This window comes from Rhizobacter sp. P5_A1 (genome assembly GCF_056400745.1).
In genome coordinates, this window is sequence record NZ_JBFUKR010000006.1 from 1 (window position 1) to 111,240 (window position 111,240).

A 111,240-nucleotide genomic window follows, 5' to 3' on the forward strand; every position below is an offset into this window, starting at 1 on the left:
GCAGTCGACGTGGGCGTAGTGCCGGTTCTTGGTCTCGTATTCGACGTGGGCGGTGTTGATGGTGATGCCGCGCGCCTTCTCTTCGGGGGCCGCGTCAATTTGATCGTAGGCCTTGGCCTCGCCCCCGAACAGCTTGCTCAGCACGGTCGTGATCGCCGCGGTCAGCGTCGTCTTGCCGTGGTCCACGTGTCCGATCGTCCCGACGTTCACGTGGGGCTTGGTACGCTCGAATTTGCCTTTTGCCATTTCCAGCTCTCCTGTGGGGGAATGGTGCCCATGGCGCGGATCGAACGCGCGACCTCTCCCTTACCAAGGGAGTGCTCTACCACTGAGCCACATGGGCACTGATCTCATCAAAATCAGTACAGGTTTGGCAACCGCCGGCAGCCAAACCTGTGCTGACATCGCATCTTCAAAACACACGACTGGAGCGGGAGACGGGAATCGAACCCGCGTCATCAGCTTGGAAGGCTGGGGTTCTACCATTGAACTACTCCCGCCCGGGAGACACCGGCTGCCGGTTCAAACGCCCTCAAAAGCCCCGCAGCCCATTTCGAAAATCCGTGAAAATCCGCTCTTGTCCTGGTGGAGGGGGCTGGATTCGAACCAGCGTACTCGTAAGAGGGCAGATTTACAGTCTGCTGCCATTAACCACTCGGCCACCCCTCCAAGACGAACCGCGGAGTATAGCAGGGAAACGCAGGGTCTCTTCTTGGCCGAGCTCAGCGCAAGCCCTTGTCGAAGGCGGCGCTGAAGCCGAGCGCGGGCACACCCGGCAGGCCGCTGCAGATCGGCGAGGCTCCCGCGGCGGGCCCCGCACAAGGCGTGTCACGATCGAGCGCCCAGAAGTGAAGGCCGGCCAAGCCTCGCTCTCGCGCATAGCGAGCGATCACCTCCGCGTCCGCTTGGTGGAAGTCATTCGCGGCCACATCGTTGACGCCGATCATCGCCGTCAGCTCGATCTGCCGGAACGGCACGCCGTGCAGCGCGTGCAGGTTCTCGGCCGCCTGGATCGCCGAGCGCCCCATGTCGCACACCCCGTTGCCGACGACGCAGTTGGCCGCCGATGGCGGCCCGTAGTCCATCGCCATCAGGTTGACCGTGAACTCGGTCAAGCCATGGCGCCGGATCGCCTCCAGCACGCTGCGCCCCTGCCCGTTCAGGCCGTTGCGCGAGCCATCGCTGGCCGCCACGGTGGGCAGCGTGAAGCTGAAGCGCAGATTCGGGTGCTTGCGTTGCGCCACGAGCACCCGGCGCACGAGTGCGTCGACGATCTCCGGCGTCTGCTTCGCCTCGATGTCGAGATCGATGCCGACCAGCCTGGGGGACGCATAGCGCGCGATGAACGCCTCCATGCCCCCATCGCTGCCGCAGCTGAAAACGCCCCCTTCGCCGCCGGTCGAGACGATGTAGTCGACGCCGGCGCGGTTGAAGGCCGCGACGTTCGCGTCGGCAACCTGCTGCGCATCGAGCCCGCCCAGTGTCTCGGCGCCGCACTCGCCGACCGCAAAGGCCCAGCTCAGCGTGCTGCCGCGCGTCAGCAGCTCGAGCACCGGAATGGCCCTGCCGCCGACGGCAGTCGCGATCACCGGGTTGCCGCGATCGATCGCGAGTGTCAGGTCCTTGTACGGCCCGTGAACGAACGCCGGCGGCCCCGGGGGCGGCACGGCACAGGCTGCAAGCGCGAACAGCGGCAGCCCCGCGATGAGTCGTCGGAGTGTCGACATGGGTCGTGATTGTCGGTCGGGGCTCCGCGCGCGAAGCCCCGGCGCGCGCGACGTTCAGAACTTGACGCGTGCGTTCAGGTAGTACTGCCGGCCACTCTGGTAGATCGAGCGCGGCTGGTCTTCGTTCAGCGCGTAGTACTTCAGTTTCGCGTTGTTCAGGTTGTGCGCATCGAACGTGACGCTGAAGTTGTCGTTGACCTTGTAGCCCAGCGACGCCGCCACGTTGTCGACTGCGGCCTGGTAGAACGCAGTGCTGCGGTCAAGGCCGCTGTAGAAGGCCGAACGGTAGTTGTACGACAGGCGGGCATTGAACTTGTCGTTCTCGAAGTACGCGCTCAGGTTGTAGGTGTTCTTCGAGGCGCCGACGAGCGGCGCACCGTTCGACTCCTTCGCGTCGGCGTACGTGTAGTTCGCCGCGACACCGAAGTTGCCGAAGATCGGTTGCTCATAGGCCAGCTCCAGGCCCTTGACCTTGCCCTTGGTGTTCACCGGCACCGTCAGCAGGTAGTCGGCGATGAAGCCCTGCGGGAACTGGCTGCTGAAGGTCATGTACTGCTTCGTGACCTGGCCGTAGCCGACATAGCTCGACAGGTCCATGTAGAAGGCGCTCGCCGACAGCAGCGACTTCGGCGCGAAGTACCACTCGATCGTCGCGTCGACGTTGGTCGAACGGATCGGCTTCAGGTCGGGGTTGCCGCCCGAGCCCGAGCCCAGAGCGCCTTGCGCTGCCGGCGGGCTCAGCGACACCGCACCAGCCAGTGCCGAGTAGTCCGGCCGCGTCATCGTCTTCGAGATGGCAAAGCGGGCCAGCAGGTCCTTGGCCAGATCGACGGTCAGGTTGGCGCTGGGCAGCACGTCGGTATAGCTGTGGCTCACGGTCACAGGCAGGAACGGCCCGAACGCCGATGCGGTGATCGCACCCGGCGTCGTCGGATCGGTCGCCATGTTGCTGGTGACGATCTCCTTGGTCTTGACCAGGCGCACGCCGACGTTGCCGCGCCAGCCCTGGCCTTCGAGGTTGCCTTGCACGTAGAACGCACTGTTGCGCTCCTTCAGTGCGAACTCGGAATTCCAGTCCTCGCGCGAGCCGTCGGTCGCACGGTTCGTCAGCGCGTTGTAGGCGGCGAGCTGGGCCGGCGAGTAGTACCAGATGTCGCGCGGAAACGAGCCGCCGAGGCCGCCGGCGAAGTTGCCGGGGTAGTTCGCACTGCCGACCGGGAAGTTCGCCGGGTCGGCCGGCGACTTCGTGCCCACCGGGCACCAGTACTGCTGCGACCAGTCGAACGCCACCGTGTTGCCGTTCGCGTCCTTGCAGCCGGGCGACTGGCCGATCACGCCGCCCGAGCTGCGCTTGTGGTCGTTGAAGCGCACGCCGAACTTCAGGCTCTGCAGCACGCCGGCATCGACGTTGTATTCGCCGTCGAGCTGGCCCCAGTTTTCCTTGTCCTTCACCTTCACGTTCTGGTCGCCGAATATCCAGCCCAGACCGACGCCGGCCGGGCTGCTGCTGTTGTTGGTCGGACCGAGGTTCCAGTTCGCCGCGCTGTTGATGCCGTTCAAGCCCCAGCCGCCGCCGGTGCCGACGCCGGTGTTCCATTCGGCCACGTCCTGGGTCGGCGTCTTGCCGGTGCCGGTCGAGGTGCCGATCTTGCTGGTCAGCGTGAGGCGGTCGTTGGCGCGCCACTTGGCGTCGAAGTTCAGGAAGTTGGCATCGGCGCTCGCGTCGGGCCGCGAGATCTGGTCGTAGACGCCGTACTGCGTTCCTGCCACCGGCGAGAAGTTGGCCTGCACCAGCGTGTTGTTGCGCACGACGTAGCCGGCGTCGGGCGACTGGCCCGCACCCTGGTTGATGAAGTGGGTGTTCCACAGCAGGTAGTTGCGGTTGTAGTTCGCCGCCTTCATCTGCGAGACGAAGCCCGAGAGATCGAGCGTCAGGTCGTCGGTCGGCTTGATCTGGATGTCGAGCAAGCCGCCGGTGCGTTCGCGCTTCTGCTCGAACAGCGCGGAGCCGATCATCGTCGGGTACCAGACGCCGGCCAGGTCGGGGTGCGCGGTGGCCACCGCACTGCCGGCCTTGATCTGCTCGTAGCCCAGCAGCTCCTGTCCGTCGCGCCGCAGATGGCGCGTCTCGGAGAAGGCCTGCAGCAGCACGCCGACCGTCTTCGCCTCGTTCTTCCAGTTGATCAGCGCGCTGGCCTGCGGGTCGGTCTTGTTCGGCTGGCTTGCGTAGACCGCGCCCAGCGAGGCCTCGAAGGTCAGCGCCTTCTTGAAGTCCAGCGGCTTGCGGGTCAGGATGTCGACCGAGCCGACGACGCCGCCTTCCACGTCGCTGGCCTGCGAGCTCTTGTGGACAACCACCGAGCCGACCAGTTCCGACGGCAGCAACGTGTAGCTGACGCTGCGGCCCACGGTGCCGGTCTGGTTCAGGATGAACCAATCGCCGGAGGCCACGTTGTGACCATTGATCAAGGTCTGCGTGAGGCTCGGGCTCGTCCCGCGCATGCTGACGCGGTCGTTCTCGTCGAAGCCGCCCTCGTTGGCGCCGGCCGAGCTGATCGTCACGCCGGGCACCCGCTGCAGCGAATCGGCGACGTTCTTGTCGGGCATCTTGCCGATGTCTTCGGCGGTGATCACGTCGACCCGCGAATCGGCGAGGCGTTTCTGGTTCAGCGATTGCTCGATCGAGGCACGAATGCCGGTCACCGTCACCGCATTCAGCTGCGCGGCCTCGGCCGCGCGCTGGGCCGCCGGTGTCGCCGGGGCGGCCGAAGCCGCTGCGGCCGGCGGTACCGGCGCCTGCTGCGCGTGAACAGGCGCGAACGCGCCGGCCCCGGCAAGGGCGAGCGCGACCGCGGATGCGATGGGGGTCCGTTTGACGTTCATGTAAGCCTCTGTGGGTTGGGGCGGGAGCGCGCCCGTGGGAGAAGAAAGACCAGTGAAAGACCGGGGAACCGCTGGTTGCGTACCAATACACTACCACTAGAGGCCACTATGCTACCAATGTCATGAAATTGCAATAACGTTTTTGCCCCAGGGCAAAGAATGTGCTGGGGTACAGTAAAGAATGAGAGTCGAACCCGCGCACGGGGCTGGTGCAGCCCGCACCACTCGTTATCAATTGGTATGGTTCGGGGCATGACCGAACCTTCCACATTCGTCAGGCCGCTGGATCCGAACGACACCTTGCCGCTCTACCAGCAACTGCAGCGCCGGGTGCGCGAGGCCATCGAGACCCACGAGCTCGGCGCCGAAGACGCCTTGCCCTCCGAGCGCCAGCTGGCCGAAGACTTCGCGGTCTCGCGCATCACGGTGCGGCGCGCGATCGAGGGGCTGGTCCAGGAAGGCTGGCTCGTCAGCCGCCAGGGCTCAGGCAACTTCGTCTGCAGCCGCGTCGAGAAGAACTTCGCGAAGCTGACCTCGTTCTCCGAAGACATGCGCGCCCGCGGCAGTCGGCCGCACAGCGTCTGGCTGAATCGCGCGGTCGGCAGCGTGACGCCCGAGGAGGCGCTGAAGCTCGCGCTGAGCCCGGGCACGGAGGTCTACCGCTTCCACCGCCTGCGCTTCGCCGACGACGCGCCGATGGCGATCGAGTACGCCACGATCGTCGCCTGGTGCCTGCCTTCGCTCGACGCGGTCGATGCCTCCCTCTATGGTGCGCTGAGCGAGCACGGCTACCGGCCGGTGCGCGCGTTGCAGCGGCTGCGCGCGTTGTTGCTCGACGACGAACAGGCGCGTTTGCTGCAGGCGCAACCGGGCGATGCGGGGCTGTCGGTCGAGCGCCTCGGCTATCTGCGCGACGGGCGGCCGATCGAGTTGTCGCAATCAATCTATCGCGGCGACACCTACGATGTGGTGGCCGAGCTGAGCGAAGCGCCCTGATCCCGTCAGATGCTGATGCGGATGCCGCGGCGCTCCAGGGCCCGTGCCGCAGCCCAGAACAGCGCGACGAAGCCCAGCGCCCAGGCGAGTGACGGCACGGACGGCCCGGCCCATGGCCTCATCCAGCCGAAGGCCGCCGCGTACAGCGGCCCGGTCCAGTGCAGACCGTCGAGCACGCAGACCGCGAGCCACGCGGCGGCATAGGCGGCAACCGCGTTGATTCCCAGGCTGCGGCCGAGCGCCGGCCAGTCGCGGCGATCGATGAGCTCGTGCGCGAGGGCCAGCACCAACATCGCAGCACCGCCGGTGCACAGCACGTACGACGAAGTCCAGAGCTGCTTGTTGAGCGGGAATATGCTCGCCCACGCGGCGCCGAGGCCCAGCGCGACGAGGCCGACGAGCGCGAGGCGAGCGATCGACCCGCTGCGCAACCATGATCCGGCGCGCAGCCCGAGGATCGTCGTCGCGATCGCCGGCAGCGTGCTGAGCAAGCCCTCGGGGTCGTTGCCGAGACCTGTCGCGGCATCGAATTCGTAGGCGAAGCGGCCGAGCAGTGCCGCGTCGATGCGGCTCGCGAGGTTGCCTTCCTTCGTCAGCGGCCCGCCCCAGCTCAGCAAGGCCCAGTAGCCGAACAGGATCGCGACACACGCAAGCCATTGCACGCGCGCCCGCGTGTGGACCGCCAGCAGCCCGACCACCGCGAAGCACACGCCGATGCGCTGCAACACGCCCAGAGGACGGAACGTGCGCGCGTCCATCAGCAACCAGGCCACCGCGTGCAGCGCGAGGCCGAGCAGCACGATGCGCAACCCACGCCAGATCACGCCTCGCGCCAGCCCCTGCGTGAATCCGGCCTCGACGCGCGGCTCCAGCGCCAGCGCGAGCGACACGCCCACAACAAACAGGAAGAACGGAAAGATCAGATCCGCCGGCGTCAGGCCATGCCAGGCCGCGTGCTCGAGCGGGGCGAACACATGGCCCCAATCGCCGGGGTCGTTGACGAGCAGCATCGCGGCCACCGCGAGGCCGCGCAGTGCGTCGACCGATGCGAGGCGCGCGCGATCACGCATCGCGCTGACCGGCCATCAGAAGTCGCACGGGCTGGGCAGCGGCGGATTCGCCGGCGGCACGCTGTCGGTCCGCGCGGTGCCGGCGTGCCGGAACGTCGCGACGCGCGACTGCACCTCGGCCGGCGACAGCACCTGATTGCGCGCGTGGAAGACCCAGTCCACGTCCTGCTCGTAGACGCGGACCGCCGTCGTCGCGGGCAACAAGCCGCCCGGCGAGAACCACAGGTTGAAGTTGATCGCCATCGGCACGACCGGATGATTGCGCCCACCGTGCTCGGCGCGCAGCGCGCCATCGATGAACCACCGCGTCTTGCCGTCGGCGACCTGCATCAGCAGCACGTGCCAGCCGTTCATCGAGCGGAACTCTTCGTGCGGCTGGTTGAACGCGAGCCAGGGCTCGACGCGCACCGTCTGCCAGCTCACGCCGTACAGGCGCGTGCGCGCGTCGCCCCAGCCGCCGTTCGGCAGGTACTCCCAGTCGAGCTCGCTGTACTCGGGGTCGAAGTCGAACTTCAGCGGCGCCACGGCGTAGAAGGTCTGCACGACCACGTCGCCGTCCGGGCCTTGCAGCGGCGCATCGCTGAAGCGCACGCGCGCGGCATACGTGCCGTCGAGGTACTTGCGCGCATGGCACAGCTGCGCGTGCCGCGTGCCCTGCGGCGTGCCGTCGGTGCGCGCGCTCAGGCGCAGCAGCCGGTTGCCCGGCGCCGCCGGGTCGTCGACCAGCGCGAGCGATGCGGCGCTCCACGACGCGCCCTCGATGCCGGGATGGCCGCGCTGCTCGCGCACGACCCAGCCGGCGCGCGCGAGCGCGGCGAGATCGGGCTCGCTGAAGTCATCGAAGAAGACGCCGGCATCGGGCGTCGCCGAAGGCGGCACGGCCGACGCGCAGCCCGCCAGCACGACGCACGCGAGCCCGCCGGTCGACAGCCGCATCGCCCTAGGCTTCGACGGGCTGTTGCGCCGGCGCGGGGCGCGCCGCGCCGTCCAGCTTCATGAAGCGCGACAGCAGCAGCACCGGCACGGCCGAGACCAGCACCCACAGGAAGAAGGTCTGGTAGCCCAGCGCGGTCTGGATGTCACCGCTGATCATCTTGAAGAACACGAAGCCGAGCTGCATCACGCCGGTGCCGAGCGCGTAGTGCGCGGTCTGGTACCTGCCGACCGCGACGACCTGCATGATGAACAGGATCACGCCGACGAACCCGAAGCCGTAGCCGAACATCTCGAGCCCGAGCGCCGTGGCGATCACCGCGAGTTTCGTCGGCAGCGCGGTGCTCAGAAAGTAGAACGCGAGGTTCGGCAGGTTCACCGCCAGGATCAGGAAGAACATCGCGCGCTTCAGCCCCAGCCACGCGGTGAAGTAGCCGCCGCAGACGCTGCCGACGAGGAACGCGACGGTGCCCGCCGTGCCGTAGACCCAACCCACCTCGTCGGTCGTCAGCCCCAGCCCGCCGAGCGCGCGCGCCTCGCGCAGGAACAGCGGGCCGATGGTCTGGATCTGCCCTTCGCCGGCGCGGAACAGGATGATGAAGAGGATCGCGAACCAGATGCCGGGCTTGCGGAAGAAGTCGGTGAGCACGTCCCACAGCGTCGGCCACACGCCGCGCGCAGAAGCCTCGCCGCGCGGCGCGTTGCGCGACACGGGCAAGGCCCACAGGTGGTACAGCGCCAGGCCCGCCATCATCGCGCCGGCCAGGCCGAAGATGAGGGCCCACGCGTGCGACGCGTCCATGCGCTTCTCGAGGTGGCCGGCGAGGATCACCAACCCGCCGAGCGAGATGAACTTCGCCGCGTTGAAGAACGCGCCCTGCCAGCCGGCGTAGGCCGCCTGCTGCTTCGCCGTGAGGCTCGCGATGTACAGGCCGTCGGCCGCGATGTCGTGCGTGGCGGCCGCGACCGCGGCGAGTGCGAGCAGCGCGATGCTCGTCGCGAACCACGCCGGCAACTGCAGCGACAGCGCGACCAGCCCGAGCGCCGCGGCGCCGGTGACCTGGAACAGCACGACCATCGCCTTCTTGCTCGGTGCCGCCTCGAGCAGCGGGCTCCACAGCGGCTTGAAGACCCATGCGAGGCCGATCAGTCCGGTCCAGCGCGCGATCTGGTCGTTCGGCACGCCCATGCTCTTGTACATCAGCCCCGCGATCAGTGCGACCGCGTAGAACGGCAGGCCTTCGGCGAAGTACAACGTCGGCACCCAGAACATCGGAGAGCGCCGCGCGGTCGGGTCGGTGGACATGGGCAACGCCTTGGTTGGATGAAAGTTCAGTGCGCGTCCGTGAGCCGGACCGGCGCCCGGCCGGTCAAGGTGCCGCGGCCTTCGAGCCAGGCCTGCAGCGCATCGAGCGCGCCGTCGGCGTAGCCCCAGGTCACGACCGTGGGCGCGGCCACGTCGAGAGCCTGGAACGGATTCCACAACACCAGGTGCAGATCGGGCCGCCAGCTTTCGCTGCGCGCGCCGTAGCGATCGCGGTGGTTCGACGCGAGCACGGTGAGCCGATCGTCCTGCGGCAACGCCGCCCAGTCGATCCGGTCGAGACGATCGAACGAGATCAGCTCGACATCGGCGAAGCGCTGGAACAGCCGCTCGACCTGCTCGCCCGACGGCCCGGCTTCGGAGACACCGTCGCAGGGCACGTTGCGCTGCGTCAGCACGCGCAGCGGCTGATCGAGGCGCGGTGCGCGCGGCGCATCCAGCGCGGTCAGGCCCTGCGCCCACGCGCGGCGCATCAGGGCGTCGTCGGTCGCGCGCTGCGCGGCGGGATAGTCCGGCCACCGCACCGGATAGCGCCCGGCCAGCGCGTCGAGCCGCGCGCGCGCCTTAAGCAGCGCGGCGTCGGGCAGCGCACCACTCGCACGCGCGGCCGTGATCGCGTGAATCGCCGCGGCCTGTTCCGCCTGCGTGCCCAGGGCCATCACCATGTCGGCGCCGGCCTGCAGCGCCAGCACCGCGGCGCGGTCGTGGCCGTAGCGTTCATGGATCGCCTTCATCACCAGCGAGTCGGTGATCACGACGCCGTCGTAGCCCCACGCACCGCGCAGCAACTCGCCGAGCAGCTTGCGCGACAGCGTGGCCGGGTGCTCGGCATCGAGCTGCGGATAGACGATGTGCGCGGTCATCATCGCCGGCGCTTCGTGCCGCAGTGCCGCGAACGGCAGCAGCTCCAGCGCCTGCAGCTCGGCCAGCGATTTGTCGACCACCGGCAGCGCGAGGTGCGAATCGACATGCGTGTCGCCGTGCCCGGGGAAATGCTTGACGCAGCAGGCCACGCCGGCGCGCAGCGCGCCGCGCATCCACGCGCCGGCGAGCCGCGCGACCTCGAGCGGGTCTTCCGAGAAGCTGCGCTCGGCGATGACCGGGTTCGCCGGGTTGTTGTTGACGTCGAGCACCGGCGCGAAGTCCCAGTTGAAACCCAGGCTGCGCACGCCGCGGCCGACCGCCTCGCCGACCGCCTCGGCCAGCGCTTCGTCACCACAGGCGCCGAGCGCCATCGCGGCGGGCGGCTGCGGCAGGAAGGTCGCGCGCACGACCGAGCCGCCTTCCTGATCGAGCCCGATCAGCGCGTGTTCGCCCATGGCTTCGCGCAGGTCGCGCGTCAGTTGCCTGACCTGCGCCTCGCTGCCGAGGTTGGCGCGGAACAGGCACACCGCGCGGATGCGGTGCGTGCGCAGAAAGCGCGCCTGCTCGGCATCGAGCACCGTGCCCGCGATGTTGACCATCACGAGCTGCCCGGAGTGAAACGCGTCGAGGCTCATGGTCAGTGCGTCCGTGTGACCTTGGCGAGATGCCGCGGCCGGTCCGGATCGAAGCCGCGGGCCCGTGCCAGCGCCTCGACCATCGGGTAGAAGCTCTGTACCGCCGAGATCGGATCGAGCTCGATCGATGCGGTCTCGATGATCGGCAGCTCGGCGCCCGGTGTGCCGGCAGGCGCCGCGAGCAGCACGCGCGCACCGCGCTGGCGCATCTCGTCGGCGAGCGCGAGCAGCCCGGCCTGCGCCGGCCCGCGCGGCGCGAACACCAGCAGCGGATAGCCCTCGCCGATCAGCGCCATCGGCCCGTGCTTGACCTCGGCGCCCGAGAACGCCTCGGCCTGGATCGCGCAGGTCTCCTTGAATTTCAGCGCCGCCTCCTGAGCGATCGCCAGGCCGGTGCCGCGGCCGATCACGAACAGGCGATCGGCATCCGCCAATGCCTCGACCGCAGCCCCCCAGTCGGCATGCGCGGCGCGTGCCAGCACGCCCGGCAGACCCGACAGCGCGGCCTGCAGCACGAGGTCGTCCTGCCAGGCCGCGACGAGCCGCGCGCCGGCGACCAGCTGCGCGATGAAACTCTTGGTCGCGGCCACGCTCGCCTCGACGCCGGCATGCAGCGGGAACACCCACTGCGAGGCCTGCGCGAGCGGCGATTCGGCATCGTTGACGAAGGCCACGGTGCAGGCACCGCCGGCCTTGAAGAAGCGCGTCGGCGCGACCAGGTCCGGGCTCTGGCCCGATTGCGAGAACGCCAGCGAGACCAAGCCGTCGCAGACGATCTGCGACTGGTACAGCGTGATCAGCGACATCGGCAGCGAGGTCACGAGCCGGCCCATGCGCGCCATGATCAGGTAGGCCATGAAGTGCGCGGCGTGGTCGGAGCTGCCGCGCGCCACCGTCAGCAGCGCGTTCGGATGGGTCGCGCGCAGCAGCGCACCGAAGTCGCTGTACGCCGGGTCGTCGTGACCCAGCTGCCGCGCCACGGCCGCGGGCGCCTCGCGGGCCTCGTCAAGCATGCGCGTGTTCAATCGACACTCCTTCCACGATCACGTCCTTCAGTTTCAGGTCGCGGTCGAGCACGACCGCATCGGCCCAATGACCCGCCTGCAGGCGGCCGCGGTCGGGCACGCCGAGGTGGTCGGCCGCATGCGTGGAGACGCGCCGGGACGCATCGGCCAGGTCGAGCCCGAGCTCGTCGACGAGGTTGCGCAGCGCCTGGTCCATCGTCAGGGTCGACCCGGCGAGCGTGCCGTCGGGCAGGCGCACGCCGCCCAGGCACTTGGTGACCTTGTGGCGGCCGAGCTTGTAGTCGCCGTCGGGCATGCCGGCGGCGGCGGTCGAATCGGTCACGCAGTACAGGCAGGGGATGGCGCGCAGCGCGACGCGGATCGCGCCCGCATGCGCATGCAGCAGGTCCGGGATGATCTCGGAGTAGGTCGCGTGCGCGAGTGCTGCGCCGACCATGCCCGGCTCGCGGTGGTGCATGCCGCTCATCGCATTGAACAGGTGCGTGAAGCCGCCTGCGCCGCGCTGCAGCGCGCGCACGCCGTCTTCGTAACTGCCCAGCGTGTGGCCGATCTGCACGCGGTAACCGGCGGCGCAGAGCGCCTCGATCGCGTCCATGTTGCCGGCGGTCTCGGGCGCGAGCGTGATCAGGCGGATCGGCGCGAGCGCATTCAGACGCGCGATCTCGTCCATCTGCACCGGGCGCGCGAAGTTGGGCTGGGCGCCGAGCTTGCCGGGATTGATGTACGGGCCCTCGAGGTGCACGCCGAGCACGCGTGCGCTGCGCGGGGCGCGCGCCGCGATCGCCGGACCGAGCGCGCCGAACGCGAGCGTCAGGTCGGGCAGCGGCGCCGTCATCGTCGTCGCGAGCATCGCGGTGGTGCCGTGACCGGCATGCAGCTCGGCGACGCGCGCGGCAGCATCGCCGCCTTCCATGATGTCGTGGCCGCCGCCGCCGTGCACGTGCAGGTCGACGAAGCCGGGCAGCACCAGCGGCGCGGCGGTGTCGCGCGCCGCAGCCAGATCCACCGGCGTGCCCTCGATGCGCACGATGCGGCCATCGGCAGCCCATTCGATGCGGCCGTCGACGAAGCCTTGCGGCGTCAGGATGCGACCGGAAAGTGTCTTGAACTCGCTCATGCGTCGCGCCTCATCTCCGCCACGAAGTCGTAATAGTCGCTGCGGCAGTACGAATGCGTCAGCTCCACCGCCTGGCCCGATTCGAGGTAGCCGATGCGGGTGATGAACAGTACCGCCTGGCCGACCGGCACGCCGAGTTGCTCGGCCAGCCGCGGCTGCGCATTCAGCGCGCGGATGTGCTGCAGTGCGCGCACCGGCGCCTGGCCGAGGCCGGTCAGGTGCTCGTACAGCGACCCCTCGACCGCCTCGGGCCGCGGCAGCGCGTTCTCGGGCAGCACGCTGACCTCATAGGCCATCACCACGTCGTCGGCCAGCCGCAGCCGCTCCAGCCGCGCGACGCGCGCGCCGGGCGACAGGCCCAGGCTGAGCTGCTCGTCGGCCACGGCCGCGGTCACGCTGCGCTTGAGCCAGCGCGACGACGGCGTGTAGCCGCGCTGGTGCAGTTCCTCGGAGAAGCTCGTCAGTCGCGACAGCGGCTGCTCGATCCGCGGCGCGATGTAGTTGCCCGAGCCGCGGCGGCGCACGATCAGCCCCTGCTCCTCGAGCTGGTCGATCGCCTTGCGCGCGGTCACGCGCGAGACGTCGACCGCCTCGGAGAGCACGCGCTCCGACGGCAAGGCCTCGTCGGCCTGGAAGCGGCCTTCGCGGATCGCCTGGCCGAGCTTGCGGGCGAGCTGCAGGTACAGCGGCGAGCTGTCGCGCGCGTCGGGCTTGAGGTCGAGCACGGCCTTCTTCTTCATGTCGGCGCCGTCTTGGGCGGGGTCGTCAGGGCCTGGCGGATCAGGGTCAGCGCGCCCGCGTCGGGGCCGTCGGCCGGGTCGACGCAGCGCGCCCGCAGCGCGGCCGACAGGCGCGGCGCCAGGCGGCGCGCGACGCTGCCCGACACGGCCAGCGGCAGCTCGCCGCGCGGATCGAGCGCATCGGCCATCTGTTCGAGCGCGTCGACCGCGCGGCCGAGCAGCTGCGCCGCGTCCGGGTCGTCGGCCTCGGCATCGAACACCATCGGCGCGAGCTGCGCATACGCGAACTGACCCGCCTGTGCACACCACGCGAGCAAGCTCTCGCGGTCGGCACCGCAGACGCCCCAGACGCGGCGCGCGAGCGGGCCGGCCGGGCGGCGACCGTCCATCGCCGCCTGCGCGAGGCGCACCGCGCGCAGACCGAGCCACGCGCCGCTGCCTTCATCGCCGACCGGGAAGCCCCAGCCGCCGACACTGCCGCGCGAGCCATCGGCCCGCAGCACTTCGCCGACGCTGCCGGTGCCCGCCGCGACGATCACGCCGGGCCGCCCGCGATGCGCCCCCAGCAGCATCGCGAAGGCATCGGTGTCGACCGCGAGCTGCCCGAAGCCGATGTTCGCGGCGACGAAGGCCTCGCGCCAGGGCGCGTGCGTCGCGCCCGCCAGGCCGGCGCCGAGCGCGCACGCGGACCAGTCGGCGGGTTGGCGCATTCCGGCCGACTCGAACGCCCGGGCGACCGCCAGTTGGACTTCGTGCCACGCCGAAGCCGCACCGCGCGCGAGGCCCGAAGGCCCCGCCACACCGTGGCCGAGCACCGCGCCATCGCGACTCGCGAGCAAGGCCCGCGTTGCGGTGCCGCCGCCATCGACCCCCACCAGAAACTCGATCATGACCCGCCCTTTTGGCGCCTCGACTGCCAAGCGGGCAAGCGCCCGCCGATAGAACCAGTTTAGTACCAGTAATACCAATCTGTCAATTGGCCGCCGATGAAAACCGGAGCGTCTCCGAATACCAGTTGAGTACCAAAACCAGGACTCTTCTCGGGGTCGGCCAGGCCGCTCACCAGCGGATCGACGCGCAGCCGGGCCGATGCTTCGCGAGGAACGCGTTGGCCTGGCTGAAGTGCTTGCAGCCGACGAACGGCACCGGCGGCCGATTGGCCGAGAGCGGCGACGGGTGATTGCCGACCAGCAACTTGTGCCTGCCTTTCCCGGCGTGCTCGATCAGCGCCGCCTTGCGCTGCGCCGAGGCGCCCCAGAGCATGAAGACCGCCGGGTCGGACTGCGCGGCGACGCGAACAAGCAGCGCGTCGGTCAGCGCCTCCCAGCCTCGATTCGCGTGGCTCTGCGCGGCGCCGTCTTCGACGGTCAGCACCGCGTTCAGCAGCAGCACGCCCTGCTCGGCCCATCGGCTCAGGTCGTCGTGGCAGATCGACGCTGCGCCGGTGTCGATCGCGACCTCCTTCAGGATGTTGCGCAGGCTCGGCGGCTTCTTGTGCCCCGGCGCGACCGAGAACGCGAGGCCTTGCGCCTGTCCGGCGCCGTGGTACGGGTCCTGGCCGAGGATCGCGACGCGCACCGTGTCGGGCGGGTTGAACTCGAGCGCACGAAATACGTGGCGCGGATAGACGGCCGCGCCGTCACGCACGCGCTGGTCGACGAAGGCCGCGAGCGCCCGGCCGGTGTCGCTGCGGATGAACGGGTCGGTAACCGGGCGCCAGGCCGACGGGACGCGCTCGAACACCTGCGCGAGCGGTTCGCACAGCCTGTTGTCAGACGCATCGGCCGCCTCGCCCGCCGCGCCGCTGTCGAACAACCCGACCTGCATCGGGCTCAGCCGAACAGCTCGGCCAGCGCCTTGCCCGGGTCGGGCGCGCGCATGAAGGCCTCGCCGACCAGGAACGCATGCACGTTCGCATCGCGCATGCGCTGCACGTCGGCGCGCACGAGGATGCCGCTTTCGGTGACCGGCAGGCGCTCGGCGGGCACTTGACCGAGCAGATCGAGCGTCGTCTGCAGCGTGACCTCGAACGTGCGCAGGTTGCGGTTGTTGATGCCGATCAGCCTTGTTTCCAGGCGCAGCGCGCGCTCGAGCTCGGCGCCGTCGTGCACCTCGACCAGCACCGCCATTCCCAGCGCCTGCGCCTGCGCCTCGAGGTCGATCATCTGCGCGTCGTCGAGGCAGGCGGCGATCAGCAGGATGCAGTCGGCGCCCATCTCGCGCGCCTCGAAGACCTGGTAGGCATCGACCATGAAATCCTTGCGCAGCACCGGCAGGCCGCAGGCGGCGCGCGCCTCGCGCAGGAACGCGGCGCTGCCCTGGAAGAAGTTGACATCGGTCAGCACGCTCAGCGTCGCTGCGCCGTGTTCTTCGTAGCTCTCGGCGATCGCGGCCGGCACGAACTTCTCGCGCAGCACGCCCTTGCTCGGGCTGGCCTTCTTGACCTCGGCGATCACGCCGGCCCGGCCCGCCGCGATCTTCGCGCGCAGCGCGCCGACGAAGTCGCGCTGGCCGCCGAGCGACTCGGCGTCGCGCCGCAGCGAAGCCAGGTCGCGTTGGCGCCGCGCCAGCGAGATCTCGTCGCGCTTGACCGCGATGATCTTGTTCAGGATGTCGCTCACAGGACCCCTTCGTCCGATGAATACATCGGCCGGCCCCCCGAGGGGAGCAGCCTTGCTTGGGGCGGCCCGGCGCGGCGGCTCATGGTGCGAGCGCCTTTGCCCGTGCGATGAACTGCTCGAGCTTCGCCTGCGCCCGGCCCGAGGCGAGCGCCTCGCGTGCGAGCGCGACGCCATCGACCATCGTCGCCGCGACGTTCGCCGCGTACAGCGCGACCCCCGCGTTCAGCAGCACGATGTCGCGCGGCGCGCCCGGCTCGTTCGCCAGCACGCTGCGCAGCAGCGCCATCGACTGCTCCGGGGTGGCGACCTTCAACGCCCGGTTGCTCGCCATCGTCAGGCCGAAGTCCTCGGGATGGATCTCGTACTCGCGGATCTCGCCGTCGCGGTACTCGCCGACCATCGTCGCGGCGCCGAGCGAGACCTCGTCCATGCCGTCACGGCCGTAGACGACCACCGCGTGCTCGGCGCCGAGCCGCTGCAGCGCGCGCACCTGGATGCCGACGAGGTCGGGGTGGAACACGCCCATCAGGATGTTCGGCGCATCGGCCGGGTTCGTCAGCGGCCCGAGGATGTTGAAGATCGTGCGCACGCCGAGCTCCTTGCGCACCGGCGCGACGTTCTTCATCGCCGGATGGTGGTTCGGCGCAAACATGAAGCCGATGCCGGTCTCCGCGATGCACTGCGCGATCGCAGGCGGCGCCAGGTTCAGCGGCATCCCCATCGCCTCGAGCACGTCGGCGCTGCCAGACTTGCTGCTGACGCTGCGGTTGCCATGCTTGCTGACGCGCGCCCCGGCGGCGGCCGCGACGAACATGCTGCAGGTCGAGATGTTGAAGGTGTGCGAGCCATCGCCGCCGGTGCCGACGATGTCGACCAGGTGCGTGCGGTCGGCGACCTCGACCTTGGTCGAGAACTCGCGCATCACCTGCGCGGCGGCGGTGATCTCGCCGATCGTCTCCTTCTTGACGCGCAGCCCGATCAGCAGCGCGGCCATCATCACCGGCGACATCTCGCCGCTCATGATGCGCCGCACCAGCGCGAGCATTTCGTCGTGGAAGATCTCGCGGTGGTCGATCGTGCGGGTCAGCGCGTCGAGATTCGTGATGGTCATGGTCGTGCCCCTTCAGGTGGACAGGTGTTCGCGCACCGCGGCGATCGCGCGGTCGATGCCGGCGACGTCGACATCGAGGTGCGTCACGAAGCGCAGCCGGTACAGGCCGGTGGCCAGGATGCCGCGCGACTTCAGGTGCTCGATCAGCCCGGCAGCGCGCGGGCCCTGCAGGTCGGCGAACACGATGTTGGTCTGCGGCGGCTCGACCGTCAGCCCGGGCAGCCCGGCGACGCCCTCGGCCAGGCGCCGCGCGAGCGCGTGATCGTCGGCCAGGCGCTCGACATGGTGCTCCAGCGCATGCAGCGCCGCCGCCGCGAGCAGGCCCGACTGGCGCATGCCGCCGCCGAGCATCTTGCGCCAGCGGTGCGCGCCGCGGATGAACGCCTTCGGGCCGACCAGCGCCGAGCCGACCGGCGCGCCCAGGCCCTTCGAGAAGCAGACCGAGACGCTGTCGAAGTGCTGCGCGATCGCGCGCGCGTTGGCCTTCGGATCACCGTCGAGCGCGACGGCGGCATTGAACAGCCGCGCGCCGTCGAGATGCGTCGCCAGGCCGCGGCGGCGCGCGAGCGCGGTGGCGTCCGCGAGGTAGGCCATCGGCAGCACCTTGCCGCCGAGCGTGTTCTCCAGGGTCAGCAGACGGCTGCGCGCGAAGTGCGAATCGTCGGGCTTGATCGCGGCCTCGATGTCGGCGAGCGCGAGCGTTCCGTCGGCCTGGTGCTCGAGCGGCTGCGGCTGCACGCTGCCGAGCACGGCGGCGCCGCCGCCTTCCCAGCGGTAGGTGTGCGCCATCTGGCCGACGATGTACTCGTCGCCGCGGCCGCAGTGGCTCATGATCGCGACCAGGTTGCTCTGCGTGCCGGTCGGGACGAACAGCGCCGCCTCCTTGCCGAGCAGTTCGGCGATGCGCTGCTGCAGCGCGTTGACGCTCGGGTCGTCGCCGAACACGTCGTCGCCGAGCGGAGCGGCGAGCATCGCGGCGCGCATCGCCGGGGTCGGTTGGGTGACGGTGTCCGAGCGCAGATCGACGACGGGGTTCATGCGGCCAACTCCAGGAAGTTCTTCAGCATCGCATGCCCATGCTCGGTCAGGATCGACTCGGGGTGGAACTGCACGCCTTCGAGCGGCGTCTTCGTGCCGGCGAGTTCGCGATGGCGCACGCCCATGATCTCGTCGTCCTGCGAGGTCGAGGTCACGTCGAGCACGGCCGGCAGCGTCGCGCGCTCGATCACCAGCGAGTGGTAGCGGATCACCGTGAAGGACTTCGGCAGCGCGGTGTAGACGCCGCGCTCGTCGGTCGTGATCACGTCGGTCTTGCCGTGCATCTGCGCCTTCGCGCGGATCACCTTGCCGCCGAGCGCGGCGCCGATCGCCTGGTGCCCCAGGCACACGCCGAGGATCGGCATCTTGCCGGTGAAGGCCTCGATCGCCGCGACGCACACGCCCGCCTCGGCCGGCGAGCACGGCCCGGGCGACAGCACCAGCTTGTCGGGGTTCAGCGCGCCGATGCCGGCGACGTCGATTTCGTCGTTGCGCAGCACGCGCACGTCCTCGCCGAGCTCGGCGAAGTACTGCACCAGGTTGAACGTGAAAGAGTCGTAGTTGTCGATCATCAGCAGCATGGTCGGCTCCTTGCGCGTCAGGCCGGTTCGCGCCGCTGGGGCTCGGACCGGTGCAGGTGGACCGTGAAGATGTCGCGCGGCGGCGCGACCGACGCACCGACCATGATGCGCCCGACGGCGCCGCGGTGGTAGCTGCCGTGGGTGATCACGTGCGCCAGCATTTCCTCGCGCGACATGCGACCGCGCGCGCCGTCGGTGAACGCGAATGCGATGACCTCGCTCAACTGCGCCGAGGACAGCGTGCCGACATGCTCGACATACCAGCGATCGGAGTCGATCACCGCGTCGCGCAGCGCCTCGAGCGTCGGCGTCTCGGCCGTGTTCGTGGCCGCATGGCCATGCGCGCGCCCGCACAGGTGCGCAGCGAAGATCCGGTCGACGACGAAGATGTGGTTCAGCAGCCGGATCGCCGCATGCCGCTCGGCCGGGTGCGCGACCGCGTCGATCTTGCCGAGCTCGGCAAAGAGCTCCTCGTTGGCCCAGGCCTTGTGCCGGAAGAGGGATTGAAGCAGTGCCGCGCTCATGTCAGAACCCCTCCTCGACCAGCTCGGCCGCGCGGATCAGTGCGCGGGCCTTCGCCTCGGTCTCCTGCCACTCGAGCTCGGGCACCGAATCGGCGACGATGCCGGCCGCGGCCTGCACGTAGAGCACCTGGTCCTTCACGATGCCGGTGCGGATCGCGATGGCGACATCCATGTCGCCGGCGAAGCTGAGGTAGCCGCAGGCGCCGCCGTAGATGCCGCGCTTGACCGGCTCGAGCTCGTCGATGATCTCCATCGCGCGGATCTTCGGCGCGCCGGTCAGTGTGCCGGCCGGGAAGGTCGCGCGCAGCACGTCCAGGTTCGTCATGCCGTCCTTCAGCAAGCCTTCGACGTTGCTGACGATGTGCATCACGTGCGAGTAGCGTTCGACCGTGAACGCCTCGGTGACCTTGACGCTGCCGGTCTTCGCGATGCGGCCGATGTCGTTGCGCGCGAGGTCGATCAGCATCACGTGCTCGGCGCGCTCCTTCGGGTCGTTGCCGAGCTCGGCCTCGAGCGCCTTGTCGAGTTCCGGTGTCGCACCGCGCGGGCGCGTGCCGGCGAGCGGCCGGATCGTCACCTTGTGGCCGTCGGCGGCGTGCTCGTGCCGCACCAGGATCTCGGGCGACGCGCCGACGATCTGGAACTCGCCCATGTCGTAGAAGTACATGTACGGCGAGGGGTTCAGCGAGCGCAGCGCGCGGTACAGGCTCAGCGGCGACTCGGTGTAGCGCTTGCGCAGGCGCTGGCCGACCTGCACCTGCATCATGTCGCCGGCCGCGATGTACTCCTTCGCGCGCAGCACCGCGGCGATGTAGTCCGCCTTGCCGAACTCGCGCTCGACACCGTGCGAGGCCCCGCGCCGGACCGCCGGCGCGGTGACGCTGTACTTGAGCTTGTCGCCGAGCTCGGCCAGGCGCCGCTTCGCCTTGTGGAAGGCCTCGGGCTGGCCCGGATCGGCGTAGACGATCAGGTAGAGCCGCCCCGACAGGTTGTCGATCACCGCCAGCTCCTCGCATTGCAGCAGCAGGATGTCGGGCGTGTCGAGGCCGCCGGGCTTGTGCATCTTCGCGAGCTTCGGCTCGATGAAGCGCACCGCGTCGTAGCCGAAGTAGCCGGCCAGCCCGCCGCAGAAGCGCGGCATGCCGGGGCGCAGCGCGACCTTGAAGCGCTGCTGGTAGGCGGCGATGAAGTCGAGCGGGTTGCCCTCAAACGTCTCGACGACCGCGCCGTCGGTCACGACCTCGGTGCGAAAGCCGGTCGCGCGCAACAGCGTGCGCGCCGGCAGCCCGATGAACGAGTAGCGCCCGAAGCGCTCGCCGCCCACCACCGATTCGAGCAGGAAGCTGAGCTTGCCGCCACCATTCGCATACGCGAGCTTCAGGTACAGCGACAGCGGGGTTTCGAGGTCCGCGAAGGCTTCGGCGATCAACGGGATGCGGTTGTAGCCCTGGCCCGCGAGGCTCTTGAATTCGAGTTCGGTGATCATGTTCAACGGCCCTCCACAGGCCGACGGGTGCCGGTGGCGACCCGCGCTGGATTTCGTCGGAGAGAGTCGGGGCCGCGAGGCCGCCGATCGCGCCGGCCATCGCGCCGTTCAGGCGCGCCGCCGACCGCAGCAAGGACAGGCGCTTACGCGCGAGCGGATGGGCTCCGCCAGGGCCAGGCTCCCCGGTCGTGCGACCCTGTCAGGCACGTCGTCGTGCGGTTGCGCGGAATGAACATGCGCAAAAGTGTAGCAGGGCCGATGCCCGGGCCGCGCCACACGAAGAATGCCGACCAATGCCCATCGCCGCGTGACTTTCGCCCGCCAGGTGCGGCGCGGGCCCACTTACCATCCGTCACCCCGTGATTTGGCGACCTTCTCGATGCGCAGACTCCTTGCCGTGACCGCTGCCGCGGCCTCTCTGACCTGGCCGCTGGCCAGCGTCGCCCAGACGACCGACGTCGCCGGCGTCAAGTTCGCGAACACCGTGCAGGTCGGCAGCAGCAGGCTGCAGATCAACGGCGCCGGCGTGCGCTACAAGGTCGTGTTCAAGGTCTATGCGGCGGCGCTGTACCTCGGCGAGAAGGCCGCCACGCCCGAGGCGGTGCTCGCCACGGCCGGCCCGCGCCGGCTGCAGATCGTGATGCTGCGCGACATCGACGCGAACGAGCTCGGCAAGCTGTTCACGAAGGGCATGGAGCAGAACGCGCCACGCGAGGAATTCTCGAAGTCGATCGCCGGCATCCTGCGCATGAGCGACATCTTCTCGAGCCGCAAGAAGCTGCTGGCCGGCGAGTCGTTCGCGGTCGAGTGGTTGCCGGGCACCGGCACCGTGATCACGGTCAACGGCAAGCCCGAAGGCGCGCCGATCAAGGAGCCCGAGTTCTATTCGGCGCTGATGAAGATCTGGCTCGGCAAGGCGCCGGCCGATCCGCAGCTGAAAGACGCGCTGCTCGGCAAGGCTCAACCCCTGCCGGGCGCCAGCACCTACAACTGATCGAGGCGCTCGATCACGCGATCGGCGCCGGCCGCGGCGACCGGTTCGCCGTGGTTGTAGCCGTAGCTCACCAGCACGACCGGGCAGCCGGCGGCGCGCGCCGCGCGCGCATCGTTGCTCGAATCGCCGACCATCAGCGTGCCCGCCGGCGGCGTGCCGAGCGCCTCGCAGGTCTTGACGAGCGGCAGCGGATCGGGCTTGCGGCGCTCGAACGCGTCGCCGCCGAAGACCGGGCCGAAGAATCGGTCCAGGCCCTTCTTGCGCAGCAGCGCGAGCGCGAACGCGGTCGGCTTGTTCGTCAGGCAGGCGAGGCGCCAGCCGCGCGAGCTGAGCCGCGTCAGCCCCTCGACGACACCCGGGTAGACCGCCGCGTGGTCGCCGTTGATCGCGAGGTAGTGCTGCTGGTACAGCGCCCACGCCTGCGCATACAGATCGGCGCTCGCACCGACCTGCCTCAGCGTGCTGCGGATCAGGTGCTCCGAGCCCTTGCCGATCGTGTGCGCGACGAACTCGCGGCCGACGCCGGGCAGTGCGAGTTCGCGCAGCACGATGTTCAGCACGACGTCGAAGTCGCCGAGCGTGTCGACCAGCGTGCCGTCGAGGTCGACGATCGCGGCCTGCAATCCGGAATGGTTCGACCTAATAGAGTTCACAACTGCGAAATAGAGTTCAAAAAGGAAGCGCGCCCTACCGCATTCTCTCAACAATAGAGTTTCAAACCACCGACGTGCCAAGCCTTGATCGCCGTCACGGCACCAAACGGTCAGAAGCATCGCGCGATATCGCGAACCCTCACATCGAAGTCGCGTCGGTCATCGCGGTGAACCCTGCTCGCTCGGGCACCCGGGCAGCGTCCGAGTCGGAGAGTCGGCAGGACGCCTCGGGTACGGTCTGAGCATCGTCAGAGTTGCGCGCCGCCGTCGTCACAGTTGGTCCGCAACTTGACGACGTAGCGGCTATGGTCAAGGCAATGTCGGTGATGGAGCACACCTCCTCGGGCTCGGCTCCGTAGGGCGCGGGCCGACGCAAGTCAGCCTCCGATCACCTGGGTGGGTCTGCCAGAGGGGTCAACGGCGTCTGGACGACATCACCGTCCCGCGAGAAGCGGACAGCAATGAGCCGTAGGAACGTGCGATGGTCTTGAGCAGCGACTTGCCTGCGAACGGACCCGCCATCTTCTCGGTCCACCAAGCAAGCGCATTGCCCTCTTCACCGCCACGCCAGGCTACGCTCAATGAGTCGGATTCCCGAGGGTTCTCCACTTCCTTTCGAACGAGGCTGCCCGCGGAGACCGCCTGTTCCGCACAAACAGTCGGAAGATAGCCCGCGCCCAACCCCTCAAGTAGCAACCGCACCTTTGACCGCATGTTCGGAACCACGACCATTGGTTGACCACTCAGCAGGCCAACGGAGCGCAGTGGCAGCCGGTGCGCCGAGTCAGCAACGACAACTGCGATGTGCTCACGCAGTTCACTTTCACTCAGTGGCCCGCGCGCCTTGGCCAAGGGATGGAACGGCGCGACGAAGAATCCGAACTCCAGTTGAGCGATCTCTTGCGAGCGAAAGCCGCCCCCGGAGGGACCCCGACCGGCGGCAATCACCAGGTCCACCCGAGCGTCCACCAGCGCCTCCCACGTGCCGGTCAGCGCCCCTTCGCTCAAGCGCAAAGTCGTGGCGTTCGCGACCTTGGTGAACTCAGCGATGAGTGGCACCAGAACGTCCGTGGGGACCAATGAGTCCACTGCAACTCGAAACTCGCTCTCCCATCCTGATGCGACACGCTTGACTCGACATTCGAGTGAATCCACTGCGTCAAGCAGCAAGCGCCCTTCCCGAAGCAGTTCTTTGCCCGCGTTCGTTATCTCGATGCGCGGGCCGTTGCGACGAAACAAGGTGACGCCCAGATCCCCCTCAATCTTCGCCACTGTGTAGGAGACCGTCGAAGGCACCTTGTGAAGCACCTCGCCCGCGGCGGAAAACGAGCCCTTGCGGTCGATCGCGTCGAGGATCTCGAACGCTTCCAGCGTCAGCTTGCGCATGTAGGCTTCTTTCGATGGGGTCGAACATGATGCCCGAGAAGTTTCGAGCTGACGGCATCACATGTCAACACAATCAGTCCGTCAAAGACGAGATGCCACTGGCGTCTCCGCAATCGACAGCCCGCCAACCACCTTCGAATCAATCGATCATGAGCTCAATCACCCACTCACTCTTTCGGATCGTCACCTCCGCAACGGCCGCGCTCGCCATTGCCAGCGCGGCGCTCGGTACTGTCAGCGCAGCGCACGCCCAAGGCGCCCCAGGGGACTCCAAACGACTACTGAACGCACAAAACTCGGCCCTCGTCTTCATCGACCACCAGCCGCAGATGGCATTTGCAGTGCAAAGCATTGACCGCACACTGCTGACCAACAACGTCGCTGGCCTTGCCGAGACGGCTGCCATCTTCAAGGTTCCGACCGTCCTGACCACGGTGGCTGCCAAGGGCTTCTCCGGCCCGATCTTCCCGGAGATCACCAAGGCACTGCCCAACCAGCGCGTGATCGACCGCACCACGATGAACTCGTGGGAAGACAAGAACTTCCGTGATGCGGTGAAGCAGACCGGTCGCAAGAAGCTCGTCGTCGCGGGCCTTTGGACGGAAGTCTGTGTCGTCATGCCCGTGCTCGCGGCTATCGACGAGGGCTATGACGTGTACGTTGTCACCGATGCCTCCGGCGGTGTGAGCAAGGAATCGCACGACGCCGCCGTCTCCCGCATGGTCCAGGCCGGCGCCGTGCCGGTCACGTGGATGCAAGTACTGCTGGAGTACCAGCGCGACTGGGCGCGCCAGGGCACATATGACGCCGTCGTCAAACTCGCCCAGAACCGTGGTGGCGCCTACGGCACCGGCCTCAACTATGCCAAGGCGATGCTGGGCGCTGGCGCCGGCGAAGGCAAGTAGGCGGTCGCCTCCCTGGCGACGAACCTCAGTCATGCGAGCGCATCCGCTTCGCATGGCTACTGACTTCAGTATCGAACGGAGCTGACCATGGCCTTGCTTCTCCAAGCTCTGCGAGACGTTCGGACCGTTTCCGGTGACTTCGACCTGCTTCCGCCGCTGACCGGAGGCAATTCACCTGGCGCCGACCATCTCGCACCCAGTTTCTGGGGACTGGCGCCGCTTGTGGATCGCCATGGTTCATCTTCCTTCGCGGTGAGCCGATCCTCTTTCGTCACTGGCACACCGTGTGATCCGGCTGTGGAACGTCGCTAGTTCGGAGCGGTCAAACATGGCGCGCCCCTTGATCGCACTGAGTGCGGTGCTCGTATCCATGAGCACCACGCTCAGCGCGCAACAATCTAATGCAAACTGGGCGGCCACCACGGCGACCGAAGTCTGTTTCAGCTGCCACGCCGCCGTGAGCGCAGACGCAGGTGGCGAAAATGCTGGGTTGGTTCCCAAACTGATGGGCCAGCGTTCCTCTTACATCGAAAGTGCGCTGCGAAGCTACCGTGGCTCAGGCCGCGACCAGTTCTTCATGAGAGGCATTGCGTCTGGCCTGTCGGCCAGTGAAATCACCTCGCTGGCTGACTATTTTGGCCGCAACAGCCGATCCTCTGGCGCGGGCGACAAGCAAGCAGCGGACACCTCCAAGGCGCCTGCCGTCGTGGAGCGCTGTATGGCGTGTCATGTTGCGCCAACCTTGGAGAACCGCAACGTCTTGTTCCCCGTACTCCACGGCCAGAACGAGGCCTATCTAAGCAAGGCGTTGGCCGACTATGTCAGCGGTCGCCGCAAAGAACAGGTGATGCGTTCTGTTCTGGTGCCCGAGGAAGGCAAGACTGCATTCAGCGATGTTGAACTCTCTGCCGCCGTTCATTGGTTCGCAAGTCGCCCAGGACTGACTCAGCGTTGACGCTCGCGGCGGACTTGCTCGGATGTCGTGCACATGCCCGTGGAGCCAGAGATCGGCGCGGTGCAGCAAGGGCGTCAGGGCACTGACGAATCCGGCGTTCAGCCGGTCTTCCGCATATCGCGTGCTCATCGGATGACGATGACGCCCGCGGCGACCTCCGCGGGCGATGACATCCGGATCGAACTGCGGCGTCGCGCATTGGCCGTCAACGTGACCTGGCCGTTGGACACCATGGAACACGCCAGGCGCGCTCGGCGGCGTCACGATGACAAGTTGAAGCTGAAGGTACTGAGCGAGTGCGCGGCCCCTGGCGCGTCGGTGGCGCAGGTCGCGTGGCCCATGGCTTGAACGCCAACCTCGTTCACAAGTGGCGCCGGCAAGCCGTAGGCGAGCCCAGTGTTCGGACACCGGAGATGACGACGTTCATTCCGGTGGCGATGGCACCCGCCGCGACAGCGGTGGTCGACGACATCCGGATCGAACTCCGGCGCGGTGCGTTGACGGGCGTGATCTTAGAGCGTGACAGGAGGAGACACTGCATTCAAGGGAGGACTAGTACGAAAGTCCCATGTGCGGGTGTGATCTGTACGGCATCGTAGCCCTGGGCCAACGAGACTCGTTCGCCGGCCCCAATTCAACGTCGGAACCACATGAAGACCATCGCATTCGTGATCGCGATCCTTGTCGCTGTTTTGACTTCAGGCTTGGCTTCAGCTGCCGATGCGCCGAAGGGTTTTCGTACATTGACGTGGGGCTCGTCGACGACGAACGGACTAAAGAAACTCGCGGGTCCCACAAGCGACGGAACGTCGCTCTTTGTTCCTAAACCGGGTAGAACGCTCGCACCTCTCCTGGAAATTGCCGTTGCCGAAGAAGCGTACTCACTCACCCAGGGCAAGTTCTATAGCGGCTCCGTCTGGTTAGATGGTCGACAGAACTTTGACAGAATGAAGAGCGCACTTGCCAGGTCGTCGGGGCATGCCGCTGAATGGCGTGGACAGGGGGCGAGCGCGGCTCTGAACACTTCGTCGCCGCGCGCTGGCGACGGTCAACGTCGGCAGTCCTCAGGACCGCTCGTTGAGGCAGAGACTACCTCGTCACTTGAACGTCCGGAATGAGGCTGAGACCGCGAGTTCGGCCAGGGAGTCGCTCATTCCGGCTTGAACCCGCTCTCGTCGAGCATCGCTTTCTCCTTCACCAGCTGCGCTTCGGCATACGCGCGATAGGCCTGCCCCGCCCGGTACTGTGGGGTCAGGTCGAACTCGTCGAGCATGCGCCGGTACTCGGGGTCGTCGGTCGCCTTCCTGAATGCCGCATGCAGCCGCGTGGCGATCGCTGAATCGAGGTTCTTCGGCGCGACCAGCCCGATCGCCGACTCGATGACGAGGTCATGGCCCAGCTCCTTCACCGTGGGCACCTGCTGCCAGCGCTTCAGGCGCTGCTCGGTGAAGGTGGCGAGCAGCCGCACCTTGCCGGAGACCGCCATCGGGCCGAATCCGGGATCGCCGTAAACGTCGAGGTGGTGGCCGAGCAGTGCCTGGAACGCCTCGCTGCCGCCCTTGAACGGGATCATGTTGAAGCGCACACCGGCCGATTTCGCCAGCCGCTCGGCGTAGATGCGGTTGACACTGATCGCGCCGACGTTGCCCCAGCTGATGAGGCCCGGGCGCGCCTTCGCGTCAGCCAGCAGCTCGGGCAGCGTCTGCCACTTCGCATCGGCCGCGACAGCCACGCCGGTCGACAGGCCGGCCAGGCCGATCAGGTAGCTGAAGTCCCTCAGCGGATGCCATGCGGTCTTCATCAACAAGGGCTGGCGAATCACCGAGTTGTGCATCACCGAGAGGGTGTAGCCGTCGCTCTCGGTCATCGTCGCGAGACTCGCGGTGCCGGTCACGCCGCCGCCGCCAGGCTTGTGCATCAGCACGATGGGCTGGCCGAGATCCTGCCCCGCCGCGTTGCACAACGCGCGCAGGATCGGGTCGAACGAGCCACCGGGCGGGAACGGCAGGATCAGCATGATCGGCTTGCTCGGGAACGTGTCCGCGCGCGCCGATCGGGCGGCCGTCACGCCAGCCACCGCTGCCGCAGCGGCAACCAAGTGGCCGAGCGCCTCGCGGCGGCGGGTCCCCGCGCGACGGGCCTTGTCAAGATGGGTCATCGTGTGCCTCCTGTCTTTGGGTTCAGCGATGTAACGCATGGCGGCGTGCCGCGATGTCGGCGGCCGGCCCCAACGTCACGGCGCAGCCTTTCGAACCCGCGCCCGCAACTGCGTCTTCAGCACCTTGCCGGCCGCCGACAGCGGCAGTGCCGCGATGAACTCGATGCTGCGCGGGCATTTGTAGCCGGCGAGCTGGCGCCGGCACCAGGGCCCCAGTTCGTCGCGCAGTGCCGCCTCGCCGCCAGCATGCGAAGCCCGCAGCACGACGACCGCATGCACGGCCTCGCCCCAGCGCTCGTCGGGAACGCCGATCACTGCGGCATCGGCCAGCGCCGGATGGCTGCGCAATACGGCCTCGACTTCGGCGGGGTACACGTTCTCGCCACCCGAGATCACCATGTCCTTCAGGCGGTCGGCGATGAAGAGGTAGCCGTCGGCATCCATGCGGCCGCCGTCGCCGGTATGGAACCAGCCGTCGCGCAGCGCCTGCACGGTGGCGCCGGGCTGGCCCCAGTAGCCGCCCGTGACCATCGGCCCGCGCACGACGATCTCGCCCACCGTGCCGCGGGGAACGTCGCGGCCCCGCTCGTCGACGACGCGGATCTCTGCGCCCAGCCCCGCACGCCCCACGGACGCGAGCCGCCCGTTTTCGCGCGCTCGCGCGGTGTGGTTGGCAGGCAGGTTGATGCACACCGCGCCCGCCGTTTCGGTGAGGCCGTAGGCCTGGAAGAACTCGGCATGCGGCCAGGCCGCGAGCGCGCGGTCCAGCAGGTCGGGCGGCATCGGCGCGGCCCCGAACGCGATGCGGTCCAGGCTCTTCACGCGCACCGGCGCGAACGCCGGATCGTCGAGCAGCGACTGCAGCATGCTCGGCACGACGATGATGTCGGTGATGTCGTGGCGCTCGATCGCCTCGATCGCCGCGGCCGGACGGAACTGCGGCATCGTGACGCAGCCGCCGCCGACGATGCTCTGCCCGATCAGCCGGCCCAGGCCGGCCACGTGGAACAGCGGCGCGACGAGCAGCGTGAGGCTGTCCGGAGAGTTGTTCAGCTCGGCGCCGCGTGTCATCGAAGCACACCAGAAGTTGGCATGCGACAGCATCACGCCCTTCGCATGGCCGGTCGTGCCGCCGGTGTAGAGGATGGCGGCGAGCGCGTCGCCGCCGGTGCGCGTGTCTTCCAGCGGCGCGAGCTCGTGCGCCTGCGCGGTCAGCGCGTCCGCGGGCAGCAGCGCCACAATGTCCTGCAGCTCGCTCGCCGCGCCGGCATGCGCCGCGTCGACGAGCAGCAGCCGGGCTGCACAGTCGCCCAGCGCATGGCGAAGCTCGGCCACGCTCCAGCGCACGTTCAGCGGGCACGCCACTGCGCCCAGCCACCAGCACGCAAACAGCTGCACGACGAGCGCATCGTTGTTCGGCGACAGCAACGCCACCCGGTCGCCGGCGCGCACGCCGCGCGCATGCAGCGCCGCGGCGTGGCGCGAGATCTCGGACATGAGACGCTCGAACGTGTGGTCGCGCTCCGCATCGGCGGCGACGTGGCGCAGCGCCAGCTTGCCCGGATGGCGCTGCAGCGCACGATGAAGCGCTTGCGTCAGGTACATGCTTCAGCCCTCCCGCCGCGTGGCGGCCCACGCGGCGCCGAAGTCGCGCGGCCCTGACAACGAGATGCCCCCGTCCACGGGCAGCACGACGCCGGTGATGTAGGCACCGAGCGGCGAGCTCAGCACCATCGCGATGCCGGCGATGTCGTCCAGGCTGCCGTAGCGGCGCAGCGGCACACGCTCCGTCATGCGGGCGCGTTCCGCGTCGTTGGGGGCAAGGCGCCGGATGCCTTCGGTGCCTTCGATCGGCCCCGGCACGATCGAGTTGACACGGATGCCGTCGCCGCCCCACTCCATCGCCAGCGTGCGCGTCAGCATGTCGACGCCCGCCTTGGCCGCGCAGACATGCGCCTGGTACGGCGTCGGCACGAAGGCCTGCGATGCCGAGATGCTGATGACCGAGGCGCCCGGCTTGCGCAGGAACTCGTGCGCGGCGCGCAGCACGTTGAAGCTGCCGAGCAGGTCGATGTCGACCACCGTCTTGAAGCCGTTGGCCGACATGCCGAGCGCCGGCGCGAGAAAGTTGCCGGCCGCGCCCGACACCAGCACGTCGATGGCCCCGAAGCGCGCGTGCGCCTGCTTCAGCGCGTCGGCCACTGCCGGGGCGTCGCGCACATCGGCGCTGTAGCCTTCGGCCGCAACGCCATGCGCGCGCAACTGCGAGAGCGCCGTGTCGATGCGCGGCTGCGAGCGGCTGAGGATCGCCACCGACGCGCCGTGCCGCGCGAACGCATCGGCAATGCCGAGGTTGATGCCGCTGCTGCCGCCGGCGACGAACACCGTGCGGCCCTTGAAGTCGAGGGGGTCCTTCGTCATCACGTTGCCTCCTTCACCATCCCCCGCGCGATCACGATCTGCTGGATCTGGCTCGTGCCTTCGTAGATGCGGAACAGCCGCACGTCGCGGTAATAGCGCTCGATGCCGTTGTCGGCCACGTAGCCCGCGCCGCCGTGGATCTGCACCGCGCGGTCGGCCACCCGGCCGACCATCTCCGAGGCGTAGTACTTGCAGCAGGCCGCCTCGGTGCTCACGTCCTCGCCGGCATCGCGCCGGCGCGCCGCGTCGAGCACCATCGTGCGGGCTGCGTACAACTCGGTGCGGCTGTCGGCGAGCATCGCCTGCACGAGCTGGAACTCGGCGATCGGCTGCCCGAACTGCTTGCGCTCGATCGCGTAGCGCAGCGTGTCGCGCAGCAGACGCTCGGCCACGCCGACGCACACCGCGGCGATGTGGATGCGGCCCTTGTCGAGCACCTTCATCGCGGTCTTGAAGCCGCGGCCCTCGACGCCGCCGATCACGTTGGCCGCCGGAACCCGCACGCCGTCGAAGATCACGTCGCAGGTGTGGGCGCCATTCTGCCCCATCTTGCGGTCGATCCTGCCGAGCGAGATGCCGGGCGTCTTCGCATCGACGATGAACGCGGTGATGCCGGCCGCGCCCTTCTGCGCCGGGTCGGTGCGCGCCATCAGCGTGAACATGCCGGCCTCGGGTGCGTTGGTGATGAAGCGCTTGCTGCCGTCGATCACGTAGTGCTCACCGTCGCGCCGCGCGCGCGTGCGGATCGACGCCGCATCGGAGCCGGATTCGGGCTCGGTGAGCGCGAACGACGCGATCAGCTCGCCGGCCGCCAGCCGCGGCAGCCAGCGGTCCTTCTGCTCGGGCGTGCCGTCCATCAGGATGCCCTGCGAGCCGATGCCCACCGTCGTGCCGATCAGCGAGCGAAACGCCGGCGCGGTCTGGCACAGCTCGATCATCACGAGCGCCTCTTCCTCCATCGTCAGGCCGAGGCCGCCGTACGACTCGGGGATCGTCAGGCCGAACAGCCCCATCGCCTTCATGTCGCGCACGATGTCGGCAGGGATCTGGTCGGTCTCGGCGACGCCTTCCTCGGCCGGCACCAGCCGCTCGCGCACGAAGCGGCGCACGGTGTCGAGCAGCGCGGTCAGGATCTCCGGGTCGCGGATCATCAGACCGGGTCCCAGGTGAACACGTCGGACGAACGGTCGAGCGCGTAGAACGAACCCCTCAGCGCCGGCAGCGCGTGCTGCGCCACCGTCTCGGGCGTCCAGCCTTCGCTGCGCTGCACCGAGCGGATCGGCCGCGGCTGGCTCATCAGAAAGATCTCGTTGTTGCGCACCGCGAAGACCTGGCCGGTGACGTCGGCGCCCGCATCGCCTGCCAGCGCGACCGCGAGCGGCGCGATCTTGGCCGGGGTCATCTGCTTCATGCGCTCGACCCGTGCCTTCTCGGCCTCGGTCTCGACCGGGATCGAGCCGATCATGCGGCTCCATGCGAACGGCGCGATGCAGTTCGAGCGCACGTTGAACTTGTGCATGTCCAGCGCGATCGACTTCGACAGCGCCATGATCCCGAGCTTGGCCGCCGCGTAATTGGCCTGGCCGTAGTTGCCGATCAGCCCCGAGGTCGAGGTCATGTGCACGAACGCGCCGGACTCCTGCGCCTTGAAGTGGTTCGCCGCGGCGCGGCTCACGAAGTAGCTGCCGTACAGGTGCACCTTGATGACCGAGTCGAACTCGTCGACGCTCATCTTGTGGAAGAAGCGGTCGCGCAGGATGCCGGCGTTGTTGACCACGGCGTCGAGCCGGCCGTAGGTGTCGAGTGCCATCGCCACGATGCGGTCGGCCGCCGCGGCGTCGGCGACGCTGTCGGTGTTCGGCGCCGCCACGCCGCCCGCCGCAAGGATCTCGTCGACCACGCGCTGCGCCGGCCCCACGTCGCGCCCCTCGCCGGTCATCGATGCACCGACGTCGTTGACGATCACCTTTGCGCCTTCGCGTGCCATCGCCAGCGCGATGTCGCGCCCGATGCCGCCGCCGGCGCCGGTGACGATCACGACCTTGTTGTCCATCATCCTGCTCATGTCTTCAGTCTCCTGTCGGCCACTGGAAAAGGGCCGGTTGCTTGTCGAGAAAGTGGGCCACTGCCGCCTTGTGCGGCGCGCTGCCGAAGCACAGCGCCTGCGCGTCGGCTTCGATGTCGAGCATCGTGTGCAGGTCGGTCGGGCCGGCGGCCAGCGCGCGCTTGACCAGGCTCACCGCCATGGGCGAGGCGTGCACGAAGCTCGCGGCGAGTGCCTGCGCACGCGGCAGCAGTTGCTCCTGTGGCACGAGCTCGAGCACGATGCCGAGCGCCTTCGCTTCATCGGCCGAGACTTCGCGGGCCGACAGCATCAGCTCCTTCGCGCGCTGCACGCCGACGATGCGCGGCAAGGTGTGCAGGGCGCCGAAGTCGGGCACCAGGCCGAGCCGCATGAACGACAGGCAGAAGCGCGCCCGCGGCGACGCGACGACGAAGTCGGCCGCCAGCGCGAGGCTGAAGCCGGCGCCGAAGGCCGGGCCGTCGACCGCGGCGACGACCGCGCGGTCCAGGCTCAGCAGGCGCGCGAGCCAGGCGTGTGCGCTTTTCATGCGCTCGCGCCAGCCCTCGTTGTCGAGCTCGGCCGAACGGATGCCGCGCAGGTCGCCGCCGGCGCAGAACGCGCCGCCCGATCCGGCGAGCACGACCGCGCGCACCGCACGGTCGCGTTCGATCTCGGCGACGCACGACGCGAGCCCGGCGCGCACCTCCTCGTCGAGCGCGTTCCTGTGCGCCGGGCGGTTCAGCGTGAGGGTCGCGACGCCGTCGACCAGGTCATAGAGCACCGCATCGTTCATGCGTGCTCCCGCTGCTGCAGCTCGCGCCACAGGATCTTGCCGGTGCTCGACTTCGGCAGCTCGGCAACGAATTCGACGAAGCGCGGCGCCTTGTACACGGCCATCGCTTCGCGGCACCAGGCGATCAACCCGGCGACATCGAGTACGGCGCCGGGCTTCAGCACGACCAGCGCCTTCACCGCTTCGCCCTGGCGCGCATCGCGGGTCGCGATCACGCAGGCTTCGTGGATCGCCGGGTGGCTGTACAGCGTGTTCTCGACCTCGGCCGGCCACACCTTGTAGCCCGAAACGATGATCATCCGCTTGAGCCGGTCCTTCATGAAGAAGTAGCCGTCCTCGTCGACGCAGGCGAGGTCGCCGGTGCGCAGGAAACGCCGGCCGTCGATCTCGACGAAGGCTTCGGCGCTGGCCTGCGGCTGATTCCAGTAGCCCTTCATCACCTGCGCTGCATGGGCCACGATCTCGCCCACCTCGCCTTGCGGCAGCGGCTGCAGCGTGACCGGGTCGACGACGCGCGCGTCCACGCCCGGCCCCGGCACGCCCAGCGAGCCGAGCTTCGGTCGCTGCGGCGGGTTGGCGTACAGGAACGAGGCCGTTTCGGTCATGCCGTAGCCCTCGTTGTAGGCAATGCCGAAGCGCGCCTTCATCGCGTCGGCCACCGCGGGCGGCATCGCGGCGCTGCCGCCGTTCACCAGCGTCAGGCTGCGAATCTTCTCGGGCGTGACGGCCGGGTTGGCGAAGAAGTCGATCAGCATCGCCGGCGGCGCCGCCCAGCTGGTGACGCGATAGCGCTCGATCAACGCGAGCGCGGCATCGCGGTCCCAGCGCGGCAGCATCACGACGGTGGCGCCGAGCATCAGCGGCAGGTTCATGCCGTTCTGCATGCCGAGCGCGTGGAACATCGGAGCGATGCCGAGGAACACGGCATCGCTCGTCTGGCCGCGCCACGCGACCGCCGCGCGGTTCGCGGCCTGGATCGTGCCGTGGGTGTGCATGCAACCCTTCGGACGGCCGGTCGTGCCCGAGGTGTAGGGCAGCACGGCCAGGTCGTCCGCGCTGGCGCGATGCGGCAGCGGCGCCTCGCTGCCGCTCAATGCGTCGCGCCACGGCGTGAATCGCGCATCGCGGATCGGCGCCAGCCGCTCGGCGATCGATGGCGGGACGCTGCGATCGCTGTCCGCGGTCAGCCCATCGGCGTAGTCGATCACGAGCGCAGCGCGCAACGCGCCGCGCTCCAGGCTCGGCCGCACGCGGTCCGCGAGCTCGCGCGCGACCAGCGCGACCTGCGCGCCGCTGTCGTCGACGACGTGCGCCACTTCATCGGCCGTCCACATCGCGTTGACCGGCACGACGACCGCGTCGGCGCGCAGCACCGCATAGCTCGCGATGATGAACTGCGGGCAGTTCTGGCAGAACAGAAGCACGCGGTCGCCCTGCCTCACATGCGCGCTGCGCTGCAGCCAGCCGGCGAGCGCCTCGGCCTGCCGAACCAGCTCGCCGTACGACAGCGCACTGCCGTAGAACTGCACGGCCGGCTTGTCGGGAACCCGCCGCGCCGACGCCGCGAGGCACTCCCACAGGCTGGTGGCGGAGGTCATGCGTCGCGCTCCATCGAACGCGCGATCAGCTCTTTCATCACCTCGTTGGCTCCTCCGAGAATGCGCAGCACACGCGCGTCGACATACAGCCGTGCGATCGGGTACTCGGTCATGTAGCCGTAACCGCCGTGCAGCTGCAGGCATTCGTCGACCACGCGGCACAGCTTCTCGGTCGTCGACCACTTGGCCATCGCGGCAGTCGGCACATCGAGCGTGCCGGCGAGCTGGCGCTCGATGCAGGCGTCGACGAAGGTCTGCGCGATCGTCGTCTCGGTCTGGCATTCGGCCAGCTTGAAGCGCGTGTTCTGCAGCGCCAGCAGCGCCTCGCCGAACACCTGGCGTTGCGCGACGTAGGCCAGCGTCTCGTCGACCGCGCGCTGCATCATGCCCGCTGCGCCGATCGCGATCAGCAGCCGCTCGCGCGCGAGTTGCTGCATCAGCTGCCTGAAGCCCTGGCCTTCTTCGTCGCCGAGCAGGTTCGCGGCCGGCACGCGCACCCCGTCGAAGAACAGCTCCACGGTGTCCAGCCCGTGCTGGCCGATCTTCTCCAGCAGCCGGCCGCGGCGGAAGCCGGGCAGGTCGGCGGTCTCCACCATCAGCAACGACACGCCCTTCGCGCCGCGCGACGCGTCGGTCTTCACGACGACGCACACGAGGTCGGCATGGTGGCCGTTGGTGATGAAGGTCTTGGCGCCCTCGATCACGTAGTCGCCGCCATCGCGCACGGCGCTCGTGCGCACCGCCTGCAGGTCGCTGCCCGCGCCGGGCTCGCTCATCGCGATCGCGGCGACCAGCTCGCCGGTGGCCATCTTCGGCAGCCAGCGCAGCTTCTGTTCCTCGCTGCCGTAGGCCAGCAGGTAGTGCGCGACGATGCCGCTGTGCACGTTGATGCTGAAGCTGTTGACGAGCGCGCGTCCCTGCTCCCATGCGACCACCGCCTCGTGCGCGAACGTGCCGCCCGCGCCGCCGTATGCCTCGGGGATGCTGGTGCACAGCAGGCCCATCTCGCCGGCTTGCTTCCACACGCTGCGGTCGGCGAGGTGCTGCCGGCGCCAACGCTCCTCGAGCGGCGCGAACTCGCGCTCGAACACCTTGCGCACGTTGTCGCGAAACAGCACGATGTCTTCGCTCATCCAGGAAGTCATGACAGCCCCTCGTCCGACGGGTACGTCGGCCGATCCCCCGAGGGGATGCGGGCCGGCTTGGGAGCGGCCCGGCGCTCGGCCCGCGTCATGCAAGCTCCACGATAGCCTCGCCGGCCAGCTTGACGGTGCCGCCCTGGTCCTGCGCCGTGAGCGCCAGCCGCACCTGCCGACCGGCCAGCTTCTCGGCCACCGTGCCTCGGCAGGTGATGCGGTCGCCGACATGCGTGATCGCGACGAAGCGGGTGCTCAAAGCGCGGATCGCACGCTGCGGCACCCAGGCGGTGACGAGCCGCGCCAGGTAGGCCATGCTCAGCATGCCGTGCGCGAACACGTCGTCCTGGCCGGCGGCACGCGCGAAGTCGCTGTCGACGTGGATCGGGTTGTGGTCGCCCGAGGCGCCGCAGTACAGCGCGAGCGTCAGGCGACTGATCGGCTCGGCCTCGAGCACGGGCAGCACGTCGCCGACCTGCACGCTGGCGTAGCTCATGCGATCAGCCATGGCGCACCACCGTCAGGCACTTCATCTCGGCCACGAGTGCGTCGTGCTGGTTGGTCACGCGGGTCTCGCGCAGCACGAACTCGAGCGCGCCGCCCTTCTTGTCGTAGATGTCGGCAATGCGCGGCGCGAAACGCAGCTGATCGCCGGCGTAGGCCATCGTGTGGTAGCTGAAGTGCTGCTCGCCGTGCAGGAGGCGGCGGTAGTCGATGCCGAGCAGCTCGCGCAGCGCAGCCGGGTTCGGTTGGTCCATCTCGAGGCAGAAGAAGAAGGTCGGCGGCACCGGCAGCTGCGGATGGCCGGCATCGCGCGCAGCGGCCTCGTCGATGTAGACCGGGTCGGTGTTGCCGGTCGCCTTCGCGAAGAAGCGCAGGCGGCCCGCTTCGACGGGCACCGTGAACACCGGCAGCGCGTGCCCGATGTGGCGGCGATCGATCACTGGACTTTCTCGTACAGCGTGACGACACACGCGCCGCCCAAGCCCAGGTTGTGCTGCAGCGCCAGCCGCGCACCTTCGACCTGCCGCTGCTCGGCCTGCCCGCGCAGCTGCCACACCAGCTCGGCGCATTGCGCGAGTCCGGTGGCGCCGAGCGGATGCCCCTTCGACAGCAGCCCGCCGGACGGGTTGGTGACGATGCGCCCGCCGTAGGTGTTGTCGCCGTCGAGGATGAACTTCTCGGCCGTGCCTTCGGGCGTGAGCTGCAGCGCCTCGTAGCTGATCAGCTCGTTCGCGGTGAAGCAGTCGTGCAGCTCGACCACGTCGAGCGCCTCGGGCCCGATGCCGGCCGCCTCGTAGACCTGGGTCGCCGCCGCGCGCGCCATGTCGTAGCCCACGACCTTGCGCATGTCGCCGCCGTCGAAAGTGCTCGGCATGTCGGTGGTCATCGCCTGCGCGGCAATGCGCACGCTCGTGTCGAGCCCATGGCGGCGCGCGAAGTCGGCCGAGCAGACGATCGCCGCGGCCGCGCCGCAGGTCGGTGGGCAGCATTGCAGCCGGGTCAGCGGGTCGAACACCATCGGCGCGGCGAGCACCTCGTCGAGCGTGACCGCGTTGCGGAACACGGCGAACGGATTGCGCGCGGCATGCTGGCGCGACTTCACCGAGATGCGCGCGAAGGTGTCGCGCCGGATGCCGTGCCGCTCGATGTAGTGGCGTCCGGCGCCGCCGAAGAACTGCGCCGCGCGCGGCGCCTTCTCGTCCCAGCCCTGCAGGCCGATCATCGTGTCGGCGAAGCGCGCCACCGGTGACGGGCGATCGTCGTACGCCCCCTTCAGCGCGCCCGGCTGCATCTGCTCGAAGCCGAGCGCCAGCGCACATTCGACCGCGCCGCTCTCGACGGCCTGGCGCGCGAGGAACAACGCGCTCGATCCGGTCGCGCAGTTGTTGTTCAGGTTGAAGACCGGAATGCCGGTGAGGCCCACGCCGTACAACGCGGCCTGGCCCGCGGTCGAGTCGCCATAGACATAACCCACGTAGGCCTGCTGCACGAGGCGGTAGTCGACGCCGGCATCCTGCAGTGCCGCACCGGCGGCGCGCGCTCCCATCACGGTGTAGGGGTCGCTCGCCCCGGGCTTGGTGAACGGGATCATTCCGACCCCGACGACATGGACGTTGCGGTTCACGACGGCTCCTGTGACATGGAGCTCAGGATGCCGGCGCAGGGCCGCCGCGACAATGACCGTCACGGCCAACGAGATTGGCGCAAAGTTTCAGCGGTGGCGTTCGCGGTACTCGCCGGGGGCCACGCCGGTCCACCTCTTGAAGGCGCGGTGGAAGGTGCTCGCTTCCGAAAACCCGATCTGGTCGGCGATGTCGAGCAGCGTCATGTCCGGACGCGCCAGGTAGTCGATCGCCGCGTCGCGCCGCAGGTTGTCCTTCAGCGACTGGAAGCCCTGGCCTTCTTCGCGCAGGCGGCGGCGCAGCGTCTGCGGCGTCATGCCGAGCACGCGGCCCACCTCGTCGAGCGACGGCATCTCGTCGCGCAGGTGGCTGCGCAGCAGGCGGCGGATGCGCTCGGTCACGCTGGCCTTGTCGCGGTATTTCACGAGCAGGTTGGCGGGCGCCTGCTGCAGGAATTCGCGCAGGCTCTGCGTGTTCTGCACCATCGGCAGCTGCAGCCAGCGCGCTTCGAACGACAGGCTGAAGTGCGGCTGGCCGTAGCGCACCTTGGCCTGGAACGCGCGCGCCGTCTCGGCGACATTCGGCGGCGCCGGACCGCGGTAGCCGACGGCGGTGAGCGGAATGCGCCGCGCCGCCAGCCACGACGCAAGTCCGAAGGTGAAGAACAGGAAGGTGCGCTCGGCATACAGCAGCGAGGGCTCGGGCGGCAATGGGGTCACGATGCGCACGGTCGCCACCCGGTCGGCAACGCCGAGACGGGCCACGAAGTCGGGCAGCTCGCCGTGGAAGTAGCGAAAGCCCACGCGCAGCGCATCGGCCAGCGTCGGCGTGTGGATCAGCAACCGGCAGCATTGCGCGAAGCTGCCGAGCCGCAGCGGCTGGCTGCACAGGCCCCAGAACTCGTCGCGCAGCGCACGCTGGACCACGCGCAGCAGCCGCGCATACTGCTCCTGCGACACACGCGCGCGCGGCGCTTCCAGCAAGGCGGCCGAGATGCCGGCGCGCTGCAGCAGCGGCGCACTGGCGACGCCGCGCCGCTCGGTGCCCTGCAGCACCTGAACGACGTGGTGGATCGCGATGGTGTGGTGCGTCACGCCGTGAATGCTACGACGCGCGCGCCACGCCCTTCTCCAGCAGCGCGGCGATCGACGCCTCACCGCAGCCCGCCTCGCGCAGCAGTTCGAGCGTGTGCTCGCCGGGTCGCGGTGCGTGCCGGTGGAGCGCGAACTCGTGGCGCGACATCCGGATCGGACTCGCCACTTGCGTCAGCGGACCGAAGGTCGGATGCACGCTCTCGACCACCATGCCGCGCGCGCGGAAGTGCGGGTCGGCCAGCGCTTCCTCGAGCGTGTGCACCGGCGAGACGCAGGCGTCGGCGTGTGCGAAGCGCTCTTCCCAATCGGCGAGCGAACGAGCGCCGAAGATCGCGGTGAGCTCCTTGCGCACGCGCGCTTCGATCGCAGCGTCGCCGCTGCGGTGCAAGGGCTTCAGATGGGCGCGATCGACGACGTCGCACAGCGCGTCCCAGAACTTGCGCTCCAGCGCGCCAACCGCCAGGAAGCGCTGGTCGGCCGTGCGGTACAGCGCGTAGCAGGCCAGGCCGCCGGTCAGCGTGTCGGCGCCGGCACGCCGCGTACCGCCGTGCGCGCCCAGCGTCGCGAGCGGCATCACCGCATGCGCCAGCGCGCCGTCGGCCATCGCGATGTCGAGGTGGCGGCCGCGGCCGGTGCGCGCGGCATCGAACAGCGCAGCGAGGATGCCCATCGCGGCGGTCAGCGCACCACCCATCAGGTCCGCGATCGGCAGGTTCGACAGCGCGAGCGTGTCCGCGCCGACCCCGATCTGGTCGGTCACGCCGGCGTGGCCGCAGTAGTTCAGGTCGTGACCCGGACGGTCGCGGTAGGGGCCGCTCTGGCCGTAGCCGGTGATGCTGCAGTAGACGATGCGCGGGTTGACGCTGACCACCGCGTCGTAGCCCAGGCCCAGACGATCCATCGCGCCAGGGCGAAACCCTTCGACCACCACGTCGGCACCGCGCGCGAGCTGCAGAAAAGCCTCTGCGCCCTCGGGCTGCTTGAGGTCGAGCTGCAGGCCGCGCTTGTTGCGGTTGACGAGCGCACGCAATGCGGGCGGCGCGTAGTCGCCCGCGCCGGTGTCTTCGACCTTGATCACGTCGGCGCCGAGGTCAGCGAGGTGTTGCGTGCACACCGGCCCCGGCACCAGGCGCGTGAGGTCGAGCACACGCACGCCGCGCAGCGGCGGCTCGCTCGAGGTCATTGCGGCGCGGGCTTGAACATCGGCACCGCACCGCCGCCTTCAGCCTCGCGGAACGCCACGTGCACGCGCTGGCCGATGTGCAGGGCCTCGATCTCGGCATCGACAACGTTGGTGAGCATCGTCACGCCCTCGTCGAGCGTGACGTAGGCCAGCACGTACGGCACCGGCCCGGCCTTGCGCGTGACGGTGAAGCTGTAGATCGTGCCGCGGCCGCTGGCCGGCAGCCACTCGACGTCGCCGCTGCTGCAATGCGGGCAGAACGGGCGTGGGTACCAATGCGCCTCGCCGCACGACATGCAGCGCCTGATCATCAGCACGCCTTCGGAAGCCGCCTGCCAGAACGGCGCGGTGAAGCCGTCGACGATGGGCGCCGGCAGTCCGCGTTCGGGAATCATCGTCATGCGCTCACTCCCGGCCGAGGATCAGGGTGGCGCTGCCGTGGCGTGTGCCCAGCAGGCCGCCGGTGCCGTTGACGAGCGCCAGCTCGCAGCCGGGCACCTGCACCTTCGGATGCGCTTCGCCGCGCAGCTGGCGCACCGCTTCGATCACCTTGGTGATGCCACCGCGGTTGCTCGGGTGGTTGTTGCACAGGCCGCCGCCGTCGGTGTTGACCGGCAGCCGCCCGACCCCGGCGATCAGGTTGCCGTCGGCGACGAAGCGGCCGCCCTCGCCCTTGGCGCAGAAGCCCAGGTCCTCCAGCTGCATCAGCACCGTGATCGTGAAGCTGTCGTAGATCGACGCGTAGCGGATGTCGTGCGGCGCCACGCCCGCTTCCTCGAACGCCTTCGGCCCCGACCAGGCCGCGCCTGAATACGTGAGGTCCACGCGCCCGCCGCCCTGGCCCTTCACCGCCTCGCCGGCGCCCAGCACGCTGACCAGCGGGCGCTTCAGGCTGCGCGCGATCTCGGGCCGCACGACGACCAGCGCGCCGCCGCCGTCGCTGACGACACAGCAATCGAGCTTGTGCAGCGGGTCGGACACCAGCGGCGAGGCGAGCACGTCGTCGACGGTCACCACTTCACGCAGCATCGCATGCGGGTTGTGCTGCGCATGGTGCGACGCTGCCACCTTGACCCAGGCGAGCTGCTCGGCGGTGGTTCCGAACTCGTGCATGTGGCGCATCGCTGCGAGCGCATACGCGTTCAGCGTGACCGGCGCGTACGGCGCCTCGAACGGCACCTCGGGCACGTTGGGCTTGGCCGCCGCGGCCACGCCGCTGGCCGCCTCGGAGCGCGGCCGCCCGGCGAGCGTGATCAGCGCGACGTCGCAATGGCCGGCCGCGATCGCCTGCGCGGCATGCGACACGTGGATCAGGTAGGACGAGCCGCCCGTCTCGGTGGAGTCGACATGGCGCACCCGCAGGCCCAGGTAGTCGACCATCGAGAGCATGCCGAAACCCGGCGCATCGCCGGCGCAGAAGTAGCCGTCCACGTCCTTGAACCCGAGCCCGGCGTCGGCCAGCGCGCCGCGTGCGCACTCGTAGTGCAGCTGCGCCGTGGTCTTGTCGGGCGCCTTGCGCAGCGGATGTTCCCAGGCACCTGCGATGCAGGCCTTTCTCTTGATCGTCATTCCAGAGCCTTCGTCATTCCATCCGGATGTTGGCGTCCTTGATGATGCGTGCGTACACCGCCGCATCCGACTTGACGACACGCGCGAAGTCGTCGCCCTTCAGCTCGCCCGGCGTCATGCCGAGCGACTCGATGCGCGCCACCACATCGGGCAGGCGCACGATGCGGCTCGCCTCGGCGATGAACTTGGCGGCGATCGGCGCCGGAACACCGGCGGGCATGAACAGGCCGAACCAGCCGATCGGCTCGAAGGAGTGGAAGCCGAGCTCGGCGAAGGTCGGTACGTTGGGCAGCGCCTTGTTGCGCTGCGGTCCGGTCGCCGCCAGCACCTTCACGAACTCGAGGTGCGGGCGCGCCGTGGCCATGTCGACCAGCGCCGCCGACAACTGCCCGCCGCGCAGGTCCTGCAGCAGCGGAGCGGCGCCCTTGTACGGCACGTGTGTCAGATCCAGCCCCGCCTGCAGATTGAGCAGCGAGCCCTGGATGTGCGACGAGGTTCCGATGCCGTACGAGCCGTAGTTGTACTTGCCCGGGTGCGCCTTCACCAAAGCGATGAACTCGGTCAGCGTGTTGGCCGGCGTGGACGGGGGCACCAGGAACAGCGAATTCGTGCTGGCCACCTGCACCAGCGGCTGCAGATCCCTCAGCGCGTCGTACGGGAGCTTGGGCATCAGTGACTGCACCTGGATCAGCGCGGTGATGCCCATCAGGATCGTGTGCCCGTCGCGCGGCGCCTTGGCGACCAGGTCGTTGCCCATGGTTCCCGAGGCCCCGGGCTTGTTTTCCACCACCACGGTCTGCCGCCACGACTCCTGCAGCTTGCTGGCGACCATGCGCGCGAGCGTGTCGGTGGCGCCGCCGGCCGGATAGGGCACGACGATTCGCAGCGGCTGGCTCGGATAGGCCGAAGCGTCTTGCGCGCATACGCTGGGAGTGGCGCACATCGCGAGTGCGATGCCGCCTGCTGCCGCGAAGGCGCGCCGGGTGATTGATCTCATGCGTTGTCTCCGTTGAGTAGCTTTTGAACTCATTGGAAACGGCAGGGCGGGACGGTCGCAATGGCGCGTCGAGCCAGCGCCATTGGCCGAAATGATCACATTCGCAGCAAACCTCAGGGCAACCGAATCATGCTGAACTCGCGGCGCCACTGTCGCCGGAGCGCCGTTGTGCCTGCGTTATGCGCGGCTCAGCGGCCGGGGCTCACGCGGCGCAGGCTCGCCTTCAGCGCCTCGATCTCGTCGAGCAGATCGAGCGCGAGCGCGATGCCGGGCGGGTTGATCTCGAGCTCGCGCGCGAAGGTCGACGCGAGGCGGGCGCGCCGCAGCGCACTGCCTTCGAAGCGCCATTCGTGCGGCGCCGCGCCGCTGCTCGGCTCGAGCACGCCCTCGACGACCCAGACGCGGATCAGCGCCTCGCCCGCGTGGCAGGCGCGGCACAGCTCGTCGAGACTCAGCGAGACCTGCTCTTCGACGATCGTCGCGAGCGTGAAGTCGGTGCTGCTCATCGCGTTCAACCCTCCATCGAAGCGCGCGGCTCGAACGCGCCGAACGCCGCGGCGAATGCGGCATACGCAGCCTTCGCCGACGCGGTCTCGGCGCCCGGCAGCGCGATCGCCAGCACGACATACAGATCGCCCGCCGGCACGCTCGGAATGCCCTTGCCCTTCAGGCGCAGCTTGCGGCCGTTCGCCGACCCGGCGGGGATCGTCAGCTCGACCGCGCCGTCGGGCATCGGCACGCTGACGTGCGCGCCGAGCGCGGCCTCCCAGGGCGCGAGCGGCAGCTCGAGGTAGACATCGCGGCCGTCGACCCGGAAGCGCGGGTGCGGCCTGAATGCGATCTCGAGGAACAGATCGCCCGGCGGCGCGCTGCCGAGGCCCGGTCCGCCCTGACCCGCGAGCCGCAGGTGCTGGCCTTCGCGGATGCCCTTCGGGATGTTCACGTCGAGCGTGCGCTCGCGCATCACGCCGTGGCCTTCGTCGTCGAGTGCCGGCATGTGCAGCGAGATGCTGCGCTGCGCGCCGCGGTAGGCATCTTCGAGGTCGATCAACACCTTCGCATGGTGGTCCTGCCCGGGCATCTGCATCCCCGGGCGGTGGGCGCCGGCGCGGGCACCACGCGCGGCACGGCCGAACAGCGCCTCGAAGAAGTCGCTGTGATCGGCGCTCCCGAACGGGTCGGCGTCGCCGCGGCCGCTGAACTCGAAGCCGGCGTCCCAGCCCGGCGGCGGCTGGAAGTCGTGCGCGCGCCCGTGCGCGCCGCCCGCCGCGCGCTGGCGCTCCCACTGGCTGCCCGCGGCGTCGTAGGCGGCGCGCTTCTCGGGGTCGCGCAGGACTTCGTTGGCTTCGCCGATCTCCTTGAAGCGCGCTTCGGCGTCGGCCTCCTTGCTGACGTCCGGGTGGTACTTGCGCGCCAGCTTGCGGTAGGCGCCGCGGATGTCGTCGGCGGACGCGTCGCGCGCGACGCCGAGGGTCTTGTAGTAGTCCTTGAACTCCATCGTCGTCGGCCCTCGGGTCAGTGGCGATGCGCGGGTCGCAACGGCTCGGCAGCGGCCGGCGCGTTCTCGAGACCTTCGCACAAGGCCATGAACGGCTCGCGCACGACCTGCAGGGTCACGTGGCCGATCCTGAAGCGCTCGCGCAGCAACGTCGTCGCGCCCTCGAAGAACGGGTCGTCGGGGTGGCCGGCAGGCATCACCAGGTGCGCGGTCAACGCGACGTCGGTCGTGCCGGTGCCCCACACGTGCAGGTCGTGCACGCGCGCGACGCCGGGCAGCGCCTCGAGCAGCTTGCGCACCGCGGCCAGGTCGATGTGCCGAGGCACGCCGTCGAACATCAGCCGCAGCGACTGGCGGAACAGCCCCCAGGTGCCGACGACGATCACCAGCGCGATCAAGAGGCTCGCGACCGGGTCGAGCCAGGCCCAGCCCGTCCACAGCGCAAGCGCGCCGACAACGACGACGCCAGCCGAAACCAGCGCATCGCTCGCCATGTGCAGGTAGGCGCCGCGGATGTTCATGTCGTCGTCGCGCCCGCGCATGAAGAGCAGCGCGGTGCCGAGGTTCACGACGATGCCGATCGCCGCGACGACCATCACCGTGTAGCCCTGGATCGGCTGCGGCGCGCTCAGGCGCCCGATCGCCTCCCAGGCGAGCGAACCCATCGCGACCAGCAGCAGCACCGCGTTCGCGAACGCCGCGAAGATCGATGCGCGCTTCCAGCCGTAGGTGTAGCGCGCATCGGGCCGCAGCTTGCCGGCCAGCGCGCCGCCCCAGGCCATCACGAGCCCGGCGACATCGCCGAGGTTGTGACCGGCGTCGGCGAGCAGCGCCAGCGAGTTGACCTTCCAGCCGTAGAAGGCCTCGATCGCGACGAACAGGATGTTGACGGAGATGCCGATCGCGAACGCGCGATCGAAGTCGGCCGGCGCGTGGTGGTGATGGGCGTGACCGCCGTGACCGTGGTCGTGTCCGTGCGGGTGCGCGTGGTCGTGCGCGTGGTCGTGCGCGTGGTCGTGATGAGCGTGCGAATCTGCCATCCCGCCAGTGTGACTCAGCTTCGGGCGGCAATGTGCGCCTGGGGTTGCCGCCCTCGCGGCATCGCGCCGCGATACCGGCAGGCGCGGGCTCCGCGCCTGCCGCACGTTCGCCACCGCGGCCGCGCGGCCGCCGGCTAAGCTCGGCGCATGGACAGACACCAGCTCGATGCCTTCTCGCGCCAGCACCGCCTGGCGGCGCCGGCGATCGCCGCGGCGCTTCGGCTCACCGGGCTGCAGCCCGACGCGCCCGCGTGGCGCGCATTCGCCGCCACGCTGCTGCGTGCCGCCGGCATCGGCGCGATCGGCGCCGGCGCGCTGTTCTTCGTCGCCGCGAACTGGCAGGACTACGGCGTGCTCGGCCGCTTCGCGCTGCTGCAATGCGCGCTGCTCGCCTGCCTCTTGGTCGCGCTGTGGCGCGCGCCACCGTCGCTGACCGGGCAGGCCGCGCTGATCCTCGCGACGCTGCTGAGCGGCGGGTTGCTCGCGCTGTTCGGTGAGGCGTACCAGACCGGCGCCGATGTCCACGAGTTGTTCTTCACCTGGGCGCTGCTGGCGCTGCCGTTCGCGCTCGCGGGCCTGTCGGGGGCGCTGTGGGCCGTGTGGTGGACGGTTCTGAACCTCGCGCTCGCGCTGCTGTGCGGCTGGCTCGGGCCGGACCACTTCGTCTGGCGCTTCATCGCCGGCTGGGGCGTCGACCGCTCGGCGCTGTTGATGTTGCCTTGTTTCGTGAACCTGCTCGGGGCCGGTGCGTTCGTCGCGCTGCGCGGCACGCGCTTCGTCGAGATCGCGCCGCCGTGGCTGGCCCGTTATCTCGCGAGCCTCGGCTTCCTCTACGGCACCGCGGCGGTGCTGATGGTCATCACCGGCGGGTTCCGGCAGCGCGGCTTCGGCGCAGACAGCGGCGCGGCGATCGGCTGGCTGTTCGCCGCCGTCTCGGCCGGCATCGCGATCGCGACCTGGCAGCGCCGCCGCGACGTGTTTCCGATGGCGCTGATCGCCGCGAGCTGGATCGCGATCTCGACGACCTGGCTGGCGCACACGATGCGCTTCGACGATGTCGGCTCGTTCTTCGTGGTCGCGGCGTGGTTGATCGCCGCGTCGACCGCGACCGGGATGCTGCTGATGCACTGGGTCCGTGCCTGGCGCAGCGCGCCGGCGCCGCTCGTCGAAGGAGCCGCCGCATGATCACGACCCCGCCAGCGCTGCTCGACGCGCTGCGCACACGCGGCCTCGTCGCCGACGAGGCTGCCGCCCCAACCCCGACCGCAGCCGACGCGCCCGCCCGCCCCTGGTTCATCGGCGCGCTGCTCGGCGTCAGCGGCTGGCTCGCCGGGCTGTTCCTGCTCGGTTTCGTCGGGATGCTGTTCCACCCCGACACCGCGCCCGAAGCGGCGATCGCCGGCGCGATCCTGCTGGCCGCCGCGTGGGGCCTGTTCAAGGCGGATCGCGACGGCGCCTTCGTGACGCAGCTCGCGCTCGCGCTGTCGATCGCCGGCCAGTGCCTGATGCTGTTCGCGATGAGCGAACATGTGCACCAGCTCGGGCCGATCGCGGCCCGTGCATTGCTGCTGCAGCTCGTGCTCGCGCTCGTGATGCCGAACGCATTGCACCGCACGCTGTCGACCGCTTTCGCGACGATCGCATGGGCACTGACGGTGCGCTTCGCGCTCTTCGGCGAGCCGGAGTTCTGGCACGGCGAGCGCGAGCTCGCGCCGTCGCTCGTGCAGTCTCTTGCGGGCTGGGCGCTGGCCTGGCTGCCGGTCGGCGCCGGCATCGGGGCGCTGATCCGGCGCGAGCCGCTGTGGATGGCGCGGCGCTGGCAGCCGGCGCTGCGCCCGGTGCTGACCGGCCTGCTCGTCGGCCTCGCGTTCGCGACGCTGGCATCGCAGCCGTTCGAATCGTTCCGCTGGTTCGGCAGCGGCACGGCACGGCCCGACTGGCTCGCGCTGTGGCCGCTGTTGTCGGCACTGGCCGCGCTCGGCGGTGTCGCCGCCGCGTTCGCGCTGCGCAGCCGTGCGCTGACCGGCGCCTGCGTGCTCGCGGTGCTGCTGCATGTCGCGCACTTCTACCACGAGCTCGGCACCAGCCTGCTGCTGAAGTCGCTGCTGATGCTCGCGCTCGGCGCCGCGATGCTGGCCGCCGCGCGGCTGCTGCGCGCCACCGGAGAAACCGCATGAACAAGCGCACGACCCGGATCCGGGCCCTGATCGCGCTCGGCGCGCTGTTCGTGCTCGGCGCGGTGAACCTCGCGATCGTCGCCAAGGAACGCATCAGGCGCGACGGCGAACCCGTCTACCTCGCGCTCGCGCCGGTCGACCCGCGCTCGCTGCTGCAGGGCGACTACATGGCGCTGCGTTTCGCGCTCGTGCAAGACCTCGAACGCGGCGACGACCCGCCCGCCAGCGCGCGCCGCGAAGGCGAGACGCGCTTCGCCGCGGTCGCGCTCGATGCCCGGCGTGTCGCGGCGCTGGCCGCGCCGAACGCGCCCGCGGCGCTGCGGCTGCGCTACCGCATCCGCGGCGGGCATGTGTGGCTCGGCACGAACGCGTTCTTCTTCGAGGAGGGCACGGCCGACCGCTTCGCCGGCGCGCGCTACGGCGAGTTCCGCGTCGACCGGTCGAGCGGCGAGGCGGTGCTGGTCGGGTTGCGCGATGCGCAGCTGAACGCGCTGTAGCTCAGCCCGCCAGTGCGGCGCGCATCGCGGCAATCACCGCCGCGTAGCTAGGCTGGCCGAAGATCGCGCTGCCGGCCACGAAGGTGTCGGCGCCGGCATCGGCCGCCGCGCGGATGTTGTCGACCTTGATGCCGCCGTCGACCTCGAGCCGCACGTCGCGACCGCTCGCGTCGATGAGCTTGCGGATGCGCTCGATCTTCTTCAGCGACCCGGGGATGAAGCTCTGCCCGCCGAAGCCCGGGTTCACGCTCATCACGAGGACCAGGTCGATCTGCTCGATCGTCCACTCGAGCACGTCGAGCGAGGCCGCCGGGTTGAACACCAGGCCGGCGCTGCAGCCCTCGGCACGGATCAGCTGGATCGTGCGATCGACGTGCGCGCTCGCCGCCGGATGAAAGCTGATGCGGTCGGCGCCGGCCTTCGCGAACGCCAGCGCGAGCGCGTCGACCGGCTGCACCATCAGGTGCACGTCGATCGGCACCTTCGTGCCGTCGGCCTTGACCGCGTGCTTGCGCAAGGCCTCGCAAACCATCGGCCCGAAGCTCAGGTTCGGCACGTAATGGTTGTCCATCACGTCGAAGTGGATCCAGTCAGCGCCGGCCGCGATCACGTCGCGCAGCTCGTCGCCGAGGCGCGCGAAATCGGCCGAGAGAATGCTGGGGGCGATGCGGTAGGTGCGGGCGGTAGTGGGCATGGCGGGACGGCAGGACGCTCGGGGCGGCGCGTTCGATTCTAGGTGTCACCGATAGCACCCCTGCTTGCTGCAGAATCGACCGCATGCCCAAAGCCGAACTGACCTGCAGCGTGGCGGTGCGCCACCTGCCCGAGCAATCCGACCCCGCGACCGGCAAGCACGCGTTTGCCTACACGATCACGATCCGCAACAGCGGCGACATCACCGCGCAGCTGATCGCGCGCCACTGGATCATCACCGACGCGAGCGGCCACACCGAGGAAGTGCGCGGCCTCGCGGTCGTCGGCCACCAGCCGGTGCTGAAGCCCGGCGAGAGCTTCGAGTACACGAGCGGGACCCGCCTGGCCACGCCGCAGGGCACGATGCGCGGCACCTTCTTCTGCATGACCGAGGACGCCCACGCGTTCGAGGCGCCGGTCGCCGAGTTCGGCTTGACCGTCGCGTCGTCGCTGCATTGAATGGCGAAGGCGCGTCGTTCGTCCTGGGACCTGACCGCGCTGCTCAACGCGGCCGATCCGAAGGCGAGCCTGCCCGAACGCCACCTGTGGCTGATCCGGCTGCTCGAATGGTTGCGGCATGCGCCGGTCGAAGCGCCGGCGCGTTCGTCGGACCAAGCGATCGACGAGCCGAACGAAACAAGCGCGACGCCGCGCCCGGTGCTGCGGCTGCGCCACCTGCTCGGCGTGCTCGATCGCCACCCGGAGCACCACGAGCGCGTCGCCGGGGTGCTGCTGCGCATCTGGGCCGAGGTCGACAACGCCGCGCTGCTCGCCGATTTCGGCTTCGCGCCGCGCATGGACCTGTGGGGCGAGCTCGGCCGGCGCATCCGCGCGCGCGTGCTGCCGCTGACCCCCGCGACCACCGACCTCGGCGAACTCTTCGCGCTGCTGTTCCCGCACGGCGACGATGCCGACTGGCTGCTCGCGATCGACGCTGCGACGCTCGCCCGCGTGCGCCGCTTCGTCGCGCCCGAGCGCAGCAGCCTGGCATGGCGCGCGCCCTTTCTCGAGGCGATCGTGTTCCTCGCGAGCGCGGTGCGCGCGTCGGGCTTCGCGCCGGCGATCCGCCAGCGCATGAGCCCCGAGCTGCTCGTCGACCAGCCGTTTCGCCAGCTCGCGCGCGTCGCCGAGCAGGTCAGCGACCATGCGCAGGCGCTGAGCGCCGACCCGACCACGCCGACCGACGCCGCGAGCGAGGGCCGCGCCACGCCGGCCACCGAGGCCGCGCTGCTGCAGGAGGCGCAGTACCTGCGCGCGCTGCTCGACACCTGCCGGCGCTGCGCCGCGAGCGTGCACGATCACCTCGAGGCGCACGGCGTCTCGGTCGACGTCGTGTTCGAGCTCGACCAGCTCCGCGAACGCACGCAGCGCATCGATGCGCTGCTGACCTGCGTGATCAGCCCCGAGCCGGCGCGCGAGATCGCGCGGCTGCTCGCCGAGCTCGTGCGCACCGCCGACGAGCGGCGCAGCATCCGCGGCCTGATGTCCAGCCACTACTCGCTGCTCGCGCGCAAGGTCGCCGAGCGCAGCGCCGAGACCGGCCAGCACTACATCACGCGCAACCGCGCCGAGTACCGCGAGATGCTCGCCGCGGCGGCCGGCGGCGGCGCGGTGCTCGCGGCCACGACCTTCATCAAGTTCGCGGTGCTGGCGTTCGCGCTGTCGGCGTTCTGGGGCGGCTTCTGGGCCGGCGTGAACTACGCGGCCAGCTTCGTGCTGGTGCAGCTGCTGCACTTCACGGTCGCCACGAAGCAACCCGCGATGACGGCGCCGGCGATGGCCGAGAAGCTCGCCGACCTGTCGACCGACGCGCACGTCGAAGGCTTCGTCGACGAGGTTGCGCAGCTGATCCGCTCGCAGGCCGCCGGCATCTTCGGCAACCTCGCGCTCGTGACGCCGCTCGTGCTCGCACTGCAGCTCGGCGCGCAGGCCGTGTTCGGCGCGCCGCTCGTCGGCCGCGACGACGCGCAGCACGTGCTGGAGTCGCTGACCCTGCTCGGGCCGACGGCCTTGTTCGCGGCGCTCACCGGCGTGCTGCTGTTCGCGAGCTCGCTGATCGCCGGCTGGGTCGAGAACTGGTTCGTCTGGCACCGGCTCGACAGCGCGATCGCGTGGAACCCGCGCATCGTCGCCAGGCTCGGCGCGGCGCGCGCGCAGCGCTGGGGCGCCTACTGGCGCGCGAACATCTCGGGCTTCGCGTCGAACATCTCGCTCGGGCTGATGCTCGGCATCCTGCCGGTCGTCGCGCTGTTCTTCGGGCTGCCGCTCGAGGTGCGGCACGTCACCTTGTCGACCGGCCAGCTCGCCGCCGCGGTCGGCGCCGAAGGCTTCGGGCTGCTGGCGCACGCGCCGTTCTGGTGGTGCGCGGCCGGCATCGTCGCGACCGGCGTGCTGAACCTGTCGGTGAGCTTCTTCATGGCCTTCCGCGTCGCGCTGCGCTCGCGCGGCATCCGGCTCGTCGACCGCAGCCGCATCTACCGGGCGATCCGCGCGCGGCTGCGGGCGAAGCCGCTGTCGTTCATCTGGCCGAGCGAGTGATCGTCAAGAATCGCGATGACGCTCGCCCTTGCTGCGCCCATGGAACATCGTCCACCAGACGATCAGCAACAGCAGCACGACCGCGCCGAACGCTTCCAGTAAGAGTACCCACATGTCGAATGTCCTCAGGGCCCTGCCGCCGGCCGCGATTCTAGGAGCGCTGCTGCTCGCCGGGTGCGCGAGCCCGCCGCTGCCGCCGCAACCGCCGCCGACGCCGGCCGACAAGCCTGTCGTGGTCGCGACCAACCCGCTGGTCGTGCCGATGGTCAACGCGACGATCGTGCGGGCCCGCGCGCGCTGGGTGCCGGTCGACTGGACCGAGCTGCCGGCCTGGGAGGCCGACCGCGTCAGCGAGCTCTGGCCCGCGCTGCTGCGCGGCTGCGACCGGCCGGCGTTCGACTGGGTCGCGCTGTGCACGCAGGCGCGCGCGGCAGCGACGCCGGCGTTCAGCGACGACGCGGCGCGCGCCTGGCTGCGCCAGCGCCTGCAGCCGTACCGCGTCGAGGCGCTCGACGGCGCGCCCGAGGGCCTGGCGACCGGCTACTTCGAGCCGCTCGTCGAGGCGACGCGCACGCCGCGCGGCGCGTTCCAGGTGCCGCTGTACGGGCCGCCCGCCGACCTCGCGACCCGCAAGCCCTACTGGACGCGCCAGCAGATCGATTCGCTGCCGGCCGCGAAGGCGAGCCTGAACGGCCGCGCGCTCGCCTACGTGGCCGACCCGCTCGATGCGCTGATCCTGCAGATCCAGGGTTCGGGGCGCCTGAACATCGCCGAGCGCAACGGCCGGCGCACGCTGGTGCGCGTCGCGTTCGCGGGCCACAACGACCAGCCGTACAAGTCGGTCGGCCGCTGGCTGATCGACCAGGGCGAGCTGACGCCGGCGCAGGCCTCGTGGCCCGCGATCAAGGCCTGGGCGCGGCAGAACCCGAAGCGGCTGAACGAGATGCTGTGGGCGAACCCGCGCACCGTGTTCTTCCGCGAAGAGCCGCTGCCCGATCCGCAACTCGGCCCGAAAGGCGCGCAAGGCGTTGCGCTGACGCCGGGCCGCTCGATCGCGGTCGATGCGCTGAGCATCCCGTACGGCACGCCGGTCTGGCTCGACACGACCGAGCCGCTGTCGAGCACGCCGCTGCGCCGGCTCGCGATGGCGCAGGACACCGGCACCGCGATCACCGGCGCGGTGCGCGCCGACTACTTCTGGGGCTGGGGCGACGAGGCCGAGAACCTCGCCGGCCGGATGAAACAACCACTGCGACTGTGGGTGCTGTGGCCGCGGCCATGATGACGATCGTGCTGAAAGATTCGCGCCGATCATCCGACCTACCGGCTCCCGCACGATGGAGATTCACGCCATGACCCGCCGCCCCTTGCTCGCGCTGCTCTGCACGCTCGGCCTCGCGCCGAAACTCTCGAAGGCCCAGGGCCCGACGCCGGCCGGCGCGCCGAAGGTCGAGCCGCTGCGCCTGTCCGACGCCGAATGGAAGAAGCGCCTGAGCGCCGACCAGTACGCGGTGCTGCGCCAGGAGGGCACCGAGCGCCCCGGCAGCAGCCCGCTGAACGACGAGCACCGCAAGGGCCGCTTCCACTGCGCCGGCTGCGACCTGCCGCTGTTCTCGTCCGAGACCAAGTTCGACAGCGGCACCGGCTGGCCGAGCTTCTTCACGTCGCTGCCCGGCGCGGTCGCGATGAAGACCGACTACAAGCTCGTCGTGCCGCGCAGCGAGTACCACTGCGCGCGCTGCGAAGGCCACCAGGGCCATGTGTTCGACGACGGCCCGCGCCCGACCGGCAAGCGCTATTGCAACAACGGTCTGGCGCTGAAGTTCGTGCCGACACCCGCCTGACGCACGCCAAACCAGTGCACGCCCGGCCGTGGCTCAGGCCGGAACGCTAGCCGCTTCCTTCATCGTCGTCGCGAGCACGCCATAGACGTCGATCCAGGCCTCCTCGACCTCGGGGGTGTAGGCCACGCCGAGGCCCTGGTACAGGGTCTTCAGCAGCGCGGTGCCCACGGTGTCGTAGTGCGCGTCCTGCACGCCGTAGCCGGCATGGCGCTGGCCGAGCTGGCGCAGCAGCGGCTGCAGCACCTCGGGCTGATCGAGCCGGCCGATCGCGATCGCGACCATCTGCATCAGCTTCGCGCTCTGCGCGGCGATGTCGCCGTTGAACAGGCGCTTCAGCGATGGGTCGGCCTCGAACAGGTTGACGTAGAACAATGCGCCGGCCTGCGGTGCGATCGGTTCGATCAGGTCGAAGCTCTCTCTCACCAGCGCGATCGTGTGGTCGTTCATGGCAAATCCTCCGAACGGTGCATGGGCTGAGGGACGCGGCGAGTTCATGCAAGCGCGATGCCGCCCCGGCGCGGTGCGCTGGGCGGCCTCAGAGGCGCGAACGCAGCTCGCGCACGCCGCGGCCGAGCTTGCGCCGCAGCAATGTCCGCAGCGTGACGCCGTCGGCATAGCCGATCTGCGCGGCGATCCGGTCGACGCTGTCGGTGCCGGTGCGCAGCAGGTGCAGCGCGCGCTCGACGCGAAGGTCCTGGAAGTACGACAGCGGCGTCTTGCCGAGCACGCCACGCAGCCGCCGCGCGAGCGTGCGCTCGCTGGCGCCGACTGCGCGGGCGGCCTCGGTCAGCGAGAAGCCGCTCGCGAGCCGCTGGCGCGCCCAGGCCTCGAAGCGCTCGACGATCGGATCGGCGTGCGCCAGGTGATCCGGGATCACGAACTCGGCCTGCGAGCCGCGCGCCTCGACGAGCAGGTAGCGCGCCGCGAGCGCGGCCAGCGCCGGGCTGCGCTGGCGCAGCACGCCGAGCGCGAGATCGAGGTGCGCCATCGCGGCACCGGCGGTCGTGAAGCCGGCCGAGTTGACGAGCATGCGCGATTCGTCGAGCGCGACGCGCGGGTAGCGCTGGCGGAACATCGGCGCGAGCCACCACGAGGTGGTCGCGTGGCGGCCGTCGAGCAGCCCGCTTTCGGCGAGCAGGAAGGTCCCGGTGCAGGCCGCACCGAACATCGTTGCCCCCTTCGACCAGTGCTGCAGCACGCCGAGCGCATCGGCCACGTCGCGGCCTGCGAGCCGCGCGGCGAGGGCCTCGGGCATCTTCGCGCCGAGCGCGGGCACGAGCACGACATCGGGCGGCGCCGCGCGCTCGGCCGGCTGCACCGGCACGGTCAGGCCCTGCGCGGTGCGCACGCGGCGGCGCACGCCGATCAGCGTGTAGTCGATCGGCGGCGGCGCGTCGGGCAGCGCCGCGCCGAGCTCGTTCGCGGTGGCCAGCGTGTCGGTCAGCGCGGCCAGGCCGAGATCGAACACGCCATCGAGCACGAGCAGGTGCAGTCGCATGGCAGGAATGATAGCAATGTTGTCGTTCTCGCCACTCGCCACGTGGCCCTCCGGGAACCAGACTGCGGCCCTCGCAACCGTTCACCGAAAGGAACCCACCATGGTCAAGCTCGCACTGTTCGTCCGCCTCGAAGCCAAGCCGGGCAAGGAGTCCGCCGTCGCCGATTTTCTGGCCGGCGCCTTGCCGCTCGCGAACGCCGAGGCGCGCACCACCGCGTGGTTCGCGCTGCGCTTCGGTCCGTCGACCTTCGGCGTCTTCGACGCGTTCGCCGACGAAACCGGCCGCCAGGCGCATCTCGACGGACCGATCGCCGCGGCGCTGATGGCGAACGCGGCCGCACTGCTCGCCGAGGCGCCGAAGATCGAGAAGATCGATCTGCTGGCGGCCAAGCTGCCGGGTCAGTGAGCCCCGGGGATCGAACGCGGGGATCGAGCGCGCTTCAGCGCAGGAGATCCCCGATCATCATCACGACCGCGGCGGCCATCACGAGCGCCGCGCCCCAGCCGAAGAAGCGCGTCCTGCGCGTGACCGGCAGCGCGCCCATCACGCTGCGGTGGCTCGACAGGATCATCATCGCGACCATGATCGGCACCGCCACGACGCCATTGATCACCGCGCTCCAGTAGAGCGCCTTCATCGGGTTGATCGGCGTGAAGCCCAGCGCGGTGCCGACGATCGTCGCGGTGACGATGATCGCGTAGAAGCCGCGCGCCTCGTACCAGTGCCGCTCCAGCCCTTCGGGCCAGCCGAAGGCCTCGGCCACCGCGTACGCGGCCGACGACGCCAGCACCGGCACCGCGAGCAGCCCGGTCGCGACGATGCCGAGCGAGAACAGCGCGAACGCGAGGTCGCCGGCCAGTGGCCGCAGCGCCTGCGCGGCCTGCGCGGCGCTCTGGATGTCGGTGATGCCGGCGCCGTGCAGCACGACGGCCCCGGTCAGCATCACGAAGAACGCGATGCCGTTCGAGAACACCATGCCGATGATGGTGTCCAGCCGCATCCGGCGCTTCGCGCGGCGCAGCGTCTTGCCGCTCTCGGCGCCGGCATGCACGCCATGCAGTCGCATCTCCTCGACCTCCTGCGCCGCCTGCCAGAAGAACAGGTACGGCGAGATCGTCGTGCCCAGAATCGCGACGATCGTCATCCAGAACGCCGTTCCGGGCTCGACCTGCGGCAGCACCAGGTCGTGCAGCACCTGGCCCCACGGCACCCTGACGGTGAACGCCGTCGCGACATAGACGAACAGGCTCAGCGTCAGCCACTTCAGGATCGGCGCGATGCGCCGGTACGGCACGAAGATCTGCAGCAGCAAGGTCGCCACGCCGAACGCCGCCGCGTGCCACCGGCTGCCGCCGCCGATGACCAGCTGCAGCGCTGCGCCCATCGCCGCGAGGTCGGCCGCGATGTTGATCGTGTTCGCGACCAGCAGCAGCCCGACGACCGCGAACAGGAACGCCTTCGGCGTGTGCTCGCGCAGGTTCGCCGCGATGCCCTGCCCCGACTGGCGCCCGATGCGCGCGCTGACGAGCTGGATGCCGATCATGAACGGCAGCGTCAGGAACACGGTCCAGAGCACGCCGGTGCCGAACTGCGCGCCGCCCTGCGTGTAGGTCGCGATGCCCGACGGATCGTCGTCCGCTGCGCCGGTGACGACGCCGGGGCCGACGTGGCGCAGCACCGACGGGATGCGACGGCCCGTCGGGGGGTTCGCCGGATGCGCGGCCCGGGTTCGTGACATGGCCGCGATGATCCCATGCAAAGCTGTGCAAACCCGGCACGCGCCGGCCGGTGGCCGGCGCCGGGCGGCGACAATCGCCGGCTTTGCCGCGCCCGCCACGGGCTTCATTTCTGGCATCCCGATGATCGACAAGCGCCTCCTTCCCCATCGCGTGCTCGAGTCCGGCGGCAACCGCTGGGACTGGGCCTTGCTGCCGCTCGTGCTCGCGCTGCTGATTGCGCTCGCGTACGGCGGCGCGCAGATGGCGCGGCCCTACGCGCTCGGCGAGGCGCTGCCGCTGACGCTGGACCCGGCCTACCTGCCGTACTACCTGCTGCGCACGACGCTGCGCATGTTCCTCGCGCTCGGCGCGTCGCTCGTCTTCAGCGCCGTGTTCGCGGCGATCGCGGCCAAGTACCGCGCCGCCGGGCGCGTGATGGTGCCGCTGCTCGACATCCTGCAGTCGATCCCGATCCTGGGCTTCCTGTCGATCACGGTCACCGGCTTCATCGCGCTGTTCCCGGGCAGCCTGTTCGGCGTCGAGTGCGCCGCGATCTTCGCGATCTTCACGTCGCAGGCCTGGAACATGGCGTTCAGCCTGTACCAGTCGCTGCGCACCGTGCCGGCCGAGCTGCGCGAGGCCGCGGCCGTGTTCCAGCTCTCCGGCTGGCAACGCTTCTGGCGGCTCGAACTGCCGTTCGCGATGCCGGGGCTGCTGTGGAACATGATGATGTCGATGTCGGGCGGCTGGTTCTTCGTCGTCGCCTCCGAAGCGATCTCGGTCTCGAACCAGAGCATCAAGCTGCCCGGGGTCGGCTCGTACATCGCACTGGCGATCGAGGCGCGCGATCTCGGCGCGATCGGCTGGGCGATCGGCTGCATGCTGGTCGGCATCGTGCTGTACGACCAGCTGTTCTTCCGGCCGCTGCTCGCGTGGGCCGACAAGTTCCGCTTCGAGGAAGGCACGGGCGACGCCGCGCCGAGCTCGTGGCTGCTGACCTGGCTGCGCCGCACCGACGCGCTGAGCGCGTTGGCGCAGCGCGTCGTGCGCCGGCTCGAAGGCTCGCTGCTGCTGTTCCGCCGCGAGCACGACGGCACCTCGATCCGCGCCCGCGCGAGCGCGGCGAACCCGGCCTGGTCGCGTGCCTGGGATGCGCTGGTCGCGGCCGCGGTGCTGCTCGCGCTGTGGCGGCTCGTCGGCTTCGTGCACGCCGAGGTCGGGCTGGCCGAGGTGCTGCGCGTCTTCGTGCTCGGCCTGTACACGATGCTGCGCGTGCTGGTGCTGATCGCGCTCGCGGCGATCGTCTGGGTGCCGGTCGGCATCTGGATCGGCATGAACCCGCGCTGGGCCGGGCGGCTGCAGGCGCTGGCGCAGTTCCTCGCGGCGTTCCCGGCGAACCTGATGTTCCCGGTCGCGGTCGTCTTCATCGTCAGGTGGCACCTGAACCCGAACCTCTGGCTCGCGCCGCTGATGGTGCTGGGCACGCAGTGGTATCTGCTGTTCAACGTGATCGCCGGCGCCTCGACGATCCCGACCGAACTGCGCTACGCCGCGCACAACCTCGGGCTGACCGGCTGGCTGAAGTGGCGCCGCTACCTGCTGCCCGCGGTGTTCCCGAGCTTCGTGACCGGCGCGATCACCGCCAGCGGCGGCTCCTGGAACGCCAGCATCGTCGCCGAGTACGTGAGCTGGGGCGACACGACGCTGCAGGCGCAAGGCCTGGGCAGCTACATCGCCCACATGACCGCCATCGGCGACTTCCCGCGCATCGCGCTGGGCATCGGCGTGATGTGCGTGTTCGTGATGGGCATGAACCACTTCGTCTGGCGGCGCCTGTACCGCATGGCCGAAGATCGCATGCACTTTTGAAGGGTGGACCCATGGCCCGAGCCATCGTCGAATTGAAGGGTGTCGGCAAGTCGTTCAAGTCGGCCGACGGTCACCTGCGCTCGGTGCTCGAAGGCGTCGACTTCCGCCTCGCCGAGGGCGAGATCGTCTCGCTGCTCGGCCAGTCCGGCTCGGGCAAGTCGACGATGCTGCGCATCATGGCCGGGCTGATCGCGGCCGACACCGGCGAGGTGCGCCTGCGCGACCAGCCGCTGTACGGCCCGGCGCGCGGCGTCAGCATGGTGTTCCAGTCGTTCGCACTGTTCCCGTGGCTGACGGTGCAGGGCAATGTCGAGCTCGGACTCGAGGCGCGCGGCATCGCGCCGGCCGAGCGCGCGCGGCGCGCCGACGCGGCGATCCAGCTGATCGGCCTGACGGGGTTCGAGGGCGCCCTGCCGCGCGAGCTCTCTGGCGGCATGCGCCAACGCGTGGGCATCGCGCGCGCGCTCGTCGTCGAGCCCGAGGTGCTGCTGATGGACGAGGCCTTCTCGGCCCTCGACGTGCTGACCGGCGAGCGGCTGCGCGAAGACATCCTCGATCTGTGGACGCGCAAGGCCATGCCGACGCAGGCGATCCTCGTCGTCTCGCACAACATCGAGGAGGCGGTGCTGATGGCCGATCGGGTGCTGATCTTCGCGAGCGACCCGGGTCGCGTGCGCTTCCAGCTCGCGGTGCAGCTGCCGCGGCCGCGCCACCCCGACAGCCCCGAGGTGCGCCAGCTGATCGACGAGGTCTACGCGCTGATGACGGTCGGCCGCGCGGGCCGGGGCCGCGCCGCCGAGGAGCCCGCGACGCTGGGGCTCGCCGAGCGCCTGCCCGACGCCGACATCGCGCGCATGGAGGGCCTGCTCGAGCTCCTCGCCGGCGACATGTTCAAGGGCCGCGCCGACCTGCCGCGCCTGGCCGAGGAGACCGAGCTGACCGACCACGAACTGCTGCCGCTCGCGCAGGCCGTGTCGTTGCTCGGACTGGCCCAGCTCGCCGAGGGCGACCTGCACATCACGCCGCTCGGCCAGCGCTACGTGGCCGGTGAACACGCGTTGCGGCAGGATCTGTTCGGCCAGCAACTGCTCGCGCACGTGCCGCTCGCCGCGCACATCCGCCACAGCCTCGAACAGGAGGAATCGGGCGAGCTGCCCGAAGAGCCGTTCCTGCGCCTGCTCAGCGAAACCCTCAGTGCCGACGAGGCCGAGCGCGTGCTGCGCACCGCGATCGAGTGGGGCCGGCATGGCGAGGTGTTCGAATACGACTACACGACCGGGCTGATCCACCTGCCCGAGGGCAAGGACGCCACCGACCCGGGCAGCTGATATCCGCTCACACACAGGGCAACGCGACACGATGAACCCGCGCCACATTCCGCTCGGCCTCGCACTGGCCTTCGCGCTCGGCATCGGCGGCGCCAGCGCCGGCGCCGCCGAGGTGAAGCTGCGCCTCCTGGAGACCACCGATCTCCACATGAACCTGCTCGGCTACGACTACTACCAGGACACCGCGACCGACCGCTACGGCCTGGCGCGCACGATCACGCTGATCAAGGCGGCGCGCGCCGAGGTCGCGAACAGCCTGCTGCTCGACAACGGCGATCTGCTGCAGGGCACCCCGCTCGGCGACTGGGTCGCGAAGATCCAGCCGTTGCGCGACGGCCAGGTCCACCCCGCGTACAAGGTCATGAACGCGCTCGGCTACGACGCCGCGAACCTCGGCAACCACGACTTCAACTACGGTCTGCCGTTCCTGCGGCGCGCGCTGCAGGGCGCGGCTTTTCCATACGTCAATGCCAATGTCTACATCGACGATGCCGACAAGGACGGTCCGCGCCCCCGCCACGCCTTCGCGCCCTACGTGCTGCTCGATCGCATGCTGCGCGATGCCGACGGCAAGATGCATGCGATCAAGGTCGGCGTGATCGGCTTCGTGCCGCCGCAGATCATGCAGTGGGACAAGGCGAACCTCGAAGGCCGCGTCGTCGTGCGCGACATCGCCGCGACCGCGCGGCGCTACGTGCCGCAGATGCGGGCCGAGGGCGCGCAGCTCGTGATCGCGATCCCGCACTCGGGCTTCGAGCGCGGCGCCGTCGAGGCCGGGGCCGAGAACGAGGTCGGCCAGCTGAGCCGCGTGCCGGGGATCGATGCGATCCTGTTCGGCCATTCGCATGCCGAGTTCCCGAGTGCAGATTTCGCCGACCGGCCCGGCGCCGACATCGTGCGCGGCACGATCAACGGCGTTCCGGCCGTGATGCCGGGCCGCTGGGGCGACCACCTCGGCCTGATCGATCTGACGCTCGACGACGCCAGCGGCAGCTGGCGCGTGACGAGCAGCCAGGCCTCGATCCGCCCGATCTACGACCGCGCCGCGAAGCGCTCGGTCGCCGCGGCCGACCCGATGGTCGAGCAGCTGATCGGCGCCGAGCACGCGCGCACGCTCGACTACATCCGCGGCCGCGTCGCGGTCGGCAGCGCGCCGATCTACAGCTACTTCGCGCAGGTCGCCGACGACCCCTCGGTGCAGATCGTCGCGAACGCGCAGATGGCCTACGTGAAGCGTGCGCTGCAGGGCACGGCCTATGAAAAGCTGCCGGTGCTCTCGGCCGCCGCGCCGTTCAAGACCGGCGGGCGCCAGGGCTGGAACTACTACACCGACATCCCGGCCGGGCCGCTGGCGATCAAGAACGTCGCCGACCTGTACATGTACCCGAACACGCTGAAGGCCATGCTGCTGAACGGCGCGCAGGTGCGCGAATGGCTCGAGATGTCGGCCGGCCAGTTCCGGCGCATCGACCCCGACGGCCCGGCGCAGCAGCCCTTGCTCGACGAGAGCTTCCCGTCGTTCAACTTCGACACGATCGACGGCGTGAGCTACGAGTTCGACCTGACGCAGCCGGCGCGCTACGACCGCGGCGGCAAGCTCGTCGCGCCCGACGCGCACCGCGTGCAGAACCTGCGCCACGAAGGCGCGCCGGTCGCGCCCGACGCGAAGTTCATCGTCGCGACCAACAACTACCGCGCCTTCGGCGGCGGCAACTTCCCCGGCCTGGTCGCCGCCAACGTCGTGCTCGACGCGCCCGACGAGAACCGCCAGATCGTCGTCGACCACCTCGCGCAGGTCAGCGCCGCGACACCTGGCGGGCAGGTCAACCCGAGCGCCGATGGCAACTGGAAGATCCGCCCGGTGCCGGGCGTCGCGATGACCTTCGTGACCGGCAGCGGCGCGATGCGTTACCTCGCGCGTCACCCCGGCATCCGGCTGCTCAAGGACAACGGCGACGGCTCGGCGCTGTTCGAGCTCGGGAACTGACGCGGGTCACTCGCGCCGCAGGCACCGACCGCTATCCGGCGCGCCGAAACGTCAGGTTGATGCGCTCGGCGCCGAGCAACGCATGCTCGCCTTCCGCGAGCGGCAGCACGCCGTGAAAGCGCAGCCGCGACGGCCCGCCCCAGACGACCACGTCGCCGTGCCGCAGCGGCACGCGCAGCGCCTTGTCGCTGCGCTGCAGGCCACCGAACAGGAACACCGCCGGCAGGCCGAGCGAGACCGAGACGATCGGCGCGTTCAGCTCGCGCTCGTCGCGGTCCTGGTGCAGTGAGAGCCGGGTGCCGGGCCGGTAGCGATTGACCAGGCAGGCGTCGGGCGCGAAGCCGTCGAAGCCGGCTCGCGCGGCCGCCTGCGCCGCGAGCGTGCGGAACGATTCCGGCATCGCCGGCCACGGCGCCGCGCGTTCCGGATCGATCGCGTCGTAGCGGTAACCGCGGCGATCGCTGACCCAGCCGAGCGCGCCGCAGTTCGTCATCGCCACCGACATGCGCAACCCGCCGGGCGTGACCCAGTGGCGCAGCGGCGCCGCGGCGACCACGCGCTGCACATCGGCGAGCAACGCGTGCTGCGCCGGCCGCGCGAAACCGCGCAGCAGCAGCGCGCCGTCGGCCAGCGGCTCGATCGCCGGCTCGGCGGACTCGATGGCATCGAACAGGTCGAAGGTCATCGTGCGATTGCCAGTGTCAGGCCCTCAGGCGGCGTCGTGGAACACGATGCCCGCGGTGTGGCGCAACCCCGAGCGGACGCGGCTCACGCCATGGCGCAAATTCACGCGGTAGACGCCGCGCGTGCCCTGCACCGGCCGGTGCTGCACCGCGATCAGCGCAGCATCGCCCTGCCGCAGCGGCACGACCTGCGCACGCGACTGCATGCGCGGGCGCTGCTCGGTCATCACGAACTCGCCGCCGCTGAAATCGCGCCCCGGTTCGGACAGCAGGATCACGACCTGCAGCGGGAACACCTGCGCGCCGTACAGATCCTGGTGCAGGCAGTTGTAGTCGCCTTCGCGGTATTGCAGCAGCAACGGCGTCGGCCGGCACTGGCCTGCCGCGTGACAGCGTTCGATGAAGGCCGCGTGGCAAGCGGGGAAACGCGTGTCGATGCCCATCGCGGCGTGCCAGCGGTTCGCGATCGGCGCGAGCCGCACATACAGCGCGCTGCGCAGCGCGGCGACCGGGTCCGGCAGCGGATAGCCGAAGTACTTGTACTCGCCGCGGCCGAAGCCGTGCCGCGCCATCACGACGCGGCTGCGAAAGCGCGCGTCGTCCGCATACAGCGCCGCGAGCGCCGCGCACTCGGGCGGCGCGAGCAGGCCCGGGATCACGGCGCTGCCCTGCGCGTCGAGCTCGGCGCCGATGGCCGACCCGTCGAGCGCATCGATGCGCTCGCTCGCCGATCTCGGTTCGTCCGTCTCGATCGACGGCGCCGCTGGGTCGCGCGCATTCATGCCGCCGCCTCGCGCTCGAGCAGCGCCCGCTTGCGCGCGACGCCCCAGCGATAACCCGACAACGCGCCGTCGGTGCGCACCACGCGATGGCACGGGATCGCGATCGCGAGCGGGTTCGCGCCGCAGGCCTGCGCGACCGCGCGCACCGCCTTCGGTGCGCCAATGCGCGCGGCCACGTCCGCGTAGCTCGCGGTCGTGCCCGCGGGCAGTTCGCACAGCGCCTGCCAGACGCGCTGCTGGAATGCCGTGCCGCGCACATCGAGCGGCAGTGCCAGGCCGAGCGCCGGCGCCTCGACGAAACCGACGACCTGCGCGACCGTGCGGGCGAAGGCCGGGTCGTCGCCGATCAGGCGCGCGTTCGGGAAGCGGTCTTGCAGCTCGCGTGCGAGCGCGTCCGGATCGTCACCGAGCGCGATCGCGCAGATGCCGCGCGCGCTCAGCGCGACCAGGATCGCGCCGAGCGAACAGGCGCCGATCGCGAAGCGGATGTCGGTGTCGGTGCCGCCGGCGCGCAGCTGCGTCGGCGTCATGCCGAGCACGCGGTCGGCCTCGGCGTAGAAGCGGCCGTTCGAGTGGTAGCCAGCCTCGAAGATCGCCGCCGTCACCGACGATTCGCGGCGCGCCAGCTCGCGGCGCACGCGCTCGGCGCGTTGCGCGGCCGCGTAGGCCTTCGGCGTGACGCCGGCGACGGCTTTGAACAGGCGATGCAGGTGGTGCGGGCTGAGCTCCGCGCGGGTCGCGAGCTCGTCCAGCGTCGGCGGCTGCTCGGCGCTGTCGATGAAGCGGCAGAGTTCGGCGATCAGCGCGGCGTTGCGCTCGGCGCGCGGCGCTTCGTCGGGCCGGCAGCGCTTGCACGGGCGGAAGCCCGCGCGCTCGGCGTCGGCCGCGCTCGCATGGAACGCGACGTTCTCGGGCCGCGCCGGCCGGGCCGCGCACGAAGGCCGGCAGTACACGCCGGTGCTCCTCACCGAGTAGAAGAAGCGGCCGTCGGCCTGTGCGTCGCGCGCGGCGACCTGCGCCCAGCGCGGGTCGGCAACGGTCGCGGCGGCCTGCCATTCGGTTCGGGTGCTCATGTTCATCGCAGAGTCCTCGTCATTGAAGCATCGATGGAGAGACTCTAGATTTCGCAGGCCCTTGGCGCACTCCGCTGCTTGCTTTCGAATTCGATCCCTTGCGGCTCAGGATCAATTCCGGGCCCGCAGATGCGCCAGCGGCAACGCGGCGCCGGCCTTGACCTCGCCGAGCGAGAAGCTGGTGTGCAGGTCCTTCACGTGCGGCAGGTGCAGCAGCGTGTCGCGCGAGAATTTCGAGAACGCGTCGAGGTCGGTCGCCATCACCTGCAGCTCGAAGGTGCCCGAGCCCGAGATGTAGTGACACGAGATCACCTCGGGGATGCGGCGGATCTTCTCCTCGAGTTCGCGCGTCGACGCGGCGGTGTTGCGATCGGCATCGATGCGCACGAACGCGAGCACGCCCAGGCCGATCTTGCGGCGGTCGATCTCGGCCCGGTAGCCGGTGATGAAGCCCTGCTCCTCGAGCCACTTGACGCGCCGCCAGGTCGGCGCGGCCGAGATGCCGATGCGCGTGGCGAGCTCGGTGTTCGACAGCCGCGCGTCGCGCTGCAGCTCGTGCAGGATCAACAGATCGTAACGATCGAGATCGGCGCCGTGCGCCTCCGGCGCTTCGGCAGCCAGCGGGGAGGATTTACCCGAAGTCGTCTTTTTGAGCGCCATTCGATATCCATTCGCGTTTTTCACGCACGATTATTGCCGGAACCCCGCCAATCCGGACAAAGATAGAAAAGACATCACGCGGCCGTTTCCCTAAACTCTGCAGGGCGCGCCGCGGCCACGAGCGGCGGAACGCGCGCCTCGAAGACCCCGCCCGAATCCTGGAGTGTTGAACGATGAATGCACCGCTACCCGAGTCGATCCGCAAGGCGATCGAGACCGTTTCTCTGGATGACAAGTACGCACTCGAGAGCGGCCGGGCCCTGATGAGCGGTGTGCAGGCGCTGGTGCGCCTGCCGATGCTGCAGAAGGCGCGCGACGCGCTGGCCGGGCTGAACACCGCCGGCTTCATCAGCGGCTATCGCGGCTCGCCGCTCGGCGGCTACGACCAGGCCCTGTGGCAGGCCAAGAAGCACCTCGCGGCGCGCGACATCGTGTTCACCCCCGGCGTCAACGAAGAGCTTGCGGCGACCGCGGTCTGGGGCTCGCAGCAACTCGATCTTTACCCGAAGGCCAACAAGTTCGACGGCGTGTTCGGCATCTGGTACGGCAAGGGCCCGGGCGTCGACCGCTGCTCCGACGTGTTCAAGCACGCCAACATGGCCGGCACCTCGAAGCACGGCGGCGTGATCGCGCTCGCCGGCGACGACCACATCGCGAAGAGCTCGACCGCCGCGCACCAGAGCGACCACATCTTCAAGGCCTGCGGGCTGCCGGTGTTCTTCCCGAGCAGCGTGCAGGACATCCTCGACATGGGCCTGCACGCGTTCGCGATGAGCCGCTTCGCCGGCGTCTGGTCGGGCATGAAGACGATCCAGGACATCGTCGAGTCGACCGCCAGCGTGTCGGTCGACCCGGACCGCGTCGAGATCGTGATCCCGACCGACTTCCAGATGCCCGATGGCGGCCTGCACATCCGCTGGCCCGATGCGCCGCTCGAGCAGGAAGCGCGGCTGATGGACTACAAATGGTACGCGGCGCTCGCCTACGTGCGCGCGAACCGGCTGAACCACAACGTGATCGCGAGCGCCCACGACCGCTTCGGGATCATCGCGTCGGGCAAGGCCTACAACGACACGCGGCAGGCCCTGCACGACCTCGGGCTGGACGACGACGAGTGCCGCCGGCTCGGCATCCGGCTGCACAAGGTCAACGTCGTCTGGCCGCTCGAGGCGACGATCACGCGCGACTTCGCGCAGGGCCTGCAGGAGATCCTGGTCGTCGAAGAGAAGCGCCAGGTCATCGAGTACCAGCTGAAGGAAGAGCTCTACAACTGGCGCGCCGACGTGCGCCCTACTGTGCTCGGCAAGTTCGACGAGTCCGACGGCGCTGAACTGACGACGCCCTTCGGTGGCGGCGGTGGCGAGTGGAGCCAGCCCAACCCGAGCAAGAACTGGCTGCTGCGCGCACAGGCCGACCTGACGCCGGCGATCATCGGACGTGCGATCGCGAAACGGTTGAAGAAGCTGGGAGTCGACGCCGACACCGCCGCGCGCATCGACGCACGCATCGCGCTGATCGAGGCGAAGGAGCGCGCGATGGTCGTGCAAAGCATCGACACCAGCGACCGCACCCCATTCTTCTGCAGCGGCTGCCCGCACAACACCAGCACGCGCGTGCCCGAGGGCTCGCGCGCGGTTGCCGGCATCGGCTGCCACTACATGTCGGTCTGGATGGACCGCAGCACCGTCACCTTCTCGCAGATGGGCGGCGAAGGGGTCTCGTGGGTCGGCCAGGCCGCGTTCACGACCGACAGCCACGTGTTCTCGAACCTGGGCGACGGCACCTACTACCACTCGGGGCTGCTCGCGGTGCGCCAGAGCATCGCGGCCGGCGTCAACATCACCTACAAGATCCTGTTCAACGACGCGGTCGCGATGACCGGCGGGCAGCCGGTCGACGGCACCCTGAAGGTGCCCGAGATGACGCGCGAGCTCGACGCCGAGGGCGCCGCGAAGATCGCCGTCGTCACCGACGAGCCCGAGAAGTACACGGCGAGCGAGATCGCCTCGCGCCTGGCCAAGGGCGTGACCGTGCACCACCGCGACGAGCTCGACGCGATCCAGAAGCAGATGCGCGAGCTCAAGGGCTGCACCGTGATCATCTACGACCAGACCTGCGCGACCGAGAAGCGGCGCCGCCGCAAGCGCGGCACGATGGTCGATCCGGCGAAGCGCGTGATCATCAACGAGCTGGTCTGCGAAGGCTGCGGCGATTGCTCGGTGCAGAGCAACTGCCTGTCGGTCGAGCCGGTCGAGACCGAGTTCGGCCGCAAGCGCCGCATCAACCAGAACACCTGCAACAAGGACTACTCCTGCGTGAAGGGCTTCTGCCCGAGCTTCATCACGGTCGAGGGCGGGCAGCTCAAAGGCAAGAAGAAAGATGCGGCGCGCCCGGACCCGTTCGCGCTGCCACCGCTGCCCGAGCCGTCGCTGCCGCTGGCCGAGACCCCGTGGGGCATCGTCGTCGCCGGCGTCGGCGGCACCGGCGTGATCACGATCGGCCAGCTGCTCGGCATGGCCGCGCACCTCGAAGGCAAGGGCATCGTCACGCAGGACGCCGCCGGCCTCGCGCAAAAGGGCGGCGCGACCTGGAGCCACATCCAGATCGCGAACCGACCCGACGCGATCCTGACGACCAAGGTCGGCACCGCCGAGGCCGATCTGGTGATCGGCTGCGACCCGATCGTCGCGGCCAACAAGAGCACCCTGGCGGTGATGCGCGAGGGCCGCACTTTCGTCGCGATGAACACGCACGGCGCGCCCACCGCGGCCTTCGTGACGAACCCGAACTGGCAGTTCCCGGCCGCGAATTGCGACGCCGCGGTGCTCGGTGCGGCGGGTGCCGCGAACGTCGGCACGCTCGACGCCGACCAGCTCGCGGTGCAGCTCGTCGGCGACTCGCTGTACACGAACCCGCTGATGCTCGGCTACGCGTGGCAGAAGGGCAAGGTGCCGCTGAGCCTCGCCGCGATGCTGCGCGCGATCGAGCTGAACAACGTGCAGGTCGAGAACAACAAGCTCGCGTTCGAGTGGGGCCGGCGCGCGGCGCACGATCTGGCCGCGGTGCAGGCCTTGCTCAAGCCGGCGCAGGTGATCGAGTTCGTCAAGAAGACCGCAAACCTCGACGACATGGTCGCGCAGCGCGTCGAGTTCCTGACCGGCTACCAGAACGCCGCGTACGCCGCGCGCTACCAGGCCTTCGTCGAGAAGGTACGCGCCGTCGAAGCGCCGCTGAACAGCAAGAAGCTGACCGAGGCCGTCGCGCGCTACCTCTTCAAGCTGATGGCCTACAAGGACGAGTACGAGGTCGCGCGGCTGCACAGCGACCGCAGTTTCCTCGACAAGGTCGCGGCCCAGTTCGAAGGCGACTACAAGCTGAACTACCACCTCGCGCCGCCGCTGACCGCGAAGAAGAACGCCGCGGGCGAACTGAAAAAGTCGAAGTTCGGCCCGGCCATGCTGACTGGCTTCCGATGGCTCGCGAAGCTGAAGGGCCTGCGCGGTACCGCGTTCGACCCGTTCGGCCGCACCGAAGAGCGCAAGACCGAACGCGCGCTGATCGGAGAGTACCGGGCCTCGGTCGACGAGCTGCTCGGGTCGCTGAATGCCGGCAATCTGCGGCTCGCGACCGAGATCGCGCGGGTCCCGGAAGACATCCGCGGCTACGGCCACGTGAAGGATCGGCACCTCGCCGCGGCGCGCCCGAAGTGGGCCGCGCTGATGCAGGAATGGCGCACGGGCCAGCAGCGCGCGGCCTGAAGCCGCTCGCGTCACTCGGCGCGTTCGCGCTGTGCGGCGTCGCGCTCGCGGCGCTCGCGCAGCCGTCGCCGGCTTCGGCGCCGGGTTCGATCCCGACCTGGCGGCTCGACCCGACGCACACCTTGGTGCACTGGGAGGTCGTGCACATGGGCACCTCGACGATCCGCGGCCGCTTCGACAAGGCGAGCGGCAGCGTGCAGTTCGATCCGAAGGGCCAGCAGCTCGATGTCAGCATCACGGTCGACACCGCGTCGGTGAGCAGCGGCGTGCCGCTGCTCGACGCGCAGCTCAAGGGCGGCGAGATGCTCGGCGTGGCGGCGAACCCGCAGGCCTTCTTCGTCGCCCGCCATGCGCGCTTCGACGGCGAGGCCCCGCGCGAGCTGCGCGGCGAGTTCACGCTGCGCGGCATCAGCCAGCCGCTGACGCTGCGCGCGCTGCGCTGGAACTGCGGCCTGAATCCGCTGTTCCGCCGCACGGTCTGCGGCGGCGACTTCGAGGGCGAGCTGGTGCGCAGCAGCTTCGGCATCACGCACAGCCTGCCCTTCGTCGCCGACCGGGTGCGGCTGCTGATCCAGGTCGAGGCCATCGCGCCGTAGCGGATCGACCTGTTTTTCTATTCATTTTGCATTCATATAGAATGCATCATCGACAGCAACCTCCTGATTTCAAAGAGCTTTCTGTCATGCCATTCTATTCATGAATCCTCTCGAAGGCGCCATCATTGCCGCGCTGACCGCGCGTGGTCCCACCGACTCCACGGCGCTGCAGTCACTCACCGGCAAGAGCCAGCCGACGCTGTCGCGCGCGCTGCGTGCGCTTGGCGGACCGGTCGTCCCGCTGGGGCAAGGCAAGTCCACCCGCTACGGCATCCCGCAGACGATCCGCGGCCTGCCCGCTCGGCAACCCCTTTGGTGGACCGACACGCGCGGTTTGACCGAACGCTGGGGCGTGCTGACCTTTCTCGCGGGCGACATGCTGCACGTCGGTGCCAAGGGCATCGACATGCTCACGCGCGGACAACTGCCCTGGTTCCTCGCCCCGCTGAAGCTGCACGGGTTCCTCGGCCGCGAATGGGCGCTGCGGCTCGGCCTGGGCCGCGACCCGGAGCGCTGGCCGCTGGATCAGATCCTGTTCGCGGCCTTGCGCATCGATGACCCGATCGGCGCGATCTCCATCGGCGAGCCGATGGGCGAGATCGTTCCCGAGGCCCCCGCCGCAGCATTCGAGCGCGCTGCGCACTACGACACGCTCGCGGCCGATGTCGCCTCGACGCTGCCCGCCGGTTCGTCGGCCGGCGGCGAGCAGGCCAAGTTCCTCACCGGCCTCGCGTCGGGCGAGCGCGTGCTGGTGAAGTTCTCGCCGCCGCGCGGCACGCCATTCGGCGAACGCTGGCACGATCTGCTGCATGCCGAAGCACTCGCACTGCAGTTGCTGGGCGAGCACGGCGTGCCGGTCGCACGCACCCGCATTGTCGAGAGCGCGCAGCGCACCTACCTCGAATCGATGCGTTTCGATCGCGTCGGCCCCAATGGCGAGGGCCGGCGGCATGTGGTCGGGCTCGACGCGATCCACGCGCAGTTCGTCGGCGGCGCGCGCCAGAACTGGCCCGCCACCTGCGACGCGCTCGTGCTGCAGCGGCGCCTCTCGCCGATCGACGCGGCCGGCGCGCGCGCGCTGTATGACTTCGGCCATCTGATCGGCAATGCCGACATGCATTTCGGCAACCTGAGCCTCTGGGTGGACGAGCCGGCGAACGGCCGATTCGCGCTCGCGCCGCTCTACGACATGCTGCCGATGCGCTGGCGCACCGATGCGTTCCACGGCCTGCAGGACTACACACCGTTCGAGCCGCTGCGGGCCCGCGCACGAGACGATGGCGGCGGCATCTCCGCGCGCAGCGTCGCGGTCGAGTTCTGGCGCCGGGCGTCGAGGCGTGCGTCGCTGAGCGCCGCATTCCGCGAGGTGGCCGCGCAGATGGCGCAGCGCCTGTCGTCCTGAGCACCCCAGGAAATGTCGCCGCGCGTCAGAACGCCCAGGTGCCGGCGACGTAGCCCACGCGCCGCGTCGGCAGCTGCGCGAGCACCGCATCGCCCGGGCCGCCGTAGAGCCGCAGGCCGGCATCGATGCGGACACGATCGCCCTGCCATCCCAGCGATGCGGTGAGCACGCGGCCGGCGTCGGCCGGCGTGTACAGCAGGTCGAGCGCGGGCTGCCACTTGTCGTGGGTCCAGCTGGCGCGCGTGAACAGGTTGGCGCGGCGCAGGCTGGTCGAGGCATTGAACGCGCGGCCTTGCCACGCGAGGTTGCCGGCGACCGCGACATCCGGCGCCGGCGTGCCGATCAGCGCCGCGAGCGCCCGGTTGCGCGCGGACCAGTCGCGCCATTGCGCGTTCGACAGCGCGCTGCCATCCCACCAGGCTTCGGCGAGCAGGCTCAGCTGCGCGGCGTTGGTCCAGGTCGCACCGACCAGCGCCTGCGCGCTGCGACGCACGCTCGCGTCGCGCCATGGGTCGCTGCGCACGAGTCCCGCCGTGGCTGGATCGATCGCGACAGAGTCGGCCGCATGCAGGTAGCGCACCGACGCGTGCAGCTCGACGGCCTCGCTCGCGACCCAGGCCGCGGCCGCGCCGAGGCTGGCGCCGGTACGCACGCCGTAGCGCGCAAAGCCGAATGCGTCGAGCGCACCATCACGACGGTAGACGCGCACCGCAAGCGCCGGCTCTTCGGCGCCGCGCGCCTCATGCGCCTTCGTCGGGTTCACGAGCACGAAGGACCACGCGGTCTGGGCGTCGAAATGCTCGGCCATCAGCAGCGGCCGGCCTTCGGGCGTGACACTGAGCAAGGTGCGCCGCACTTCCTGCTCGACCACGTCGTTCGGCCGGAAGCCGTAGCCGACGTCCCAGCCGACGATCTTCTTGCCGGCACTGAACTGCCAGCCGGCGCCTTCGCCGGAGGCGTACAGCTCGTTGACCCAGGCGTCGCTGCGCAGCCGATCGCCTTCGAGGCGCTGCTGCTGCAGCGTCACGGTCGCCGCGAGACCGTGGGCGCTGCCGCGCAGTTCGGTCTCGAGCACCGGGCCGGACGCGGGCAGCGCGACGATGCCGGGCGCGAGGCTCGCCGCCTGAGAGAGCGGGCCGCGCGCAGCGGGCTGCCGATCGATGTACGCGGGCCGCAGCTGGCCGCTGAACTCGGGTGCAGCGCGGCACGCGCCCGCCAGCGTCATCCCCGCCATCATCGCCATCGCCGCGAACGACACGTGCCGCACGCCGCGTCACTCCAGCGCCGGGTTGCGCGCGAGGAACATCGGGTTCAGCCAGGCCTCGGGCAGCGTGCGCTCCTTGCGCGCGAGGTAGCGCACCTGCGTCTCCTTCTTGTTCGTCAGCTGGTCGCGCAGCAGCATCGACGTGACCAGCGGCGCCGCCGCCGAACCCGAGGGTTTGTCGATCACGAAGCGCGCCTGCTTCGCTAGCTTGTCGGACTGCACGTACAGGTCGGCCCTGACCGGCTCGTGCCGCGCCTTGCCGAGCCACAGCTCGATGCGCTGGTAGGTCACCGCCTTGCGCGCGGCCTGCAGGCTCAGGCGAATGCAATCCTGCGCGGGTTCGCCGCAGCGCTCTTCGCCGGCGATGCTGCCGCCGTAGTCATCGGCCCAGCTCGTCGTCGCGATGTCGCCGACGCTGGCGTCGCCGAGCAGCTTCTGCATCGGCGTGATGCGCAGCGGCCGCTGGCTGCCGGGCATCAGCAGCCAGAAGTCGTCGCCGAGCATCAGCAGCTTCTGGCCCTTCTCGGCCGGGCTGCGCATCAGCACCAGCGACTGGTGCCCGGCCTGCGCAAACACGGTGTAGCGGCGCTCCTTGTCGGGCGCTCCGTCGGCGTCGAAGACGGTGATCTGCGTGTCGACCTGCAGGTTCTCGCTGCCGAGGCGGTATCGGTCGGCCGCCTTCAGCAAGGCCGGCACGTCCTGCGCGAAGGTCGGCGCCGCGAGCAGCGCCAGCAGCGCCGCGGCGATCGAACGAAGGGTGGATGTCATCTCGAAATCTCCAGTGTTCAGGTGTGGGCGAGCGCGTCGACGACCGGCGTGTGGACGGTCCTGCGCGCGATCCAGGCCGACGCGAGCATCGCGAGCACGACCATCGCGAGCACGGTGCCGAGGTACAGCGCCGGGTCGATCTCGATGTTCAGCGGATAGCCGCGCGAACTGCCGGGCGGTGGCGGCATCTGCACCGGCACCAGGTACAGCAGCAGCGAGACGCCGAGCGCGAGCGCCGCACCGACGAGCGCGCCGACGCCGCCGAGCACCATGCCTTCGAGCGCGAGCGTGCGCAGCAGCTGCGACGGCAAGGTGCCGAGCGCGCGCAGGGTGCCGATCTCGCGGGTGCGCTCGATGATCGCCATCGCCATCGCATTGGTCACGACGAAGACGACGATCACGCCGATGATCAGCCCGAGCGCGCCGAAGATGCGGTTGTAGAGCGCGCGCACCGAGCGGTAGAAGAAGGCCTGGTCGAGCCAGGTCTGCACCGTCAGCTTCGGATTCAGGCGCGCGATGCGCTGCTGCGCGGCGTCGGTCGCCTCCATGCGCCTCAGGAACACGCCGAGCGTCGAGACGCGCGTGGTGTTGAGCAGGCGCTGCGCGGTCAAGAGGTCGGTGTAGACGAGGCGCTTGTCGATGTCGGGCACGCCGGTCGAGAAGACGCCCTTCACCGTCACGTCGAGCGCGTTCAAGGCACCGTCGGTCGTGCTCGCGAGCAGGGTCAGGCTGCTGCCGGGCGCGGCCTTCAGGCTCTTCGCGAGGCCTTCGCCGAGCATCACTTCCGCTTGCTTCGCACCGCTGGCCAGCACCTCCCCGGCGACCATGTTCAGGAACGGCCCCTTGACGGCGAACTCGCTGTCAGGCTCGACGCCGGTCGCGATCATCACGGTCGACTTGTCGCCGTTGCTGATCAAGCCGCTGAACGCGACGCGCGGCAGCACCTGGCGCACGGCCGGGTCGGCGAGCAGCGTCGCACTGAGCGCGGCATGGTCGTCGAGGCCGTGCTGCAGCGGTGTGTCCTCGTCCTGCGTGAACTGCGCCGGCAGGCCGACGATCAGGTGCCCGGTGCTGCGTGCCGCGGCCTGCGCGAGGGCCTGGTAGGTGAACAGCGCGAAGCCGCCGGCGAGCAGGATCGCCGCGGTGCCGAGCGCGGCGATCGCGACCGTGACGAGCGAGCGGCGCCGATTGCGCAGGGTGTTCTGCAGCGCGAACTTCAGCCATCTCATTGCAGTGTCCCGTCGAGCAAGGCGAGGACGCGGTCGCAGCGGCGCGTGAGCCGGCTGTCGTGCGTCGCGATCACGAAGGCGGCGCCTTCGGCGTGGCAGCGTTCGCGCATCAGGTCGAGCATCTGGTCGGCGGTCGCCGAATCGAGGCTCGCGGTCGGCTCGTCGGCGATCACGAGCAGCGGGCGCTTGATCAGCGCGCGGGCGATCGCGACGCGCTGGCGCTGGCCGCCGGAGAGCGCGTCGGGCCGGTGCCGCGCATGCGCGTGCAGGCCGACCGCGGCGAGCTGCGCTGCGACGCGTTCGCGCCGCTCGGCGGCCGGCACGCCGGCGATGAACAGCGGGTAGTCGACGTTCTCGGCGACCGTCATCACCGGCACCAGGTTGAAGCTCTGGAACACGAAGCCGAGCGCGTCGCGGCGCAGCAGCGTGCGGTCGGTCTCGTCGAGACCGCCGATCGGGCGGCCGCCGAGCACGATCTCGCCGCTGTCGGGCGCGTCGATCAACCCGGCGAGATTCAGGATCGTGCTCTTGCCGCTGCCCGACGGGCCGGTCAGCGCGAGCAGTTCGCCGCGCCGCACCGCGAGGTCGACACCGCGCAGCGCCAGAATCACGTGCTGACCGAGCCGGTAGGTCTTGTGCACGCCGCGCAGCTCGACGACCGCGTCGGGCGAGTCCGACGACGCACTCACGCGGCTTCCTTCAGCTTCGCCTTCGCGGCCTCGGCCTGCGGCGCGCCTTGCGCGATCACCTCGTTCAGGAAGCGGCGCGCGTCGGCGGCACGCTGTTCCTTGATCGCGAGCGACGCGGCGCGCATCCACACGGTGCCCTTGAACGGCAGCGGCGCATGCGCGAACAACGGGCTCTCGAGCACCTCGTCCAGCAGCTTCGCGCCGCGTGCGCCACGGTTCATGAAGCCGGGCACCGCCAGGAAGGTGTTGGCCGCAACGAACTTCACCTCGAGCACGCCCGGCGTGCCGCGCTGGACCGGGCCGTCGTGCGCCGGCGTCAGCAGCGCGAGCGACTTGTCGAGCAGCGCCAGCCCGTCTTCGGCGTAGCCCATCTTCTTCATCGGCAGCAGCGTCGTGCTGGCGCGCAGCGCGGTGCTGGCGCCGGCGTAGGCCATCAGCACCGGGTTCGCGGGCTCGGCCTTCAGCAGCGCGTCGAAGGCTTCGGCGGCCGGCTCGGCACGTGCGCTGTCGCCGGCCGAAGCGGCCACGAAATTCTGGAACGCGCTCTGGAACGCCGCCTCGGGCGCCGCCCGGGCGCTGCCCGATGCGGCGAGCGCGATCGCGGCGAACGCCGCCAGGCTGAGGAGTTTCACGCCGGCGACCGCCATGAAGGTGATCCAGCGGGCGGATTGGGGGGTCAATGATTTCATCGTGGGCTCCGGGTCGGGTGATCGAACAGTCGGCCGAAGGCTATCGGCGCGTCCCTGCCCGCGCTGCCGCGCTGCGACCGGTGGCGGCGATCCGGCGCGAAACGCCGCCGGCGCGGCGCGAGATGCGGGGCCGAACTGACGCCAGGAGCCGTCCAGGCTCCGAGGGCGCGCCGGCCCGTCCGCAGCCGTTGCAGCCTGTCGGCCCGCCGGCGCAGACCGTCGCAGCCCGCTGGGCGCGCGGCGGCGCCGCCCTTAGAGTGCGAGCCATCCCAGAACCGCGCCCCGACCGAGCCCCGCTGTCCATGTCCGACTTCGCCACCCCCGCCGCCAGCACCTGGAAGAGCGTCTCCTCCGGCGCGGTGCGCCTGTTCCACCAGTACGGCAACTGGCTCGTCGGCATCAGCTGGTGGCGCTTCGCGCTGCTCTCGCTGCTGCTGCTGATCCTGGCCAGCATCCTGCAGAAGCTGCCGCCGTTTCGCACCTCGTCGACGTGGAGCGAGATCATCGAGGACGTGCCGATTCCGGCGATCCCGCCGGTGCCGAAGATCGATATCCCGCCGGTGCCGAAGATCCCGAACGTCCGGATCGAGACGCCGGGCGGATCGGCCAGCGGCGCGAAGGATGACGACGATGTCGTGATCTCGATCGACAAGAACGGCGTGCGCATCTCGCCGCGGGCCACGCCCGCTCCTCCCGCGACGCCGGCAACGCCAGCCCAGGCGGCGTCCGCCGCTTCGGCGGCACCGGCCGTGCCGGGCTCGGCGGCGACCCCGAGCGCCTCGGCAGCGAGCGGCGCCGGCAGCCGCATCGACATCGCGTTGCCCGGCGCGAGCCGCGAGGCGATCCGCGAAGCGGTGCGCGCGGCCCGTGAAGCGGCGCGCGAGGCCGCCCAGGAGGCCCGCCAGGAAGCCGAGGAGGCGCACCGCGAAGCGCAGGAGGCCGTCGAGGAGGCGCGCCGCGAGGCCGAAGAGGCGCGCCGCGACGCCGCCGAGGCCAACGCCCAGGCGCGCAAATACAAGCGCCGCGTGACGCATGTCGGCGACTCGCTGACCGACCTCGCGTTCTTCTGGATCATCGCGTCGGCGCTGCTGAAGATCACCTACAAGGGCCGCATGCAGGCCGAGGTGAAGGCCGCCGCGGCGACCGAGACCGCCGAGTCGGAGCAGCTCAAGCGCCAGGTCGTCGAGGCGCGCATGGCGGCGATGCAGGCGCAGGTCGAGCCGCACTTCCTGTTCAACACGCTGGCCAGCATCGACCACCTGATCGAGACCGACCCGCCGCGCGCGAGCCAGATGCAGAAGAACCTGATCGCGCTGCTGCGGGCCTCGATGCCGACGATGCGCGAGAACCACCCGACCGCGCACAACCTCGGCCGCGAGATGGCGGTGATCCGCCCCTACCTCGAGATCCTGAAGGTGCGCATGGAGGATCGGCTGCAGACCGAGATCAACGTGCCGGACGGGCTGCTCTCGGCCGACTTCCCGTCGATGATGATCCAGAGCCTGGTCGAGAACGCGATCAAGCACGGCCTGGAGCCGAAGGCCGAGGGCGGCAAGCTGACGGTGCGCGCCGAGATCGTCCACGGCAAGCTCGCGGTCACGGTCGCCGACACCGGCCTGGGCTTCGGCAAGGCGGCGACCGCCGGCACCGGCGTCGGGCTCAACAACATCCGCGAGCGGCTGCAGCTGCTGTACGGCAACAAGGCCTCGATGACGGTGGCCGAGAACACCCCCAGCGGCACGCTGGTGACCCTGACCGTGCCCTACCAGGCACAGACGCGCGAAGGAGAGGCAGCATGAAACCGGCGCTCAAGTTTCTCGGCTGGGCGATGCTCGCGAGCCTGGTGCTCGGCGTCGCGCTCGTCGTCACCGCGGTGTCGGTGGCGGGTTCGATCGACCCCGGCTCGATCCAGATCGACGGCGAGCCGCTGAGCATGACGCTCGACGCCGGCGACTGGCTGATGGCGGTCGGCGGGGTCGCGCTGGCGCTGCTGATCGCCGCGCTGGTCGTGCCACTCGCGGTGCTGCTGCCGCTGGCGATCGCGGCCGTCGCACTGCTCGGCGCGCTGCTGGCGGTGGCCGGCGTCGTCGCGATGCTGTTCTCGCCGCTGATCCTGCTCGTCGTCGTGATCTGGCTGATCGTGCGGCTGGTGCGCCGCGACAGGAAACGCCGCGAGGCCGGCGCTACGATCGCGGCATGAACACGCCCAGCCGACCCGCGCGCGCCCTGATCGCCGACGACGAACGCCTGATGCGCGAGCAGCTGCGCGCGCGGCTCGCGGAGGTCTGGCCCGAGCTCGAGATCGTCGCCGAGGCGAAGAACGGGCTCGAGGCGGTCGAGCTGACCGAATCGCAGCACCCGGACCTGGTCTTCCTCGACATCCGCATGCCCGGCATGACCGGCGTCGAGGCCGCGCGCGCGATCGCGCAGTTGCCGGTCGATGACGACGACGATGAGCGCGGCGAAGCCTGGCACGGCTGCGAGATCGTCTTCATCACCGCCTACGACCAGTACGCGATCGAGGCCTTCGAGCAAGGTGTGGTCGACTACGTGCTGAAGCCGGCCGAGCGCGAGCGGCTGCTGGTCACGGTCGGGCGCATCCGGAAGCGGCTCGCGCAGCGCCGCGGTGGCGCGCCGGCCAGCGACGATGCGCCGCCGGCCGCGCTGCAGCAGCTGCTGCAGAAGCTCGCCACCCGCATGGACCCGGCCAAGGCGCCGCAGCTGCGCTGGATCCAGGCGACCGTCGGCCAGAACATCCAGATGATCCCGGTCGACGAGGTGCTGTTCTTCATCTCCGACGAGAAGTACACGCGCGTGCAGACGGCGACGATCGAGGCGCTGATCCGCAAGCCGATCAAGGAGCTGATCGAGGAGCTCGACGCCGAGGTCTTCTGGCAGATCCACCGCTCGACGCTGGTGAACACCCGGTTCATCGCCGGCGTCAGCCGCGATCTGCGCGGGCGCCAGCTCGTCGCGGTGAAGGGGCACCCCGAGAAGCTCGAGGTGTCGCGCAGCTTCACGGGGCTGTTCAAGGGGATGTAGGGCGACGCGGCCCGGTCGAATCCCGCAATAGTTAACGGATCGCTCGACAAACCACTCAAGCACCGCGCGGCCCGGCCGAAGACGGTTCAGCGCGGGGCCCGATCGTCATCGACGGGCCGTCCCCGTGCGCGGCGCGATGCGCCGCCGTTGTAACCGGGCTTGGCGATGACACCTTTCACGACAGCGGCTTTCGAGCGCGCGCCGGCATGGGGCCGGCGATGCGCATGAGCGCGTTCGGCGCCCTGCGCAACAACCGGCGCCAGGCGGCCGTGCTCGCGTTGGCGACGCTGCCGATGCTGTACCTCTGGGTCGTGCCGGTGCGCCTGCCCGAGGTCTGGGGCGGCCTGAGTTTCACGCAGTGGCACACGCTGCTCGAACTGGTCTCGATGCTGGTCTGCGGCGCGATCGCCGCGGTCGCCTGGAACGCCCGCGAGCTCGAGGTGCCGCGCAGCGTGTATGTGCTCGGCAGCGCCTGCGCCGGCGCGTTGCTGCTCGACCTCGTGCACACGCTGTCGTTTCCCGGCCTGCCGGACCTGCTCGGCGCCAACACCCCGACCCGCAGCGCGGCGCTGTTCATGGCCGGCCGGCTGCTGATCGCGTTCGCGACGCTGTGCGTGGCGACGCTGCCGTGGCGGCTCGACCACGACCCGCGCTGGGTCCGATTCGTGCCGGCCGGCGTCGCGGCCTACGTGCTGCTGATCGTCGGCTGGGTCTTCGGCTGGCCGCACAGCGTGCCGGCGCTGGTCATCGACGGCCAGTCGCTGACTGTCGCGAAGCACGCCGGCGAGGCCCTGATGGTCGCCGCCTTCCTCGTCGCCAGCGCGTTGTTCGCGCGCCGGCTGGCAACGCCGCAACCGTTCAACGTTCCCTCGCTGCTCGGCGCCGCGGTACTGATGGCGATCGGCGAGGCGGTGTTCATGCTGTTCACGCGGCTCACCGACCTGGCGCTGGTGGTCGGGCACGTCTACAAGGTGCTGGGCTTCTGGCTCGTCTACCGCACGATCGTCGCCGACAGCATCCGCTCGCCGTACCAGCGCCTGGTGGACTCGCGCCAGCGCCTGCACCACAGCGAGGAGGAGCTGCGCACGATCACCGACAACATCCCGGCGATGGTCGCGTTCATCGACAGCGAGCAGCGCTATCGCTTCGTGAACCGCAACTACCAGCGCTGGCTCGGCCTGGACCCGGCCGCGATGCTCGGGCGCACCGCGCTCGAGGTCTACGGCGAGGAACACTACCGCGCGCTGCAGCCGCACATCGAACGCGCGCTCTCCGGCCAGACCTTCGCGATCGACCACCGCGTGTCCGGCATCGAATACGCGCGCGGCCGCTGGCTCAACATCATGTACATGCCGAAGGTCGCGCCCGACGGCAGCGTCAGCGGCGCATACGTCCTGAGCAGCGACGTCACCGACGTGATGGTCGCCGAGCGCCGCGCGCTGTTCCTCGCCGAACACGACGAGCTGACGACACTGCCGAACCGCGCGTCGTTCCAGGTCGCGGTCGGCAAGGCGCTGGTGCACAGCGCGCGCGACATGAGCCACTTCGCGGTGATCTTCGTCGATGTCGACCGCTTCAAGGTCGTCAACGACACGCTCGGCCATGCCGCCGGCGATCACCTGCTGCAGACGCTGGCGACGCGCATGAAGCAGGTCGTGCGCGGGCAGGACCTGGTCGCGCGCATGGGCGGCGACGAGATGTGCCTGCTGCTGCACGACGTGCGCGATGCCTCGCACGCGAGCGAGATCGCCGAGCGCATCCTCGGTGCGCTGCGCGCGCCGGTCGAGCTGCGCACCGGCATCCAGCACCACGTGACGGTCTCGGCCGGCATCGCGATCTTTCCGCAGGACGGCACCGACGTCGAAACCCTGCTGCGCCACGCCGACATCGCGATGTACCGCGCGAAGGCGGCCGGCCGGGACGGCTTCGCGCTGTTCGGCGCGCACGACGGCGGCCCCGCCGAAGCGCGCCTGAACCTCGAGCTCGAACTGCGCACCGCGATCGACGCCGGCCAGCTCGTGCTGCACTACCAGCCGCGCGTCGATGTCGGCAGCGGCCGGCCGGTCGGCATGGAAGCGCTGGTGCGCTGGCAGCACCCGCAGCGCGGGCTGCTCGCGCCGGGCCGCTTCATCGACATCGCGGAGGAAACCGGCCTGATCGTGCCGATGGGCGCGTGGGTCATGCGCCAGGCCGGCCAGGCGCTGAAGCGGCTGCAGCAGATCGGTGCCGGCGGGCTGACGATGTCGGTCAACGTCAGCGCACGCCAGTTCAAGAACCCGCGCCTCGTCGACGAGGTGGCCGAGATGCTGCTGCTCTCCGGTTGCGCGCCGCACCAGATCGAACTCGAGCTGACCGAGAGCGCGGTGATGGATCAGCCGGACATGGCCGAATCGACGATGCGCCGCCTGAAGGCGCTCGGCGTGCGCCTGGCGATGGACGACTTCGGCACCGGCTACTCGTCGCTCGCAGCGCTGAAGCGCTTCCCGGTCGATTGCGTGAAGATCGATCGCTCGTTCGTCAACGACATCCCGGCCGACACCGACGACGCCGCACTGACCCGCGCGATCATCGCGATGGGGCATTCGCTCGGCCTGCACGTCGTCGCCGAGGGCGTCGAGCGCCGCGACCAGCTCGAGTTCCTGCGCCGTGAAGGCTGCGACGAATACCAGGGCTACTTCTTCGCGAAGCCGATGCCCGAGGCCGCGCTCACCGCGCTGCTGGTCGAGGCACCGCGCGCCGCGCTGGTCGCTGTCAGCTGAGATGCCAGCGATGACCTTCGCCCAGCTCCTTCGGCACCGCGGCGCGCGGCGGCGGCTCGCGGGCGCCGCGCTGCTGCTCGGCCTGCTGCAGGCCGGCCCCGCGCTCGCGCAGGCCGGCATACCGACCGACGCGACCGCGCGCATCCTCGCGCTCGAGCGGCAGGGCCGCGCGCAGCCGTTCCCGGCCGCCGCCGCGCTCGAGAAGCTGCTGGCCGATTCACCGCCGCAAGGCGCGCAGCGGCTCGAGCTGCTGACGGTCGAGGGCCTGATGCTGGCGACGGCGGCGGCGCCGGATGCGATGGAGCCGACCGCCGCGCGCCTCGAGGCCTGGGGCCGCGACCCGAACGCGGCGAACGCCGGCGCTGCGGCGCTCGCCGCGGTGCTGGTGCGTGCCCGTTCGCTGGCGCGCGACGGCAGCCTGCAGCGCGCCGACCTGATGCTGCGCGACGCGATCGCGAAGCTTCCGGCGACAACGCTGCCGCGCGACCGCCTGCGCTTCGTCGCCGCGCACGGCTACATCCTCAACCACGCCGGCCAGCTCGAAGAAGCGGTGCGGCTGAATCACGCGGCGCTCGAACTCGCCGACGCGCAGGGCGAGCCGTGGCAGCAGTCCGAGGCGCGCACGGAACTGGCCTATGCCTACTACGGTGCGAAGCAGCTGGAGCGCGCCCGTGCGCTGACGCTGGAGGCGCTCGCGCTGGCCGAGAAGGCCGACGACGCGGTCGCGCTGGGCCGCGCCCACAACACTGCGGGCATCGTGCTCGACGGCCTCGGCGACCAGGCCGGCGAGCGCCGCTCGTTCGAGGCAGCGATCGCCTGCGCACGGCGCGTCGGCGCGCAGACCGACGAGATCCGCTACCTGGCGAACCTGGCCGACTTCTTCCTGAAGAACGGCGACTACAAGACCGCGCTGGCCCATGCGCAGAGCGCGCTGCCGCTGGCGCGCGAGCTGAAGGATCCGAACAGCGAGATGGTCGCGCTGGCCAACATCGGCCTGGCGCACATCTCGTTGTCGCACCTCGAACTCGGCAAGCGCTACGTGCGCGAGGCGATCGAGATCGACGCCGGGCGCGGTTCGGTCAGCGGCGTCGCCGACACCTGGCGCGAGCTCGGCATGTACCTCGAGAAGGCCGGCGACCTGGCCGGCGCCGTGGCGGCCTACCACCAGCACCGCCGCATCGCGACGACGCTGCTGCGCGAAGACCAGCAGAAGGCGATCCTGGCCATGCAGGAGCAGTACGACGCCGACCACCGCAACCGCGCGCTGGTGTTGCTGAACCGCGAGAACGACATCAAGGCCGAGCAGCTGCGGCGCCGCGATCTGCAGCAGCGGCTGTGGTGGCTGCTCGCGACGGCGTTCGTGCTGTCGTTCGCGGTCGTCGCGCTGCTCTACCGGCGCGTGCGCCAGACGAACCGCCTGCTGACGAGCAGCAACGAGTTGCTGAAGGTGCAGAGCGAGCGCGACCCGCTCACCGGGCTGGCGAACCGCCGCCACTTCCAGGCCGCGATGCGCCGGCTTGCCGACGACGGCAAGCTCAGCGGCACCGTCTACCTGGTCGACATCGACCACTTCAAGCACATCAACGACCGCCACGGCCATGGCACCGGTGATGCGGTGCTGGTCGAGGTCGCGCGCCGCCTGCGCGAGACGCTGCGCGAGCAGGACCTGATCGTGCGCTGGGGCGGCGAGGAGTTCCTGGTCGTCGTGCAGGCGCTCGCGGCGGATCAGGTCGACGCGCTCGCGCAGCGCATGCTCAGCGTGCTCGACCGCGCACCGGTCACGGTCGGCACGCAGCGCGTGCCGGTCAGCGCATCGATCGGTTTCGCGACCTTCCCGATCGGGCCGAGTTCGCTGCGCGTGTCGTGGGAGCGTGCGATCAACCTCGTCGACACCGCGATGTACCTCGCGAAGGCGCACGGCCGCAACCGCGCGTACGGCGTGCGGCTGCTGCAGGCCAGCGACGAGGCCTCGCTCGAGGCGATCACCTCGTCGCTCGAATCGGCCTGGCGCGACGGGCAGGTCGCGCTGACGCTGCTGCAGGGCCGCGCGGCGCTGGCGGTGGCGGCATGAAGACGATGCCGCTGCGCGCACTGTGCTGCTTCGCGCTGGCCCTGCTGGTCGGCGCCGCATCGGCCGCGCCCGTGCCAGCGCCGTACCGGTCGACGCCGTTCGGCGAACAGGTCGACGAGCTGTTGCGCCAGGGCTTCGAGCGCCCGGCCCATGCGCTGCTGACGCTGCGCGCGATGCAGCTCGGCCAGGCCGTCACGCCCGCCGAGCAGCGCACGCTGCTGCTCGCGATCGGCGCGATCGAGGCGCAGACGGGTGGCACCGCGCAGGCCAGCGCCGCCGCCGACAAGCTGCTCGCGCTGGCGCCCGACGATCCTTCCGGCCGTGCGGTCGCGGCCGCGAACCTGGTGCGCGCGCTGGTGGCCGAGAACGCGGGCCAGCTCGACGTCGCCGCGGCGCTCGCGCAGACCGCGCTGCCGGCCTTCCTCGCCGGGTGTCCCGGCGGGCCGGCGAGCCCGATCGAAGGCATCGAATGCGCCTACCGCGCGTCCTGGCGCGTACTGCAGATCCTCGAACGCCGCGCGCACAGCCAGGGCCTGACGGTCAGCGCGACCGCGCATGCGCAGGCCGCGCTGGCGCTGTCCGAATGGGCCGGCGATGCGCGCCGGCGTGCCATCGACCTGAGCGCGCTGGCGGTCTATGCGGGCGGCCGCGGCGAGCGCGAACTCGCGCAGCGCATGGTCGCGCAGGCCAAGCGGCTCGCGGCACAGACCGACGATCAGGCCGAGCAGGCGCGCGTCAGCAACACCGAGGCACGCCTCGCGAAGATGCAGGGCGATCCGCGCGCCGCGCTGCGCTTCTATGAGGAGGCGCTCGCGCTGGCCCGGCTCGCGCAGGCGCCGCGCCTCGAGGCCCAGCTGCTGAACAACCTCAGCGACGCGTACGCGAGCCAGGGCCGCCCGGCGGAGGCGCTGCGCGCCGCCGAGCGCGCGCTCGTGATCGTGCGCCGCCACAACGACCTGCGTGCCGAGCGCATTCTGATCAACAACGCTGGCATCGCGAAGATCGGCCTCGGCCGCATCGCCGAGGGCCGGAATGATCTCGCGCGACTGCTCGAGCTCTGGGAGCAGAGCGGCGAGACCGGGCGCCAGGTCGCGACGCTGCTCGAGTTCGGCGAGGCCCTCGCGGCCGCCGGCGACGCGCGCGGCGCACTCGAGCTCTACCACCGCGAACGCGCGCTCAGCGCCGAGCTGATGCGCGCGAACCGCAGCATCGCGCTGAAGGAGATGCAGATCCGCAACGACGCCGATGCGCGCCAGCGCGACATCGAGCTGCTCGGCCGCGACAACGCGCTGAAGACCGCGGCGCTCGCGAACCGCGACCTGCTGCAGCGCCTGTGGTGGCTGCTCGCCGCGGTGATGCTGCTCGCCACCGTGCTGGTCACGATCCTGTACCGCCGCGTGCGCGAGACGCACCAGAAGCTCGAGGCCAGTCACGAGCAGCTGCAGGCGCAGAGCGAGCGCGATCCGTTGACCAACCTCGCGAACCGGCGCCACTTCCAGGCCGTGATGACGAAGCTGTGCAGCAGCGGCGGCTTCGAGGGTGCGCTGCTGCTCGTCGACATCGACCACTTCAAGCACGTCAACGACGTGCACGGGCACGCGGCCGGCGACGAGGTGCTGGTCGAGGTCGCGCGGCGCCTGAACGAGGCGGTGCGCAGCGACGACCTGGTCGTGCGCTGGGGCGGCGAGGAGTTCCTGATCCTCGCGCCGCGCGCCGGGAACGAGCAGGCCGAGCAGATGGCCCTGCGCGTGCTGCGCGCCCTCGGGCGAGCGCCGGTGACGGTCGGGGCGCAGGCGCTGCGCGTCACGGCGTCGATCGGCTATGCGCGCTTCCCGCTGCCGCCCTACGCGGCCGAGGTGCCGTGGGAGCAGGCCGTGAACCTGGCCGACATGGCGCTGTACACCGCGAAGAACCAGGGCCGCAACCGTGCGGTCGGCATCACGTCGTCGACCGCGTCCACGCCCGAGGCACTGCGCGATGTCGAGGCCGATTTCGATCGCGCCTGGCACGAGGGGCGGGTCACCCTGCTGCAGACGCCCGGGCCGGAAGCGCGAGACAACGTGCGCGCAGCCTAGTAGGGGCTGTCAACGCGACCCCTAGCGCGCCGGCGTGTCCTCGGCCGCCTTCTGCGCGCGCGCCGCGGCAGCCGCGCGCAGGGCCTTCAGCTTCTCGCGTGGGTCTTCCTTGGCCGTCACCTCGCTCAGTTTCATTTCGGCGACGAAGCGGCTCGGCACGCCGGCGATGAAATCGCGCCCGCGCTTGCGACGGCGCAGCACGCTGACGCCGAGCGTGCTGCGCGCGCGTGTGATGCCGACATACATCAGCCGGCGCTCTTCCTCGAGCCGCTCGGCGGTCATGTCGTCGTCTTCGCTGCGGAACGGCAACAGCCCTTCGTTGACCCCGGCGAGCACGACGTGCGGCCACTCGAGGCCTTTCGCGGCGTGCAGCGTCGACAGCGTCACGACGTTCTGGTCGTCGCCGCGCTCGGCCAGGCTGATGATCACCGAGATCGTCTGCGCGACCTCGATCACGCTCTTCTTCTCGCTCTCGATCGCGATGCCGCCGTCGTTCTCGATCTCGCCCCCACAACGCTTCGCGATCCAGTCGACGAAGTCGAGCACGTTGCTCCAGCGCGCGGTCGCGAGCTTCTCGCTGTCTTCGCCGTCGTGCAGGTGCTGCTCGTAGCCGATGTCCTTGAGCCAGCCGGTCAGCAGCGCCTTCGCGTCTTCGGCGCCGGTGGTCTGGCGCGCGCGGTACTCGAAGTCGTTGAGGTAGCGGCCGAACTCGTGCAGGGAGCCGAGCGCGCGGCCGCTGAGCACCGAACCGAGGCTCTCGGCGAAGAGCGCTTCGTACAGGCTCGTCTTCCAGCGGCCGGCGAATTCGCCGAGGCTGGCGAGCGTCTGGTGGCCGATGCCGCGCTTGGGCGTCGTCACCGCGCGCAGGAATGCCGGGTCGTCGTCGTTGTTGACGATCAACCGCAGCCAGGCGCACAGGTCCTTGATCTCGGCCCGGTCGAAGAAGCTCTGCCCGCCCGAGACCTTGTACGGGATGCCGGCCTTGCGCAGCGCCTTCTCGAACACGCGCGCCTGGTGGTTCGCGCGGTAGAGCACCGCGAAGTCCTTGAACTCGACCGCCGACACGCCGCTCGGCGACGCCGCCGATGCGCCCGCGACCGTGCCGCCGCGCAGCGCCTGGAACCGCGCAACCACGCGCTCGGCCTCGTGCTCCTCGTTGTCGCACTCGAGCATGCGCACCGGATCGCCGTCGCCGAACGCGCTCCACAGCTTCTTCTCGAACAGCTTCGGGTTGTGGCCGATCACCATGTTCGCGGCGCGCAGGATGTTGCCGGTCGAGCGGTAGTTCTGCTCGAGCGCGATGACCTTGAGCGTCGGGTACTCCTGCGGCAGCCGCTTCAGGTTGTCGATCGTCGCGCCGCGCCAGCCGTAGATGCTCTGGTCGTCGTCGCCGACCGCGGTGAAGAGCGCACGCTCGCCGACCAGCGACTTCAGCATCTCGTACTGGATCGCGTTGGTGTCCTGGTATTCGTCGACCAGCACGTAGCGCAAGGTGTCTTGCCATCGGGCGCGAACCTCGGCGTCGCGCAGCAGGAGCTTGTGCGGCAAGCCGATCAGGTCGTCGAAGTCGACCGCCTGGTAGGCCGCGAGCCGCTCCTCGTAGCGTTGCATCACGCGCGCCGCGACCTGCTCGTCGGCATGGCTCGCGGCGCTCTCGGCCTGCGCGCTGTTCAGGCCCTGGTTCTTCCACAGGCTGATCGCCCATTGCCAGCGCCGCGCGAGCGCGTTGTCGCTGCTCGCGCCGGCTTCCTTCAGAATGCCGAGCACGTCGTCGCTGTCGAGGATGCTGAACTGCTGCTTCAGCCCGAGCTTCTCGAACTCGCTGCGCAGGATGCGCACGCCGAGCGAGTGGAAAGTGCTGATCACCAGGTTCTTCGCGGCCCGCGGGCCGACCAGCGATTTGGCACGCTCGCGCATCTCCTGCGCGGCCTTGTTCGTGAACGTGATCGCGGCGATCTGGCCCGGCGCGTAACCCGCCTGCAGCAGCCGCGCGATCTTGTGCGTGATGACGCGCGTCTTGCCCGAGCCGGCGCCGGCGAGCACGAGGCACGGCCCGCTCAGGTGGTGCACCGCTTCGAGCTGTGCGGGGTTCAGGGGATCGGGAGCGGAAGAAGACACGGTGCTGTTCGGCGGAAGGGCGCCATGATAACGAGGGCCCCGAGAGGGCCTGCTGACGCCACGGGCGCTTGCGATACTCGCAGCCCATGCAATCCATCCTGACCGTCACGATCCCGTTCTTCGCGCTGGTGCTGCTCGGCTACGCAGCCGCACAGCGCCAGGTCCTGCCGGAGGAGGCGATCCCCGGGCTCAACGTCTACGTGCTGTTCTTCGCGCTGCCGTGCCTGCTGTTCCGCTTCGGCGCGAGCCTGCCGTTCGGCCGTCTGTTCGATCCGCAGCTGCTCGGCATCTACACCGTGTGCGCGCTCGCGATGATCGCGGTGACGATCGCGCTGACCTGGCGGCGCGGCGGGCAACGCGACGGCGTCGACCTGAAGGACGCGTCGTTCGGCGCGCTGGTCGCGGCGTTCCCGAACTCCGGCTTCATGGGCGTGCCGCTGCTCGTGGCGCTGCTCGGCGACAACGCCGCCGGCCCGGTGATCGGCGCGATCCTCGTCGACCTGATCCTCACGAGCACCTTGTGCCTGGCGCTCGCGCAGGCCAGCGCGCAGCGCTCGGGCGACAGCGATCGCGGCGTGCTGGCCGCGGCGCTGCGCTCGCTGCGCGGTGCGATGACCAACCCGCTGCCGTGGGCGATCGTGATCGGCGCGCTGTTCGCGGCCTTCGACCGCGAGCTGCCGGGCCCGCTCGGGCAGGTCGTGCGCATGCTCGGCGATTCGGCGACGCCGGTCGCGCTGTTCACGATCGGCTCGGTGCTCTCGCGCGCCGGGCGCCACGCGCACTCGCGCACGCCGCTCGCGCACTACCTGCCGGTGGCGCTGCTGAAGCTGGTGCTGCACCCGGCGCTGGTGTTCGGCCTGGGCACGGCCGCCGCGGCGCTCGGCGCGCCGGTGCCGCGCTTCGGGCTGATGGTGCTGACGCTGGTCGCGGCGCTGCCGAGCGCCAGCAATGTCTCGGTGCTCGCCGAGCGCTACGGCGCCGACAACGGCCGCGTGACGCGCATCATCATGGCCTCGACCATTCTCGCGTTCGCGAGCTTCTCGGCGCTCGCGTGGGCGTTCGGCGTCGGGCGCGCGGCGGGTTGATGGGCCGCTGACGAACCGGGCGTGCCGACGAGCGAGCGTCGGCCCCGGGTTTGCGCGGCTGGCGATCGGCGCGGCATCCGCCTCTGCCATTGAAAAAGCCGCCGGGCGGGTGCCGGGCGGCTCTTGGAATGTCGGCGGGTCCGGGGCCCGGGCAGGGCTGCGCCGGCGCCGTCTAGCGGCGCCGTTTACTTGCCGCGAAATTTTCGGATCGCTGCGATCTGCGCCGCCATCGCCGCGAACTCGCCTTGCGCCTTTGCGAAGTCAATGTCGCTCTTCGCGTTCTTCATCGCGTCTTCGGCCAGGCGCTTGGCCTCGTTCGCCTTCGCCTCGTCGAGGTCCTTGCCGCGGATCGCGGTGTCGGCGAGCACGGTGACGGTGCCCGGCTGCACTTCGAGAATGCCGCCGGCGACGAACACGAACTCTTCCTCGCCTTCCGGGTCGGCGCGCTCGATGCGCACCGCGCCCGGCTTGATGCGCGTGATCAGCGGCGTGTGGCGCGGCAGGATGCCGAGTTCGCCGGCCTCGCCGGGCAGCGCGACGAACTTCGCTTCGCCCTCGAAGATGCTGCCTTCGGCCGAGACGACGCTTACGTGCAGGGTGGCCATCAGGGGGTCCTTTGTGAGCTCAGACGATCATCGGGAAGGTCAGGCGACCTTCTTGGATTTCTCGATCGCCTCGTCGATCGTGCCGACCATGTAGAAGGCCTGCTCGGGCAGCGAATCGCATTCGCCGGCGACGATCATCTTGAAGCCGCGGATGGTTTCCTTCAGCGGCACGTACTTGCCCGGTGAACCGGTGAAGACCTCGGCGACGTGGAACGGCTGCGACAGGAAACGCTGGATCTTGCGCGCGCGCGCCACGGCCAGCTTGTCTTCGGGCGAGAGCTCGTCCATGCCGAGCACCGCGATGATGTCGCGCAGTTCCTTGTAGCGCTGCAGCGTGCCCTGCACCGCGCGGGCGGTGTTGTAGTGGTCTTCGCCGACGACGTTCGGGTCGAGCTGGCGCGATGTGCTGTCGAGCGGGTCGACGGCCGGGTAGATGCCGAGCGAGGCGATGTCGCGCGACAGCACGACGGTCGAGTCGAGGTGGGCGAAGGTCGTCGCCGGCGACGGGTCGGTCAGGTCGTCCGCCGGCACATAGACAGCCTGGATCGACGTGATCGACCCGACCTTGGTCGACGTGATGCGCTCCTGCAGGCGGCCCATTTCCTCGGCCAGCGTCGGCTGGTAGCCGACCGCCGACGGCATGCGCCCGAGCAGCGCCGAAACCTCGGTGCCGGCCAGCGTGTAGCGGTAGATGTTGTCGACGAAGAAGAGAACGTCCTTGCCCTCGTCGCGGAACGACTCGGCGATCGTCAGGCCGGTCAGCGCGACGCGCAGGCGGTTGCCCGGCGGCTCGTTCATCTGGCCGTAGACCATCGCGACCTTCGACTCGGGCAGGTCGTCCAGGCGCACGACCTTGGAGTCGGCCATCTCGTGATAGAAGTCGTTGCCCTCGCGGGTGCGCTCGCCGACGCCGGCGAACACCGACAGGCCGCTGTGCGCCTTCGCGATGTTGTTGATCAGCTCCATCATGTTGACGGTCTTGCCGACGCCGGCGCCGCCGAACAGGCCGACCTTGCCGCCCTTGGCGAACGGGCAGATCAGGTCGATGACCTTGATGCCGGTCTCGAGCAGATCCTGCGACGGGCTCAGCTCGTCGTACGACGGCGGCTTGCGGTGGATCGGCATCGTGAGCTCCTGGCTCACTTCGCCGCGCTCGTCGATCGGGCGACCGAGCACGTCCATGATGCGGCCGAGCGTCGCGCGGCCGACCGGCACCGAGATCGGCAGGCCGGTATTGGAGACCATCAGTCCGCGGCGCAGGCCGTCGGAGGAACCCAGCGCGATCGTGCGCACGACGCCGTCGCCGAGCAGCTGCTGCACTTCGAGCGTCAGCGCGCCGCCGTCCATCTGCAGCGCGTCGTAGACGCGGGGCATCTGGTCGCGGGGGAACTCGACGTCCACCACCGCGCCGATGCACTGGACGATCTTGCCCTGCGCTTGAGATTGCATTTGCACGTCAGCCATGATTTTTCCTTTGACTCAAATCTTGTTCACTCAAACCGCTGCGGCGCCCGCAACGATTTCAGACAGTTCTTTGGTGATCGCCGCCTGCCGCGTGCGGTTGTAGATCAGCTTCAGCTCGGCGATCAGGTTGCCGGCGTTGTCGGTCGCGGCCTTCATCGCGACCATGCGCGCCGAGTGCTCCGAGGCCATGTTCTCGGCCAGCGCCTGGAACACGAGGGCTTCGGTGTAGCGCACCAGCAGCTCGTCGATCACGGTCGCGGCATCGGGCTCGTAGATGTAGTCCCAGCCATGCGCCGGGCCCTCGGCGGCCCGCTCGGCTTCACGGACTTGCGCGACCATGCTCTCGCTCGACAGCGGCAGCAGTTGCACGACCACCGGTTCCTGCTTGATCGTGTTGATGAAGCGCGTGTAGCACAGGTAGACGGCCGAGAGCTTGCCCGCGGCGTACGCGTCGAGCAGCACCTTGACCGGGCCGATCAGCTTCTCGAGCGTCGGCTTGTCGCCGAGGTGTGTCGCGTGCGAAACGACCTTCGCGCCGATGCGGTTCAGGAAGCCGAGGCCCTTGTTGCCGATCGCCACCGCTTCGCTCGTCTGGCCGGAGGTTTCGACTTCCTTCAGCTTGTTCGTGACCGCGCGCAGCACGTTGGTGTTGAGACCGCCGCACAGGCCCTTGTCGGTCGTGACCAGGATGAAGCCCGCCGTCTTGGCGGCTTCGTTCTTGACCATGAACGGGTGCTTGTACTCGGGCGTCGCGGTCGACAGATTGGCCGCGAGGCTGCGAATCTTCTCGGCGTACGGGCGCGCCGCGCGCATGCGTTCCTGCGCCTTGCGCATCTTCGCGACCGAGACCATCTCCATGGCCTTGGTGATCTTCTTCGTGTTCTCGAAGCTCTTGATCTTGCCGCGTATCTCTTTGCCTGCTGCCATCTATTGGCTCCTTGTTAGGCCGCGCGGCCGAGGCCGGCGCCGGGCCGCCCCAAGGCGGCCGAGCGCCCCCTCGGGGGGCAGGAACGAAGTGACGTGGGGGCCGTCATTTCAGGCGAAAGACTTCTTGAACGCGGCGATCGCGCCGCTCAACTCGGCTTCGGCATCCTTGTCCAGGGCCTTGCTGTCTTCGATCTTCTTCAGCATCGCGGCATGGCTGGTCTTCAGGTGCGTGTGCAGGCCGTGCTCGAACGCGAGGATCTTCTTCACGTCGACGTCGTCCATGAAGCCCTTGTTGACCGCGAACAGGGTCGCGCCCATCAGGCTGATCGATTGCGGCGAGTACTGGTTCTGCTTCAGCAGTTCGGTCACGCGCGCGCCGCGGTCGAGCTGCTTGCGCGTCGCCTCGTCGAGGTCGGAGGCGAACTGCGCGAACGCCGCGAGCTCGCGGTACTGCGCGAGGTCGGTACGGATACCGCCGGACTGGCCCTTGATGATCTTGGTCTGCGCCGACGAGCCGACACGCGACACCGAGATGCCGGCGTTGATCGCCGGGCGGATGCCGGCGTTGAACAGCGAGGTCTCGAGGAAGATCTGGCCGTCGGTGATCGAGATCACGTTGGTCGGCACGAACGCGGAAACGTCGCCGGCCTGGGTTTCGATGATCGGCAGCGCGGTCAGCGAACCGGTCTTGCCCTTGACCTCGCCCTTCGTGAAGGCCTCGACATAGTCGGCATTCACGCGCGCCGCACGCTCGAGCAGGCGCGAGTGCAGGTAGAACACGTCGCCCGGGTACGCTTCGCGGCCCGGCGGGCGGCGCAGCAGCAGCGAGACCTGGCGATAGGCCACGGCCTGCTTCGACAGGTCGTCGTAGACGATCAGCGCGTCTTCGCCGCGGTCGCGGAAATACTCGCCCATCGTGCAGCCCGAGTAGGCCGAGACGTATTGCATCGCGGCCGATTCGGCGGCGGTCGCGGCGACGACGATCGTGTACTCCATCGCGCCGTGGGCTTCGAGCGCGCGCACCACGTTCTTCACCGACGAGGCCTTCTGGCCGATCGCGACGTAGATGCAGGTCATGCTCTGACCCTTCTGGTTGATGATCGCGTCGATCGCCACCGCGGTCTTGCCGGTCTGGCGGTCGCCGATGATCAGCTCGCGCTGGCCGCGGCCGATCGGCACCATCGAGTCGATCGACTTCAGGCCGGTCTGCATCGGCTGGTCGACCGACTTGCGCGCGATCACGCCCGGCGCGATCTTCTCGATCGGCATCGACATCTTCGCGCCGACCGGGCCCTTGCCGTCGATCGGCTGGCCGAGCGCATTGACGACGCGGCCCTTCAGCTCGGGGCCGACCGGCACTTCGAGAATGCGGCCGGTGCACTTGACCGTGTCGCCTTCGGAGATGTGTTCGTACTCGCCCAGAATCACCGCGCCGACCGAGTCGCGCTCCAGGTTCAGCGCGAGGCCGAAGGTCGGCGAGCCATCGGGGGCCGGCGCGAATTCGAGCATTTCGCCCTGCATCACGTCCGACAGGCCGTGCACACGGCAGATGCCGTCGGTCACCGACACGACGGTGCCCTGGTTGCGAATGTCGGTCGCCGCGCCGAGACCCTCGATGCGGCTCTTGATCAGTTCGGAAATTTCTGCGGGGTTCAGGTTCATGACTGTCTCCAGTTCAAGGAGGTCCGGTGGACGAAACTCAGGGCGTCAAGCCGTGAGCGCCGCCTTCATTTGTTCGAGGCGTGCCTTCACCGAGGTGTCGAGCACTTCGTCGCCGACGACGACACGGATGCCGCCGATCAGATCGGGCTGCAGCTGCACGCTGGCGTTGAGCTTGCGCTTGAAGCGCGACTCCAGCGCGGCGACGACATCGTCCAGCGCGGCCGGCTCGATCGGGAACGCGCTGTAGACGGTGGCGTCCGACACGCCCGAGCGCTCGCCGACCAGCGCGTGGAACTGCGCGGCGATCTCGGGCAGCACGCTCAAGCGGCCGTTGTCGATCACGGTGCGCAGCAGGTTTTTCGAGGCGTCGCTCAGCGGCCGATTGGCCACCGAGGTGATCACGTCGAACACCTGCGCGGCGCCCGACTTCGGCGCATCGGCGAACTGGCGCAGCTGCGGATTCGCGGCAACGGATGCGAGCGCCTCGAGCTCGATGCTGGCCTGCTTCAGATCGCCCTTTTCGGCGACCTGGAACAGCGCTTCGGCATACGGCCGGGCAAGGGTGGCGAGCTCGGCCATGGGGTCAGAGCTCGGTCTTGAGTTGCGCCAGCAGCGCGGCATGAACCTGCGGGTTCACTTCCTTGCGCAGGATCTGCTCGGCGCCCTTGACGGCCAGCGCGGCGACCTGGTCGCGCAGCGTTTCGCGCGCCTTGATCGACTCCTGCTCGGCCTCGGCCTTCGCCGACGCGATGATCTTCGCGCCCTCCTCAAGGGCGCGGCCCTTGGCCTCTTCGACCATCGACTGCGCGAGGCGCTCGGCATCGGCCAGGCGTTGCGTCGCGTCCTTGCGGGCCGACTGCAGCTGCTCTTCGACGCGCTTGTTCGCGTTGCTCAACTCGGCCTTGGCCTTGTCGGCGGCCGACAAGCCGTCGGCGATCTTCTTCGCGCGCTCGTCGAGTGCCTTGACGATCGGCGGCCACACGAATTTCATCGTGAAGCCGACGAGGATCAGGAACACGATCATTTGCACGATCAGCGTTGCGTTGATGCTCACGTTCTTGCCTCTGTAGGAAGAAAGGGGGATTCCGGTTCGCCGGGCAACCCGGCGACGAATGCGCTTACTTCGGCAGGTTGGCGATCTGGGCCAGGAACGGGTTGGCGGTGGCGAACCACAGCGCGATACCGGTGCCGATGATGAATGCCGCGTCGATCAGGCCGGCCAGCAGGAACATCTTGGTCTGCAGCTCGTTCATCAGTTCGGGCTGGCGCGCGGCCGACTCGAGGTACTTGCTGCCCATGATGCCGATGCCGATACAGGCGCCGACGGCACCCAGACCAATGATCAGGCCAGCGGCGAGGGCAACAAAGCTAATGACTTCCATGGTGACTCCAGTTGAGGTTTGCTAGTTGAAAAGGAAAAGTGAATCTCGAGGATGAGATGCCGCGGAGAAATGCGTGAGAGAGCGTGGGAGGGTCGCGGGGCTCAGTGGCTGTCGTGCGCCTGGCCGACATACACCAGCGTCAGCATCATGAACACGAAGGCTTGCAGCGTGATGATCAGGATGTGGAAGATCGCCCACACGGTGCCCGCGACGATGTGACCGATGGTCAGCAGGATGCCGGTCGCCGAGAGCGCGAACGCACCGCCCATCAACGCGATCAGCATGAAGATCAGCTCGCCGGCGTACATGTTGCCGAACAGCCGCATGCCGTGCGAGACGGTCTTCGCGACGAACTCGATGATCTGGAATGCGAAGTTGACCGGGTACAGGAACCACTTGTCGCCGAACGGCGCGGCCAGCATCTCGTGCAGCCAGCCGCCTGCGCCCTTGATCTTGACGTTGTAGATCAGGCAGACGAGCAGCACGCCGATCGACAGGCCCATCGTGATCGACAGGTCGGCGGTCGGCACGACGCGCAGGTGCTCGAGGCCGAACACGTGCTCGCCGATCCAGGGCAGCAGATCGACCGGCAGCAGATCCATCGCGTTGAGCAGGAAGATCCACACGAACACCGTCAGCGCCAGCGGCGCGACCAGCTTGCGGCTGGTGGCGTTGTGCACGATGCCCTTGGCCTGGCTGTCGACCAGCTCGACCAGCATCTCGACGGCGGCCTGGAAGCGCCCCGGCACGCCCGAGGTCGACTTGCGCGCGGCCAGCCAGAGCAGCCAGCAACCGAGCGCGCCGATCACGATCGTGAAGAAGGCCGAATCCCAGTTGATGATGGAGAAATCGGCCGGACCATGCTGATGCTGGTTCTGCAGGTGGGTCAGGTGGTGAATGATGTATTCACCAGCGGTTGGGGCATTCGCCGCCGCGCCTTCAGCTGCCATCTTGTTGCTACGCCTTGTTGTCCGAACGTCGGCCGCGCCACAGCAGCGCGACCCAATTGACCTTGATGCACACGACCATCGTCACCAGCAACGCCGGCCAACTCAGATTCGGCACCACCCTCACCGCAATCGCCAACATCGCGACCGCGACCCCGATCTTCAGCATCTCCCAGAACATGAAGCCCGCGGCCGCAGCCACCGGGTTTCGCATTCCGCGTGTCATCCCGCGCGCCAGCAAGGCACTCGGGAGGACGACGGCCGCCGCACCGTACAGTGCCGACCAGGCCGCATCGAAGCGCCGCGTGATTGCCCACACCACGGCAGCGCACACGAGCCCCGCCACGGCCTGCGCCGCAACGACCCGCCACGGCGACGACGACGGGTTTCTTCTTCTCCAGGCCTCGGCTTCTGCTCGAGACCAAGGCTTTGAGCCTTCGTCCTGCCCCTCATCCTGCACCCTGCTGTCACGGTCTGCGCCGGACGGATCCGGCGGTTTGCGTGTCGCACCGCCTGTTGCACCACCCTTTGTCGTCGAACTCATCGAATCCACCGTGGTGTGACAACCCGCGCTTGCAGCAAAGCCTCGGAATTATATGGGGAAAGTACCAGGGCTCCGGACACCCGAGCGCCACGCGCGGACTTGGCGCCACACCGCGCACCGCGGGTCCGGCGCGCACGGGCAGGAACTCAGGCCGCGAAGTTCACCGGCAGGCCCGGCACGTCGACCTCGAGCGCGAGCACGCAACCGGCGTACGGTTGCTCGATGAGCTCGGTCGGCGGGCGCTTCTCGCGCGAGCTCGTGATGTAGAGCGTGCGCAGGTCCGGGCCGCCGAAGCAGGGCATCGTCGGACAGCGCACCGGCAGCACGACCTCGCGCACGACCACGCCGTCGGGCGACAGGCGCAGCAGACGCTGGCCTTCGAACATCGCGACCCAGTAGCAACCCTCGGCATCCATCGCGGCGCCGTCGGGCCGGCCGCCGTAGGTGTCGAGCGCCTGGCCCGGCTGTTTCGGCGGAAAGCTCGCGAACACGCGCTGGCGACTCAGGCCGCCACTGGCCGGATCGAAATCGGCGGCGTAGATCGTGTGCGCCTTGGTGTCGCTCCAGTGCATCGTGCGGCCGTTCGGGCTCCACGCCAGGCCGTTCAGCACCGTGACGCCGGCGAGTCGACGCGTCAACTTGCCGTGCTCCCAGCAGTTCAGCGATGCGAGCGCCGGGTCGCGCGGTTCGTAGATCGTGCCGACCCAGAAGCGCCCTTGCGGATCGCACTTGCCGTCGTTGAAGCGCTCGAGCGCGGGGTCGTAATCGGGCGCAGCGACGCGAGCCCGCTCGCCGCTCGAAGGATCGAAGCGCCACAGACCGTCGCGCATCGCGAGCAGCAGCGTGCCGTCCATCCGCGGTGCGAGGCTCGCGACATCGGTGTCGAACTCCCAGTGTCGCAACTCGCCACTTTTCGGGTCGAAGCGCTGCAGCTTGTGACCGGGGATGTCGGCGTAGTAAAGCGCCTGCTCGCGCGAATGCCAGACCGGCGATTCGCCGAGCAGCGCGGCCGATGCGACGGCCACCCGCACCTCGTCGCCACGCACCATCAGAGCACCGCCACCTCGAGCTTCATCGTCGCTTCGAGGCTCTCGCCGGGCGCGACGCTGCGCAGCCCGTGGGCGGCCGGGTCGGCCATGTGGATCGCGTTCGAGACATGGCTGACCGGCTCGACGCAGAAGTAGTCGCGTTGCTGCGGCGTGAAGACGACCAGGTGGTCGAGCGACGAGCTCAGCTGCAGCGAGAACTTCTCGTCGCGGATGCGCGCCGGGCCCTTCCAGCCATCGAAGCAGTTGTCGAACGCCAGGTGCGAGACATCGCTGTCGATGCCGGGCTGCGCGACCTTGCGCACCGGCAGCTCGGCGGCGTCGGCATCCCAACGACCCGCGAGCTCGATGTGCAGCCGGCTGCGCGCACGCTTCGTGAAATACGGGTGCCAACCGAGGCCGACCGGTTGCGCGATCTCGGCGGTGTTCGTGAACACGATCTGCAGGCTCATCGAATCGGGCGTCAGCGTGAAGTACTGGGTCGCCTCGAACGGGAACGGCCAGTCGGCATCGCCCGCGTGCACGAGCCGGGTCACGAGCTCGAGCACGCTGCTCGAGACGATCTCCCAGGGCCGTTGCCAGCCGATGCCGTGGACCGAATGCGGGCTGGCGTCGAAGTTCGGCCGCGTCGTGTAGTCGCGGCCCTTCCAGCGGAACTTGCGGTACGCGAGGCGATTGGAATACGGCAGCAGCGGGTAGCAGGCCGACGGGCGCGAAGCCTCGAGAAGCCCCGGCTCGGTCGAGCGCAGGATCGGCGTGTCGCGGTACCAGAACCCGGCGATGCAGCCGCCGAGATCGGGCCGCAGCGCCAGGCGCAGCGCACCCGCATGCAATTCAAACGATGGCTTGGCTGATCCAGTCATGGCCCTCCCGGCGCGTTGAGATCTGCGGCCGATCCTACGCCGGTCGGCCGCGCATCAATCGAGCTCGGCCTTCAGGTAGTGCGCGCCGGGGATCGGGTTGAAATAGTACGGCGCGATCTCCTCGAAGCCGAGCGTCGCGTAGAGGCCGCGCGCCGACTCCATCTCGTCCAGCGTGTCGAGCAGCATCACCGAGTAGCCGGCGCGGCGCGCCTCGTCGAGCAGCGCTTCGGCCAGCACGCGACCCAGGCCGAAGCGCCGGAGGGCCGGACGCACATACAGGCGCTTCATCTCGCAGGCGTTGGCGTAGTCGACATCGTTCAGTGCGCGCAGCCCGCCGCAGCCGGCCAGCGCGCTGTCGACGAACGCGAGCAGCAGCTGCCCCGACGGCGGCGCGTACTCGCCCGGCAGCGAGGCGAGTTCGGCCTCGAAGTTCTGGAAGCACAGGTCGATCGCGAGGCTGGCCGCGTACTCGCGCAGCAGCTCGCGGGCCTGCTCGATCAGCTCGAGCGACTCGACACGCACGAGCGTGATCTCGGGCGGCGCGGTGGCTTCGGCGGCGGTCATCCCAACGTCGCTTCAGCGCCCCAGGCTGACGACCCAGCCGACCGCGCCGGCGCACAGCGCGAGCAGCAGCGCCGCCAGCGCGCGCGAGCGCGCGTTGTCGATCGCGTGCGGGGCCGGCGCGACGAGCTGCTTGTCGCCGGTCAGCATCGGCCGGACCAGGTTGCGCTGCTTGGCGAGCAGGTAGTACGCGATCGCCGCGAGGTGCAGCGTGATCATCGCGAGGATCAGCCACTGGCCGTAGCCCTTGTGCCAATGCGTCATCGCCAGGCTGCGGTCGCCCGAGACCAGGGTGACGAGCGGCCCGCTGTTGGCGATCTCGTCGTCCGCGAACAGCCCGGTGCCGACCTGCAGCGCGAGCAGCGCCAGTACACCGAACACAGCGAACGCGCCGAGCGGGCTGTGGCCGACCTCGTGGTGCTCGTGCGGCCGGCTCGCGCCACGCAGATAGCGCCAGACGCTCGCCGGCGCGAACACGAAGCTGGCGAAGCGCGACCAGTGCCCGCCGACCAGCCCCCACAGGACCCGGAACGCGAGCAGCGTGAACACCGCATAGCCGATGCGGAAGTGCCAGACCATCGCGTTGCCGCCGATCCAGGCGCTCGCGATCGACGCAGTCACGCAGCCCGCCAGCGCCCAGTGGAAGGCGCGCGTCGGCAGGTCCCACACGCGCACCGTCGTCTGCTGCTGTTCGTTCATTGCCCTGGGATCCGGTTGCCTTGCACCGGAAGATAACTCCAATCGCCGAGCCGTTGCGTGCAACGGACTTCTCCGCAGATCGGAATTTATCGGCCGGCGCGTGCGTACACTCGCCGGCGCCGCAGGTTCCACGGCGGCGCGCGCATCCCCAACCCATCTTCTTTTCAGGCCAGGAGAAACTGCATGAAACGCTTCGTCCCGACACTGCTGATGACCGGCGCCGCGCTGCTCGGCACCGCGATCGCTCTGCCTGCCGCGGCGCAGTTCGCCAAGCCCGAAGACGCGGTCAAGTACCGCAAGGCCGCGTTCAACGTGATGGCCGCGCACTTCGGCCGGGTCGCCGCGATGGCCAATGGCCGCATCCCGTTCGACCCCAAGGCCGCGGCCGACAACGCCGAGATCGCCACGATGATGTCGAAGCTGCCCTACGCCGGCTTCGCGCCCGGCACCGACAAGGGCGAGACCCGCGCCGAGGCCAAGATCTGGACCGAGATGGACAAGTTCAACGCCGCCGCCTCCAAGATGCAGGACGAGATGCTCAAGCTGAACGTCGCCGCGAAGGGCGGCAACCTCGACGCGATCAAGGCCGCGGTCGGCGAAACCGGCAAGAGCTGCAAGGCCTGCCACGACAACTACCGAAAAGAGTAAGCCGCGCTCTGAGGACACGCCGCGGGGCCTGTGCCACACGATGGCGCGGGCCCTTCGCGTTTCGGGGCGTCGCCGGTTGCCGCCGGACGGCGGATCGCTTCCGCTAAACTCGCGCGCTGGCCGATCTTGCGGCCAGCAACGTGCCGCGCGCCGGGAGCGAAACCAGCCCCGCCGCTGCGTGTCGCGCGGGCTGTCTCGTGCACCGGCCTGCGCCCGATAACGATTCTCCGTGGCCGACGACGAGACCCGATGACAGATTCCCGCTTCCGCTGCGCCGCCCGCCTGATGACCGGATCCGGTCTGGCGCTGTCTCTTGCGTTTTCTCTCGCAGTCTCGACGCCCGCGGCGATCGCTGCCGACGAGACGACCGACAGCAACACCTTCAGCACGCCCGGCTACCCGCCCGCGACCGGCACCCAGCAGCGCCCCGGCGGCCAGGGCAATGCGCAGTCGAACAATTTCGATGCGATGCGAATGCGCTCGATCCAGAACGCGAACGTCCCCGGAGCGTCGAACCGCTCGCGCACGCAGGACTTCGACAACACGCTCGACAACATGCGCCGCCCCGAGCTGGCGCCGCCGAAGCCGAGCGAGTTCCAGAAGTTCGTCGAGGTCGCCACCGGTCGCCTGCTGCCGCTGTTCGGCAGCAGCTTCTTCACCGAGGCCGCCAGCACCTACGCGCCGGTCGACAATGTGCCGGTCTCGGCCGACTACACGGTCGGCCCCGGCGACGAGATCGTGCTGCGCGCCTGGGGCTCGATCGATGTCGACTACCGCAGCACCGTCGACCGCAACGGCCTGCTGAATCTGCCGAAGATCGGCAGCTTCAACGTCTCGGGCGTGAAGGCCTCGGAGCTCGAGCGCCACCTGCGCGCGCAGATCGGGCGCCTGTACACGAATTTCGAACTCAGCGTGTCGCTCGGGCAGCTGCGCGGCGTCAAGGTCTTCGTCGTCGGCCCGGCGCAGCGCCCCGGCGTGTTCACGCTGGCGAGCCAGTCGACGATGCTGTCGGCCGTCGTGATGGCCGGCGGCCCGGCGCCGCACGGCTCGATGCGCAAGGTGCTGTTGCGGCGCGACGGCAAGATCATCTCCGAGCTCGACATCTACGAGTTCCTCGTGCAGGGCGACAAGTCGAAGGACGTCCAGCTCGCAGCCGGTGACGTGGTCGTGTTCCAGCCAGCCGGCGCGCGCGTCGCGCTGACCGGTGCGCTCGACACGCCGGCCATCTTCGAGCTGAAGTCACCGCAGGAGCCGGTGCGCGAGCTGCTGCGCTACGCCGGCGGCACGCCGCTGCTCGCGAACCCGAACCGCGCGCAGCTCGAGCGCGTCGACACGACGCAGAAGGCGGCGCGCTTCGTCGAGGAGTTCAAGCTCGACGGCGCCGGCCTGCAGAAACCGCTGCGCGACGGCGACGTGCTGACCTTGCTGGCGATCTCGCCGCAGTTCGCGAACGCCGTGACCTTGCGCGGCCATGTCGCGCAGCCGCTGCGCTACCCGTTCAAGCCCGGCATGCGCATCCGCGACCTGATCCCCGACCGCGACGCGCTGATCTCGCCCGACTTCTATCGCCGCAAGAACCTGCTCGTGCAGGTGCTCGACGACGACGAGGACCTGTGGCGTCGCGACGCGGGTCGCGATGGCGGCGCGAACACGAACAACAACAACTTCAGCAACGCGAACAACGCCAACAACGCCAACAACGCCAACGCGAACTTCAACAACGGCACGAACCGCGGCAACCTCGACAACAGCAGCAACAACGCGAACTTCAACAACGCCAACGCCGCGTTCGGCATGCGCCAGGGCGCCGGCAACGACCAGAACGCCGGCTCGAGCTCGATGACCCGCGGCGAGCGCCAGCGCCGCAGCCAGGACCGCGCTGCCGTCGCCGCATCGAAGCGCGCTCCGACCGCGCTGTTCGACGAGCTGAATTGGGACTACGCGGTGATCGAGCGCCTGAACGCGCATGACCTGACGACGCAGGTGATCCCGTTCAACCTCGGCAAGGCCGTGCTGCAGGGCGACGAGGCGAACAACATCGAGCTGATGGCCGGCGACGTCGTCACGGTCTACAGCCAGAAGGACATCCGCGTGCCGGTCTCGCGCCAGACGCGGCTCGTCTCGCTCGAAGGCGAAGTCGCCTCGCCGGGCGTGTACCAGCTGCTGCCCGGCGACACGCTGCAAAGCGTGATCGCGCGCGCCGGTGGCTTCACCGCGCAGGCCTATCTGTACGGACTGGAGTTCAGCCGCGAAGAAACGCGCCAGCGCCAGCGCGAGAACCTGACCGCCGCGATCGCGCGGCTGGAGGCGCTGTCGACCGTGCAGGCCGCGCGCGACGCCGCGAACCGGCGCGACGATGCGACCGCCGCCGCCTCGACGGTCGCGGTCAGCAATGCCGCGACGCAGGCGCAGCTGGCGCGGCTGCGCAACGTGCAGCCGAACGGCCGCATCGCGCTCGAGCTGCAGCCCGAAGCGACGACGCTGGCGGCGCTGCCGGCGGTGCCGCTGGAGGCCGGCGACCGCATCATCGTGCCGCCGCGGCCGGGCTTCGTCACGGTCGCCGGCGCGGTCGTCAACAGCAACGCGTTCCTGTGGAAGCCGGGCCGCACGGCCGGCGAGTACCTGCGGCTGGCCGGCGCCGACGAGGCTGCCGAACCCGCGAACATGTTCATCCTGCGCGCCGACGGCACCGTCAGCCACGCCGGCGACAACCGCAGTTTCTTCGGGCGCAACAGCCTCGAGTCGCAGGTCATGCAGCCGGGCGACGCGCTGATCGTGCCGAACCAGCTCGACTTCGAGACCTGGGGCCGCGCATTCGTGCGCAACCTGAAGGACTTCGCGCAGATCTTCACCGGGTTCGGCATCGGCATCGCCGCGATCCACTCGCTTTGACGCAGGCCATCCGATGAAGAGCGATGATTTGCAACCCGCCGCCAGCCCGGTCCTCGACGACCTCGACGACGAGGGCCCGAGCGTCGGCCTGACCGAGGCGCTGACCTGGATCGGCGAGGGCAAGCGCCTGATCGCCGCCGTCACGGTGATCGCCGCGGTCGCGTCGATCGGCATCGGCTTCCTGATCCCGAAGACCTTCACCGCGCGCGCGACGATGCTCGCGCCGGGCTCGCAGCAGCCGAGCAGTTCAGCCGCGGCGCTCGCAGCGCTCGGCTCGCTCGGCGGGCTGGCCGGCGGCCTGGGCGCGAAGACGCCCGACGAGCTGTACGTCGCACTGCTGAAGAGCGACAGCGTGCAGCGCGCGCTCGCTGATCGCTTCGACCTGAAGACGCGCTACGAGGTCACGAACTACGAGACGCTGCGCAAGGTGATGCCGAACTACATCCACGTCAGCTCCGACAAGAAGAGCGGCGTGATCAGCGTCGACGTCGACGACCGCGATCCGAAGTTCGCCGCCGACCTGGCCAACGCGCACGCCGCCGAGATCACGAAGGTGCTCGGCCGGCTCGCGGTCTCGGAGGCGCAGCTGCGCCGCGTCTTCTTCTCGACGCAGCTGAACGAGACCAAGGAGAACCTGATCAAGGCCGAGCAGAACCTGCGCGCCGTGCAGGAGAAATCGGGCGTGATCGTGCTCGACAAGCAGGCCGAGGCGCTGATCACCGGCGCGGCCCAGCTGCGTGCACTGATCGCCGAGCGTGAGGTGCAGCTGAAGGTCCTGCGCACCTCGGCGACCGAGCAGAACCCCGACGTGATACGGCTGAATTCCGAGCTGCGCGCGATGCGCGCCGAACTCGCGCGGATGGAGTCGCGCCAGGGCGGCAGCGAGGGCAGCGCGGTCGACATGCCGGTCGGCAAGCTGCCGGAGGCCGGCATCGAATACGTGCGCGCGCGCCGCGAACTGAAGCTGCAGGAAACGCTGCTCGAGGCGATGATCCGCCAGTTCGAAGCGGCGAAGCTCGACGAGGCCAAGGAAGGTCCGACGCTGCAGCAGGTCGACATCGCGCAGCCGCCGGACCGCAAGTCCAAGCCCTCGGTCACGCTGATCGCGCTCGCCGCGACACTCGCCGGCCTGCTGCTCTCGACCGCGTTCGTCGTCGTGCGCCGCTATCGGGTGTGGTCGAACGCGCAGTTTCCGCAGGATGCCGCGGCACGCGCCGCGCTGGCGCGCGCCTGGCGCTGGCGCTAACTCGCGAGCTGGCGCTAACTCGCGAGCGTGACCGGCCCGCGCGGGCCGGTCAGCAGCGCGTGGAGCGCGGGCGCACCGGGCCGGGCGTCCATCTCGATCGCGGCGGGCAGCAGGCTCGCGAGCGCCGCCGACCACCCCCCGAGGCGCAGCGCGCGCAGCTCGACGCCGCCGGCCGGCAGCGCATCGGTCGGATGCGCGGCGTCAGCCCATTCGATCAACGCCGGTGCGGCGCCGCCGAGCGGCCGATGACCGTCGATGCGCACGCTGATGCGCCAGCGCAGCAGCCCGTGCGGCGTCGCGCGTTCGGCGGCCGTGACCTCACCGCAGTCGATGCCGGCGACCCGCAGTGCCGCAAGCGTCGCGTCGATGCCCTCGCAGCGCGCGACCCAGTGCACGAGCCGCGGGCCCTGCGCGAGCGTGCGCTGCAGCGCCGCGTCATCGAGGTCGAACCAGCGCGCATGTGCCGGCCGCGGCGCGCCCGGATCGATCGCGATGATCTCGAGGTAGGCGCGCGGGAACGCCGCCGTGCCGATCGCGAACACGCGGTTGTGCGTGCCCATCAGCGCATGCTGGCCGCCGGCCTCGGGGCGCAGCCCGAGCTCCGCGCCGCACCAGGCGACACCCTCGGCCAACGTGCGTGCCGCAACGACCAGGTGATCGAGTTCGAGCCGCGGCCCGCCTGCCCAGTGAGCCATCGGATTCCTCCGGCGCGCCGCTACAGCGTCAGTTCGCCGCGGACGCAGCTGATGCTGTGGCCGCCGACCCAGACCTGGCCGTCGAGGCACTCGATGAAGACGCGACCGCTGCGCTCCAGTCGCGCACCCTGCGCGGCAACGTACGAGGCGGGCGCGATGCCGCGGCCGATCAGCCACTGCGCCAGGCTCGCGTTCAGGCTGCCAGTCACCGGGTCTTCGTAGCCCGACCCTTCGCCGATCAGCGCACGCACCTCGAACTGCGCATCGCTGCCGGCCGGGTGCGCGCCGACCACGCCGAGCTTGATGCCGCGCAGCGCGGGCCAATCGGGTTGCAGCGCAAGCACGGCCTGCGCCGAGGCGAGGCGGATCGCGCTCCACCCCGGCCCGTTGTCGACCCATTGGTGATCGAGCACGTCGTCGCGCCGCAGACCGAGCGCGCCGACGATGCGCGTCAGCAGTTCGTCGTCGAGCGGCCCGCTGCGCAGGCAGGGCGGCGCCGCGAACGCGAGCCGCGCGGCGCCGCGTCGCACGCGGATCAGCCCGGTCGCGCACTGCTGCAGCACCTCGTTCGCCGCCTGCGCTTCGCCGCCGGCCGCGAGCCACGCGTGACAGCTGCCGAGCGTCGGATGGCCGGCGAACGGCAGCTCGCGCTGCGGCGTGAAGATGCGCACGCGGTAGTCGGCCGCCGGGTCGGTCGGTGGCAGCAGAAAGGTGGTCTCGCTGAGGTTCGTCCAGCGCGCGAACGCGGCCATCTGCGCGTCGCTCAGCCCCTGCGCATCGTGCACGACGGCGAGCGGATTGCCGCGCAACGCGGTATCGGTGAACACATCGACCTGCGTGAAACGGCGCGTGGTCATCGCTGGCCCTTCAACGCCTGCGCGAGCAGCGCGACGCCGCGCTCGATCTCGGCCGGTGCTGCGGTCACGAACGACAGCCGCAAGGTGTTCAGCCTCGGCGCGCTCGCGTAGAACGCCGCGCCGGGCACATAGGCCATGCCGAGCTCGACCGCGCGCGGCAGCAGCGCGACCGCGTCGACGCCTTCGGGCAGCTCGATCCAGAAGAACATCCCGCCGACCGGCACGTTCCAGCGGCAGCCCGCGGGCATGTGCGCCTCGAGCGCGGCGCGCATCGCGTCGCGCTGGGTCTGGTAGCGGGCACGGATCGTCGGCACGTGGTCGCGCAGGAAGCCGTCGCGGATCACCTCGTACACGACGCGCTGGTTGAATCCCGGCGTGTGCAGGTCGGCCGCCTGCTTGGCCTGCAGCAGTTTCGGCAGCATCGCCTTCGGCGCGATCACGTAGCCCAGGCGCAGGCCCGGCGCGAGCACCTTCGAGAACGAGCCGAGGTAGACCGTGCCCTCGGGCCAGCGCGCCGCGAGCGGGGCCGGGGGCGCGGCGTCGTACCAGAGCTCGCCGTACGGGTTGTCTTCGACGATCGGCAACCCGATCGCGCGCGCGGCGTCGACCAGCGCGGCGCGCCGGCCTTCGCTCATGCAGCGCCCGCTCGGGTTCTGGAAGTTCGGGATCATGTACAGGAAGCGCGCGCCCTGCGCCACGCCGAGCGCCTCGGGCAGCGGGCCGTCGTCGTCGCAGGGCACGGTCACGACCTCGGGCTCGTACGGCGCGAAGGCCTGCAGCGCGCCGAGGTAGGTCGGCGACTCGACCGCGACACCGCTGCCGGCATCGATCAGCACCTTGCCGACGAGATCGAGCCCCTGCTGCGAGCCGGTCGTGATCAGCACCTGCGTCGCATCGACATGCAGGCCCTGCGTCGCCATCTGTGCCGCGACCCACTCGCGCAGCGGCGCGAAGCCCTCGCTGGCTGCGTACTGCAGCGCCTCGCGCGGGTTCTCGAGCAGCACGCGGGCGGTGGCCGCGCGCATCGCCTCGACCGGAAAGCTGTCGGGCGACGGCAGGCCGCCGGCCAGCGAGATGATGCCGGGCCGCTCGGTGACCTTCAGGATCTCGCGGATCACCGAAGGGTTCATGCGCTCGGCGCGGCGCGCGAGTTGCCACAACGTGGCGTTCGATCTGGAAGCAGTCATGGCGTTGGTCATCATGGGCTTTGGGTCTGGAGTTTCGCCGTGCCGGCCGGCATTCTCTTGCCGACGAACACGACCGCGATCACGGCGAGCGAGAACGCGACCGTCGTCGCATCGAGTTTTTCGCCGAGCACCGGCACCGCGAACAGCAGCGCGAGGAACGGCTGGACGAGCTGGACCTGGCTCACGCGCACCGCGCCGCCGAGCGCGAGCCCGCGGTACCACGCGAAGAAGCCGAGCCACATCGAGAACAGCGTGACATACGCGAAGCCGCCCCACGCGCTCGCGCGCACCGGCACCTCGGGCCAGGTCGCGAGCGCCAGCGGCCAGGTCAGCGGCAAGCTGATCACCAGCACCCAGCAGATCACCTGCTCGGCCGGCAGCTCGAGCGCGACGCGCGCGCCGGCCACGTAGCCGACCGCGGTGCAGACGACGGCAAGCAGCAGCAACCCGTCGGCCACCGAGAGCTGCCCGCCCCCGCGGTACGCGGCGAAGGCCAGCACCATCGCGCAGCCGAGTGCCGCGCACGCCCAGAAGCCGTTCGACGGCCGCTGGCGAAAGAACAGCGCGGCGCCGATCGCGGTCGCCAGGGGCATCAGCCCGGTGACGACCGCGGCGTGCATCGCATCGACCTGGCGCAGTGCCAGGCTCAGGAACAGCGGAAAGCCGACGACGGTGCCGAGCGCGGAGGTCGCGAGTGCCGCCAGATGCCTTCGCTGCACGCGCGGCGCGCCGGTGAATCGCAGGTACAGCACGCTGAGCAGGCCGGCGAAAGCCGCGCGGCCGGCGGTGACGAACAGCGGTGGCAGCTGCGGATCGCTGGCCGGGCCGACGGCCAGGCGCGTCATCGGCAAGGTCATCCCGAAGATCACGACGCCGAGCAGGCCGAGCCACAGGCCACGGGTCTCGTCGCGGCTCGTGTCGCCGTGCGGGGTGGCGGGTGGGTGCATCGCTGAAGTCTACGTCCGCATACCAGCACAGAGCCAGTACACTTCGCGGCACGAGATCAGCCTCTGTATCGGCATCCGCGGCAGCACATCCGACGAACCATGACGCACGAACGACCCGCGGCCGACGCCGCCCCGCTGGCCCGCGCGGCCGACACGACGCTGACCGAGCAGCTCGCGAACCGTTTCAGGGAGCGCATCCGCCAGCGCCTGCTCGCACCGGGCGCGCGGCTGCCGTCGGTGCGCGAGTGCGCGCGGCGCCATCAGGTCAGCCCGCACACGGTCGTCGCCGCCTATGACCAGCTGCTCGCGCTCGGCCTGGTCGAGGCGCGCAAACAGCGCGGCTTCTTCGTCCGCGAACCGGCGGCATTGCGCGCCGAACCCGCGGCCGCGCCGAGCGCCGATCGCGTGCCGGCGCATCCGCGGCCGGTCAGCGCGACCTCCCTGATCCGCGGCATGTTCCAGCCGCCCGGCGCGCGGCCGATGCCGGGGCTGGGCACGCTGCCGGCCGACTGGCTCGACCTGCCGCTGCTCGCCGGCGCGCTGCGCAAGGTCTCGAGCGGCGCGCAGCTCGGCGCGGTGTCGCTGCAGTATGGCGAGCCGGCCGGCGAGCTGCGGCTGCGCCAGGCGCTGGCGACGAAGCTCGCCGACTTCGGCGTCAGCGCGACGGCGCAGCAGATCGTCACGACGATCGGCGCGACGCACGCGCTCGATGTCGTCACCCGCACGCTGCTGCGCGCCGGCGACAGCGTGCTCGTCGACGAGCCGGGCTGGTCGGTCGAGTACGCGCGCCTCGCGGCGCTCGGCATGCGCGTGCTGCCGGTGCCGCGCGGCGAAGACGGCCCCGATCTGGCCGCGATGCAGCGCCTGATCGAGGCGCAGGAGCCAGGCCAGCGGCCGCGCCTGTACATCACGGTCTCGGTGCTGAACAACCCGACCGGTGCATCGCTGTCGCTGCAGGCGGCGCACCGCGTGCTGCAGCTGGCGCAGGCGCACGCGCTGCACATCGTCGAGGACGACACGTACGCGCACCTCGCGCCGGCGCACCTGCCGCGCATGGCTGCGCTCGATGCGCTCGAGCGCACGATCTACATCTCGGGCTTCTCGAAGATCCTGGTGCCGAACTGGCGCGTCGGCTTCGTCGCGGCGCCGCTCGCGCTGGTCGACGCCATCGTCGACACCAAGCTGCTGACGACGCTGACAACGCCGGGCATCACCGAACAAGCGCTGGCGCACTGCCTCGAGCAAGGCCTGTTGCGGCGCCACACCGAGCGCGTGATGGTCAAGCTCGCAGCCGCGCGCGAGCGCACCGTGAAGCTCGCCGAGGCGCATGGCTGCCGCTTCGCGGCGCCGCCGCGCGGGTTGTTCGGCTGGGTCGATGTCGGCGTCGACACCGAACGCCTGGCCGAAGTCTTGCTCGACGAATGGCTGACCGCGCCGGGCGCGCTCTTTCACGCCACGCACCGCCCGACGACGCTGATGCGCATCAACTTCGCCACCTCGCAGGACCTGCGCTTCTGGCGGGCGCTCGACCGGGCCCGGGCGCAGTTGTCGGCCACACGACCGCCTGCGCATCAGGGTCAAACAGCGGTCGGCGCTTCCGTAAGCGATGGTTACAGGTGAAAATAAGGCCCCATGAAAGGCGAGCTGTTCGACTCCACGATTCCGTTCGGCGAACCCGAGCTGATGAAGGCGAGCGCGTACCAGCGCTATCTCGAGGAATTCGAGGCCGACCCGTTCCCGGGCGCCCCGAGCGTGCGCCTGGCGCAGCTGAGCCCCTCGCTGCAGGCCGATCTCGGCCGCTTCGAACGGCGCGGCGGCAGCTCGGAGGCGATCGAGGTCGTCGCCGCCTGCATCCGGCACTCGTCGAGCGTGACGATTCACTTCCAGTGCGCGGACCGGGTCGTTCCGATGACCGTGTTCCCGCATGAGCAGCTGGTGCACTGTCCGATGGACATCGACGAGCTGATCGAGCGCCATCTGCCCGAGTTGCGCGTCATGCACATCGAGCCTGCGACGCTGCGCCCACCGGGCGATCCCGCGCGCGAGCTCGTCGGCGAGGCGCGGCTGCACCACCCGTTGACGCCGCTGCTGTGGACGCTGGCGCTGCGCGGTCCGCGCCGCGAGCTGCTGCCCGAGATCGCCGGCCCCGCGGTCTACCGGGTCTCGCCGGCGCTCGATGTCGACGCGCTGCCGGTGACCGGCGCGTTGCGGGCCGGGCTGATCCGGCTGCGCCAGCAGGCGACCTCGCTGGCCGGCATCGCGGCCTGGCCGGCCTTCGACCGCGAGCGCGCTGCGCGGCTGCTGAACGCGGTGTACCTGCAGGCCGGGCTGATCGTCAGCCGCTCGCACCCCGATGCGGTCAGGGAAAGCTGGTTCGGCACCTAGCCGCAGAGAACAGCCCCCTGCCCGGACAGATCAGCGCGCGCCGAGCACCTCCCAGCGCTCCATCGCGGCGAGCAGCTCGTCGTCGATCGCCGCGATCCGCGTCTGTGCCTGCGCGGCCCGCGCGGCCTCCTTCGTGTACGACTCGGGCTCGGCGAGGAACGCGGCCAACGCCGCCTGCTCGGCCTCGAGCGCCTCGATGCGCTTGGGCAGTTCGTCGAGCTCGCGCTGCTCCTTGTAGCTGAGCTTGCGCGGCTTCGCAGCGGGCGGCGCCGCGGCAGGCCCGGCGGCCGATTTCGCGGCCGGCAGCGCGTCGTTTGCGCGTGTGTCCTTCGCGCGTGCGGCGCGCGCGGCCTGCTCGCGCAGCTGGTGCGCGCGGTCGCGCTGGATCTTCCAGTCCTCGTAGCCGCCTTCGTATTCGCGCCAGCGGCCCGGCGACTCGTCGCCCTCCCAGACGATCGTGCTGGTCACGACGTTGTCGAGAAAGCGCCGGTCGTGGCTGACCAGGAAGACCGTGCCCTTGTAGGCCTGCAGCAGCTCCTCGAGCAGTTCGAGGGTGTCGATGTCGAGGTCGTTGGTGGGTTCGTCGAGCACCAGCACGTTCGCCGGCAGCGCGAACAGCCGCGCCAGCAGCACGCGGTTGCGCTCGCCGCCGCTGAGCGTGCGCACCGGCGAGTTCGCGCGCTCGGGCGAGAACAGGAAGTCGTTCAGGTAGCTCATCACGTGCTTGCGCTGGCCCGCGAACTCGACCCACTCGCTGCCGGGGCTGATCGTGTCGGCCAGCGTCGCATCGAGATTCAGCGTGCTCCGCATCTGGTCGAAGTACGCAACCTCGAGCTTGCTGCCCTGGCGGATCGTGCCGCTCTCGGGCTGCAGCTCGCCGAGGATCAGCTTCAGCAGCGTCGTCTTGCCGGCGCCGTTCGGCCCGATCAGGCCGACCTTGTCGCCGCGCAGGATCGTCGCGCTGAAGTCGCGCACGATGACCTTCGGCGTCGCGTGATCGTGGAAGCTCAGCGACACGTGCTTCAGTTCGGCGACGATCTTGCCGCTGGGCGCACCCGAATCGACCTCGAGCCGCACCTGGCCGAGCGAATCGCGGCGCTTCTGGCGCTGCTCGCGCAGCACCTCGAGGCGCTGGATGCGCGCGACGCTGCGCGTGCGGCGCGCTTCGACGCCCTTGCGGATCCAGACCTCCTCCTGCGCGAGCAGCTTGTCGGCGCGCGCATTCGCCAGCGCGTCCGAGGCGAGCTGGTCTTCCTTCAGCCGCTCGTAGGCGCTGAAGTTGCCGGGGTAGCTGCGGATGATGCCGCGGTCGAGCTCGATGATCCGTGTGGCGACGCCGTCGAGGAACGCGCGATCGTGGGTGATCAGCATCACGCTGCCCTTGAAACCGCGCAGCAGCTCCTCGAGCCACGCGATCGAATCGAGATCGAGGTGGTTGGTGGGCTCGTCGAGCAGCAGCACGTCGGGCACCGCGACCAGCGCCTGCGCGAGCGCGACACGCTTCTTCATGCCGCCGGAGAGCTGGCCGATCTCGCGCGCGCCAT

103 protein-coding genes and 3 tRNA genes (1 of these 106 only partly in view) are annotated in these 111,240 nt (G+C 69.7%); 32 read left to right on the top strand and 74 right to left on the bottom strand.

From position 1 onward, the window contains the following. The 6 genes from AC1DTW_RS08035 to AC1DTW_RS08060 form a co-directional block, all read right to left on the bottom strand. A partial coding sequence (locus AC1DTW_RS08035) for a GTP-binding protein (RefSeq protein ID WP_477980511.1) occupies nucleotides 1–246 on the bottom strand: 246 nt, incomplete at its 3' end. 22 nt (nucleotides 247–268) lie between these two features. After that, nucleotides 269–343 (bottom strand) — tRNA-Thr (locus AC1DTW_RS08040). Between the two features lie 83 nt (nucleotides 344–426). Next, nucleotides 427–500: transfer RNA gene (locus tag AC1DTW_RS08045), tRNA-Gly, on the bottom strand. Between the two features lie 83 nt (nucleotides 501–583). Continuing rightward, nucleotides 584–669, bottom strand: a tRNA-Tyr gene (locus AC1DTW_RS08050). Nucleotides 670–722: 53 nt separating this feature from the next. Then, nucleotides 723–1,727 carry a glycoside hydrolase family 18 protein gene (locus AC1DTW_RS08055; RefSeq protein WP_477980512.1) on the bottom strand — a complete coding sequence of 335 codons (1,005 nt, stop codon included), beginning with the start codon at nucleotides 1,725–1,727 and terminating at the stop codon, nucleotides 723–725. A gap of 54 nt (nucleotides 1,728–1,781) precedes the next feature. After that, nucleotides 1,782–4,610, bottom strand: coding sequence for a TonB-dependent receptor (locus AC1DTW_RS08060; protein ID WP_477980513.1), 2,829 nt, complete (start codon nucleotides 4,608–4,610; stop codon nucleotides 1,782–1,784). Between the two features lie 252 nt (nucleotides 4,611–4,862). Here AC1DTW_RS08060 and AC1DTW_RS08065 point away from each other — a divergent pair, with 252 nt between their 5' ends. After that, nucleotides 4,863–5,606 (top strand): GntR family transcriptional regulator, encoded by a 744-nt coding sequence (locus AC1DTW_RS08065; RefSeq protein WP_477980514.1) that lies wholly within the window; start codon nucleotides 4,863–4,865, stop codon nucleotides 5,604–5,606. A gap of 5 nt (nucleotides 5,607–5,611) precedes the next feature. Here the strand turns inward: AC1DTW_RS08065 and AC1DTW_RS08070 are convergent, their stop codons facing one another. From AC1DTW_RS08070 to trpE, 15 genes are all read right to left on the bottom strand, one after another. Further along, the gene (locus tag AC1DTW_RS08070; protein WP_477980515.1) at nucleotides 5,612–6,676 is read right to left on the bottom strand and encodes an acyltransferase family protein; all 1,065 of its coding nucleotides are present in this window, start codon (nucleotides 6,674–6,676) and stop codon (nucleotides 5,612–5,614) included. Nucleotides 6,677–6,691: 15 nt separating this feature from the next. Beyond that, nucleotides 6,692–7,612, bottom strand: a complete 921-nt coding sequence (locus AC1DTW_RS08075) for a glycoside hydrolase family 16 protein (RefSeq protein ID WP_477980516.1) — start codon at nucleotides 7,610–7,612, stop codon at nucleotides 6,692–6,694. Nucleotides 7,613–7,616: 4 nt separating this feature from the next. Then, nucleotides 7,617–8,915: an MFS transporter gene (locus tag AC1DTW_RS08080; RefSeq protein ID WP_477980517.1), complete on the bottom strand. Its 1,299-nt coding sequence runs from the start codon at nucleotides 8,913–8,915 to the stop codon at nucleotides 7,617–7,619. A 26-nt stretch (nucleotides 8,916–8,941) separates the two neighbouring features. Then, nucleotides 8,942–10,432 carry a beta-N-acetylhexosaminidase gene (gene nagZ / locus AC1DTW_RS08085; RefSeq protein WP_477980518.1) on the bottom strand — a complete coding sequence of 497 codons (1,491 nt, stop codon included), beginning with the start codon at nucleotides 10,430–10,432 and terminating at the stop codon, nucleotides 8,942–8,944. 2 nt (nucleotides 10,433–10,434) lie between these two features. Then, on the bottom strand, nucleotides 10,435–11,445 hold the full coding sequence (locus tag AC1DTW_RS08090) for an SIS domain-containing protein (protein WP_477980519.1): 1,011 nt from the start codon (nucleotides 11,443–11,445) through the stop codon (nucleotides 10,435–10,437). Continuing rightward, nucleotides 11,438–12,574 carry an N-acetylglucosamine-6-phosphate deacetylase gene (gene nagA, locus AC1DTW_RS08095; RefSeq protein WP_477980520.1) on the bottom strand — a complete coding sequence of 379 codons (1,137 nt, stop codon included), beginning with the start codon at nucleotides 12,572–12,574 and terminating at the stop codon, nucleotides 11,438–11,440. Before nagA ends, AC1DTW_RS08090 begins: the two co-directional genes overlap by 8 nt. After that, nucleotides 12,571–13,314, bottom strand: coding sequence for a GntR family transcriptional regulator (locus AC1DTW_RS08100; protein WP_477980521.1), 744 nt, complete (start codon nucleotides 13,312–13,314; stop codon nucleotides 12,571–12,573). The genes nagA and AC1DTW_RS08100 overlap by 4 nt, the downstream gene beginning before the upstream one ends. Then, complete coding sequence (locus AC1DTW_RS08105) at nucleotides 13,311–14,204, bottom strand: glucosamine kinase nucleotide-binding domain-containing protein (protein WP_477980522.1); 894 nt, start codon at nucleotides 14,202–14,204, stop codon at nucleotides 13,311–13,313. Before AC1DTW_RS08105 ends, AC1DTW_RS08100 begins: the two co-directional genes overlap by 4 nt. A 169-nt stretch (nucleotides 14,205–14,373) precedes the next feature. Further along, the gene (locus tag AC1DTW_RS08110; protein ID WP_477980523.1) at nucleotides 14,374–15,141 is read right to left on the bottom strand and encodes a uracil-DNA glycosylase; all 768 of its coding nucleotides are present in this window, start codon (nucleotides 15,139–15,141) and stop codon (nucleotides 14,374–14,376) included. 5 nt (nucleotides 15,142–15,146) lie between these two features. Further along, entirely contained in the window at nucleotides 15,147–15,935 is a 789-nt protein-coding gene (gene trpC / locus AC1DTW_RS08115) for an indole-3-glycerol phosphate synthase TrpC (RefSeq protein ID WP_477980524.1), read from the bottom strand. 79 nt (nucleotides 15,936–16,014) lie between these two features. Continuing rightward, the gene (trpD, locus tag AC1DTW_RS08120; RefSeq protein ID WP_477980525.1) at nucleotides 16,015–17,046 is read right to left on the bottom strand and encodes an anthranilate phosphoribosyltransferase; all 1,032 of its coding nucleotides are present in this window, start codon (nucleotides 17,044–17,046) and stop codon (nucleotides 16,015–16,017) included. A 12-nt stretch (nucleotides 17,047–17,058) separates the two neighbouring features. Beyond that, complete coding sequence (ltaE, locus tag AC1DTW_RS08125) at nucleotides 17,059–18,084, bottom strand: low-specificity L-threonine aldolase (protein WP_477980526.1); 1,026 nt, start codon at nucleotides 18,082–18,084, stop codon at nucleotides 17,059–17,061. Beyond that, nucleotides 18,081–18,665 (bottom strand): anthranilate synthase component II, encoded by a 585-nt coding sequence (locus tag AC1DTW_RS08130; RefSeq protein ID WP_477980527.1) that lies wholly within the window; start codon nucleotides 18,663–18,665, stop codon nucleotides 18,081–18,083. The genes ltaE and AC1DTW_RS08130 overlap by 4 nt, the downstream gene beginning before the upstream one ends. A 17-nt stretch (nucleotides 18,666–18,682) precedes the next feature. After that, the gene (locus AC1DTW_RS08135; RefSeq protein ID WP_477980528.1) at nucleotides 18,683–19,189 is read right to left on the bottom strand and encodes a DinB family protein; all 507 of its coding nucleotides are present in this window, start codon (nucleotides 19,187–19,189) and stop codon (nucleotides 18,683–18,685) included. Between the two features lies 1 nt (nucleotide 19,190). After that, nucleotides 19,191–20,675, bottom strand: coding sequence for an anthranilate synthase component I (gene trpE / locus AC1DTW_RS08140; protein ID WP_477980529.1), 1,485 nt, complete (start codon nucleotides 20,673–20,675; stop codon nucleotides 19,191–19,193). Nucleotides 20,676–21,054: 379 nt separating this feature from the next. Between trpE and AC1DTW_RS08145 the strand changes: the two genes are divergently transcribed. After that, nucleotides 21,055–21,669 (top strand): chalcone isomerase family protein, encoded by a 615-nt coding sequence (locus tag AC1DTW_RS08145; RefSeq protein WP_477980530.1) that lies wholly within the window; start codon nucleotides 21,055–21,057, stop codon nucleotides 21,667–21,669. Here AC1DTW_RS08145 and gph read toward each other — a convergent pair. Together gph and AC1DTW_RS08155 are read right to left on the bottom strand one after the other, a co-directional pair. After that, on the bottom strand, nucleotides 21,660–22,292 hold the full coding sequence (gene gph, locus AC1DTW_RS08150) for a phosphoglycolate phosphatase (RefSeq protein WP_477980531.1): 633 nt from the start codon (nucleotides 22,290–22,292) through the stop codon (nucleotides 21,660–21,662). The genes AC1DTW_RS08145 and gph overlap by 10 nt on opposite strands. 444 nt (nucleotides 22,293–22,736) lie before the next feature. Then, nucleotides 22,737–23,708, bottom strand: a complete 972-nt coding sequence (locus AC1DTW_RS08155; protein WP_477980532.1) for a LysR family transcriptional regulator — start codon at nucleotides 23,706–23,708, stop codon at nucleotides 22,737–22,739. Nucleotides 23,709–23,857: 149 nt separating this feature from the next. Between AC1DTW_RS08155 and AC1DTW_RS08160 the strand changes: the two genes are divergently transcribed. From AC1DTW_RS08160 to AC1DTW_RS08175, 4 genes are all read left to right on the top strand, one after another. Further along, complete coding sequence (locus AC1DTW_RS08160) at nucleotides 23,858–24,613, top strand: hydrolase (protein WP_477980533.1); 756 nt, start codon at nucleotides 23,858–23,860, stop codon at nucleotides 24,611–24,613. A gap of 370 nt (nucleotides 24,614–24,983) precedes the next feature. Beyond that, complete coding sequence (locus AC1DTW_RS08165; RefSeq protein ID WP_477980534.1) at nucleotides 24,984–25,568, top strand: c-type cytochrome; 585 nt, start codon at nucleotides 24,984–24,986, stop codon at nucleotides 25,566–25,568. Between the two features lie 33 nt (nucleotides 25,569–25,601). After that, nucleotides 25,602–25,916, top strand: a complete 315-nt coding sequence (locus AC1DTW_RS08170; RefSeq protein WP_477980535.1) for a hypothetical protein — start codon at nucleotides 25,602–25,604, stop codon at nucleotides 25,914–25,916. Nucleotides 25,917–26,218: 302 nt separating this feature from the next. After that, on the top strand, nucleotides 26,219–26,686 hold the full coding sequence (locus AC1DTW_RS08175; protein ID WP_477980536.1) for a hypothetical protein: 468 nt from the start codon (nucleotides 26,219–26,221) through the stop codon (nucleotides 26,684–26,686). A 32-nt stretch (nucleotides 26,687–26,718) separates the two neighbouring features. On the opposite strand, the gene AC1DTW_RS08180 is transcribed toward AC1DTW_RS08175, so the two are convergent. The 19 genes from AC1DTW_RS08180 to AC1DTW_RS08270 all read right to left on the bottom strand — a co-directional run bounded on the left by AC1DTW_RS08180 (nucleotide 26,719) and on the right by AC1DTW_RS08270 (nucleotide 45,246). Then, on the bottom strand, nucleotides 26,719–27,726 hold the full coding sequence (locus AC1DTW_RS08180; RefSeq protein ID WP_477980537.1) for a tripartite tricarboxylate transporter substrate binding protein: 1,008 nt from the start codon (nucleotides 27,724–27,726) through the stop codon (nucleotides 26,719–26,721). A gap of 75 nt (nucleotides 27,727–27,801) precedes the next feature. Beyond that, nucleotides 27,802–29,331 (bottom strand): class I adenylate-forming enzyme family protein, encoded by a 1,530-nt coding sequence (locus AC1DTW_RS08185; RefSeq protein ID WP_477980538.1) that lies wholly within the window; start codon nucleotides 29,329–29,331, stop codon nucleotides 27,802–27,804. Between the two features lie 3 nt (nucleotides 29,332–29,334). Then, nucleotides 29,335–30,147: an SDR family oxidoreductase gene (locus tag AC1DTW_RS08190; protein ID WP_477980539.1), complete on the bottom strand. Its 813-nt coding sequence runs from the start codon at nucleotides 30,145–30,147 to the stop codon at nucleotides 29,335–29,337. Next, nucleotides 30,147–31,298 carry an acyl-CoA dehydrogenase family protein gene (locus AC1DTW_RS08195; protein ID WP_477980540.1) on the bottom strand — a complete coding sequence of 384 codons (1,152 nt, stop codon included), beginning with the start codon at nucleotides 31,296–31,298 and terminating at the stop codon, nucleotides 30,147–30,149. Before AC1DTW_RS08195 ends, AC1DTW_RS08190 begins: the two co-directional genes overlap by 1 nt. Beyond that, nucleotides 31,298–32,203, bottom strand: a complete 906-nt coding sequence (locus AC1DTW_RS08200) for an SDR family NAD(P)-dependent oxidoreductase (RefSeq protein ID WP_477980785.1) — start codon at nucleotides 32,201–32,203, stop codon at nucleotides 31,298–31,300. Before AC1DTW_RS08200 ends, AC1DTW_RS08195 begins: the two co-directional genes overlap by 1 nt. Before the next feature lie 13 nt (nucleotides 32,204–32,216). Further along, nucleotides 32,217–33,005 carry an enoyl-CoA hydratase/isomerase family protein gene (locus AC1DTW_RS08205; RefSeq protein ID WP_477980541.1) on the bottom strand — a complete coding sequence of 263 codons (789 nt, stop codon included), beginning with the start codon at nucleotides 33,003–33,005 and terminating at the stop codon, nucleotides 32,217–32,219. Next, nucleotides 33,002–34,603 (bottom strand): long-chain-fatty-acid--CoA ligase, encoded by a 1,602-nt coding sequence (locus AC1DTW_RS08210; protein ID WP_477980542.1) that lies wholly within the window; start codon nucleotides 34,601–34,603, stop codon nucleotides 33,002–33,004. Before AC1DTW_RS08210 ends, AC1DTW_RS08205 begins: the two co-directional genes overlap by 4 nt. Continuing rightward, a complete protein-coding gene (locus AC1DTW_RS08215; RefSeq protein WP_477980543.1) occupies nucleotides 34,600–35,748 on the bottom strand; it encodes an acyl-CoA dehydrogenase family protein in 1,149 nt (382 codons plus the stop codon). Before AC1DTW_RS08215 ends, AC1DTW_RS08210 begins: the two co-directional genes overlap by 4 nt. An 85-nt stretch (nucleotides 35,749–35,833) precedes the next feature. Beyond that, nucleotides 35,834–36,247, bottom strand: a complete 414-nt coding sequence (locus AC1DTW_RS08220) for a MaoC/PaaZ C-terminal domain-containing protein (RefSeq protein WP_477980544.1) — start codon at nucleotides 36,245–36,247, stop codon at nucleotides 35,834–35,836. Continuing rightward, complete coding sequence (locus tag AC1DTW_RS08225) at nucleotides 36,240–36,683, bottom strand: MaoC family dehydratase N-terminal domain-containing protein (RefSeq protein WP_477980545.1); 444 nt, start codon at nucleotides 36,681–36,683, stop codon at nucleotides 36,240–36,242. Before AC1DTW_RS08225 ends, AC1DTW_RS08220 begins: the two co-directional genes overlap by 8 nt. Then, a complete protein-coding gene (locus AC1DTW_RS08230; RefSeq protein ID WP_477980546.1) occupies nucleotides 36,680–37,867 on the bottom strand; it encodes a lipid-transfer protein in 1,188 nt (395 codons plus the stop codon). Before AC1DTW_RS08230 ends, AC1DTW_RS08225 begins: the two co-directional genes overlap by 4 nt. A gap of 87 nt (nucleotides 37,868–37,954) precedes the next feature. After that, nucleotides 37,955–38,959, bottom strand: coding sequence for an AraC family transcriptional regulator (locus AC1DTW_RS08235; protein WP_477980547.1), 1,005 nt, complete (start codon nucleotides 38,957–38,959; stop codon nucleotides 37,955–37,957). A gap of 10 nt (nucleotides 38,960–38,969) precedes the next feature. Then, nucleotides 38,970–40,142 carry a CaiB/BaiF CoA transferase family protein gene (locus tag AC1DTW_RS08240; RefSeq protein ID WP_477980548.1) on the bottom strand — a complete coding sequence of 391 codons (1,173 nt, stop codon included), beginning with the start codon at nucleotides 40,140–40,142 and terminating at the stop codon, nucleotides 38,970–38,972. Continuing rightward, entirely contained in the window at nucleotides 40,139–40,543 is a 405-nt protein-coding gene (locus AC1DTW_RS08245; RefSeq protein ID WP_477980549.1) for a Zn-ribbon domain-containing OB-fold protein, read from the bottom strand. Before AC1DTW_RS08245 ends, AC1DTW_RS08240 begins: the two co-directional genes overlap by 4 nt. A 4-nt stretch (nucleotides 40,544–40,547) precedes the next feature. Beyond that, a complete protein-coding gene (locus tag AC1DTW_RS08250) occupies nucleotides 40,548–41,711 on the bottom strand; it encodes a thiolase family protein (protein ID WP_477980550.1) in 1,164 nt (387 codons plus the stop codon). 13 nt (nucleotides 41,712–41,724) lie between these two features. Then, nucleotides 41,725–42,708 carry a Bug family tripartite tricarboxylate transporter substrate binding protein gene (locus AC1DTW_RS08255; protein ID WP_477980551.1) on the bottom strand — a complete coding sequence of 328 codons (984 nt, stop codon included), beginning with the start codon at nucleotides 42,706–42,708 and terminating at the stop codon, nucleotides 41,725–41,727. A gap of 188 nt (nucleotides 42,709–42,896) precedes the next feature. Beyond that, entirely contained in the window at nucleotides 42,897–43,214 is a 318-nt protein-coding gene (locus AC1DTW_RS08260) for a chaperone modulator CbpM (protein WP_477980552.1), read from the bottom strand. Nucleotides 43,215–43,219: 5 nt separating this feature from the next. Then, nucleotides 43,220–44,206 carry a DnaJ C-terminal domain-containing protein gene (locus tag AC1DTW_RS08265; protein WP_477980553.1) on the bottom strand — a complete coding sequence of 329 codons (987 nt, stop codon included), beginning with the start codon at nucleotides 44,204–44,206 and terminating at the stop codon, nucleotides 43,220–43,222. 17 nt (nucleotides 44,207–44,223) lie between these two features. Beyond that, entirely contained in the window at nucleotides 44,224–45,246 is a 1,023-nt protein-coding gene (locus AC1DTW_RS08270) for a cation diffusion facilitator family transporter (protein WP_477980554.1), read from the bottom strand. A gap of 147 nt (nucleotides 45,247–45,393) precedes the next feature. On the opposite strand from AC1DTW_RS08270, the gene AC1DTW_RS08275 reads away from it, so the two are divergent. From AC1DTW_RS08275 to AC1DTW_RS08285, 3 genes are read left to right on the top strand one after another with little or no spacing between them, the layout of a single operon-like run. Further along, complete coding sequence (locus tag AC1DTW_RS08275; protein ID WP_477980555.1) at nucleotides 45,394–46,431, top strand: DUF2157 domain-containing protein; 1,038 nt, start codon at nucleotides 45,394–45,396, stop codon at nucleotides 46,429–46,431. Next, nucleotides 46,428–47,423: a DUF4401 domain-containing protein gene (locus AC1DTW_RS08280; RefSeq protein WP_477980556.1), complete on the top strand. Its 996-nt coding sequence runs from the start codon at nucleotides 46,428–46,430 to the stop codon at nucleotides 47,421–47,423. Before AC1DTW_RS08275 ends, AC1DTW_RS08280 begins: the two co-directional genes overlap by 4 nt. Next, nucleotides 47,420–47,920: a GDYXXLXY domain-containing protein gene (locus tag AC1DTW_RS08285; protein WP_477980557.1), complete on the top strand. Its 501-nt coding sequence runs from the start codon at nucleotides 47,420–47,422 to the stop codon at nucleotides 47,918–47,920. The genes AC1DTW_RS08280 and AC1DTW_RS08285 overlap by 4 nt, the downstream gene beginning before the upstream one ends. Before the next feature lies 1 nt (nucleotide 47,921). Here AC1DTW_RS08285 and rpe read toward each other — a convergent pair whose 3' ends face one another. Next, complete coding sequence (gene rpe, locus AC1DTW_RS08290; protein WP_477980558.1) at nucleotides 47,922–48,614, bottom strand: ribulose-phosphate 3-epimerase; 693 nt, start codon at nucleotides 48,612–48,614, stop codon at nucleotides 47,922–47,924. An 83-nt stretch (nucleotides 48,615–48,697) separates the two neighbouring features. Here rpe and apaG point away from each other — a divergent pair, with 83 nt between their 5' ends. The 4 genes from apaG to msrB all read left to right on the top strand — a co-directional run bounded on the left by apaG (nucleotide 48,698) and on the right by msrB (nucleotide 52,995). Then, on the top strand, nucleotides 48,698–49,072 hold the full coding sequence (gene apaG / locus AC1DTW_RS08295) for a Co2+/Mg2+ efflux protein ApaG (RefSeq protein ID WP_477980559.1): 375 nt from the start codon (nucleotides 48,698–48,700) through the stop codon (nucleotides 49,070–49,072). Next, nucleotides 49,073–51,151 (top strand): site-specific recombinase, encoded by a 2,079-nt coding sequence (locus AC1DTW_RS08300; RefSeq protein WP_477980560.1) that lies wholly within the window; start codon nucleotides 49,073–49,075, stop codon nucleotides 51,149–51,151. It abuts the gene before it with no gap. A 112-nt stretch (nucleotides 51,152–51,263) separates the two neighbouring features. Further along, a complete protein-coding gene (gene mltA, locus AC1DTW_RS08305) occupies nucleotides 51,264–52,433 on the top strand; it encodes a murein transglycosylase A (protein ID WP_477980561.1) in 1,170 nt (389 codons plus the stop codon). Between the two features lie 70 nt (nucleotides 52,434–52,503). After that, nucleotides 52,504–52,995, top strand: coding sequence for a peptide-methionine (R)-S-oxide reductase MsrB (msrB, locus tag AC1DTW_RS08310; RefSeq protein WP_477980562.1), 492 nt, complete (start codon nucleotides 52,504–52,506; stop codon nucleotides 52,993–52,995). 33 nt (nucleotides 52,996–53,028) lie between these two features. On the opposite strand, the gene AC1DTW_RS08315 is transcribed toward msrB, so the two are convergent. Continuing rightward, the gene (locus AC1DTW_RS08315) at nucleotides 53,029–53,442 is read right to left on the bottom strand and encodes a globin family protein (protein ID WP_477980563.1); all 414 of its coding nucleotides are present in this window, start codon (nucleotides 53,440–53,442) and stop codon (nucleotides 53,029–53,031) included. A gap of 88 nt (nucleotides 53,443–53,530) precedes the next feature. Continuing rightward, nucleotides 53,531–54,493, bottom strand: a complete 963-nt coding sequence (locus tag AC1DTW_RS08320; RefSeq protein ID WP_477980564.1) for a GlxA family transcriptional regulator — start codon at nucleotides 54,491–54,493, stop codon at nucleotides 53,531–53,533. 100 nt (nucleotides 54,494–54,593) lie between these two features. Here AC1DTW_RS08320 and AC1DTW_RS08325 point away from each other — a divergent pair, with 100 nt between their 5' ends. After that, nucleotides 54,594–54,899, top strand: coding sequence for a putative quinol monooxygenase (locus AC1DTW_RS08325; RefSeq protein WP_477980565.1), 306 nt, complete (start codon nucleotides 54,594–54,596; stop codon nucleotides 54,897–54,899). 34 nt (nucleotides 54,900–54,933) lie between these two features. Here the strand turns inward: AC1DTW_RS08325 and AC1DTW_RS08330 are convergent, their stop codons facing one another. After that, nucleotides 54,934–56,232, bottom strand: a complete 1,299-nt coding sequence (locus AC1DTW_RS08330) for an NRAMP family divalent metal transporter (RefSeq protein ID WP_477980566.1) — start codon at nucleotides 56,230–56,232, stop codon at nucleotides 54,934–54,936. Nucleotides 56,233–56,353: 121 nt separating this feature from the next. Here AC1DTW_RS08330 and AC1DTW_RS08335 point away from each other — a divergent pair, with 121 nt between their 5' ends. The 3 genes from AC1DTW_RS08335 to AC1DTW_RS08345 are packed head-to-tail and all read left to right on the top strand — an operon-like array spanning nucleotide 56,354 to nucleotide 61,396. Next, nucleotides 56,354–58,081: an ABC transporter permease gene (locus tag AC1DTW_RS08335; RefSeq protein WP_477980567.1), complete on the top strand. Its 1,728-nt coding sequence runs from the start codon at nucleotides 56,354–56,356 to the stop codon at nucleotides 58,079–58,081. A gap of 11 nt (nucleotides 58,082–58,092) precedes the next feature. Beyond that, nucleotides 58,093–59,409, top strand: a complete 1,317-nt coding sequence (locus AC1DTW_RS08340) for an ABC transporter ATP-binding protein (RefSeq protein ID WP_477980568.1) — start codon at nucleotides 58,093–58,095, stop codon at nucleotides 59,407–59,409. A gap of 31 nt (nucleotides 59,410–59,440) precedes the next feature. Continuing rightward, nucleotides 59,441–61,396 carry a bifunctional 2',3'-cyclic-nucleotide 2'-phosphodiesterase/3'-nucleotidase gene (locus tag AC1DTW_RS08345; protein WP_477980569.1) on the top strand — a complete coding sequence of 652 codons (1,956 nt, stop codon included), beginning with the start codon at nucleotides 59,441–59,443 and terminating at the stop codon, nucleotides 61,394–61,396. Between the two features lie 31 nt (nucleotides 61,397–61,427). On the opposite strand, the gene alkB is transcribed toward AC1DTW_RS08345, so the two are convergent. The 4 genes from alkB to AC1DTW_RS08365 form a co-directional block, all read right to left on the bottom strand. Further along, complete coding sequence (gene alkB, locus AC1DTW_RS08350; RefSeq protein ID WP_477980570.1) at nucleotides 61,428–62,081, bottom strand: DNA oxidative demethylase AlkB; 654 nt, start codon at nucleotides 62,079–62,081, stop codon at nucleotides 61,428–61,430. Between the two features lie 24 nt (nucleotides 62,082–62,105). After that, a complete protein-coding gene (locus AC1DTW_RS08355) occupies nucleotides 62,106–62,861 on the bottom strand; it encodes a 2OG-Fe(II) oxygenase (protein ID WP_477980571.1) in 756 nt (251 codons plus the stop codon). Continuing rightward, entirely contained in the window at nucleotides 62,858–63,940 is a 1,083-nt protein-coding gene (gene ada, locus AC1DTW_RS08360; protein WP_477980572.1) for a bifunctional DNA-binding transcriptional regulator/O6-methylguanine-DNA methyltransferase Ada, read from the bottom strand. Before ada ends, AC1DTW_RS08355 begins: the two co-directional genes overlap by 4 nt. Before the next feature lie 105 nt (nucleotides 63,941–64,045). After that, complete coding sequence (locus AC1DTW_RS08365; protein WP_477980573.1) at nucleotides 64,046–64,594, bottom strand: Lrp/AsnC family transcriptional regulator; 549 nt, start codon at nucleotides 64,592–64,594, stop codon at nucleotides 64,046–64,048. Between the two features lie 173 nt (nucleotides 64,595–64,767). Between AC1DTW_RS08365 and AC1DTW_RS08370 the strand changes: the two genes are divergently transcribed. From AC1DTW_RS08370 to AC1DTW_RS08380, 3 genes are all read left to right on the top strand, one after another. Beyond that, nucleotides 64,768–68,352: an indolepyruvate ferredoxin oxidoreductase family protein gene (locus tag AC1DTW_RS08370; protein WP_477980574.1), complete on the top strand. Its 3,585-nt coding sequence runs from the start codon at nucleotides 64,768–64,770 to the stop codon at nucleotides 68,350–68,352. Next, on the top strand, nucleotides 68,322–68,948 hold the full coding sequence (locus tag AC1DTW_RS08375; RefSeq protein WP_477980575.1) for a YceI family protein: 627 nt from the start codon (nucleotides 68,322–68,324) through the stop codon (nucleotides 68,946–68,948). Before AC1DTW_RS08370 ends, AC1DTW_RS08375 begins: the two co-directional genes overlap by 31 nt. 100 nt (nucleotides 68,949–69,048) lie before the next feature. Further along, the gene (locus AC1DTW_RS08380; RefSeq protein ID WP_477980576.1) at nucleotides 69,049–70,350 is read left to right on the top strand and encodes a HipA domain-containing protein; all 1,302 of its coding nucleotides are present in this window, start codon (nucleotides 69,049–69,051) and stop codon (nucleotides 70,348–70,350) included. Nucleotides 70,351–70,375: 25 nt separating this feature from the next. Here AC1DTW_RS08380 and AC1DTW_RS08385 read toward each other — a convergent pair whose 3' ends face one another. The 5 genes from AC1DTW_RS08385 to AC1DTW_RS08405 are packed head-to-tail and all read right to left on the bottom strand — an operon-like array spanning nucleotide 70,376 to nucleotide 74,989. After that, entirely contained in the window at nucleotides 70,376–71,617 is a 1,242-nt protein-coding gene (locus AC1DTW_RS08385) for a hypothetical protein (protein ID WP_477980577.1), read from the bottom strand. 6 nt (nucleotides 71,618–71,623) lie between these two features. Further along, the gene (locus tag AC1DTW_RS08390) at nucleotides 71,624–72,382 is read right to left on the bottom strand and encodes an outer membrane lipoprotein-sorting protein (protein WP_477980578.1); all 759 of its coding nucleotides are present in this window, start codon (nucleotides 72,380–72,382) and stop codon (nucleotides 71,624–71,626) included. 17 nt (nucleotides 72,383–72,399) lie between these two features. Further along, nucleotides 72,400–73,611: an ABC transporter permease gene (locus tag AC1DTW_RS08395; RefSeq protein ID WP_477980579.1), complete on the bottom strand. Its 1,212-nt coding sequence runs from the start codon at nucleotides 73,609–73,611 to the stop codon at nucleotides 72,400–72,402. Next, nucleotides 73,608–74,300 (bottom strand): ABC transporter ATP-binding protein, encoded by a 693-nt coding sequence (locus AC1DTW_RS08400; RefSeq protein ID WP_477980580.1) that lies wholly within the window; start codon nucleotides 74,298–74,300, stop codon nucleotides 73,608–73,610. Before AC1DTW_RS08400 ends, AC1DTW_RS08395 begins: the two co-directional genes overlap by 4 nt. Continuing rightward, complete coding sequence (locus AC1DTW_RS08405) at nucleotides 74,297–74,989, bottom strand: hypothetical protein (RefSeq protein ID WP_477980581.1); 693 nt, start codon at nucleotides 74,987–74,989, stop codon at nucleotides 74,297–74,299. Before AC1DTW_RS08405 ends, AC1DTW_RS08400 begins: the two co-directional genes overlap by 4 nt. A gap of 302 nt (nucleotides 74,990–75,291) precedes the next feature. Here AC1DTW_RS08405 and AC1DTW_RS08410 point away from each other — a divergent pair, with 302 nt between their 5' ends. The 6 genes from AC1DTW_RS08410 (at nucleotide 75,292) to AC1DTW_RS08435 (ending at nucleotide 84,936) form a co-directional block, all read left to right on the top strand. Beyond that, nucleotides 75,292–76,788: a sensor histidine kinase gene (locus tag AC1DTW_RS08410; protein ID WP_477980582.1), complete on the top strand. Its 1,497-nt coding sequence runs from the start codon at nucleotides 75,292–75,294 to the stop codon at nucleotides 76,786–76,788. Beyond that, nucleotides 76,785–77,189, top strand: coding sequence for a hypothetical protein (locus AC1DTW_RS08415; RefSeq protein ID WP_477980583.1), 405 nt, complete (start codon nucleotides 76,785–76,787; stop codon nucleotides 77,187–77,189). The genes AC1DTW_RS08410 and AC1DTW_RS08415 overlap by 4 nt, the downstream gene beginning before the upstream one ends. Next, nucleotides 77,186–78,031, top strand: coding sequence for a LytR/AlgR family response regulator transcription factor (locus AC1DTW_RS08420; protein ID WP_477980584.1), 846 nt, complete (start codon nucleotides 77,186–77,188; stop codon nucleotides 78,029–78,031). The genes AC1DTW_RS08415 and AC1DTW_RS08420 overlap by 4 nt, the downstream gene beginning before the upstream one ends. A 224-nt stretch (nucleotides 78,032–78,255) precedes the next feature. Further along, nucleotides 78,256–80,790, top strand: a complete 2,535-nt coding sequence (locus tag AC1DTW_RS08425) for a bifunctional diguanylate cyclase/phosphodiesterase (RefSeq protein WP_477980585.1) — start codon at nucleotides 78,256–78,258, stop codon at nucleotides 80,788–80,790. A 10-nt stretch (nucleotides 80,791–80,800) separates the two neighbouring features. Then, on the top strand, nucleotides 80,801–82,861 hold the full coding sequence (locus tag AC1DTW_RS08430) for a GGDEF domain-containing protein (RefSeq protein ID WP_477980586.1): 2,061 nt from the start codon (nucleotides 80,801–80,803) through the stop codon (nucleotides 82,859–82,861). Continuing rightward, nucleotides 82,858–84,936, top strand: a complete 2,079-nt coding sequence (locus AC1DTW_RS08435) for a GGDEF domain-containing protein (protein WP_477980587.1) — start codon at nucleotides 82,858–82,860, stop codon at nucleotides 84,934–84,936. The genes AC1DTW_RS08430 and AC1DTW_RS08435 overlap by 4 nt, the downstream gene beginning before the upstream one ends. Nucleotides 84,937–84,957: 21 nt before the next feature. Here the strand turns inward: AC1DTW_RS08435 and AC1DTW_RS08440 are convergent, their stop codons facing one another. After that, nucleotides 84,958–87,054 carry an ATP-dependent helicase gene (locus AC1DTW_RS08440; RefSeq protein ID WP_477980589.1) on the bottom strand — a complete coding sequence of 699 codons (2,097 nt, stop codon included), beginning with the start codon at nucleotides 87,052–87,054 and terminating at the stop codon, nucleotides 84,958–84,960. Nucleotides 87,055–87,140: 86 nt separating this feature from the next. On the opposite strand from AC1DTW_RS08440, the gene AC1DTW_RS08445 reads away from it, so the two are divergent. Beyond that, the gene (locus AC1DTW_RS08445) at nucleotides 87,141–88,139 is read left to right on the top strand and encodes an AEC family transporter (protein WP_477980590.1); all 999 of its coding nucleotides are present in this window, start codon (nucleotides 87,141–87,143) and stop codon (nucleotides 88,137–88,139) included. A 185-nt stretch (nucleotides 88,140–88,324) separates the two neighbouring features. Here the strand turns inward: AC1DTW_RS08445 and AC1DTW_RS08450 are convergent, their stop codons facing one another. The 13 genes from AC1DTW_RS08450 to AC1DTW_RS08510 all read right to left on the bottom strand — a co-directional run bounded on the left by AC1DTW_RS08450 (nucleotide 88,325) and on the right by AC1DTW_RS08510 (nucleotide 98,839). Continuing rightward, nucleotides 88,325–88,744, bottom strand: coding sequence for a F0F1 ATP synthase subunit epsilon (locus AC1DTW_RS08450; RefSeq protein WP_477980591.1), 420 nt, complete (start codon nucleotides 88,742–88,744; stop codon nucleotides 88,325–88,327). A gap of 39 nt (nucleotides 88,745–88,783) precedes the next feature. Further along, a complete protein-coding gene (atpD, locus tag AC1DTW_RS08455; protein ID WP_477980592.1) occupies nucleotides 88,784–90,208 on the bottom strand; it encodes a F0F1 ATP synthase subunit beta in 1,425 nt (474 codons plus the stop codon). 30 nt (nucleotides 90,209–90,238) lie between these two features. Beyond that, nucleotides 90,239–91,135 carry a F0F1 ATP synthase subunit gamma gene (atpG, locus tag AC1DTW_RS08460; protein WP_477980593.1) on the bottom strand — a complete coding sequence of 299 codons (897 nt, stop codon included), beginning with the start codon at nucleotides 91,133–91,135 and terminating at the stop codon, nucleotides 90,239–90,241. Between the two features lie 108 nt (nucleotides 91,136–91,243). Continuing rightward, nucleotides 91,244–92,797 (bottom strand): F0F1 ATP synthase subunit alpha, encoded by a 1,554-nt coding sequence (gene atpA, locus AC1DTW_RS08465; protein WP_477980594.1) that lies wholly within the window; start codon nucleotides 92,795–92,797, stop codon nucleotides 91,244–91,246. A 45-nt stretch (nucleotides 92,798–92,842) separates the two neighbouring features. Then, nucleotides 92,843–93,376 carry a F0F1 ATP synthase subunit delta gene (locus AC1DTW_RS08470; protein WP_477980595.1) on the bottom strand — a complete coding sequence of 178 codons (534 nt, stop codon included), beginning with the start codon at nucleotides 93,374–93,376 and terminating at the stop codon, nucleotides 92,843–92,845. 4 nt (nucleotides 93,377–93,380) lie between these two features. Beyond that, complete coding sequence (locus AC1DTW_RS08475; RefSeq protein ID WP_477980596.1) at nucleotides 93,381–93,851, bottom strand: F0F1 ATP synthase subunit B; 471 nt, start codon at nucleotides 93,849–93,851, stop codon at nucleotides 93,381–93,383. Between the two features lie 64 nt (nucleotides 93,852–93,915). Beyond that, the gene (atpE, locus tag AC1DTW_RS08480; protein ID WP_047487532.1) at nucleotides 93,916–94,179 is read right to left on the bottom strand and encodes a F0F1 ATP synthase subunit C; all 264 of its coding nucleotides are present in this window, start codon (nucleotides 94,177–94,179) and stop codon (nucleotides 93,916–93,918) included. 101 nt (nucleotides 94,180–94,280) lie between these two features. Further along, a complete protein-coding gene (gene atpB / locus AC1DTW_RS08485) occupies nucleotides 94,281–95,129 on the bottom strand; it encodes a F0F1 ATP synthase subunit A (RefSeq protein ID WP_477980597.1) in 849 nt (282 codons plus the stop codon). A gap of 7 nt (nucleotides 95,130–95,136) precedes the next feature. Beyond that, nucleotides 95,137–95,670 (bottom strand): ATP synthase subunit I, encoded by a 534-nt coding sequence (locus AC1DTW_RS08490; protein ID WP_477980598.1) that lies wholly within the window; start codon nucleotides 95,668–95,670, stop codon nucleotides 95,137–95,139. A 146-nt stretch (nucleotides 95,671–95,816) separates the two neighbouring features. Next, nucleotides 95,817–96,719: an SMP-30/gluconolactonase/LRE family protein gene (locus tag AC1DTW_RS08495; protein ID WP_477980599.1), complete on the bottom strand. Its 903-nt coding sequence runs from the start codon at nucleotides 96,717–96,719 to the stop codon at nucleotides 95,817–95,819. Next, a complete protein-coding gene (locus tag AC1DTW_RS08500) occupies nucleotides 96,719–97,579 on the bottom strand; it encodes an aldose 1-epimerase (RefSeq protein ID WP_477980600.1) in 861 nt (286 codons plus the stop codon). Before AC1DTW_RS08500 ends, AC1DTW_RS08495 begins: the two co-directional genes overlap by 1 nt. 54 nt (nucleotides 97,580–97,633) lie before the next feature. Further along, nucleotides 97,634–98,143 (bottom strand): GNAT family N-acetyltransferase, encoded by a 510-nt coding sequence (locus AC1DTW_RS08505; protein WP_477980601.1) that lies wholly within the window; start codon nucleotides 98,141–98,143, stop codon nucleotides 97,634–97,636. A gap of 12 nt (nucleotides 98,144–98,155) precedes the next feature. Continuing rightward, on the bottom strand, nucleotides 98,156–98,839 hold the full coding sequence (locus AC1DTW_RS08510) for a cytochrome b/b6 domain-containing protein (RefSeq protein WP_477980602.1): 684 nt from the start codon (nucleotides 98,837–98,839) through the stop codon (nucleotides 98,156–98,158). A gap of 183 nt (nucleotides 98,840–99,022) precedes the next feature. On the opposite strand from AC1DTW_RS08510, the gene AC1DTW_RS08515 reads away from it, so the two are divergent. The 3 genes from AC1DTW_RS08515 to AC1DTW_RS08525 all read left to right on the top strand — a co-directional run bounded on the left by AC1DTW_RS08515 (nucleotide 99,023) and on the right by AC1DTW_RS08525 (nucleotide 103,625). Continuing rightward, on the top strand, nucleotides 99,023–99,487 hold the full coding sequence (locus AC1DTW_RS08515) for a c-type cytochrome (protein WP_477980603.1): 465 nt from the start codon (nucleotides 99,023–99,025) through the stop codon (nucleotides 99,485–99,487). A gap of 249 nt (nucleotides 99,488–99,736) precedes the next feature. Next, nucleotides 99,737–102,379, top strand: a complete 2,643-nt coding sequence (locus AC1DTW_RS08520; protein ID WP_477980604.1) for a polysaccharide biosynthesis/export family protein — start codon at nucleotides 99,737–99,739, stop codon at nucleotides 102,377–102,379. Nucleotides 102,380–102,392: 13 nt separating this feature from the next. Further along, the gene (locus AC1DTW_RS08525) at nucleotides 102,393–103,625 is read left to right on the top strand and encodes a Wzz/FepE/Etk N-terminal domain-containing protein (protein WP_477980605.1); all 1,233 of its coding nucleotides are present in this window, start codon (nucleotides 102,393–102,395) and stop codon (nucleotides 103,623–103,625) included. 14 nt (nucleotides 103,626–103,639) lie between these two features. On the opposite strand, the gene AC1DTW_RS08530 is transcribed toward AC1DTW_RS08525, so the two are convergent. The 4 genes from AC1DTW_RS08530 to AC1DTW_RS08545 are packed head-to-tail and all read right to left on the bottom strand — an operon-like array spanning nucleotide 103,640 to nucleotide 107,311. Continuing rightward, nucleotides 103,640–104,320 (bottom strand): VOC family protein, encoded by a 681-nt coding sequence (locus AC1DTW_RS08530; protein ID WP_477980606.1) that lies wholly within the window; start codon nucleotides 104,318–104,320, stop codon nucleotides 103,640–103,642. A 20-nt stretch (nucleotides 104,321–104,340) separates the two neighbouring features. Next, nucleotides 104,341–105,177, bottom strand: coding sequence for a PhzF family phenazine biosynthesis protein (locus AC1DTW_RS08535; RefSeq protein WP_477980607.1), 837 nt, complete (start codon nucleotides 105,175–105,177; stop codon nucleotides 104,341–104,343). Continuing rightward, nucleotides 105,174–106,364, bottom strand: coding sequence for an aminotransferase-like domain-containing protein (locus AC1DTW_RS08540; protein ID WP_477980608.1), 1,191 nt, complete (start codon nucleotides 106,362–106,364; stop codon nucleotides 105,174–105,176). Before AC1DTW_RS08540 ends, AC1DTW_RS08535 begins: the two co-directional genes overlap by 4 nt. 11 nt (nucleotides 106,365–106,375) lie before the next feature. Beyond that, complete coding sequence (locus tag AC1DTW_RS08545; RefSeq protein WP_477980609.1) at nucleotides 106,376–107,311, bottom strand: DMT family transporter; 936 nt, start codon at nucleotides 107,309–107,311, stop codon at nucleotides 106,376–106,378. Nucleotides 107,312–107,410: 99 nt separating this feature from the next. On the opposite strand from AC1DTW_RS08545, the gene AC1DTW_RS08550 reads away from it, so the two are divergent. Continuing rightward, nucleotides 107,411–108,931: an aminotransferase-like domain-containing protein gene (locus tag AC1DTW_RS08550; protein WP_477980610.1), complete on the top strand. Its 1,521-nt coding sequence runs from the start codon at nucleotides 107,411–107,413 to the stop codon at nucleotides 108,929–108,931. A gap of 12 nt (nucleotides 108,932–108,943) precedes the next feature. Further along, a complete protein-coding gene (locus tag AC1DTW_RS08555) occupies nucleotides 108,944–109,696 on the top strand; it encodes a hypothetical protein (protein WP_477980611.1) in 753 nt (250 codons plus the stop codon). 30 nt (nucleotides 109,697–109,726) lie between these two features. Here AC1DTW_RS08555 and AC1DTW_RS08560 read toward each other — a convergent pair whose 3' ends face one another. Next, nucleotides 109,727–111,240: the 3' portion of an ABC-F family ATP-binding cassette domain-containing protein gene (locus AC1DTW_RS08560; protein ID WP_477980612.1), read on the bottom strand. It continues 415 nt past the right edge of the window; the window shows 1,514 of its 1,929 coding nt (coding positions 416–1,929); its start codon lies off the right edge, out of view; the stop codon is at nucleotides 109,727–109,729.

Coding starts and splice junctions, on each gene's coding strand:
- ada (WP_477980572.1), bottom strand. CDS start 63,940: ATGAACATGAGCACCCGAACCGAATGGCAGGCCGCCGCGACCGTTGCC.
- AC1DTW_RS08515 (WP_477980603.1), top strand. CDS start 99,023: ATGAAACGCTTCGTCCCGACACTGCTGATGACCGGCGCCGCGCTGCTC.
- AC1DTW_RS08285 (WP_477980557.1), top strand. CDS start 47,420: ATGAACAAGCGCACGACCCGGATCCGGGCCCTGATCGCGCTCGGCGCG.
- AC1DTW_RS08500 (WP_477980600.1), bottom strand. CDS start 97,579: ATGACTGGATCAGCCAAGCCATCGTTTGAATTGCATGCGGGTGCGCTG.
- AC1DTW_RS08355 (WP_477980571.1), bottom strand. CDS start 62,861: ATGAATGCGCGCGACCCAGCGGCGCCGTCGATCGAGACGGACGAACCG.
- rpe (WP_477980558.1), bottom strand. CDS start 48,614: ATGCCCACTACCGCCCGCACCTACCGCATCGCCCCCAGCATTCTCTCG.
- AC1DTW_RS08105 (WP_477980522.1), bottom strand. CDS start 14,204: ATGATCGAGTTTCTGGTGGGGGTCGATGGCGGCGGCACCGCAACGCGG.
- AC1DTW_RS08555 (WP_477980611.1), top strand. CDS start 108,944: ATGAAAGGCGAGCTGTTCGACTCCACGATTCCGTTCGGCGAACCCGAG.
- AC1DTW_RS08525 (WP_477980605.1), top strand. CDS start 102,393: ATGAAGAGCGATGATTTGCAACCCGCCGCCAGCCCGGTCCTCGACGAC.
- AC1DTW_RS08280 (WP_477980556.1), top strand. CDS start 46,428: ATGATCACGACCCCGCCAGCGCTGCTCGACGCGCTGCGCACACGCGGC.
- AC1DTW_RS08220 (WP_477980544.1), bottom strand. CDS start 36,247: ATGGCTGATCGCATGAGCTACGCCAGCGTGCAGGTCGGCGACGTGCTG.
- AC1DTW_RS08520 (WP_477980604.1), top strand. CDS start 99,737: ATGACAGATTCCCGCTTCCGCTGCGCCGCCCGCCTGATGACCGGATCC.
- AC1DTW_RS08530 (WP_477980606.1), bottom strand. CDS start 104,320: ATGGCTCACTGGGCAGGCGGGCCGCGGCTCGAACTCGATCACCTGGTC.
- atpG (WP_477980593.1), bottom strand. CDS start 91,135: ATGGCAGCAGGCAAAGAGATACGCGGCAAGATCAAGAGCTTCGAGAAC.
- AC1DTW_RS08320 (WP_477980564.1), bottom strand. CDS start 54,493: ATGCGACTGCACCTGCTCGTGCTCGATGGCGTGTTCGATCTCGGCCTG.
- AC1DTW_RS08065 (WP_477980514.1), top strand. CDS start 4,863: ATGACCGAACCTTCCACATTCGTCAGGCCGCTGGATCCGAACGACACC.
- AC1DTW_RS08390 (WP_477980578.1), bottom strand. CDS start 72,382: ATGACATCCACCCTTCGTTCGATCGCCGCGGCGCTGCTGGCGCTGCTC.
- AC1DTW_RS08410 (WP_477980582.1), top strand. CDS start 75,292: ATGTCCGACTTCGCCACCCCCGCCGCCAGCACCTGGAAGAGCGTCTCC.
- AC1DTW_RS08345 (WP_477980569.1), top strand. CDS start 59,441: ATGAACCCGCGCCACATTCCGCTCGGCCTCGCACTGGCCTTCGCGCTC.
- AC1DTW_RS08380 (WP_477980576.1), top strand. CDS start 69,049: ATGAATCCTCTCGAAGGCGCCATCATTGCCGCGCTGACCGCGCGTGGT.
- trpD (WP_477980525.1), bottom strand. CDS start 17,046: ATGACCATCACGAATCTCGACGCGCTGACCCGCACGATCGACCACCGC.
- AC1DTW_RS08370 (WP_477980574.1), top strand. CDS start 64,768: ATGAATGCACCGCTACCCGAGTCGATCCGCAAGGCGATCGAGACCGTT.
- AC1DTW_RS08210 (WP_477980542.1), bottom strand. CDS start 34,603: ATGACCTCCGCCACCAGCCTGTGGGAGTGCCTCGCGGCGTCGGCGCGG.
- nagZ (WP_477980518.1), bottom strand. CDS start 10,432: ATGAGCCTCGACGCGTTTCACTCCGGGCAGCTCGTGATGGTCAACATC.
- AC1DTW_RS08260 (WP_477980552.1), bottom strand. CDS start 43,214: ATGAGCAGCACCGACTTCACGCTCGCGACGATCGTCGAAGAGCAGGTC.
- alkB (WP_477980570.1), bottom strand. CDS start 62,081: ATGACCTTCGACCTGTTCGATGCCATCGAGTCCGCCGAGCCGGCGATC.
- AC1DTW_RS08160 (WP_477980533.1), top strand. CDS start 23,858: ATGAGCTCAATCACCCACTCACTCTTTCGGATCGTCACCTCCGCAACG.
- AC1DTW_RS08110 (WP_477980523.1), bottom strand. CDS start 15,141: ATGCAGGTCGGGTTGTTCGACAGCGGCGCGGCGGGCGAGGCGGCCGAT.
- AC1DTW_RS08325 (WP_477980565.1), top strand. CDS start 54,594: ATGGTCAAGCTCGCACTGTTCGTCCGCCTCGAAGCCAAGCCGGGCAAG.
- AC1DTW_RS08170 (WP_477980535.1), top strand. CDS start 25,602: ATGCCCGTGGAGCCAGAGATCGGCGCGGTGCAGCAAGGGCGTCAGGGC.
- AC1DTW_RS08255 (WP_477980551.1), bottom strand. CDS start 42,708: ATGAGATCAATCACCCGGCGCGCCTTCGCGGCAGCAGGCGGCATCGCA.
- atpA (WP_477980594.1), bottom strand. CDS start 92,797: ATGAACCTGAACCCCGCAGAAATTTCCGAACTGATCAAGAGCCGCATC.
- atpE (WP_047487532.1), bottom strand. CDS start 94,179: ATGGAAGTCATTAGCTTTGTTGCCCTCGCCGCTGGCCTGATCATTGGT.
- AC1DTW_RS08135 (WP_477980528.1), bottom strand. CDS start 19,189: ATGAGCGCGGCACTGCTTCAATCCCTCTTCCGGCACAAGGCCTGGGCC.
- AC1DTW_RS08375 (WP_477980575.1), top strand. CDS start 68,322: ATGGCGCACGGGCCAGCAGCGCGCGGCCTGAAGCCGCTCGCGTCACTC.
- AC1DTW_RS08315 (WP_477980563.1), bottom strand. CDS start 53,442: ATGAACGACCACACGATCGCGCTGGTGAGAGAGAGCTTCGACCTGATC.
- AC1DTW_RS08495 (WP_477980599.1), bottom strand. CDS start 96,719: ATGGTGCGTGGCGACGAGGTGCGGGTGGCCGTCGCATCGGCCGCGCTG.
- AC1DTW_RS08175 (WP_477980536.1), top strand. CDS start 26,219: ATGAAGACCATCGCATTCGTGATCGCGATCCTTGTCGCTGTTTTGACT.
- AC1DTW_RS08505 (WP_477980601.1), bottom strand. CDS start 98,143: ATGACCGCCGCCGAAGCCACCGCGCCGCCCGAGATCACGCTCGTGCGT.
- AC1DTW_RS08395 (WP_477980579.1), bottom strand. CDS start 73,611: ATGAGATGGCTGAAGTTCGCGCTGCAGAACACCCTGCGCAATCGGCGC.
- AC1DTW_RS08540 (WP_477980608.1), bottom strand. CDS start 106,364: ATGACTGCTTCCAGATCGAACGCCACGTTGTGGCAACTCGCGCGCCGC.
- mltA (WP_477980561.1), top strand. CDS start 51,264: ATGTCGAATGTCCTCAGGGCCCTGCCGCCGGCCGCGATTCTAGGAGCG.
- AC1DTW_RS08300 (WP_477980560.1), top strand. CDS start 49,073: ATGGCGAAGGCGCGTCGTTCGTCCTGGGACCTGACCGCGCTGCTCAAC.
- AC1DTW_RS08070 (WP_477980515.1), bottom strand. CDS start 6,676: ATGCGTGATCGCGCGCGCCTCGCATCGGTCGACGCACTGCGCGGCCTC.
- AC1DTW_RS08270 (WP_477980554.1), bottom strand. CDS start 45,246: ATGGCAGATTCGCACGCTCATCACGACCACGCGCACGACCACGCGCAC.
- AC1DTW_RS08450 (WP_477980591.1), bottom strand. CDS start 88,744: ATGGCCACCCTGCACGTAAGCGTCGTCTCGGCCGAAGGCAGCATCTTC.
- AC1DTW_RS08545 (WP_477980609.1), bottom strand. CDS start 107,311: ATGCACCCACCCGCCACCCCGCACGGCGACACGAGCCGCGACGAGACC.
- AC1DTW_RS08195 (WP_477980540.1), bottom strand. CDS start 31,298: ATGATCCGCGACCCGGAGATCCTGACCGCGCTGCTCGACACCGTGCGC.
- AC1DTW_RS08265 (WP_477980553.1), bottom strand. CDS start 44,206: ATGGAGTTCAAGGACTACTACAAGACCCTCGGCGTCGCGCGCGACGCG.
- AC1DTW_RS08080 (WP_477980517.1), bottom strand. CDS start 8,915: ATGTCCACCGACCCGACCGCGCGGCGCTCTCCGATGTTCTGGGTGCCG.
- AC1DTW_RS08250 (WP_477980550.1), bottom strand. CDS start 41,711: ATGACGATCAAGAGAAAGGCCTGCATCGCAGGTGCCTGGGAACATCCG.
- AC1DTW_RS08130 (WP_477980527.1), bottom strand. CDS start 18,665: ATGCTGCTGATGATCGACAACTACGACTCTTTCACGTTCAACCTGGTG.
- AC1DTW_RS08340 (WP_477980568.1), top strand. CDS start 58,093: ATGGCCCGAGCCATCGTCGAATTGAAGGGTGTCGGCAAGTCGTTCAAG.
- AC1DTW_RS08430 (WP_477980586.1), top strand. CDS start 80,801: ATGACCTTCGCCCAGCTCCTTCGGCACCGCGGCGCGCGGCGGCGGCTC.
- AC1DTW_RS08145 (WP_477980530.1), top strand. CDS start 21,055: ATGCGCAGACTCCTTGCCGTGACCGCTGCCGCGGCCTCTCTGACCTGG.
- AC1DTW_RS08470 (WP_477980595.1), bottom strand. CDS start 93,376: ATGGCCGAGCTCGCCACCCTTGCCCGGCCGTATGCCGAAGCGCTGTTC.
- AC1DTW_RS08240 (WP_477980548.1), bottom strand. CDS start 40,142: ATGACCTCGAGCGAGCCGCCGCTGCGCGGCGTGCGTGTGCTCGACCTC.
- AC1DTW_RS08155 (WP_477980532.1), bottom strand. CDS start 23,708: ATGCGCAAGCTGACGCTGGAAGCGTTCGAGATCCTCGACGCGATCGAC.
- AC1DTW_RS08275 (WP_477980555.1), top strand. CDS start 45,394: ATGGACAGACACCAGCTCGATGCCTTCTCGCGCCAGCACCGCCTGGCG.
- AC1DTW_RS08090 (WP_477980519.1), bottom strand. CDS start 11,445: ATGCTTGACGAGGCCCGCGAGGCGCCCGCGGCCGTGGCGCGGCAGCTG.
- nagA (WP_477980520.1), bottom strand. CDS start 12,574: ATGAGCGAGTTCAAGACACTTTCCGGTCGCATCCTGACGCCGCAAGGC.
- AC1DTW_RS08335 (WP_477980567.1), top strand. CDS start 56,354: ATGATCGACAAGCGCCTCCTTCCCCATCGCGTGCTCGAGTCCGGCGGC.
- ltaE (WP_477980526.1), bottom strand. CDS start 18,084: ATGAACCCCGTCGTCGATCTGCGCTCGGACACCGTCACCCAACCGACC.
- AC1DTW_RS08200 (WP_477980785.1), bottom strand. CDS start 32,203: ATGATGGACAACAAGGTCGTGATCGTCACCGGCGCCGGCGGCGGCATC.
- trpE (WP_477980529.1), bottom strand. CDS start 20,675: ATGATCACCGAACTCGAATTCAAGAGCCTCGCGGGCCAGGGCTACAAC.
- AC1DTW_RS08415 (WP_477980583.1), top strand. CDS start 76,785: ATGAAACCGGCGCTCAAGTTTCTCGGCTGGGCGATGCTCGCGAGCCTG.
- AC1DTW_RS08330 (WP_477980566.1), bottom strand. CDS start 56,232: ATGTCACGAACCCGGGCCGCGCATCCGGCGAACCCCCCGACGGGCCGT.
- AC1DTW_RS08180 (WP_477980537.1), bottom strand. CDS start 27,726: ATGACCCATCTTGACAAGGCCCGTCGCGCGGGGACCCGCCGCCGCGAG.
- AC1DTW_RS08365 (WP_477980573.1), bottom strand. CDS start 64,594: ATGGCGCTCAAAAAGACGACTTCGGGTAAATCCTCCCCGCTGGCTGCC.
- AC1DTW_RS08405 (WP_477980581.1), bottom strand. CDS start 74,989: ATGAAATCATTGACCCCCCAATCCGCCCGCTGGATCACCTTCATGGCG.
- AC1DTW_RS08245 (WP_477980549.1), bottom strand. CDS start 40,543: ATGACGATGATTCCCGAACGCGGACTGCCGGCGCCCATCGTCGACGGC.
- apaG (WP_477980559.1), top strand. CDS start 48,698: ATGCCCAAAGCCGAACTGACCTGCAGCGTGGCGGTGCGCCACCTGCCC.
- AC1DTW_RS08420 (WP_477980584.1), top strand. CDS start 77,186: ATGAACACGCCCAGCCGACCCGCGCGCGCCCTGATCGCCGACGACGAA.
- AC1DTW_RS08550 (WP_477980610.1), top strand. CDS start 107,411: ATGACGCACGAACGACCCGCGGCCGACGCCGCCCCGCTGGCCCGCGCG.
- AC1DTW_RS08100 (WP_477980521.1), bottom strand. CDS start 13,314: ATGAAGAAGAAGGCCGTGCTCGACCTCAAGCCCGACGCGCGCGACAGC.
- atpD (WP_477980592.1), bottom strand. CDS start 90,208: ATGGCTGACGTGCAAATGCAATCTCAAGCGCAGGGCAAGATCGTCCAG.
- AC1DTW_RS08165 (WP_477980534.1), top strand. CDS start 24,984: ATGAGCACCACGCTCAGCGCGCAACAATCTAATGCAAACTGGGCGGCC.
- AC1DTW_RS08535 (WP_477980607.1), bottom strand. CDS start 105,177: ATGACCACGCGCCGTTTCACGCAGGTCGATGTGTTCACCGATACCGCG.
- AC1DTW_RS08205 (WP_477980541.1), bottom strand. CDS start 33,005: ATGAACGATGCGGTGCTCTATGACCTGGTCGACGGCGTCGCGACCCTC.
- AC1DTW_RS08490 (WP_477980598.1), bottom strand. CDS start 95,670: ATGAGTTCGACGACAAAGGGTGGTGCAACAGGCGGTGCGACACGCAAA.
- AC1DTW_RS08190 (WP_477980539.1), bottom strand. CDS start 30,147: ATGACGAAGGACCCCCTCGACTTCAAGGGCCGCACGGTGTTCGTCGCC.
- AC1DTW_RS08425 (WP_477980585.1), top strand. CDS start 78,256: ATGAGCGCGTTCGGCGCCCTGCGCAACAACCGGCGCCAGGCGGCCGTG.
- AC1DTW_RS08060 (WP_477980513.1), bottom strand. CDS start 4,610: ATGAACGTCAAACGGACCCCCATCGCATCCGCGGTCGCGCTCGCCCTT.
- AC1DTW_RS08075 (WP_477980516.1), bottom strand. CDS start 7,612: ATGCGGCTGTCGACCGGCGGGCTCGCGTGCGTCGTGCTGGCGGGCTGC.
- AC1DTW_RS08510 (WP_477980602.1), bottom strand. CDS start 98,839: ATGAACGAACAGCAGCAGACGACGGTGCGCGTGTGGGACCTGCCGACG.
- AC1DTW_RS08435 (WP_477980587.1), top strand. CDS start 82,858: ATGAAGACGATGCCGCTGCGCGCACTGTGCTGCTTCGCGCTGGCCCTG.
- atpB (WP_477980597.1), bottom strand. CDS start 95,129: ATGGCAGCTGAAGGCGCGGCGGCGAATGCCCCAACCGCTGGTGAATAC.
- AC1DTW_RS08185 (WP_477980538.1), bottom strand. CDS start 29,331: ATGTACCTGACGCAAGCGCTTCATCGTGCGCTGCAGCGCCATCCGGGC.
- msrB (WP_477980562.1), top strand. CDS start 52,504: ATGACCCGCCGCCCCTTGCTCGCGCTGCTCTGCACGCTCGGCCTCGCG.
- AC1DTW_RS08055 (WP_477980512.1), bottom strand. CDS start 1,727: ATGTCGACACTCCGACGACTCATCGCGGGGCTGCCGCTGTTCGCGCTT.
- AC1DTW_RS08445 (WP_477980590.1), top strand. CDS start 87,141: ATGCAATCCATCCTGACCGTCACGATCCCGTTCTTCGCGCTGGTGCTG.
- AC1DTW_RS08215 (WP_477980543.1), bottom strand. CDS start 35,748: ATGACTTCCTGGATGAGCGAAGACATCGTGCTGTTTCGCGACAACGTG.